Here is an 89,707-nt window from a genome sequence, read left to right on the forward strand (position 1 = left end):
ATCCTGATGCCACGCGCGCCGGGCGGCGCGGTGCGCCACGCCTGCGGCTGGTATGACGACGATCTGGTGCGGACGGACGAGGGGTGGCGGATCGACCGGCGGCGGTTCGTGGCGGTGTGGGTGCGGGAGCAGGCGGGGTAGGCCGGTGCGGGTAGGTTTTGGTCGTTGATTGCCGTTTTGATGACCTTGCAGGCACGGCAGCTACGCGCCCCAATAGCGGTCGTTAGTCCCGACACTGGTTAAGCGCGGAAGCTACCGACCATGCTCGTAGCGATTGAACTGAAGTTATTGGATGGAATGCCCACGCGCAGGCGTCATAGAGGCCGATCGCGGCTCCGGTCATATTTCGTCTCCAGTCTGCCATCGATCCAGCGCGACCCGAATGGTGACGGCGCCGGCACCCCGAGATGCTTCGCGATAAAGTCGAGCGGCGTCGGCGATTTCGAGAAAACGAAGCTCTTGGCATCAGCAAGCATCATGCGATTGAAGCGGGCAACGCCGCGCGCGTTGATCCGTGATATCCACAGGCCGCCTGTATAGGCGTCGGGCAATGGCAGCACGTTGAAGGCCAGCTTGGGGGTCAGTGGCGCATAAAGATCGAACGGCATCGGCCGCTTGCTCCACGGCTCCCGGGCCGTCACGCCGCCGTCCGCGAAAAGAAACTCCCGGCCACAATCCGCGATCATCAGATTGATATAGCCGCCCGCAATCGCCTCGCGATACACATCATAGAGGAAGAGCATATTTTCGAGTGCGAAGCCGCGAAAGATCGCGGGATCGACGGGCAGGCCGCTCGTGCCGTTGTTGGCCCAATGCCAGTCGGTGAGCTTAGTGAGATAGGACGGGCTGCGCACAACCAAGGCCGCAAGGTAATTTGCGATCGCATGGCGGACCGGTACGGTCAGCGGCATCCGCTCGTCATAGTCGCCGACGATGAAGCCCAACTCCTGCACTTCCTTGCGCTTGACCGGGTCACCGTGCCCCGGAAACTTCCGCCGCTCGATCCCTTCCAAGGTAAGCAGCTGTGCCAACGCGCCCGCAAACGGCGTCTCGATCTCACGCGAAAACCAGCGCTCGATGTCGCGGTCTTTGGCGCCGCTCGGATCGAGCCTCGTGTAGAGTTCGCCTTCGACGCCGACCTTGGAGGGCGGTGCGCGAAATGTCGTTCCGTCGGCACGCACGACATGGAGCATACCATCTGTTCCCGCCCATTGACCCGACTGGACCTCGGGCCACCAGTGATGTCGTTTGGGCTCGTTCATAGGAAGAAACTAAAGCGGGGCGCCGATGTCGCAAGCAGGGTGCTTACGCACTAGCTGGAACAGGTTCACGTTTGCATTTGTCGTCGAGCTCGTACGGGCGGTCAGGGCCATCCAACCATCACGTAAACTTCCATATCGAAAGTCGGCTTTCACACTACAGCGTTCCGAAACCCGCCAGTCCGCTACCGGCCCAAATTAGCTTTCGGGGCTTCGATCTTCAACGTCTGAAATTGGGGCGATAGCCGTCATTGACCGTCATGCCGTTCTTCTCCCGGTCTCCACCGCGTCGCGAACATCCGGGCCGGTGTGTGGGCGGCACGGTGGACCCCGGAACAGGTCCGGGGTGACGGAAAGAAAAAATAGGATCGCATCGCGCGCACCTCTGCCGTCGTGTAGGAAGAAGCGTTTCGACCGGCGCGTCCTGCCACGGGCATCCGGGCGGACTTTTACAGCACTGGTGCGGGCCGCCGCAGGCCCGCGCTGGGGGTGTCCGGTGACGGTGGCCCCTTGGGTTTTCGCCCTTGCGGGCTACTGGCCGGTTTGGCTGGGCCGCCTGAGATAATCGCCGGACCTGTCGCGATGCATCGTCGGGGTGAACCGGATGACTTCGCGCCGGTCGTTCCGATGGCGGGCAAGCCCGTCAGCGGATGCTTGCCGTTTCGCCTTGGCCTTTGGCGATTCGACGATGGCGTATGTTTACGTAATGTTCCTATTTGTCAAGGGATTTCTTGCGGGTGGGGTTTGAAGAAGAAGAAGACCCTCACCCAACCCTCTCCCGCGAAGGTGGGAGAGGGCCAAGAGGCGGGCGGGTGCCTCAGTAACCGCTGCCCTGCCCCATCGGCGCTTCGCCCGGCTTGGCGGCCGTCGCGGTGGGCGCGCCGCCGATGACGCCGAGATTGTCGCCTTCCTCGCCATACCAGGTGCGGAATTCGCCCATGCCGGGCAGGCCGACGAAGGTGCTGTTGGCCTCGCGATCGACCTCGACGTGGATCAGCGCCGGCCGGCCCGTGGCGATGGCGCGTTCGACGGCGGGGGCGATATCCTCGGCGCGGTCGACATATTCGCCATAGGCGCCGAAGCTCTCGGCCGTCTTGTCGAGCCGCACGGCGGGCGACCATCTGGCCTCCGGCGTCGGCGTGTCGGCGCCGAAATTCGCCTTGTAGGAGGCGACCTCGATGCCCCAGGCATGGTCCACCGCGACGATCACGATGACGGGCAAATTCTTGCGCACCGCCGTCTCCAGCTCGGCGATGTGGAACAGTACCGAGGAATCGCCCGTCAGCAGCACCGCCCGCCGATCCGGCCCGATCGCCATCTGCGCGCCGATCGCATAGGGCAGGCCGGGCCCGATCGCGCCGTAATTGCTGTTCCACATCGCATCGCGCGGGGTGATCTGCATCAGCGCGGAGAACCACATCGACGAGGCGCCGCCGTCGCGCACGATCACGGCGTCCTTCGGCAGCACCCGCGTCGCCTCGATCGCGAGGCGGCCGGTGTGGATCGGCTGCGACACGGTGGAGATGGACGCGGTCAGCGCGGCTTTCTGATCGGCATGCGCCCTGGCCCAACCCGCCATCTCGGCCGGCACGGCGCGTGGCGCGCCGAGCGCCTTGGTCAACTGCGGCACGACGGCGAGCAGGTCGCCCACCAGCGGCACGTCGATCGGGCGGTTGACGCCGATCGCGGTCGGGTCGCGCTCGATATAGATCCACTTGCGATCGGCCTTGCCCTTCGCCCAGTGGACGCCCCGGCCGTAATGCATGTTCTCGCCGATCTCGGTGCCGATCGCGAGGACGACGTCGGCCCTGGCCACCGCCTCGGTCGCGGCGGCCGAGCCATAAGGGAAGCTGTGGCCGTCGAGCCCCTCCAGCACCGCCTCGACCGACGGGGTCGCCAGGATCGGGCAATTGAGCTTGCGGGCCAGCGCCGCCAGATCGGCATGGGCGCGAGAGGCGAAGGCGCCCTGGCCCACCAGCATCACCGGCATCTCCGCCTCGCCGAGCAGGCGCGCGGCCTCGGCCACGGCATCGGTGCCGGCCTGCTGGCGGACGAGGCGATAGCGGTGCGGCGGCGGCGCGGGCGGCAGATCGAGCTGCGCCTGCGCGACGCTCAAGGGCAGTTCCACCATCGTCGGGCCGGGCACGCCGTTGGTGGCGCGGCGGAACGCCTCGTGGAAAATCTCGTCGACCTGATCGGGATATTCGATCGTGCCGATATATTTCATCATGCCTTCGAACAGCGGCGGCTGGCTGAGATATTGCATCTTGCCGCGCCGGACGCGCTGTTCGTAGACGCGCTGGCGCTGCGCCATGATGAACACGGCGGGGACATTTTCCTTGACCAGATAGGCCACGCCCGCCGCGATATTGGCGACACCCGGCCCCTTGTTGATCCCCATCACGCCGGGCTTGCCGGTCAGCCGATAGAGGCCGTCCGCCATCAGCGCGCCGGCCTGTTCGTGATGCGGCGCCACGACGTTCATGCCCCGCGCCTCGGCGGTCATGAACATCGCGAAGAAGCTGGGATCGGGGATGCCGAAGATGGTGTCGATCCCCTCCGCCTGAAGAAGTTCGACGATGCGCTCGTGCATCTTCATGGTGGCCAAGGTTCCTCTCCCGTCCGGTCATGCCGGCCTTCCCGCAACCCGCGCGGGGAGGCAATGCGGCCACGCGATTGATCGCCCCGACGGATTTTCCCGCGCGATTCCGCCGATGGCCGGACGATCGTGATGGACGGCGGAAAGCCGCGTCTTTCCGCGATTGGAAATCGTGTCTATAAACAAGGGGATAGCGCAATCCTCCCCAAGTCGGGCACGAGCTTTCAACTTTCCCTTTACAGTCAAGCGACGGCAACATTACGATGGTGCGACGCGACATTCAGAACAAGCGGAAGTGGAGAGGACGCCAGCGAAAGTCACCGCCGGAACAGGCGCCCAGGGGGATATGGCGCGCTTTTCCGGATAACAGGGGGCAACATCATCATGGCTGACACTCGACCCGCGTTCGCAAAAGCTCCCGCTGCGCCGCAGCATGGGGCTGCGCGGCGAAGGCGCCTCCCGCTGTCGGCGGCGCTGCTCTGCTGTACCGCGATCGCCGCGCCCGCATGGTCGCAGACCACGACAGCCTCCGCGGAGGCCGCCCAGGACGAAGAGATCGTCGTCACCGGCCAGCTCGACGCGCTGCCGAACAAGGATGTCGGCACGATCTTCGGCTTCAACAAGACGCTGGTCGATACGCCGCGCTCCGCCTCGACGATCAGCAAGGAGCAGATCGAGCGGTTCGGCATCACCGACATCTACGATCTGGTCGCGCAGGCGCCGGGCACCTTCACCAACTCCTTCTTCGGCGTCGGCGGCGCGCTCGATATTCGCGGCACGCCGGGCGAGGTCTATTTCCGGGGCGTCCGCCGCCTCGACAATCCGGGCAATTACCCGACCCCCATCGGCGCGTCCGACCGGATCGACATCGTGCGCGGCCCCGCATCGCCGATCTACGGCCCGTCAAAGACCGGCGGCTACATGAATTTCGTGCCGCTGTCGGCGCGGGTGAAGGGCGGCGCGCTGATGTCCGGCCCCGAGGGCGAGATCAGCTATACGCGTGGCAGCTGGGACAAGAATGTCCTGAAGGCGCAGCTGCGCGGCCCGGCCAAGATCGGCGGCTCGGAATTCGGCTACAGCCTGTATGCCGAGATCGAGGACAGCGGCAGTTACTACCGCAACATGTCGACCAACCAGACGATCCTGCAGGGCGCGTTCGACAATCAGCTGACCGACACCGTGCGCATCGAATTCGGCGGCATGTACCAGAAGTATGACGGCCAGCAGAACGGCGGCTGGAACCGCCTGACGCAGGCGCTGGTCGACAACGGCACCTATATCACCGGCACCGCCCGCCCGCTCGACACCAGCGGCGACGGCCAGATCTCGCAGGGCGAATTCAACCGGGTCGGCGTGTTCAACCCGTTCGGCTCCTTCGCCTGCGGCGGCGGCAGCCCGTTCGCCGCCTCCTTCACCAACGCCTGCTTCACCTCGACCTACCCGTATCTCAGCCTTCAGAATGTCGGCACGACCACGCTCAGCCGCAAGAACGTGCTGACCGGCGAGACCGACGTTTTGAAGAACAAGGCGTGGACCGGCTATTTCGACACCATCTTCGAGCCGGGCGACGATCTGGAGATCAAGAACCAGTTCTTCTACGATGGTTATCATAACCTCAACGAGAATGCCTACGGCTTCTCCCAATTCCACAAGAGCTGGGTGATCGAGGACAAGATCGTCGCGTCCAAGACGGTCACCTCCGATCTGGGCAAATTCTCCTTCCAGCTCTCGCCGTCGATCCGCTACACGAAGTTCCTGCACGGCGACGACTTCAACTATGAATTCTTCCACCGCGTCGATCTCACCCAGGGCTATACCGCGCTGTCCGATCGCCTGCTGTCGACGGAATGCGACTGCAATTACACCAATTACGCCAAGGGCCACTTTACCGATTATGGCTTCGCCGGCCTGACCGATCTCGATTTCGATTTCGGCCTCGATCTGGTGCTGGGCGCCCGCTACGACAGCATCCACGTCACCTCGCGCAACAATCCGGCCAAGCTGGAAATCGCGCCGGCGGTGGTGGCCGCCAAGGGTGACAAGGGCGCCTGGTCGTGGAACGGCAGCGTTTCGTACAAGCTGCCGTTCGGGCTGGTGCCCTATGTGACGCTGTCGAAGCAGTCGGTCGTCATCACCGGGCAGGGCGCGGAAATCTATCCGGCGGACGTGGTCGGCGGCACCTTCGTCTCGGCCTCGAAACTGCGCGAGGCGGGCATCAAGGGCAGCTTCCTCAACAACAAATTATATGCCGCCGTGTCGGTCTACAAACAGAAGCGCACCGATTTCAACATCCAGTCGATCACCGTGAACCAGGCGGTCGAGACCAAGGGCGTCGAGGCGGAATTCCGCTGGTCGGTGGACAAGCATTTCCTCGTCACCGGCGCCTATACCCACACCAACGTCTATAATCTGACGGCGCTCAACGATGGCACGTTGTTCAGCTTCTTCGGCATCCAGGATCTGGTCAATGTGACCAATCCGGCGCTGTATCTGGGCGGCCAGCCGATCGGCCTGGTGCCGATCCCCAACAAGAATGCCTCGCGCCGCGCCGGCATCCCGGAGAATCTCTACTCGCTGACCGCGACCTATTCGTTCGACAACGGCCTCGCCTTCAGCGGCAGCGTCGTGAAGGTGGATTCGGTCTTCTCCGGCCAGTCGCAGGCGGTGAAGCTGCCCGCCTATACGCTGCTCGACCTCGGCGCGTCCTTCCAGACGGGAAGCTGGCTGTTCCGCGGCACGGTGAAGAATGTGACCAACGAAACCTATTTCCGCGCCAACTTCACCGAGTTGTTCGGCAGCACGATCGTGTTGCCGGAGCGGCCGCGCAGCTTCCAGGCGTCGGTCATCTATAAATTCTGAGCGGACGGGGGAGGCGCCGCATCCACGGCGCCCCCCTGCCCTTCAGGCCACCGCCATCAGTTTCGGGCGGCGCGCGTTATAGGCGTGATAGAAAGCGGTGAAATCCTCGGGCGGCAGCGCCTTCGAATAGAACCAGCCCTGCGCGAATTGCACCCCGGCCTTGCGGATATAGGCCTCCTGCTCGATCGTCTCGACACCCTCGGCGACGATCTTGAAGTTCAGCCCGTGCGCCATGTCGATGATGTGCGGCGTCACCACGCTGGTCGCGGCATCGCGGCCGATCGCGTCGATGAAGCTCTTGTCGATCTTGAGCGTGTCGAGCGGCAGGCCCTCCAGCAGCGACAGGCTGGAATAGCCCGTCCCGAAATCGTCGATCGCGACGACATGGCCGCGCGCGCGGGCCGCCTCGATCGTGCGGCGGGCGGTGTCGGCGTGGAGGAAGCCGCGCTCGGTCGCCTCCAGCCAGATCTGCGGCGGGGCCACGCCCGATCGCACCAGCGCGGCCTCCAGCACCGGCAGGAAGCCGCCATCCTCCATGTCCTGCGCCGACAGGTTGATCGCGATATGCGCGTCGGGCTCGTCGATCAGCATCGGCGCCAGATCGCCCACCACCCGCTCGATCAGCTGGTTGGTGATGGCGGTGATGAGCCCGCTCTGCTCGGCCAGCGGGATGAACAGGTCCGGCGAGACCCAGCTGCCGTCGGGCCGCTTCCAGCGGATCAGCGCCTCGGCGCCGATGCAGCGGCCCTTCGCCAGATCGATGATCGGCTGATATTGGAAGAAAAATTCGCGGCGGGCGACGGCGATCTCCAGCTCGCGTCGCGGCGACAGGCGCTGGCGCGACACCCACACGATCACGCCGACCAGCACGGCCGAGACGAACAGGCCGACCGGGATCAGCAATTCCAGCTCGCGATTGATCTTGGCCTGCACCAGCGCGCGATCAGAGATGGCGAAGGCGATCAGGCCCGGCCCCCGCGCCGAGGCGAAGATGTGGCGATCGTCCAGCCCGGTCACGATCTGGCGGCTCAGTCGATGCACCAGCGCGGCATCCGCCTTGCCGTTGAGCGCGATCAAATCGCCTTTGGCGGTGGCGACGCCGACCGTCAGTTTGCCGTCGGTCAGCACGTCCACCATGCGGCGGGGGTTGATGAGCGCGTCGTCCGATCCGTTGCTCAGCACCAGCATCGGATCGCCGCCTAGGATTTCCGGCTTGATGCCGACATAGAGGCGGTGGCCGCCCGCCAGCCATTGATCCGGCTGGCTCGGCGTCATCGCCTTGCCGACCACCGCCCAGCTGGTGCATTCGAGGCGGTCGCCGCGATAGAAGCCGATCTCCTCCACCACCTGCGACTCCAGCACCAATTGCCGCAGCCGGGCAATGTGCGCCGGCGAGCAATCGCGCGGGCGGGCGGCGGCGGCGAAGCGCAACACCTCCATGCCGTCGGCCAGCGTCTGGCTCGATCGCTTGAGCGCCCAGCGCGCATAATCCGACAGATGCGCCTGCTCGGCCGCGATCGCCCGCTCGCGCGAGATATAGCCGCAGGCGACCAGCGGCAGGATCGCCGCGAGGATCGCCAGGCCCGTCGCCAGAATCAGGATCGTCCGTCTGCGCATGCGACTTGCCCCCCGCACGACATCGCCGATGTCGGATCGGCGATGGGAGCATACATGCGGCTATGACAGAGGGGAAGGCTGGGAGCCGGCCGCGCGCGGCAATGCCGGCTGCCGCGAGATGATCGTCAGGCCGCCTCCGCCGGCTCGATCTTCACCAGCACCGTCCCTTCGCTCACCTGCCCACCCTCGCCGGCGTTGAGGGTGGCGACCACGCCGTCGAAGGGGGCGAGGAGGCTGTGTTCCATCTTCATCGCTTCGAGGGTGAGGAGCTTCTGGCCCTTGGTGACCGTCTCGCCCTGCGTCACGGCGACCGCGATGATGCGGCCGGGCATGGGGGAGAGGATCGCGCCGTCGGAGGCATCCGCCTTGCCGGCCCCGCCCGCGCGCCACGGCAGGAGCTGCCACACCTGCCCGGCCTCGGCGACGATCGCGCTGGTGGCGACATTGGTGGCGTCGGAGGGCGCGACGGCCACTGTCACCGCCTCGCCATCGAGCAGGAACCGGCCTTCGTTGCGCGGGGCCGCGTTGAGGCGGAAGCCGCCGATCCGGCCGGGGGCAGCGAGCGTGGCGGCACCTCTGGCCAGCGCGGCGGCGGACGGCGTGGCGTCGGGCAGCAGCGCATCGCCCTCGCGCGCGATCAGGCCGGTGTCGAGCCGCGCCTCGGCGAAGGCGGGGTGGTGGAGCGCCTTTACCAGAAAGCCGGCGTTGGTCTTGAGCGGCCAGATCGCGGTCGCCTCCAAGGTCGCCGCCAGCTTGCGGCGGGCGGCATCGCGATCCGGGCCCCAGGCGATCAGCTTGGCGATCATCGGATCGTAGAAGGGCGAGATTTCGGCGCCCTGCTCGACCCCGGTATCGGTGCGGTAGGAGGGGCCGATGTCGAACCGCTCCAGCGTGCCGATGCTCGGCAGGAAGCCCTTGGCCGGATCCTCGGCATAGAGGCGGGTTTCCATCGCCCAGCCGGTGATCGACAGTTCGTCCTGCGCCTTGGGCAACGGTTCGCCGGAGGCGACGCGGAGTTGCCATTCGACCAGATCCTGGCCGGTGATCTCCTCGGTCACCGGATGCTCGACCTGAAGCCGCGTGTTCATCTCCATGAACCAGATGCGGTCGGCGCGCAGGCCCTCCGATCCGTCGGCGATGAATTCGATCGTGCCCGCGCCGACATAATCGACCGCCCTGGCCGCATCGACCGCCGCCCGGCACACCGCCGCGCGCGTTTCGGCGTCCATGCCGGGGGCGGGCGCTTCCTCGATCACCTTCTGGTGGCGGCGCTGGAGCGAGCAGTCGCGCTCGAACAGATGGACGACGTTGCCATGCGTGTCGCCGAACACCTGCACCTCGATATGGCGCGGGTTGGTGACCCATTTTTCCAGCAGCACCTGTTCGTTGCCGAACGACGAGGCGGCCTCGCGCTGGCAGGAGGCGAGGGCATCGAGGAAGTCGGCGGCGTCATCCACCTTCCGCATCCCCTTGCCGCCGCCGCCCGCGACCGCCTTGATGAGCACCGGATAGCCGATCGCATCCGCCTCCGCTTTCAGCCGCGCCTCGCTCTGGTCCTCGCCGAGATAGCCGGGCGTGGTGGGCACGCCGGCTTCCTGCATCAGTTTCTTGGCGGCGTCCTTCAGGCCCATGGCGGTGATCGAGGCCGGGTTGGGGCCGACCCAGATCAGCCCGGCATCCAGCACCGCTTGCGCGAAGGCGGCGTTTTCGGAGAGGAAGCCGTAACCGGGATGGATCGCCTCGGCACCGGTCGCCTTGGCCGCCGCGATGATCCGATCGCCCAGCAGATAGCTCTCGCGCACCGGCGACGGGCCGATGTGCACCGCCTCGTCGGCGGAGCGGACGTGGAGCGCTTGGGCGTCCGCATCCGAATAGACCGCGACGGTGCGGATACCGAGCCGCCGCGCGGTGCGGATGACACGACAGGCGATCTCGCCGCGATTGGCGATGAGGAGGGAACGGATCATCGGCATATCCTAACTCCTCCCCGAGCTTGTCTCGGGGAGGTGGCAGTGCGAAGCACTGACGGAGGGGTCATCGCGACGCAGTGGGGCGCGGGCGGCATGATTAGGGGCACGACCACGGCTTTCCGCCGATCGCGCGAATTGCGACGCGCGATGAGCTTGCCCGAAGTGCTGTTGTGGCAGCAGCTTCGCCGGCGCGGTGCGGGCCATAAATGGCGCAAGCAGCACGCCGCCGGACCGTACACGCTCGACTTCTACTGCGACGCGGCCAAGCTGTGCGTCGAGGTGGATGGCGAGGCGCATGGTCGCGGCGACCGGCCGGAGGCGGATGCGCGCAGGGATGCGTGGCTGGCGGCACGGGGGATCGAGACGCTCAGGGTGCCGGCGGTTGACGTCCTGGGCAATCTGGAGGGTGTCGTCACGTTTATCGCGCAAGTGGCGGGGGGGCGCAGACCCCTCCACCACCCGGCTGCGCCGGGTGGTCCCCCTCCCCGAGCAAAGCTCGGGGAGGAATGAGGGCAGTCTAGCCACCCCCATCACATCCGGAACACGCCGAACGCCGGGCGCTCCGCAATCGGGGCGTTCAGCGTGGCGGCGAAGGCGAGGCCGAGGACGTCGCGGGTTTGGGCGGGGTCGATGATGCCGTCGTCCCACAGGTTCGCGGTGGCGTACCAGGGGTTGCCCTCTTCCTCATATTTGGCGCGCACCGGCGCCTTGAAGGCTTCGGCTTCCTCCGGGCTCCACTTGGCGGCATCGCGGTGGACGGTGGCGAGCACCGAGGCGGCCTGCTCGCCGCCCATCACGCTGATCCGGCTGTTCGGCCAGCTGAAGAGGAAGCGGGGGCCATAAGCCCGGCCGCACATGCCGTAATTGCCCGCGCCGAAGCTGCCGCCGATCAGCACGGTGATCTTGGGCACGGTCGCGGTGGCGACGGCGGTGACGAGTTTCGCGCCATGCTTGGCGATGCCCTCCGCCTCATATTTGCCGCCGACCATGAAGCCCGAGATATTCTGGAGGAACAGCAGGGGGATGCGCCGCTGGCACGCCAGTTCGATGAAATGCGCGCCCTTCTGCGCGCTTTCCGAAAACAGCACGCCATTGTTGGCGAGGATCGCGACCGGAATGCCCCAGATATGGGCGAAGCCGCACACCAGCGACGTGCCGTACAGCGCCTTGAACTCGTGGAATTCCGATCCGTCGACCAGCCGCGCGATCACCTCATGCACGTCATAGGGCGCGCGCACGTCCTGCGGGACGATACCGTAGAGATCGGTGGGGTCGTATTTCGGCGGGCGCGGCTCGCGCAGGTTGACATCGGGCCGCGCGTCGGGGGCGAGCGACGAAACGATGTCGCGCACGATCGTCAGCGCATGCTCGTCATTCTCGGCGACATGATCGACCACGCCGGAGCGGCGGCCGTGCGTGTCAGCGCCGCCCAGTTCCTCGGCCGAGATGATCTCGCCCGTGGCGGCCTGCACCAGCGGCGGGCCGGCGAGGAAGATCGTGCCCTGGTTGCGGACGATGACGCTCTCGTCCGACATGGCGGGCACATAGGCGCCGCCGGCGGTGCAACTGCCCATCACGCAGGCGATCTGCGGGATGCCGCGCGCCGACATATTGGCCTGGTTGAAGAAGATGCGGCCGAAATGCTCGCGATCGGGAAAAACCTCGGCCTGGTTGGGCAGGTTCGCGCCGCCGCTGTCGACGAGGTAGATGCACGGCAGGCGGTTCTCCGCCGCGATCTCCTGCGCGCGCAGATGCTTCTTCACCGTCATCGGGAAATAAGTGCCGCCCTTCACGGTCGCGTCGTTGGAGGCGATCATGCAGGTGCGGCCGGAAACCTGGCCGATGCCGGCGATGATGCCGGCGCCGGGCACCTCGTCGCCATACATTCCATTGGCGGCGAGCTGGCCGACCTCGAGGAAGGACGAGCCCGGATCGAGCAGCCGCTCCACCCGATCGCGCGGCAGCAGCTTGCCGCGCGAGACATGGCGCTCGCGCGACGCCTCGGTGCCGCCCAGCGCCGCTTTCGCGACATCGGCGCGCAGCCGCTCGGCCAATGCGCGATTGTGCGCCGCATTGGCGCGGAAGCCGGCATCGTCGGCGGAGACGAGGGTGGGGAGGACGGGGGCGCTCATGCGATCGGGCTTATCCACGGGCTCGAGGGGCGACAACATGCGGCGCGATCCGGCCCGCCACGCGCGGGCTTTCATCGCACCGGGGGTATTTTCAGCCGATCAGCTCGCGGCCGATCAGCATCCGGCGGATCTCGTTGGTGCCCGCGCCGATATCGAGCAGCTTGGCGTCGCGCATGAAGCGTTCGACCGGCCAGTCCTTGGTATAGCCGGCCCCGCCGAGCGCCTGCACAGCCTCCAGCGAAACCTTCATGGCATTTTCCGACGCCAGAAGGATCGCGCCGGCCGCGTCGAAGCGGGTCGTCCTGCCGGCATCGCAGGCGCGGGCGACGGCATAGACATAGGCGCGCGCCGAATTGAGCGCGACATACATGTCGGCGATCTTGGCCTGCATCAGCTGGAAGGCCCCGATCGGTTTGCCGAACTGCTTGCGCTCGCGGACATAGGGCAGCACCACGTCGAGGCAGGCCTGCATGATGCCCAGCTGGATGCCCGACAGCACGGTGCGCTCATAATCGAGGCCGGACATCAGGATGCCGACGCCGCCGCCGACCGCACCCATCACATTCTCTTCCGGCACCTCGCAATCGTCGAACACCAGCTCGGCGGTGGGCGATCCGCGCATGCCCATCTTGTCGATCTTCTGGCCGATCGAGAAACCCTTGAAATCCTTCTCGATCAGGAAGGTGGTGATGCCCTTCGATCCCTCGCCCGTCTTGGCGTAGACGACCAAAGTGTCGGCATAGGCCGCGTTGGTGATCCAGAATTTGGTGCCGTTGAGGATGTAGCGGTCACCCTTCTTCTCGGCCTTCAGCTTCATGCCGACCACGTCGGAACCGGCGCCCGCCTCGGACATGGCGAGGCTGCCGACATGCTCGCCCGACACCAGCTTCGGCAGATATTTCGCCTTCTGCGCCGGGCTGCCCCAGCGGCGGATCTGGTTGACGCACAGGTTGGAGTGGGCGCCGTAGCTGAGCCCGATCGAGGCCGAGGCGCGCGCCACTTCCTCCTGCGCCACGACATGCTCGAGATAGCCGAGGCCGAGCCCGCCATAGTCCTCCTCCACGGTGATGCCGTGCAGGCCGAGCTCGCCCATCGCCGGCCACAGCTCGCGCGGGAACCAATCTTTGGCGTCGATCTCGGCGGCCAGCGGGGCGATGCGATCGGTGGCGAAACGCGCGGTGCTCTCGCGGATCATGTCGGCGGTCTCGCCGAGGGCGAAATCGAAATCGGTCATGGGTTTGTCTCTCCTGCCGCCGCTTGTAGCGATCTTGCGCGCTTCATGAAAATTGAACCTTCGCTAAGCACATCATTGACGATATCTATGCATGATGCTCGATCGCTACCTGCTGCGCTACTTCCTCGCCGTGGTCGATCAGGGCAATTTCTCGCGCGCCGCCAGCCATTGCGCCGTCTCCCAGCCGACGCTCTCGGTCGGCATCGCCAAGCTGGAGCGCACCTTGGGGCTGCCCCTGTTCGTCCGCTCCAACCAACGCGTGGAATTGACGGACGGGGGCACGCGCTTTCTCGGCCACGCGCGGCGGATCGAGCGTGAGTTCAATCTGGCGATGCAATCGATGGGACAGGCGAGCGATCTGCCGACGCTGCGGCTGGGCGTGCTGGCGAGCATCCCCGCCGGCATCGTCGCCGCCTCGGTCGCCCACACCCGCCCCGGCCTGACCCATCGGTTCGAGCTGTTGTTCGGCAGCGAGCGCGAACTGGTCGGCCATCTCGCCAAGCGCCGCGTCGATATCGCGCTCACCCTGATCGCGCGCGGCGCCGATCGTTTCGCCGAGCGGCCGGTCTGTACCGAGGGCTATGCGCTGGCGATCGCGGCTGACCATCCGCTGGCGGCCCGCGACGCCATCGCGGCCGAGCAACTCGCCCACGAGGTGATGATCGTCCGCCGCCATTGCGAGGTCTTGTCGGAAACGAGCCGCTTCTTCACCGAACGCGGCGTCCGCCCCCATTTCGCCCTCCGCTCGACCAACGACGAACGGGTGATGCAGATGGTCGCGGCCGGCCTCGGCCTGACGGTGATGCCCCTGTCCTACCGCGCCGACGGCATCGCCCGGCCCCGCCTGATCGGCTTCGATCCGCTGCGCTCGATCGGCTGGGCGGCGACGCCCGAGGGGGAGCATCTGCTGGGCGATCTGCCGCCGGTGCTGGCGGATATCGCGGAAAGGGTGCGCGGCGCCGTACGGGACGGCCGACACCCCGCAAGGCCCTAACCGGGCAGTGTGGCGGTCTGGCGCAAGGCTTCACCGAGCGCCAGCGCCGCCGTTGTGGCGAGATTCATCGACCGCACATGAGGCTGCATCGGAATACGAACCCGCGCATCGCAGGCATCCGCGACGGCGGCCGGCACGCCCGCGCTTTCCTTTCCGAAGAGCAGGATATCATCGGCGCGAAACCGGAAGTCATAGGATGATTGCCGGCTCCTGGTGGTGAACAGGATCAGCCTCTGCGCGCCGACCGTCGCCCGGAAAGCGTCGAAGCCGGCGTGGCGCGTGACCATGACATGATCGATATAATCCATGGCGGTTCGCCGCACGCGGCGATCATCCCATGCAAATCCCATCGGCTCGATGAGGTCCACGGCCGCACCCAGGCAGGCCCCCAGCCGCAGGACCGCACCGACGTTTCCGGCAATCTCGGGTTCAAACAGGGCAAGGCGCATGCGGGCTGATTGGCGTCGGCGGGCGCGCCGTGCAAGCCTCAGGCGTTCCCACCCCCGATGTAGCGCGACACATTGCCCGCCAGCACGTCGAGCGGGACATTGCCGCCGTCGACTACCGTCTGGTTGAAATCCCGCAGATCGAAACGGGCGCCCAGCGCGGCCCGGGCCCGGTCGCGCTGCGCCACGATCTCCGCATGGCCGATCTCATAGCCGCAGGCCTGCCCCGGCCACGCGCAATAGCGGTCGATCTCGCTCTCGGCATTGCTGCGCGGCAGGCCGGTCGCGGCGACGAACTCGGCCAGCGCCTTGTCGCGCGACCAGCCCATCGCATGGATGCCGGTATCGACGATCAGCCGCACCGCGCGCCACGCCAGCCCCATCAGATAACCGAGCTGCCCGGCCGGATCGTCGGCATAGATGCCGAGTTCGTCGGCGAGCTGCTCGGCATAGAGCGCCCACCCCTCCGAATAAGCGTTGAACGCCAGGATCGAGCGGATCAGCGGCAGTTGCTGGGCATATTCCCCCTGCCAGACATGGCCGGGAATACCCTCGTGAAACAGCAGGTCGGGGATCGTCACCCGATTGTGGATCGAGGGATCGCCGAGATTGACCCACACCTTGCCCGGCACCCGGCCGTCGATCGAGCCGGGGCCGCCATAAGCGGCGGGCGCGCCGGGTTCCTGCGCGAGCGGCATCCGCCGGATTTCGAGATTGCCGCGCGTCAGGCGGCGGAACACCTGGCCCAGGCGCGGGCGGATCGCATCGATCCGGCCCTGCATGTAGGCGACGATCTGGCGCCGGCCCTCGTCGCCATCGGGAAAGCCGATGCCGGGCCGGTGCTGGAGGGCGGTCGCGCGATCGGCGACGCTGCCCTCGGTCAGCCCCTGGCCGCGCAGGATCGGGTCCATCCGCGCCTGCAATTCGGCCAGCCGGGCGCGCCCGAAGGCGTGGATGTCGGCGGCGCTGCGCCGCGTGGTGGTGCCCGCGCGTAGCCCCCAGGCATACCATTCGGGCCCATGCGGCCGCACGCCGAGGCCGGGCGCGTCGCTCGCCACGGCGCGTTCGGCGCGCAATTCGGTGAGCTGCCGCTCCAGCGCGGGCACGATCGCCGACCGAGCGATGCCCTGCGCGCGATCGACCCATCGGCCGGGGATCGCCGCGACCTTGCGGGCGAGCGGCCCGACCAGCGCGCCATCGGCCTTCGCCGCGTCGGCGATGGTGCGCGTCATGCCCGCGATCGTCTTGTCGAGCAGGAAGGCAGGCGGCACCAGACCCTGTTCGCGCGCCATGCGGATGCGCGCGGTCTCCCCATCGAGCTGCGCGGGCATGGCGGCGAGGCGGGCGAGATAGGCCTCCGCATCCGCCGCGTCGCGCACCGGCTGGTCGCCATCGAGCAATTGCGGCACGTCGAGCCACGAACCGACATTCTGGATGACGCCATAAGGCGTGTTGCGCCAGTCGCCGATCGTGGCGACGCCATAGGGCAATGCCATGCCATCGAGCGCGGTGCGGAAGGCGCTTTCGGCCACGGCGAGGCTGGTGAGCGTGGTCGGGTCGAGCCCGGTGCGCGGCAGCCGCGCCAGTTCGGCCAGCGCGCCCCGGAGAAAGGCGCGCTGCGCCGCCACGCCGGCAGGCGATCGATCCTCCAGCTTGCGGCGCAGGCCCGCATGCGCGCCGCTATCCACGCCCAGCGCGGTGGCGCGCTCGGGGCCGATCTCCAGCAACCGCCAGGCGAAGCGATCGAGCAGCGCCGCCGCATCGGTCGCGGGCACCGCCGCGCGGGCGGCGACAGCGACAGAGGTGGCGGCGACGGAGGTGGCGGCGATGCCGGCGAGGGCGCCACGGCGGGAGATTTCGGTGGTCATGACGATCAGATGGCCGGGCCGCCGCCCAGGGTCAATCGGGCATGCCACGGCCCCTCTCGTTACCGCGTGTGAGACCCGAGATGGGGGGTGGCTCGCATGCGCCTGCCATGATCCCGTGAACGCCACCCCACAAAAGTTCGACCTCGCCCTTGACCTTATTGCAAATCGCACTCAATAGCGCTTCGAAGATTGCGATAATGCAACTTAGTGTCGAAAGGGAAAGCTCCGTGGAAACCGCTGAAAAGTTCGGTCGTGCGCAGGCCAATCAGCCCGCCTTCCTGGCGATGAGCTGCGTGGGCCTGCTGGTCTCCGCGCCGGCGCTGGCGCAGGCGCAGCCGCCCAAGGAAGCCAAGCCGGCCGAACTGGGCGGCGTCACCGTCACCGATACCGCGATCGACGAGGGCAGCTACAAGACCGACAAGCTCGACAGCCCCAAGGCGACCGCGCCGCTGGTGAACACGCCGCGCTCGGTCACCGTGATCCCCGCGCAGGTCATCAAGGATACCGCCTCGGCGACGCTGTCGGAGGCGCTGCGCACGGTGCCGGGCATCACCATGGGCGCCGGCGAAGGCGGCAATCCGCTGGGCGACCGCCCCTTCATCCGCGGCTTCGACAGCCAGGCCAGCACCTATCTCGACGGCGTGCGCGACATCGGCGCGCAGAGCCGCGAGGTGTTCGCGGTGGAATCGATCGAGGTGGTCAAGGGATCGGACAGCGCGATGGGCGGGCGCGGCAACGCCGGCGGCACGCTCAACCTCGTCACCAAGATGCCGACCGCGGATCGCTTCGTCGCCGCCTCGGCCAGCTACGGCAACGCCGATTACAAGCGCGCCACGCTCGACGTGAACCAGCCGCTCGGCGACTTCGTCGGCGTGCGCTTCAACGCGATGTGGCACGATCAGGACGTCGCCGGCCGCGACGCCCTCTTCCAGAAGCGCTGGGGCATCGCCCCCTCGGTCAAGATCGGCCTGACCGGCCCGACCAGCCTGACCGCCAGCTACTATCACCTCGAGACCGACGAGCTGCCGGATTCGGGCATCCCATATCTCTACACCGCCGCCAATTTCCCGGCGGGCGTCACCGAGACCAGCCCGGCGCGGAACTTCACCACGATCGGCGGCCGCACCGTCAGCGTACCGCGCGGCGCCTTCTACGGCCTGAAGGATCGCGACTTCCGCAAGACCAACGTCGACAATTTCACCCTGCGCGCCGAGCATGATTTCGGTGGCGTGACGCTGCGCAACACATCGCGTTACGGCCGCAGCAGCCAGGGCTATGTGTGGACCCAGCCGGACGACCAGCAGGGCAATGTCTATGGCACCAGCGCCGCCGCCACGGCGACCGCCGGCGGCCTCGTGTGGCGCCGCGCCAACACGCGCTACAGCACGTCGCAGGGCCTCATCAACCAGACCGATTTCTTCGGCACGTTCGATACCGGCGGCGTGAAGCACAGCTTCGCCGCCTCGCTGGAATATAGCAACGAGCGCTCGGCCAACGGCACCTATGTGTCGAATGCGCTGACCGGCGCGGCGATCGCGACCGGATCGACGATCTCGCCGCGCTGCTCGGCGGCGATGATCGCGCGCTACAATTGCACCACGATCGACGCGCCGAACCCGTCCGACCCGTGGGTGAGCTACGCCGCCGACGGTTCGACGGTGCAGGCGACGATCGAGAAGAGCCTGCCCAGGACGCGCACCCTGTCGCGCGCGACGACCAAGGGCGCCTCGCTGTTCGACACGATCACCATCACCGACGCGCTGCTGGTGAATCTGGGTGGCCGCTTCGATCGCTACCAGACGGCCATCCTGCCGGGTCTGGCCGCCACCGCGACCAACCTCGATCGCGCGACCTATACGCGCGAGGACGACCTGTGGACCTATCAGGCCGGCGTGGTCTTCAAGCCGACCGCCGAGAGCAGCCTCTACGCCTCGACCTCGACCTCGGCCACGCCGCCGGGCTCGTTCCTGGCGCAGGGATCGGAGGGCAATGCCGTCAACGTCACCTCGCAGGCGCTGACCGATGCGCTGAAGGTGGAGAAGACCAAATCCTACGAGATCGGCGCCAAGGCCAACCTGTTCCAGGAGAGCCTGTCGCTGACGATCGCGGCGTTCCGCACCGAGACCAAGAACGCCCGCGCCACCGCCGAGAACGGCGTCGTCGCCTATATCGGCGAGCGGCTCATCAAGGGCATCGAACTGGGCTTCAACGGCAACATCACCGAAGCCTGGAACGTGTTCGGCGGCTACACCTACATGGACTCCAAGATCGTCGATGGCGGCATCACCACCACCACCGTCAACGGCGTCAATTATTTCGCCCCCTCGGTGAACACGGGCAAGCAATTCCCCAACACGCCGAAGCACAGCATGACGGCCTTCACCAATTACAAGATCACCCCCGCCTTCACCCTCGGCGGTGGCGCGATCTACATGAGCAAGGTCTATGGCGGCTATTCGGACACGCGCGCCGTGACGAACGGCGCGCTCGTCATCACCCGCCCGTTCGCGCGCATGGTGCCGGGTTACTGGCGCTTCGACGCCAATGCCTCGTACAAGATCAGCGATGCGCTCCAGTTGCAGGTCAACGTCAACAACCTGACCAACAAGCGTTATTATGATCGCGCCTTCACGGCCCACTACGCCAACCAAGCGCCGGGGCGCACCGCGATCGCCACGCTCAGCGTGAAATACTGAGCGACCCCATGACGACGATCGCCGACCTCAACGCGATGGATGCCGCCGGGCTGCGCGAGGCGCTGTCCGGGCCACCCGAGCGGACGGCGGCGATCGTGAAGGCGGCGGCCGAGCAGGGCTCGATCGAGGCGATGCTGCTGTTCGGCCAGATGCTGCTCGACGGGCGCGGCGTCGCCCGCGCGCCGGGCGAGGCGGTGCGCTGGTTCGATCGGGCGGCGCGCGGCGGCCATGCCATGGCGATGAACATGGTCGGCCGCTGTTGCGAGAAAGGCTGGGGGGTCAAGGCCGATCCGGCGCTTGCCGCCCGATGGTATCGCGCCGCAGCCGATCGCGGCCTCGACTGGGGCCTGTACAATCTCGCGACCCTGCTCTCGCTGGGCGAGGGCGTGACGCGGGATCGCCCGGCGGCGCTCGCGCTGTTCGAGAAGGCGGCGGCGCTGGGCCATGCCAAGTCGATCAACATGGTCGGCAGCTTCCACGAGGATGGCTGGGTGGTGGAGGCCGACATGGCCGCCGCCGCCGCCCATTATGCGCGCGCGGCCGAGGGTGGCGATTTCCGGGGCCAGTTCAACCATGCCCGGATGCGGATCGCGGCGGGCGACATCGCGGGCGCGACGCGCTGGATCATGGCGATCCCGGCGACGGCCACGCCCGCCTTTCTCGCCAGGGTGCGGCTGTGGCTGGGCGAGCGCGCCGAGCCCGATCTGCGCCGCCTGGCCGACGTCCTGTAGGCGGCGGGACACACGCCGTCACAAATTCAGGGCCGCGGGTGCGAATCCGGCTTGGCCTTGCGACTGCCTCTCAATAGAAGCGACTCGGCCGCCAGGGGGTTTGCGGCCGGCCAGCCGATGGAAAGCCGGATGGGACAGCAAAGCGCCATTACCGCAGGGATCGCCATCGACGGCAGCGGCATGCCGTTCGTCGCCTCGGGCCGCTATGGCGAGGACCGCCGGTTCGACTGGCCCTCCATGGCGCTGTCGGTCGGGCTGGTCGTGGCCTTGCTCTATGCCTTCGTCGCGCTCGATATCGTCCACGTCCACAAGAAGCATCGCAGCCTGTCGGTCGTCGATCTCGCGATCGAGCCGCCCCCGCCACCGCCGCCGCCCGCCCCGCAGCCCGATCCGGCCGTGGTGAAGGTGCAGCCGGCGATCGTGACCCCGCCGCCGATCGTGCCGGTTTCGGCGCCCGCCCCGCCGCCGGTCGCCAGCACGCCGACGCCCCCGCCGCCGCAGGCGGTGATCGTCGCGCCCGCCGCCCCGGCCGCGCCGCAGCCGGCCGCCGGCCCCGCCGACGCGGGCGATCTGTCCTCCAAGATGATCTCCGCCAGCCCGCCGCGCTATCCGCTGGAATCGCGCCGCAAGCGTGAGCAGGGCATCGTCGTGCTGATGGTGCTGCTGGGCGAGGACGGCCGGGTGAGCGAGATCAGCGTGGCGCAGAGCAGCGGCGTCGACCTGCTCGACAAGGCGGCGCTGAGCGCGGTGAAGGGCTGGCGCTGGTCGCCGACGATGCGCGACGGCCATGGCGTGATGGTGCGCGGGCTGGTGAAGATCCCCTTCGTCCTGAAAGCCTGACGGGCCAGCCTTCGCGACAGAGCAGCCGACCATCGACCGGGACGGCGATCAGGCCGGCGCGCCCCAGCTGGACCGGACGAAGCGGGACACCTCGTCCGCCAGTTCGCGATCCTCGGGCGTGTTGCCCATGAAGCCGCCGTGCGGCATCGCCTCGAACACGTGCAGTTCGGCCGGCACGCCGGAGCGCCGCAGCGTCCGGTGCAGGCGCACGGCATTGGACAGAAACAGGTCGCGCGTTCCGGACTGGATGAAGGCGCGAGGCAGACCCCGCAGGTCGCCGAACAGCGGCGAAAGATAGGGATGCGCGAGATCGGCGCCGTGCGCGTACAACAGGTTGTTGGCCATCAGCGAACCGGGGAGCACCACATCCGCCAGCCGGTTGACCTGGAAACTGTCACCGGATTCGGTCAGATCGACTTCGGGCGACAACAGGACCATCGCCGCCGGCATGGGCAAACCCTCGTCCCGCCCCCGCAGGAGCATGGCGACCGCCAGATTGCCACCGGCGGATCGGCCGCCGATCACGATGTTCGCCGGGGCATGATGCGCGAGAACATGGCGGTAGGCGGCCAGACAATCGTCGAGCGCCGCCGGATAGGGATGGTCGGGCGGCATGCGATAGTCCACGCCGTAGCAGACAACGCCGTGCTGGTCCGCCTGCATCCGGGCGCCCGCCTTGCAGGCCTCCCCACCGCCCAGCACCAGCGCTCCGCCATGCAGGTCGATATAGGCGCAATCCGTCCGCTCGGGCGTCTCCGGGGTCGCGACATGGATCGTCGATTCACCGATCCGCATGGTCCGCGCGCTGGCCCTCAGAATTCCGGCAAGCCCCTTCACCGCGACGGCATATTGGGCATCCGCGGCGGCCTTGAGCAGACGCCAGGCGTCATGGTCCTCCGGTGGGGGCATGGCGTGGCGCGCGTTCAAGGGCGTGCCGTCCTCCCCGACAAGCCGCCGAAGCGCCGCCCCCGCCTCCGGGCTGATCGAGCGCGGAAACGGCAGAAGGCGTGGCGGCAGCCTTATCCCGGCATGCTTCTCGGTCATGGGGTCTTCAACCTCGTTGGCGCCTGACGGACGTTCGGTCATTTCACCGCTGCCGGAAAGGGCGGTTCGTCCGGCAGCGGCGTGAATTCGGCGTTGTCGGCGTCGGGCAGCTTCATCCGGCCCGCCTTCCAGTCGGCGGCCGCCTGCCCGAGCCGGTCCTTCGAGGACGAGACGAAGTTCCAGTAGAGGAAGCGCTCGCCGACCGGCTCGCCGCCGAGCAGCATCACGGTCGATCGCGCCAGCGCACGCACCCCCGACGCCGCCGCGTCGAGGACGAGCATCCGGCCGGCGTCGAAGCGTCGGCCGTCCATCTCGACGGCGCCCTCGGCGACATAGAGCGCGCGTTCGGGATGGCCGGCCGGGATCTCGGCGGCGGCGCCGGCCGCCATGTCGAGGTGGGCGTAGAAGAGCGGCGAGTGCGTCTCGGCACCGGCCGTCAGCCCGTACGCACTCCCAGCGATAAGATGACCGACGACGCCCGCCTCGGTCCATTGCGGCAGGTCGTCGCCGGAATGGTGGGAGAAGGACGGCGCGATCTCCTCCTTGCCGTCGGGCAGCGCGACCCACGCCTGGATGCCGTGCACGCGATCGCCCACCGCGCGGGCATGCTCGAAGCGTTCGCTGTGCGTGATGCCGCGTCCGGCGGTCATCCAGTTGACCTCGCGCGGGCGGACGACCTGCTCGATCCCCACGCTGTCGCGGTGCATGATCTCGCCGGAGAAAAGGTAGCTGACGGTCGACAGGCCGATATGCGGATGCGGCCGGATGTCCATGCGCGGATCGAGACCGGGCGGAAGATCGACCGGACCGATATGGTCGAAGAAGATGAACGGGCCGACCATGCGCCGTCTGGCGAAGGGCAGCACGCGCCCGACCTCGAAGCCGCCGCCCAGATCGCGCCGGCGTTGTTCGATGACCAGCTCGATCATGCCGCCTCTCCCGCGCCGGGCGCTGCGTCGACGATGTCGGCGTAATCCGGATGGCGCGCGAAGAAGGCGGTCATGAAGGGACAGACGAGGACCGCCTTTCGCCCGCTCGCGCGGATGCCGTCGAACACGCCACGCGCGAGCGCCGATCCGATCCCACGGCCGGAAAACCGCGCCGGAACGATGGTGTGGGTCAGGACGACGCGACCGCCTTCGAGGCGGTAGTAAGCGGCGGCGATGGCGCTGCCGCCGTCGATCGCCAGCTCGAAGCGGCTTTCGGCGGGATTGTCGATGATGTCGCTCATGTCTTGCTCTCCGCGATGATGCTTTCAGGGCCCGGTCGATTGGGTCGCGAGTCCGGCGCGTTCGCGGGCCAGCATGCCGATCTCGGCGTCCGTCATCCCGCGCGCCGTCCTCAACATGGTCTCGGCGTCGGCGCCGATGGCGGTGACCGGCGGGGCGGGTCCGCTTTCGGCGATCCCGATCACGCGTGCCGCGGCGTCCGCCATCTCGATCTCCGACCCCCGCATGCCATCGAAATGGTCGGCCGCGATGCCGAGCCTCTTCCCGTAAAGGTCGCGCTCGGCGGGCGTCATGCCATCGACAAGCCGCGCCGCCGCCACCGCCGATGCGCTTGCCTCGTCCGCCGGCTTCCAGGCGCTGGTCGGCACGGTCAGCAATTCGATGCCGCATGGCTCGAGTTCAGCCCGATAGACGGACATGAGTGTCTCGATCGCGGCGAGGGACGCGGCGGCCGCGCCGTCGAAGGGGAGCGGCACGGTCGCCGTCCAGCGGCTCATCTGGATGACCTTGCCTCGCGCGATGCGCAAGGCCGGGAGGAAGGCGTTGATGACGGAAATCGCGCCGAACACGTTCACCTCGAACGCGCGGCGCAGGGTGTCGAGCGACAACAGCTCGATCGGCCCGTACGGGCAGGCGCAGGCGGCGTTGACCAGAAGGTCGAGGCCGGCGCCGTCGACCGCATCGGCAACGCCCCCGGCCCAGGCGCGCACGGCATCGATCCGTGACACATCGCAGACGGCGAGGCTCACACGGCGCCCCGACGCGGCCGTGAGATCCCTGACCTCGGCGACCGACGACGCCGTGCCGAACACCACCCAGCCCTTCGCCGCGAACCCCAAGGCGATCTCACGACCGAGGCCCGTACCGGCGCCGGTGATCACGACCGACCGACGCCGCCGAACCGCGCGTGGCTTCATCTCCCGTCTCCCCGGTAAACCTGCCACTCAGCGCGCCGCCAGCGTCGCGCGAACCTTTGGCGCGACTTCGCCGCCGAGAAGTTCGATCGATCGCTTCATCGCGCTCGTCTCGAGCGATGCGGTGCTCATCTGGAAGGTGATCCGGGAGACCCCGCCCAGCACCTCGCCGGCGTGGAGCATCTTGGCGGCGACCGTGGCGGGCGCACCGATCAGGAACGCGCCTTCGGGGCTCGCCATGTCGTCGAACTGCGCCCGCGTCGGCGGCGACCAGCCGCGCTCGCGCCCGACCTTCGCGGTCAGATGCGCCCAGCCCGGAAAGAACGAGTCGCGCGCCTCTCCGTCGCTGTCGCCGACGAAGCCCATGGCGTGGACCCCCACCTTCAACACGCCGGGGTCGTGTCCGGCCTGCCGGCCCGCCGCGCGATAGAGATCGACGAGGGGGCGGAAGCGATCGAACGTGCCGCCGATGATCGCCACCATCAGCGGCAGACCCAGCGCGCCGGCCCGCGCGAAGGATTGCGGCGTGCCCCCGACGCCGAGCCAGACCGGCAGGCGCGGTTGATGCGGACGCGGAAAGACGCCCTGGCCATCGAGCGGTGGCCGGAAGCGGCCGTTCCAGTTCAGGTGGGTCGTCTCGCCGAGTTTCAGGAACAGGTCGAGCTTCTCGGCGAACAGGTCGTCGTAGGCGCGCGTATCCAGGCCGAACAGGGGAAAGGCCTCACCGAACGAGCCGCGCCCGACGACGAGTTCGGCGCGCCCCTTTGAGATCAGGTCCAGCGTCGCGAATTCCTGAAACACGCGCACCGGATCGGCCGCGCCGAGCACGGTGACGGCGCTCGCCAGCCGGATCCGGCGGGTGCGCGCGGCGGCCGCCGCGAGGATGATCGCGGGCGCCGAATCGAGGAATTCGGCGCGATGATGTTCGCCGATGCCGAAGACATCGAGCCCGACCCGGTCGGCCGTTTCGACCTCGTCGAGAAGATCGGCCATCCGCTCCGTCGCGGAGGGCAATATGCCCGTCGTGGGGTCGGGCAGGATGGCCGCGAAGCTGTCGATACCGATTTCCATGCGGGGCCCTTTCAAGGTCGTAATCTGGTCAGAACCGGAAGGTCGCCATCGTGCCGACCATCCTGATCGTTCGCGCGGCCCCCGTATCGCGGATGAAGGGGCCCGGATCGAACGCGCTTACCGAAGCCGACAGAGAAAGCTCGGTCGTGGCCTGCCAGGCGGCGGCCAGCTCGACCTGCTTGCCGATGAAACGGGCGTCACTCTCCCGGCCGCTGCGCGCGAGCAGGCCGGGGATCGCGTAGATCCCGTCGCGAATGCTCTCGCGCCAATAGGCCACCCCCGACAGCGAGAACGCGACATCCCGGCGCGGATGGATCGTGACCGAAGGATGGACGTGGATCAGGTTGCGCGGACCGATCGGGGTCAGCGCGCCGAAATATTTGCCCCGGGGGAAGAGCGGGTTGAGCGTCTGGAGCCTTGGATCATCCGGGTTCCTGTCGCCCGAGACGATATCGGTCGTGAGGCTGATCTCCGGGCGCAGCGGCGCCTTGAGGAACCGGTATCCGATCTCGCCGCCGCCGCCCCATGCGGCCACGCGATGGCCCGCGAAGGTGCCGCGCTGGATCGCGCTCTCGATGTTCCAATACCAGCGGCGGTGATCCCCGAAGATCCGGCCCCCGAAGGTGTGGACGACCTGCCGGCCGGCGCCCTGATCGAACACCGCGTTTCGATCGCGCGCGCCGAGATAGTAGACGTCGAACCCGTTGGCATGGCTGCCGCCGAGCCATCGCGTCGCATAGAGCCCCCATACGGACTTTCCGCGCGAGCGACGGTCGTCGAAATCGCCGGGCGCGGTATCGACGGGCCGGAGATACAGCGCCGTCAGCTGGACCGTCCTGCCCGTCAGCACCGCTTCGGCGCCGTCGAAGGGGAGCGGGATGCCGGGGCCGTAGCGCGTATCGATGAACCGGCCGCCGCCGAGCGAGACCAGCTTGCGGCCGGCCGAAAGGCGAAGGGACGCGCCCCGCGCGATCGGGAACTCGACCTCGGCGAACGCCTGCATCATGTCGATACCGGTCGTGTCGACCGGCTTCTTCGGCTTGTCGGCACCCGACATCGCCGACAGGATCGGTTGCGCGAACAGGCGCAGCTTGCCGACGTGGAGATCGGCATAAGGCATCAGGCGATGCCAGACATAGCCGTCGTCGGGCGCCGAGCCCCAGTTGACGTTGCGATAGCCCTCGAAACGCGACCGCGCCTCCACGCCCGTGGTGAGCCAGGTCGATCCGCTTCCGTCGAGCGGGATATATTTGAACGCCTCCGTCCAGCGCCCGGTCCGGTTCGCGGGATCCGCGAGGCTGGACCAATCCTCCGAATAGCGTTCGATCGTGAGCGTCGGCGCACGCTCCAGGTCGGTCGTGACCTGGGCATGCGCCGCGCCCGCGACGGCGGTGGCGAGCCCTGCCGCACCCCGCATGAGAGGCGTGGAGATCGGCACGCGACGAGGCGCCTGTCCGATGTCCGTCCCCGCCGGGATCAGCCGGCGGCGCCGACCGGGGTGTTGAGCAGCTGCTGCTCCCACATATAGGCGATGCCGCTGCCGCCGAAATGCTCGATCAGGATGTCGGGGAGCAGGGCGGCGGTATCGAGGCGCGCCCAGTCGCGCTGCCATTCGGACCCGACCGCCGCCCAGGTCAACATGTTCACGCCGGCCGCCACCATGCGCTGGATCGCGACCTGATGCGCCTCGACCGAGACGCCGCCCGATGCGTCGGTCACGACGGTCACGTCCCAGCCCTCGCCGGCGGCCTGGATGGCGGGCATGGCGACGCACACCTCGGTCCACAGGCCGGCGATGATGAGCTGCTTGCGCCCCGTCGCCTTCACCGCGTCCACGACCACCTTGTCCTGCCAGGTGTTGATGAAGGTGCGGTCGATCACCTCCTGATCGGGAAATACGTCGGTCAGCTGCTTGAAGAGCAGGCCGCCGCGATCGGCGATGACGCTGGTGAGGATGGTCGGCACGTTGAACGCCTTGGCCATCTTCGCCAGCGCGGTCGTGTTGTTCACCACCGCCTGCGGATCGTGGCTGTTCACGTTGGCGAGCTGGTAGGGCTGATGGTCGATCAGGACGAGGACCGAGTCTTCGGGGCGAAGGAGGGAGTCGAGGCCGTTGCGAAGGGTCATGGTCTTTTCCTCTGCTGCCGCTGTTGTCTTGCATGGTTGCGATCGACACGCCGCAGACGCTGCCGTGTCCTGTGGACAGTGCCCGCGCGATTTGTGATACGATAGCGCCTGGTCGCGGTACACTGTGTCGCACTTTCAGGAACGCAGCGATGGACATCGAAGAATTGCGGACATTCGTCGAGGTCGCCGACGCGGGCGGCGTGACGGCCGCGTCACGCCGGCTCGGCGTATCCAAGTCGATCGTCAGTCGCAGGCTCGCCCGGATCGAGGAGGATCTCGGCATCCAGCTGCTCGCGCGCACGACCCGAGGCGCCGCGCTGACGGAGGCCGGCGCCACGTTCCGCGATCACGCCGCCAGAATCTGCGCCGAAATCGAGATTGCCCGGGAGACGATTCTGCCCGCGGGCGAACTTCGCGGTCGCCTGCGGATAGCGGCGCCGCTCACGTTCGGCCCGACCCACTTCGCCCCGGTGTTCGCGACGCTGGCGCAGCGGCATCCGAAACTGCATGTCCAGGCCAATTACACCGATCGGTTCGTCGATCTGATCGCCGAGGGATTCGATTGCGCGATCCGGGTCGGGCATCTTTCCGATTCAACGCTGCTCGCGCGGCGGGTGGGATGGACCACCGCGAAATATGTCGCCAGCCCCGACTATATCGAACGACACGGCGCGCCCGAAACGCCCGAGGAATTCGTGACGCATGAAGTCGTCATGCAAGGCACGGAAACCTGGATGGCGATGGACGGGGACAAAGCGATCCCGATGAAGCCACAGGGGCGGTTCAAGGCTGACAACGCTGTCGCGCTCGTCGCCGCCGCCCTCGCCGGAATCGGCCTCGCGGGTGTGCCGGAGGAGCTGATCGGCGAGCATCTGGCCTCGGGTGCGCTCGTCCCCGTCATGCCGCGCTACCCATGCCCCGATCTCGGCATCTACGTGATCCGGCCTCCGGGGCAGCATCCGGCGCGCAAGATACGGGTACTCACCGAGATGCTGCTCGAATGTTACGGCCACTACAGGCCGACGGCGACGGCGGAGCGCTAGCCCGCCCGGCGTTCCGCCAACTGCGACACAGAGTGTCGCGCGGCGCCGCTACCGCACGCGGCGCGGGGATGACAGATTTCCGCCCGATCACCGCCGTCGACGGCGTCGGCGCCTGTCCGTGCCGGTTCGCCCGGGGCGGCGCGGGTCGTCGACTGACGCAAGGGAAAGGGCGCGATCGTGGCTGACGCAAGCCTTGGGCAGACGATTGGACCCGCGGTCACCCTGATGGCGGCCGCCGTCATCGCGGTGCCGCTGTTCCGCCGGCTGGGGCTGGGATCGGTTCTCGGCTACTTCACGGCTGGCGTGCTGGTCGGGCCATCGGTCCTCGGCTTCTTCACCGATACCCGTTCCATATTGCATTTCTCGGAACTGGGCGTGGTGATGTTCCTGTTCCTGTTCGTGATCGGGCTCGAACTGCGTCCCCACAAATTGTGGGCGATGCGGGGCCAGATCTTCGGGCTCGGGTCTTCGCGCGCTCGGCTTCGACGAGGCGGTCGACGATGTCCGACGCCGCGACAGCGAGCGGCTGACCGAGCAGGTGCAGGGGGACGAGATGTCGGGCCGCGACCGCCTGCATCTCTGCCCGACCGCCGGATCGCTGGCGACCCAATGACCTTCAAGCCCCATAACAGAGCAAGGATTCATCCGTCATGAACAAGGATTGGCTGGCCGGCGTCATGGTCGTTGCCATGATGCAGGCATACGGCCCGGTCGGGCGGGCGGAAGCGCAGCCGCCCGATGCGACGGGCGACGCGCCGATACGCGCCCCTTCCCGGCCTGTCAGCATGCCGTTCGTGCTGCGCGACAATCTCGTCACGATCGACACCCTCATCAACAATCGGCCGCAGCGCGCGGTGCTGGATAGCGGTGCGGGCTCGCTCGTGATCGATCGGAGCATGGTCCGGAAGCTGGGGCTCGGCGAGGGCACATCGGTCGGCGACGTCGCGGCCGCCGGCGGTCAGACGGAGCAGTTGCGGCCGATCGACATCGAAAGCCTGACCGTGGGGCCGCTGCACTTCGCGCATGTCGCGGGACACTCCGTGAACCTCGGGCAATTGTCGGCATCCGCCGGCTTCCCCGTCGAGCTTCTGGTCGGCGCGCCGGCGTTCAGGCACGGTGCCGTGACGGTCGATTACCGGAAGCGTCGCGTGACGTTCGGGCCGAGCGGGAGCGCGCCGGCATGCGCGGCCCCGATCCCGCTACGCATCGTCGAGAATGTCCCCGTCGTCGACGTGGATGTTCGGACGACGCCGGGCGCGGAGCCGGTCCGGCTCAAGCTCGTCGTGGATCTCGGGACGCGGCACAATGCGATGATGGTTGGCGGCCCCTTCCTGCGCAGCGAGGCGGGGCTGGCGTTGATGCGGTCGGGCCGCGCGCGGAAGGTGGGGCATGGCGTCGGAGGCGCGGTACAGGGCAATGTCGCGCGCATCGCGGCATTGCAGGCGGGCGCCTTTCAGGCCGCGGACGTCGAGGTCGCCCTGACGTCCGGCGCGGCGGCGTTCGAGGCCGGGATCGTCGATGGATCGCTGGGGATGCCCCTCTGGGGCAAGGGGGTCATCACCTTCGACTATCCCGCCAGGCAATTGTGTATAGCGCGGTGAGGGCGACCTGATGCGTGCGGTGACCGTGATCGGCAGGCCCGGCGGCCAGCGGCTTGCGATCGAGACGGCCGACCGCCCCGTGCCGATGCCGGGTGAAGCGCTGGTGGCGGTCGAGGCGATCTCGCTCAACAATGGAGAGGTGCGCACCGCGCTTGCCGGGGCGGCAGGCGCACGGCCCGGCTGGGACTTTGCCGGCGTGATCGAATCCGCGCCCGCCGGGTCCGCCTTTTGCGCGGGCGATCGCGTCGTCGGGCTGAAATTCGACGGCGCCTGGGCCGAGCGGGTCAGCGTTCCGACGAAATTCCTTGCACCCATCCCCGACAATGTCCCGTTTGAACTCGCAGCCGTGCTGCCGGTGGCCGGCCTCACGGCGACGATCGCGCTCTCGAAGAAGGCGCTGCGGGCAGGAGACAGACTGCTCGTCACGGCGGCGACCGGCGGCGTCGGTCTGATCGCCGTGCAGCTGGCCGCCGCGACCGGCGCCCATGTCGTCGCGTTCGCCCGGCGCGAGGACGATGCCGCGCTGCTGCGGCGGCTCGGCGCGACCGCCGTCGCGGGCAGCGCCGAGGATGCCGCGCGCCTGGGGCCGTATGACCTCATTCTGGAAGGCGTGGGCGGCGAGCTGCTCGGGCATGCCCTGTCGTGGCTCTCGCCGCGTGGCATGTGCGTCCAGTTCGGCGACGCGGGCGGCGATGACGTCACGACATTCAACGCCAAGGCCTTCCGCCTGGGTTCCGGCGGTGCGTTCGGCGGGACCTCGCTCTACGGCTTCGTCCTCGCCGAAGAGCTGACGCGGCTGGAGCCGGCCGACGCCGCCGCGCTGCTCGCGGGCCTCGCCGTGCGGCTCGGCACCGGAAAGCTGGATCCCGTGATCGGGAAGATCGGCTCCTGGCGCGAGATCGATCACGTCGCCCGCGCGCTCCTGTCTCGCGCCTTCAAGGGAAAGGCCGTCCTGCGGCTGGATTGAGACGCCCTGCGGAGACGATCATGCCCACTGAACCGCAACGCATCACCTTCAGGAACGACGGGCGGGACATCGCCGGCCACCGTCGCCTGCCCGACAGTGTCGAGGAGCGGCGGGCCTATCCCGCCGCTGTCGTGGCCGGCCCCGGAAGCCGCGTGGAGGAGCAGGCGCGGCACCCGCGCGCGGCAGCTGGCCGGGCGCGGCTAGGTGACGCTCGTGAAAACGGCCCGTGCGGATCCTCGCTCGACATGACGAAGCCGACGATGACGCAACCCGACCAGAAAAGGAGCATGTCGTGACCAATTCCATGAAGGCCATCCTGCTTGTCAGGTTCGGGGGCTACGACGCCTTCGAGATGCGCGACGTGGCCGTCCCGGCCGTCGGACCCCGACAGGTCCGGGTGCGCGTCCACGCCACCGCCATCAATCCTCTGGACTACCAGATTCGGCGCGGCGATTACGTCGATCATGTGCCGCTACCCGCCATCATCGGGCACGACGTCTCCGGGGTCGTGGAGGAGACGGGAGAGGCTGTCACCGAGTTCGGCGTGGGTGACGAGGTCTATTACACGCCGAAGATCTTCGGTGGCCCCGGTTCCTATGCCGAACAGCACGTCGCCGACATTGATCTCGTCGCCAGGAAACCGCGCAATCTCAGCCACATCGAGGCGGCCAGCCTGACGCTGGTCGGCGGCACGGTCTGGGAGTCCCTGGTGACCCGCGCCCGGCTCACCGTTCAGGAAGCCATTCTGATCCACGGCGGCGCCGGTGGCGTGGGCACGATGGCGATCCAGCTTGCCAAGGCGATGGGCGCACGGGTCATCACCACGGCCCGCCAGGCCAACCATGATTTCGTGCGTTCGCTCGGCGCGGATGAGGCGATCGACCACACGCGCGACGACTATGTCGCGGCAGTAGCGGAACTGACGCAGGGCCGAGGGGTGGACGTCGTCTTCGATACGATCGGCGGCGATACGCTCACGCGGAGCGGGCTCGTGCTCGCGGACGCCGGGCGGGTGGTCAGCATCGTCGACATCGCGCAGCCGCAGAATCTGATCGAGGCCTGGGGCAAGAACGCCGCCTACCATTTCGTGTTCACCCGGCAGAATCGGGGCAAGCTCGATGCGCTGACAAATCTGGTCGAACGTGGCCTGATCAAGCCGGTGATCGGCGCGGTGCTGCCTCTGGCGCGCGTCGGCGACGCGCATGCGCTGCTCGAAGCCGGAGGCGCCCGTGGACTGAGAGGGAAAGTGGCGATCGACGTGATGGGCCAGACGGTCCGGCTCCCCGCGCCATAGCGGATACGAACTTCCGTTCCCGCCCGCGCAACACAGTTCGACATTTCTCGATACCAAGACAATTCCCGCGGGATCACTACCTCCGAAGAGCAGGTCGTCGTGGCCACCGCGACATGGCGGACGTCATCGGATCTGGTTTCAAACGGTAGGGAAGGGCGATTGCATGATCGATCTGGCCGGAAAGCGCGCATTGGTGGCGGGCGGGTCACGGGGCATCGGGGCCGCGATTGCCTCGGCATTGGCCGAAAACGGCGCCGACGTCGCGTTTACCTATCGGGATTCGACGGAGCGCGCCCGGGAGGTGGCCGACGCCATCGAGAAGACCGGTCGTCGTGCCGTCGCCATCCAGGCGGACAGCGCCGACCCCGACGCCATCACCCGCGCGGTGGGCGACGCTGTCTCCGCCCTTGGCGGGCTCGACATCCTCGTCAACAGCGCGGCCATCGGCCACATGGGCACGATCGCCGAGACCGATATCGCCGACTATCAGGCCGTGATGGACGTGAACGTCCGGGCGCCGCTGCTGTTCGCCAAGGCGGTGATACCGCATCTCGGCGAGGGCGGGCGCATCGTCACGGTCGGATCGGCCTTGGGAGAGCGCGTGCCGTTCGCGGGCATCACCCTCTATGCGATGTCGAAGGCGGCGCTGACCTCTTTCACCCGTGGTCTCTCGCGGGAGCTGGGGCCGAGCGGCATCACCGTCAATCTCGTCCAGCCCGGCGCCACGGATACGGATGCCAATCCCGCCGGCGGCGAAGGCGCGGACGTCCAGCGCGGATTGACTTCGCTCGGCCGCTACGGGACGCCGCGCGAGATCGCGAACGCGGTGGTGTTTCTCGCAAGCCCGGCGGCGAGCATCATCACGGGCACGACCCTGACCGCCGACGGGGGCGCGATCGCCTGATCCACAGGGAGGAGAAACCATGTCCACCGTACAGTATCGCACATTGCGGGTCGGCGCGGTCGAGGTCTTCTACCGGGAGGCCGGCGCGGCCGATGCGCCGGTCCTCCTTCTCCTCCACGGCTTTCCGTCCGCCAGCCACATGTTCCGCGATCTGATCCCGCGCCTGGCGGACCGCTATCGCCTGATCGCGCCGGACCTGCCGGGATTCGGCAAGACCAGAGCGCCCGAGCGTGGCGCTTTCACGTACAGTTTCGATGCGCTGGCGGGCGTTCTGGAGGGGTTCGTCGATGCGCTCGGGCTCGACCGCTTCGCGCTCTATATCTTCGATTATGGCGCGCCGGTCGGCCTGCGCCTCGCGATGCGGCATCCCGAGCGGATCAGCGCCATCATCTCCCAGAACGGCAACGCCTATGAGGATGGCTTCAGCGACGAATGGGGCGCGTGGCAGGCCTATTGGCGCGATCCGAGCGACGCCCATCGCGAGGCGTGCCGGGCGTCCCTGTCGCCCGACACGATCCGCAGCTGGCAATATGGCACCGGCGCCGACCCCGCCCTGCTGTCACCCGACGGCTACGAACTCGACATCGCCTATATGGCGAGGCCCGGGGCGGAGGAGATCCAGCTCGACCTGATCCTCGACTATCGCAGCAATGTCGCGCTCTATCCGGCGTTTCACGCCTATTTTCGGGCGCATCGCCCGCCTTTGCTGGCGGTCTGGGGGCGGCACGATCCCGCGTTCATCCCCGCCGGCGCCCACGCTTATACGAAGGATCTGCCGGACGCGGAGGTGCACCTCCTCGATACCGGCCATTTCGCCCTGGAGACGCACCATCGCGAGATCGCCGACCATATCGGGGAATTTCTCGGACGGACCGTCCGGCCGTATGAGCGAGCGATCGGCGCGAACGGCGCCTGAAGGGACGCAGCGGCCTATCGGGTGTCGAGGCTATTTCGTCCTTCGCGAACTCTGCGCGGCAGATAGAGGATGCGCCCCGCGTCGGGAGCGCTTTCCAGATCCACCCAGCCATCCTCGCGCCCCGGCCGGCCGGGGCGGTGGGCGAGCCACTGGCAGAGTTCGAGCAATTCGTGGGCTTCGGCGGGCGCGGTCATCGGCTGGCCCTCGACGTCGCGGCGCCCGTCCAGCCCGGCGCCGAGCAAGGCGGAAAGATTGCGGCCGGCGATACGATCGAGCCGCTCCGACGCCAGTTCGGATGTGGTGACGACGATATCGGCATGGGCGAGCAGGGGGCGCAGGCGGCGCTCGGCGCGCCAGCGGCCGAGCAGATGGGGCGGCCCGAGATCGTCCTCGCCACCGAGGCGGGCGACGAGGCCCGGACGGCGGCGGCGCCGCGCGATCGAGGCGACGACGCCCAGCACCGGCCAGCAATCGAGCGAGGGCGCGATCACCACGTCCATCGGCACGAGCAGGAAATAGGTGCAGGCCGCCGCCGCATAGGCGCCAAGCGACTGGGGCAGGCGGCCGATCGGCAGGCTCGCCGCCGCCAACTCCACCCCATCCCGTTCGGGATCGAGCGCGGCAGGCGGGGCCTGGCCATGGACCAGCGTGATGCTCGCGCCGCGCTCGGCCAAGCTGACGGCGATGCGGCGGATCGCGGCGATCGTGCCCTCGGGCAGCCCATCGGGCACGGTGATGCCGATCCTCACGCGCGCGCCCCTCGCGACGGCGGGGCGGCGCGCCGGGGCATGGCGGATCGGGGGCGGGGCGGCGTCACGAAGCCCCAAATACTACGAATGATTGCTCCGGGGATGGCTCCTCCCCAACATTGGGATATCGTATAGTCGGCGAGAGTTGCCCTCCATCGCCCGGCCCTAGCGTCCCGGCCATGGTTCGCTTCCTCCCCCTCGCCTCGCTCCCGCTTTGCCTGTCGGCCTGTCAGGAAAGCCCGGCGCCGCCCACCGCGCCCAAGCCGGCCCTGCTCACGCCTGTCGCCCACGAAAGCGAGCTGCTGACGGTAGCGCTGACGCCCCAGGCGCGGCAGCGGCTGGGCATCGCCACCGTGACGGTCGGCGCCGGCGCGGCGGCGGCGGTGCGCGAGACGAGCGGCGAGATCGTGGTGCCGCCGATCGCGCCGGGCGGCGTGCCGACCACCTCGCTCTCCAACCTCGCCCAGATCGGCACCCAACAGGCCGCCGCCGATGGCGAGGTCGCCCGCACGACCGCCGCCGCCCGGCTGGCGCGCATCGCGCTCGGCCGCGCCGAGGCGCTGGTGCGCGAGGAGGCCGGCAGCATCCGGGCGCGCGACGAGGCGGCCGCCGCGCTCGCCTCGGCGGAGGCGGTGCGCGACGCCGCCGTCGCCCAGCGCCGCCTGCTGGGGCCGGGCATCGCCGCGATGGGCGGGCAGAGCCGGTTGTGGGTACGCGTGTCGGTGTTCGGCAGCGATCTGACCGCGATCCGCCGCGACCGTGCCGCCGCGATCCGCGCGCTCGGCGCCGACACCACGGCCCGCACCGCGCAGCCGGTCGGCGCGCCCCCCTCGGCCAACGCCACCGCCGGCACGGTCGATCTCTATTACGCGCTCGACAATCGCGATCGGGCATGGCGGGTCGGCCAGCGGGTCGCGGTCGCCCTGCCGCTCGCCGCGCGGCACGATGGCGCGGGGCTGGCGGTGCCCGCCTCGGCGATCGTGCGCGACATCTATGGCGGCGAATGGGTCTATCAGCGGACCGCGCCCGATACCTATCAGCGCCGCCGCATCGAGATCGTGGCGCAGGCGGATGGACAAGCCATCGTCGGCCGGGGTCTCGAGCCGGGGGCGGCGGTGGTGACGGCGGGGGCGGCCGAATTGTTCGGCACCGAGTTCGGCGCGGGCAAGTAAGATGCTCGCCTGGCTCGTCCGCGCCGCGCTCACCCAGCGCGTCCTCGTCCTCGCGATGGCGGGATTGCTCGTGCTGTTGGGGCTGCGCGCCTCGACCGCCGTGCCGCTCGACGTCTTCCCCGAATTCGCCCCGCCGATGGTGGAGATCCAGACCGAGGCGCCGGGCCTTTCCACCGAGGAGGTCGAGAGCCTCGTCACCGTGCCGATCGAGACGCAGGTCAACGGCGTGCCCGATCTCAAGACCCTGCGCTCCAAATCGGTGCTGGGCCTGTCGTCGGTGGTGATGCTGTTCGATCCCGGCACCGATGTGATCCGCGCGCGCCAATTGGTGCAGGAACGGGTGACGCAGGCGCAGGCCCGCCTGCCCGCCGCCGCCCGCCCGCCGGTGATGCTGCCGCCGCTTTCCTCGACCAGCCGGGCGATGAAGATCGGCATTTCCTCCAAGACGCTCGATCAGATGCAGCTTTCCGAACTGGTGCGCTGGACGATCCGGCCGCCGCTTATGGCGGTGCCGGGCGTCGCCAATGTCGCGCTCTGGGGTCAGCGCGACCGCCAACTCCAGATCCTGGCCGATCCCGATCGGCTGCGCGCCGCCGGCGTCACCCTGGCCGAATTGCGCGCTGCGGCGGGCGACGCGGTGCTGATCGGCGGCGGCGGCTTCGTCGACAGCGCCACCCAGCGGCTCGCGGTGCAGCAGGCCGCCCCCGTCCAGAGCGCCGACGATCTCGCCCGCACGCTCGTCAAGGTCGCGGGCGACGCGCCCGTACGCATCGGCGACGTGGCGCGCGTGGTGGACGGCTTCGCCGCGCCGATCGGCGATGCGATCATCAACGACGGCCCCGGCCTGATGCTGATCGTCGAGAAGCAGCCGACCGGCAACACGCTGGACCTGACCCGCGCGGTCGAGGCCGCCATCGCCGAGCTGAAGCCCGGCCTGAAGGACGTGACGATCGACACCACCATCTTCCGCCCCGCCACCTTCATCGAACGATCGATCGACAATCTCGGCGAGGCGCTGATGATCGGCTGCGTGCTGGTTGCGATCGTGCTGTTCCTCTTCACGCGCGACTGGCGGCAGGCGGCCATCAGCCTCGTCGCCATCCCCCTGTCGTTGCTGGGCGCGGGGCTGGTGCTGCTGTGGAGCGGGGCGACGATCAACACGATGGTCATTGCCGGCCTCGTCATCGCGCTGGGCGAAGTGGTCGACGATGCGATCATCGACGTGGAGAATATCGCCCGCCGCCTGCGCCTCAACCGCGATGCCGGCACGCCCGATCGCCCGTTCGACGTGGTGCTGCGCGCCTCGCTGGAGGTGCGATCGGCGGTGGTGTTCGCCTCGCTGATCGTGATGCTGGTGTTCCTGCCGGTGTTCTTCCTGGGCGGCGTGGCCGGCACCTTCTTTCGCCCGCTCGCCATCGCCTATGTGCTGGCGATCGGCGCGTCGCTGCTGGTGGCGCTGGTGGTGACCCCCGCTTTGTGCCTGTGGCTGCTGCCCCACGCCCCGCTCAGGGCCGAGCGCGACACGCGCTTCGTGGCCGGGCTCAAGCGGCGTTACGCCGGGATGCTGCCGCCGATCGTCGGTCGGCCGAAGGTGGCGATGGGCATCGTCGCGGGCGGGCTGGCGCTGGCGGGGCTGGGCTATGCCAGCTTCCAGGATCAGTTCCTGCCGGACTTCCGCGAAACCGATTTCCTGATGCACTTCGTCGAGAAGCCCGGCACCTCGATCGAGGCGATGGACCGCATCACCATCCGCGTCTCGAAAGAATTGCGCGCCATTCCCGGCGTCCGCAACTTCGGCGCGCATATCGGCCGCGCCGAGGCGGCGGACGAGGTGGTCGGCCCCAATTTCACCGAATTGTGGATCAGCCTGGACGAGACCGCCGATTACGACGCCAGCGTGAAGCGCATCAAGGCGGTCGTGGACGGCTATCCCGGCCTCTTCCGCGACGTGCTGACCTATCTGCGCGAGCGCATCAAGGAGGTGCTGTCGGGCGCCGGCGCGACCATCGTCGTCCGCGTGTTCGGCCCCGATCAGGTCGAGCTGCGCGCCGCCGCCGAGCGGGTGAAGGGCGCGATCGCGCCGATCGCGGGCGTCACCGATCTGAAGGTGGAGCAACAGGTGCTCGTCCCCCAGATCCAGATCCGCCCGCGCCCCGCCGACATGGCGACCCTCGGGCTGACGGCCGGCGAGGTGCGGCGGCAGGCGCAGACCCTGGTGGCGGGGCAGAAGGTCGGCGAAATCTATCGCGACCAGAAGTCCTTCGACGTCGCCCTGTGGGGCGAGCCGCGCGTGCGGGGCGATCTCCACGCGATCGGCGACCTGATGATCCAGGCCCCCACCGGCGCGCCCGTCCGCCTTCGCGACGTGGCCGACATCCGCGTGGTGCCCGCGCCGAACGAGATCAAGCGCGAGAACGGCCAGCGCCGCATCGACATCACGATGAACGTCGCCGGGGCCGATCTCGGCTCGGTCGCCCGCGCGGTGGAAGGCGCGGTCGGCACGGTGCCGTTCGCGCAGGGCTATCATCCGCAGGTGCTGGGCGAATATGCCGCGCTGAAGGACTCGCGCCAGCGGCTCGCGCTGACCGGGCTGCTGTGTCTGGCGGGCGTGCTGCTGCTGATCTGGCTGGAGTTCCGCTCGCGCCGGATCACCATGCTGGTCGGCCTCAGCCTGCCCTTCGCGCTGGTCGGCGGCGTGATCGGCGTGGCGCTGACCGGCGCGGTGCTGTCGCTCGGCTCGCTCGTGGGCTTCGTCACGGTGATCGGCATTTCGGCGCGCAACGGCATCATGCTGCTGTCGCATTACGATCACCTCCGCCGGGTGGAGGGCGAAACTCTCGGCCCGGCGCTGATCCTGCGCGGCGCGGAGGAACGGCTCGTCCCGATCCTGATGACCGCCACCTGCGCCGGCCTCGCGCTATTGCCGCTGATCGTGCGCGGCAACGCGCCGGGGCACGAGATCGAGCATCCGATGGCGATCGTGATCCTCGGCGGGCTGATCTCCTCGACCGCGCTCAACCTGTTCCTGATGCCGGCGCTCTACGCGCGCTTCGGCTGGGAGGCGCGGCGCGAGCCCGAACCCGCCCCCGCGCGGGAGGCGATCGCATGATCCGGCGCCTCGCCCCGCTCGCGGCGCTGCTGGCGACCGCCTGCGCCACCCCATCCGCCCCGCCGCCCGCCTCGGTCCCGGCCGGGCCGTTCGCGGCCTCGCCAGTCGCCGCGCTGGATGCCGTGCCGGAGGATTGGTGGCGCCTGTATGACGATCCGGTGCTGGACCGCCTCGTTCGCGCCAGCCTGGCGGCCAATGCCGATCTGCGCGTCGCCTTCGCCAATCTGGATGGGGCGCGGGCGGCGCTGTCGCAGGCCCGCGCGCTGCGCCTGCCGCAGACGATGCTCGAAAGCGCCGCCACGGTCGATAATCCCTCCGCCCAGCCCAGCGCCGCCAACGTCTCCGCCACCGATTATGACGTGGCGGCGACCGCCAGCTGGGACATCGACCTGTTCGGCCGCCTGCGCGCGGGCGCGCTCGCCGCCAAGGCCGATGCCGATGCCAGCGCCGCCGCGCTCGACGGCGTTCGCGTCGCGGTCGTGGCCGATACGGTGGCGGCCTATGTCGATCTGTGCGGCGCCACCGCCGCCGGCGATGTCGCCCGCCAGATCGTCGCCGCGCAAGAGCGATCCGTGGCGGCGGTGCGCGAGCAATATCGCGCCGGCGAAGTCTCCCCGCTGGAGGTGTCGCAGGCCGCCACCCTGCTGGAAGCGGCCCGCGCCACCCTGCCGCCGTTCGAGGCGGCGCGCGCCGGGGCGCTCTACCGGCTCGCCACGCTTCAGGGCCTGCCGCCCGCCGCCGCACGGGGCTGGCAACTCGGCTGCACGGCGCTGCCCCGGCTCGCCCGCCCGCTGCCGGTGGGCGACGGATCGGCATTATTGCTGCGCCGCCCCGACATCCGCGAGGCCGAGCGCAAGCTCGCCGCCGCCTCAGCGCGGATCGGCGTGGCGCGCGCCGATCTCTACCCGCGCGTCAACCTCGGCGGGGCGATCGGGCTGCTCGCCGGGGGCTTCGCCGCCACCGCCTCGCCGCTCATCAGCTGGGCCTTCCCCAACCAGGGGCCTGTCCGCGCCAAGCTCACCCAAGCGCGCGCCACCGAACGCGCCGCGCTCGCGAGCTGGGACGTCGCCATCCTGCGGGCCTTGCGCGAGGTGGAGAGCGGCCTCGCCACGCTCGACGGGGAGGTCCGCCGCAACCGCGCGCTGGGCGCCGCGTCGGGCGAGGCCGACACTTACGCCCGCCGCGCCGCCGCCCGCGTCCGGCTAGGCGATGCCGATCCGCTGATCCGCTACGATGCCGAACGCGCGCGGGCGAATGCCGCGCTCCAGCGGGTGCAATCCGATATCGCGATCGGCCAGGCGCAGGTCGCCCTGTTCCGCGCGCTCGGCGGCGGCTGGCAGGGTGCGCCCGTTCCGCTCGCGCCGGGCGTGGGGGTGCGCTAGATGGCGGGGATGCGGATATTGATCGTCGAGGACGATGCCGAAACGCGCGCCTTCATCGCCCGTGGCCTGACCGAGGCGGGCAATCAGGTGACCGTGAGCGAGGACGGGCGCGACGGGCTGTTCAAGGCGACCGACGGCGGTTTCGACGCGATCGTCGTCGATCGGATGCTGCCGGGGCTCGATGGCCTCTCGATGGTGAAGATGCTGCGCGCCGCGCACAACAATACCCCGGTGCTGATGCTCACCGCCGTCAGCGGCGTCTCCGATCGGGTCGAGGGGCTGGAGGGCGGCGCCGACGATTATCTGGTCAAGCCCTTCGCTTTCTCCGAACTGGCCGCGCGCATCGTGGCGCTCGGCCGCCGCCCGGCCGCGCAGGTCGAGCCGTCGCGGCTGGCCCATGCCGATATCGAGGTGGATCTCCACCGCCGCACCGTGAAGCGCGCCGGCCGCCGCGTGACGCTCCAGCCGCGCGAGTTCGCCCTGCTCGCCGAACTGATGCGCAATCCCAATCGCATCCTCACCCGCACGATGCTGCTCGAACGGGTGTGGGATTTCGATTTCGATCCCAAGACCAACATCGTCGAGACCCACCTCAGCCGGCTGCGCACCAAGCTGAATGCCGGGTTCGACGAGGATGCGATCCAGACGGTGCGCGGCGCCGGCTATATGTTGCGCGAGCGATGATCCGCCGCGCCTGGCGCTCCACCTTCGGGCTCGCCGCGATCGTCAGCCTCGCCTTCGCCTTCGCCACGCTGGCGGTGGGCGCCATCGTCTACGAAGTGGCGCACGAGGCGCTGGAGCAGCAACTCGACCACCGGGTCGCGCTGGAGACCCGCGCCCTGCTTGGCGTGCACCGGCAGGGCGGGCTGGCGGGCCTCGCCATCGTGATCCGCCAGCGGGACGCCGCGCGCAACAGCGCCAGCCTCGGCTATATCCTCACCGACGCGCGGCACCGCCGCATCGCCGGCGACCTCGCCGCCGACGTGCCCCACAAGCCCGGCTATTGGGAATTCCTGCCCCACGGCCTCCACCGCGAGCGCGAGGCGCAGGCGCTGACCATGCCGCTGCCCGGCGGCGGCACGCTCGTCGTCGCGGCCGATCGGGCGATGGTGCACGAGATCGACGAGACGATCCTCCACCTGTTCGCCGTCGCCTTCGGGGTGATGCTGGTGCTGGGCGTCGGCAGCGCCTGGACGATCGGCACGATCACCCGGCGCCGGCTCGATCGCTTCGCGGGCGCGGCCGACGCGATCAACGCGGGCGATCTCGGCCGGCGGATGCGCGCCGACGGATCTGGCAGCGAGTTCGACCGGCTGGCGACCGCGCTCAACGCCATGCTCGACCGGATGGTGATGCTGGTCGACAATCTCCGCCACGTCTCGGGCGACATCGCCCACGATCTGCGCACGCCCCTCACGCGCCTGCAAAACCGGCTGGAGGAGGCGCTGGCGATGGAGGGGCAGGGGGACCAGCGCGCCGCGATCGAGGGCGCGGTGGCGCAGGGCCGCGAACTGCTCGAAATCTTCGCCGCGATGTTGCGCATCTCTGAGATCGAGGCGCTGCGCGTGCGCGAAGGTTTCCGCCCGGTCGATCTGAGCGCGCTGTGCGAGGCGATGATCGAAACCTATCAGCCCGACGCGGAGGCCGGCGGCCACCAGATGACCGCGCGCATCGCGCCTGGCCTCATGCTCGAAGGCGACCGCCGCCTGCTCCAGCAGATGCTCGCTAACCTGCTCGACAACGCCCTGCGCCACACCCCGGCCGGCACGCAGGTGACCGTCACCCTGTCGCGCGTGGAGGACACGCTCGCCCTGCTGGTGGAGGATGACGGCCCCGGCGTCCCTCCCGAAGACGTGCCCCGCCTCTTCCAGCGCTTCAGCCGCTCCGAACGCAGCCGCTCGACCGAGGGCTATGGCCTGGGCCTCGCCCTGGTCGCGGCGATCGCGACGGCGCATCGTGGCACGGCATCGGTCGGGCGGCATGAGGGAGGCTTGACCATCAGGATCACGCTGGGCACGGGCGACCGATGACGCCCGCCCCTGAATGCCGAAGCTGATCGGACGACTTACCGCGCAGCCCCGGCATTCCAGCCCGCCCATTTCATACCGCACACCCGGCGACGGGTGCCCGGCGTTCAGCCCGACAGCCGAGCCATCCGATCCCGAGCCATCTACGCGGAACGTCTCAGCGATCGGCCGCCAGCAGGTCCGCCACCTGTGCCGTAAGCGTGTTCATCGCGAAGGGCTTGGTGACGAGCCGCATGCCGGGCTCCAGCTGCCCGTTGCCGACCACCGCATTCTCGGCGAAGCCGGTGATGAAGATCACCTTCAGGTCGGGCCGCCGCACCTTCGCGGCATCGGCGACCTGCCGCCCGTTCAGGCCGCCGGGCAGGCCGACGTCGGTGATGAGCAGATCGATCGCCGTGTTGGAATTGAGCAGCGTCACCGCCGTCGGCCCGTCCTGCGCCTCCAGCGAGGCATGGCCCATGTCCTCGAGCAATTCGCAGATCAGCATCCGCACCGTGGGCTCGTCGTCCACGACGAGGACGGTGCGCTTGCCGGTCTTGGGAAGATCGGACACCGGTTCGGCGGTGCTGCCCATTTCCGCCTCGCCATAGTGTCGGGGTAGATAGAGGCACATCGTCGTGCCCATGCCGACCTCGCTATAGGCGCGCACCTGCCCGCCCGATTGGCGGGCGAAGCCGTAGATCATCGAGAGGCCGAGCCCGGTCCCCTCGCCCAGCGGCTTGGTGGTGAAGAAGGGATCGAAGGCGCGCTTGATCGTCTCCGGCGTCATGCCGGTGCCGGTGTCCGACACGCAGAGCGAGAGATATTGGCCCTCCGGCAGATCGCGCTCGCGGCTGGCGCGGGGATCGAGCCATTTGTTGGCGGTCTCGATCGTGATCCGGCCGCCTTCGGGCATCGCGTCGCGCGCGTTGATGCACAGGTTGAGCAACGCGTTTTCGAGCTGGTTCGGATCGACCAGCGTCGTCCAGAGGCCGCCCGCGCCAACCACCTCGACCTGCACCGCCGGGCCGACCGTGCGGCGGATCAGATCCTCCATGTCGGCGACGAGGCGGTTGATGTCGGTCGGCTTGGGATCGAGCGTCTGGCGGCGGGAGAAGGCCAGCAGGCGATGGGTCAAGGCGGCGGCGCGACGCGAGGCGCTCTGGGCGGCCGTCACATATTTCTCCAGCTCGCCGATCCGCCCCTGCGCGATGCGGACCTGCATCATCTCCAGCGATCCGACGATGCCGGCGAGCATATTGTTGAAATCGTGCGCGAGCCCCCCGGTCAGCTGGCCGACCGCCTCCATCTTCTGCGCCTGGCGGAGCTGCTCCTCGGCCGCCATCAGGCTGGCGGTCCGCTCCTCGACCTGTTGTTCCAGCGATTGGGTCAGCACGGCCAGTTCATGCTCCGCGCGACGGCGCTCGGTCGCGCTGCGGGTGCGCGCGGCCAGTTCCTCCATGAACAGCAGCTCCTCGGGCAACCAGACCCGCGGGGTGCCGTTGTTGATGTAGATCAGCGCGACGAACGCGCCATTCTCATGCAGTGGCATGTTGATGAAGGAGTGGGCGGTGATGGCCTTCAGCACGTCCGCCTGATCGCGCGTGCGCAAATCCTCGTCGGCGTTGGTGCACAGCACCGTTTCGCCGCGCTTCAGATCCTCGATATAGCTGCCATGGTCGCGGAATTGCAGCGTGCCCGCGATCGTCGTGACGCCCGGCGCGTTCCAGTCGCGCTCGACGGTGATGGTCTCGGCGATCGGATCGATCGTGCCGTAGCCGGCCCGGCTGACGCCGAGCGTCTGGCCGAGAATTTCCGAGGCCGCGAAGGCGATGTCGGCGGGATCGTCCATGTCGCGCAGGATGTCGCTCAGGCGGAGCAGCGCCGCCTGCCGCGCTTCGGCGCTGCGCCGTTGGGTGATATCAAAGCTGACGCCGGGAAAATGCTTCGAGACACCATCGTCCGCGATCGTACATCGCCCCTCCGCCGCGACCCAACGGAATGATCCGTCCGGCTGGACCAGGCGATATTCCGCGAAGAAGGGCTCGAGCGTTTCCACCGCTTTGTCGACCCGCGCCATCAGATCGCTTCGGTCCTCGGGATGAACGTGGCGGAAGAAGGCCTCGATCGGCGCGCCCCGCGCCGCGCGCTCGGCATCCACGCCATAGAGGGCGGCGAAGCGGGGATCGGCGACGACGAGATCCTCGCCGACATGCCAATCCCACATCCCCACCGATCGCGAAGCGACGGCGAGCGTGTCGCGCCGACGCTGCAAGGTGCGCAGTTCGATCTGGGCGACCATTTGGGCACCGAGCGCGAGCAGCGTCGTGCGTTGCATCGCGTTCAGCCCCTCGGGGCGAGGCGCGGTGTCGATCACGCACAAGGTGCCGAGCGGCAGCCCGTCCGAGGTGACGAGCGGAACGCCGGCGTAGAAGCGGATGTGCGGCGCCCCCGTCACCAGCGAAAAATCCGCGGTGCGTGGATCGGCGGCCAGATCGGGGATCTCGAACAGGCCGGCATGGTGGATCGCGAGCGCGCAGACGGACGTGTCGATCGGGGTCTCATCCACGCCGACCCCGAATTTCGCCTTGAACCACTGGCGCTGCGCATCGACGAGGCTGACCAGCGCGATCGGCGTGTCACACGCCGTTTTGGCCAGCCAGACGATATCGTCGAACGCCGGTTCGGACGGCGTATCGAGGATTTCGGCCTGGATCAGGCAATCGAGGCGTTCCGATTCGGTCCACGCGGCGGAGCGCCGCTCGATCGATCCCGCCGTCATCGGGGGCCGGCCGATCGATCGGCTCGCGATAAAATTGCCAAGGGAGTTCCGCCGTCCGTCATCATGATAGAGTTTGGGGAACGCACCATCGACCGCAATGGTCCGTGCCCATGCATCAGACCGGGCCGTGCCGCTACCTCATCCTGGCCCAAATCAACAGCGGGCGCGCGGACCTGATGACCTTCGGCGCTTCAAATCCCACAGCACACCGGGCCTGATCCTCTTCAAGAAAAGGAAAGCATCGCAACGCCAAATCCTTGTTTTTGGATCGGCTGAAGCACCATAGTTCGCCTGCCCAGATCGGCATCCGATGATGTCGGCGCTATAAAGGGCGATCCGGATGCCGGCTGGGGCCATCAACACGCTTATCATCGGCGGCGGGCAAGCGGGGCTGGCGATGAGCGGCAATTTGCGCAAGCAGGGCGTATCGCATCTCGTCGTCGAGCGGGATCGGATCGCGGAGAGTTGGCGGACGCGGCGGTGGGATTCGCTCGTGGCCAACGGGCCGGCCTGGCATGACCGCTTTCCCGATCTGGAATTCGCCGGCATCGACGCGGACGGGTTCGCCGCCAAGGATGCGGTGGTCGACTATTTCGAGACCTACGCGCGCCAGATCGATGCGCCGATCCAAAGCGGCGTCGATGTGCGGCGGCTGAGCCGACAGGATGGCAGATTCCTGATCGAGACATCGGGCGAGACGATCGTCGCCGATCGGGTGGTGGTGGCGACGGGGCCGTTCCAGCGACCGAGCATCCCGGCGATCGTGCCGCGTGGCGTCGATATCCCGCAGATCCACTCGCACAGCTATCGCAACCCCGATCAGCTGCCGCCGGGCGCGGTGCTGGTGGTGGGGGCCGGATCGTCGGGCGTGCAGATCGCCGACGAGCTGCTGCGTGCCGGGCGGCGCGTCTGCCTGTCGGTGGGGCCGCACAACCGGCCGCCCCGCCGCTATCGCGGCAAGGATTTCTGCTGGTGGCTGGGCGCGCTCGGCCATTGGGAGGCGCGGACGCCCAACCCCGGCACCGAACATGTCACGATCGCCGTGAGCGGCGCGCGCGGCGGCCATACGATCGATTTCCGCGAACTGGCCGAACGCGGCATGGTGCTGCTGGGCCGGGCCGAAGGCTGCGACGACGGCGGCGTGATGCGCTTCGCCGCCGATCTCGCCGGCAGTATCGCGGCGGGCGACGCGGATTATCTGTCGGTGCTGGATCAGGCCGATGCCTATGTGACCCGCGAGGGCCTCGATTTCCCCGAGGAGCCCGAGGCGCGGGCGATGCGCGCCGATCCCGCCTGCCTGACCGATCCGATCCTCAGCCTCGATCTCGCCGATGTCGGATCGATCGTCTGGGCGACGGGCTATACCTTCGATTTCGGCTGGATCGATATCGACACGTTCGACGCGGGCGGACGGCCGATCCACGACGCGGGCGTGTCGGCGGTGCCGGGGCTCTACTTCCTCGGCCTGCCCTGGCTGTCGCGCCGGGCCTCGGCCTTCATCTGGGGCGTGTGGGGCGATGCCGAGCGGCTTGCCGGCCATATCGCCGCGCACACGCCCGCCCCCGCCCCCGCCGCCTGACACCATCGAAGAGGGACAAGAGCATGCCCGTCCACGACCGCATCCGCCCGTTCAACACGCGCGAGACCTATCCCGAGCAGAAGCTCGACAACGATCTGTGCCAGGCGGTGGTGGCGCGCGGCCGCACCGTCTTCGTGCGCGGGCAGATCGCGCAGGATCTCGACACGCGCGAGAGCCTGTTCCCCGGCGACGCGACGCTCCAGACGCGGCAGGCGATGGCGAACATCAAGATGCTGATGGAGGAGGCCGGCGGCGACATCTCCCATGTCTGCCGCGTCGTCGTCTACCTCATCGACATTCGGTATCGCGAGGATGTGTATCGCGAAATGGGTCAGTGGTTGCGTGGCGTATTCCCGGTTTCGACCGGGCTGGTGGTGTCGGCGCTGGCCCGGCCGGAATGGCTGGTCGAGATCGAGGCGACGGCGGTGATCCCCGAATGACTTTCTCGGTCACCGCGCGCTGCGCCCGGGCGGGCATGTTCGGCATCGCCGTCTCCTCGTCGAGCCCGGCGGTGGCGGCGCGCTGCGCCCATGCGCGGGCGGGCGTGGGCGCGGTCTCGACGCAGAACATCACCGATCCCCGGCTGGGTCCTGCGGGGCTGTACGAACTGGCGAGCGGCCTGCCCGCCGAAGCCGCGATCGCCGCCCTGTGCGAGCGCGCGGGGGACACGGCGGCCTATCGCCAGCTGACGGCAGTGGATGCCGAGGGGCGCAGCGCGGCGCACAGCGGGGCCCATTCGCTCGGCCGCCACGGCCATCATCTGGCGCCGGACGTGGCGGCGGCCGGCAATATGCTGACCACGCTCGACGTGCCGCCCGCGATGGTCGCGGCCTTCCTCTCCCGGCCCGAGGATCATCTGGCCGACCGGCTGCTGGCGGCGATGGACGCGGCACTGGCGGCGGGCGGCGAGGAAGGGCCGGTCCATTCGGCCGGGCTGCTGGTGGTGGACGATCAGGACTGGCCGCTGATCGACCTGCGGATCGACTGGAGCGACGCGCCGATCGCCGACCTGCACCGCCTGTGGGCGATCTGGCGGCCGCAGATGCACGATTATGTCACGCGCGGCCTCGATCCCACCCGTGCTCCCAAATATGGGGTGCCCGGCGACCTGTGACATCGCGGACGTGCATATCGGCCCGGCGGGGATTAGACAGGCGGACACAATTCGTCATGCTCAAGGCCGGCCGCGATGCGCTTCACGTTGAAACAGCTCAGCTATTTCGTGGCGGCGGGTGAGGCGAACAGCATCACCCTCGCATCCGAACGGGTGCATATCTCGCAGCCGTCGATCTCCTCGGCGATCTCGCAGCTGGAGGCTGAGTTCGGCGTCCAGCTGTTCTTCCGCCACCACGCACAGGGCCTGTCGCTGACGCCCGCCGGGCAACGCTTCCTGATCGCGGCGCGCGAATTGCTCCAGCAGGCGGGCGCGCTCAACGATCTGGCGGACGAGATCACCACGACGATCGCGGGGCCGCTGCGTATCGGCGCCTTCCGCACCTTCGCGCCGCTGCTGCTGCCCGAATTGTGCGTCGATTTCGCCGAGGCGCATCCCAAGGTGTCGCTGGAGATGTTCGAGGATGACGAGGCCGAGCTGGTCGCCAAGATCCGCAAGGCCGAACTCGATATCGCGCTCACCTACGAGCAGGACGGGGTGGACCTGCATTTCGAGCAACTGGCGCTGCTGCCGACCTATGTGCTGCTGCCCGCCGGCCACGGGCTGGCCAAGAGCGGGAGCCTGAGCCTCAAGGATCTGGCGAGCCAGCCCTTCGTGTTGCTCGATCTGCCGGTCAGCCGGGAATATTTCGCCTCGCTGTTCGAGAAGGCCGGCGTGCCGCTCAACATCGTGGCGCGCAGCCATCAGCCGGAGACGGTGCGCAGCTATGTGGCGTCGGGACTCGGCTTCTCGCTGCTGACGGCGCGGCCGAAGAATCTGACGGCGCTCAACGGCCGGCCGCTCGCCTACCTCTATCTCGACGACGATTTCCCGCCGATGAAGCTGGGGATGATTACCGCTCGCACCATCCGCAAGACGCGCGCGGTGGCGGCGTTCGAGGAGCATTGCCGGAAATCGATCTCGACCCGATCGATCCCCGGCATGATGAACTGGTAGCGGTCAGTCTGGGGTCAGATCCCCGGCGCGGCACAGCCAGTCGACCAGTGCGCCCAGCATCGCGTCGCAGCGGGCGAGTTGATCGACGGTGACATATTCATCGGGCTTGTGGCCTTGGTCCATCGATCCGGGGCCGCAGATCATCACCGGGCGGCCGAGCTTGTCGTCGAACAGCCCGCCCTCCGTACCGAACGCCAGCTTGATGCGATCGTTGGCGCCGGTGAGCGAGGCCAGGAAGCGCAGCCATGGCCCATCGGGGCTGTCGAGGCCGGGGTAGGCGTTGAGCGGTTCGATCAGGATCGCGGCTTCGGGGAAATCGGCGGCGTGGTGCGCGACGATGGCGTCGGCGGCGTCGCGCAGGCGCGCCATGACGGCCTCGCCATCCTCGCCGGGGACGGTGCGGAGTTCGATATCGAGCGCGCAGCTGTCGGGCACGATGTTGAGCGCGGTGCCGCCCCGGATCGTGCCGACATGGAGCGTGGAGAAGGGCACCTCGAAGGCGTCGTCGCGCCGGCCGTCGCGCGCCAGCCGCTCCTGCTCGGCCCGCGCGGCCGTCACGAAATCGGCGGCGAGGTGGATGGCGTTGAGGCCGAGGTGCGGCAGCGCCGAATGGGCCGCGCGGCCGGCGCAGGTGACGCGTGCGGCCAGCTTGCCCTTGTGCCCGGTGGCGAGGCGCATCGAAGTGGGCTCGCCGACGAGGCAGAAGAGCGGGCGGACGGGGAGACGCTCCAGCTCGTCGAGGAGCGAGCGGACGCCGACGCAGCCGACCTCCTCCTCGCACGACAAGGCCAGATGCAGCGGCGCGCGCAGGTCGGCGGCGCGCTCCGACGCACGCAGGAAGGCGGCGATCGCGCAGGCGACGAAGCCCTTCATATCTGCGGTGCCGCGTCCGAACAGCCGGTCGCCCTGCCGTGTCAGGGCGAAGGGCGGCATGGTCCAGGGCTGGCCGGCGACGGGGACGACATCGCTATGGCCCGACAGCACGATGCCCGGCCGGTCCGCCGGGCCGAGCGTGGCCCACAGGTTCCAGCTTCCCGGCAGCGGCCCGGTGATGCGGGTGACGCTCGCCCCCGCCGCGCGCAGCAGCCCCTCGACATGGTCGATCAGCTCCGCGTTCGGCGTACCGCTGACGGTGGGAAAGGCGATCAGCCGTTCGAGGATGTCGATGCTGGTCATGGTCATCCTCAATAGCCCCGGCTGCGGCTGACGGTGCCGATCGCGGGCAGCCCGGCGCTCACCCGCCGGACATTCTCCGCGATCTGCACCGCCGCCGTCTCGGGCAGCGCGACGGACGCCAGATGCGGCGTCACCAGCACGCCCGGCATAGCCCAGAGCGGGCTATCCCTGGCCAGGGGCTCGGCGGCGAACACGTCGAGCGTGGCCGATCCGATCCGCCCCGAAAAGAGCGCGGCGATCAGCGCATTCTCGTCCACGACCTGCCCGCGCGAGACGTTCACGAAGGCGGCGCCCGGCTTCATCGCGGCGAAGCGATCCGCATCGAGCAGCCCGCGCGTCTCCACAGTCAGCGGCAGGAGCGATACGAGGATGTCGGCGCCCGCCAGTACCGTATCGAGCGTGTCGCGGCCGTGATGCGTGGTCACGCCTTCGATCCGCTTGGGGCTGCGCGACCAGCCGTGGACGGTGAAGCCTAGCCGCGCCACCTCGGCGGCGGCCAGCGCGCCCAGTTCGCCGAGGCCGAGGATGGCGACGGTGATGTCGCGCGCCGGGCGCGGGTGGCGGTAGGTCCATTCGGCCTGCCGCTGGGCGATCTCGAAATGGGGGATGTCGCGGGCGTGGCGCAGCACCGCGAACAGCACGAAATTGGCCATCATCCGGCCCATTTCGGGATCGGACAGGCGGGTGATCGGCACGTCGCCGATGTCCTCGCGCGCCACCAGCCGATCGACCCCCGCCCCCAGATTCACGACCAGCGCGAGGTTGGGGAAGCGCGCGAAGAAGCCCGGCGGCGGTTTCCAGACGAGCGCGGTGCGGACCCGTTCGGGATCGGTGACGGCATCGGCCGGCGATATCTCCACGTCGGGCAACAGCGGCGCCAGCGCCTCGGCCCAGGGCGCGAACGGGTCGACCGCGCTGTAGAAAGCGAGGATGTCGCGCATCTAGCCCACGTAGCCGGGGTTCAGCCGGTCAAGCCGGCGCTTCATCGCCACCAGATGCGGGCGCGCGGCATAGCGCCGCTCCTCGACCATCTGTTCGGCCGCCAGCCGCACGGTCGCCGCGTCGATCAGGCGGAGCGGGCCGCCGGCGTTGCGCGCGAGCCACTGGTCGCGCGCCGCCACCTCGAAATAATGGAGGTCGTAGAGGCAGTCCGCCACGGTCGGGCCGATCGCCATCACGCCGTGATTGGCCATCAGCAGCAGATCCTTGTCCGCCAGCGCCTGCGCCACCGCATCCGCCTCGCCGCCGTCCAGCACGAGGCCGCCATAGCGGGTAAGATAGGCCGTCCGCTCGATGAAGCGCATCGCGCTCTGGTTGACGGGCAGCAGGCGCATGTCCTCCAGCGCGGACTGGGCGGTGGCATAGGGCATGTGACTGTGCATCACGCAATGCGCGCGCGGCACCGCCCGATGGATGCGCGAATGGATCTCGAACGCGGTCGGCTCCCAATGCCCCTCGCCCGCGACGATCCGCCCGGCGAGATCGACCTTGATGAGGCTGTCGGCGGTCACTTCCTCGAACAAGGGGCCGAAGGGCTTGAGCAGAAAATGGCCCGGCTCGCCCGGCACCGCGCAGGAGAAATGGTTGAACAGCCCGTCGTCCAGCCCCTCCAGAGCGGCGATGCGATAGGCCGCCGCGAGGTCGATCCGCGCGGCGCGCTCGCCCTCCCCCATCGCCGCGCTCACGGCGCGACGGTCTCATCGGCGAGGATGCGGGCGTTGATGGCGTCAATCGTCGGCTGCGCCTCGGCACGGGTGATGCGCTGGCGCAGGCGCCGGTCGAGCGTCGTCAGGATGCCGAAGAAGGAGGAGCGGCAATGTTCGAGCATCTGCCCCGCCTCGGCCTCGCCGATGCCCAGCCGGTCGCGCAGGAAGGCGTTGAAGCCGTCGCGCGCGGCGGGCGTGTCGAGCACGATCGCGGGCTGCGTATCCCAGGCGATGAGACGATAGCGGGCGACGGCCGAGCGCGTCTCGAGCGGCGCCTCCAGCCGGATATCGCGCGACGAGGCGCCGACCTCGATCACGACATCGTCCTGATCGAGAATCCACGCCTGCCGGACGGGATCGTAATAGCGCAGGTCGTCGGCCGGGATGGCGATCTCGACGCGGCGGGTCTCGCCGGGCGCGATCGCGACCTTGGCGAAGCCCTTCAGTTCGTGGACCGGTCGGTGCAGGCGCGGCTTGCCGTAGCGGACGTAGATCTGGGCGATCTCCTGCCCCGCGACGTCGCCCGCGTTGGTGATGTCGAACGCGACGGTGAGCGTCTCGCCGTCGCGGATCATGGCGCGGTCGAGCGAGAGGTTGTCGTAGCGGAAGCGGGTGTAACTCAGGCCGTGGCCGAAGGGGAACAGCACCGGCATCGCGCGGCTGTCGTAGCTGCGATAGCCGACGTGCAGCCCCTCGCTATAGACATGATCGCCATTCTCGCCGGGGTAGGTGAGATAGCCCGGAATATCGCGGATCGAGAGCGGGAAGCTGCTGGTCAGCTTGCCCGAGGGATTGACCTTGCCGAACAGGATGTCGGCCAGACCACCGCCCATCGCCTGACCCGACAGGAAGGTCTCGATCACGGCGGGCACGGCATCGATCCACGGCATCACCACCGCGTCGGGGCTGGCCAGCACCACCACCGTCGCGGGATTGGCGGCGGCGACCGCGGCGATGAGGTCGTCATGGCCGGGGGCGAGCGCGAGGGTGGTGCGATCGGAACCCTCGCCGTCCCAGCCCACTTCGGTGTTGGCGAAGAGGATCACCACGTCGGCGCCGGCCGCCCCCGCGACCGCCTCGGCGATCAGCGCGTCGCGCTCGGCGGCGTCCTCGGTCGTGCCGGCGAAATGCTCCACCGTGACGCCCTCGCCGGCCAGCGCGCGGATTTCGTCGAGCGGGATATCGACCTGCGTCGGCGTGGTGGTGGCGCAGCCCGAGCCCTGGATCACCGCCTCGACCGCGCCCGCGCCGATCACGACGATGCGCCGCGCGGTGGCGGCGATCGGCAGCAGCGCGCCCTCGTTCTTGAGCAGCACCATCGACTCGCCCGCGATCCGGCGCGCCAGCGCATGATGGGCGGCGGGGTCGAGCGGCAGCGCGGGCAGCGCCTCGCCCTGCTTGCAGCGGCGGACCAGTTCCAGCACGCGCAGGCACGCCCGGTCGACGATCGCCATCGACACCGCGCCCGTCTCCACGGCGGCGCGCAGATCGGCAAGCCGCGTCTCGCTCTCCGGCATGTCGAGGTCGTTGCCGGCGATCAGCGCGGCGGCGCGATCCTTGATGCCGTGCCAGTCGGACATGACCAGCCCGGCGAAACCCCATTCGCCGCGCAGCACGTCATCGAGCAGCCAGCCATTCTCGGCCGCCTGCACGCCGTTGAGCCGATTGTAGCTGCTCATCACGGTCCAGGGATCGCTCCTGGTGATCGCCCGCTCGAAGCCGCGCAGGTAGATTTCGCGCAGCGCGCGCATGTCCACCACCGAATTCATGCTCGTCCGCTCGATCTCGCAATTGTTGCAGGCGAAATGCTTGAGCGAGGCGCCGACGCCCTGCCCCTGAAGACCGAGGATCAAAGCGGCGGCGATGTCGCCGCTGACGACGGGATCTTCCGAATAATATTCGTAGGTGCGGCCGCCGAGCGGCGTGCGGCGGATGTTGATGCCCGGCCCGAGCAGGATGTTGACCCCCATAGCGCGACATTCGATGCCGAGCGCGCGGCCCATCGCCTCGGTCAGCTCGACATCCCACGAACAGCCGAGCGCCGATCCATTGGGGAAGCAGGTCGCGGGCTTCATCACGCCCCAGGCGGTCTCCACCTCCTGCGCCTTGCGGTTGACGACCGAGAGGAAACCCTCGAAATCCTGGCCCGCTTCCTCGTCGCCGTCGATCTGCGGGATCGAATAGCGCACGCCATAGGTGCCGTCGGTCATCACCACCGCCGGGATGCCGAGCCGCTCGACGGCGTGGGTGCGCCACATGCGGTGGCCGGTCAGCAGATCGACCTTCTCGTCGATCGTCAGGTCGGCGACGAGCGCGACGAGGTCGGCGCTTTCAAAGGATGACGTCACGGGGGATTACTCCGGTAGGATCAGCAGCGAAGGCCGGTGTCGGCCGCGAAGACGGACGCGCGCGCGGCGTCGAAGGTGATGGCGAGCCGGTCGCCGGGCGACGGCGCCCGATCGGAGGGCACGCGGACGGAAATCATCTGCTCGCCCAGCTTCAGCCAGACGAGCGTATCGGCGCCCATCGGCTCGATCAGCGCGATCTCGACAGGATTGGCGGCGGCGAAGGCGGAGGCGGGCGCGAATTCAGTGGCTTCGGGGCGGAGGCCGAGGATGATCTCGTCGCCCGCGACCGGCGGCTTGCGGAAGGGATAGCCGGCGAGCGACAGGCGGATGCCGTCTGCGGTGTGGAGCGCGCCCTGCCCTTCGGCCACGAAGCGCCCCCGCACGAAGTTCATCGCAGGCGAACCCACGAAGCCGGCGACGAACATCGTCTCGGGCTTCTCATACAGGGTGCGCGGATCGGCATATTGCTCGACCACGCCGCCGCGCAGCACCGCGACGCGGGTGGCCAGGGTCAGCGCCTCGACCTGATCGTGGGTGACATAGACCATCGTGGTGCCGAGCGTGCGGTGGATCTTCTTCAGCTCCATCCGCATCTCGGTCCGCAGTTTGGCGTCCAGGTTGGAGAGCGGCTCGTCGAACAGGCAGATGTCCGCCTCGCGCACCAGCGCCCGGCCGATGGCGACGCGCTGGCGCTGGCCGCCCGAGAGCGCCGCCGGCTTGCGATCGAGCAAAGCGGTGATCTGGAGCAGTTCGGCCACCCGATCGACCCGCCAGGCGATCTCGTTGCGCGAGACTTTGGCGACCTTCAGGCCGAAGGACAGGTTCCCCCGCACCGTCATGTTCGGGTAGAGGGCGTAGGATTGAAACACCATGCCGATGCGCCGCCGCGCGGCATCGACATGGGTGACATCCTCGCCGCGCATGTGGATCGATCCGCCGTCGACCGTCTCCAGCCCGGCGATGGCCGACAGGAGCGTCGATTTGCCGCAGCCGGACGGCCCGAGCAGGACGGTGAATTCGCCCGGCTCGATCTCCAGGCTGGTATCCTTCAGCACCATCGTGGCGCCATAGGCCTTGGAAAGATTGCGGATCGAAATGCCGCCGGTGGTGGCCCTGTTGACGGGGTTCATCATGTTCATCCCTTGACCGCCCCGGCAGCGATACCGCGAACGAAGTAGCGCCCCGACAGGAAATAGACCGCGAGCGGCGGAAGCCCCGCCAGCAGGGTCGCGGCCATGTTGACGTTATAGCGCGCCTCGCCCGTCTCGGTGTTGACGATATTGTTGAGGAGGACGGTGACCGGCGTATTGCCCGTGCCGCCCAGCACGAGGCCGAAGAGATAATCGTTCCAGATCGCCGTGGTCTGCATGATCGCCGCGACGACGAGGATGCTGGGCGACAGCGGCAGGATCAGCTGGAAGAAGATGCGGTAGAAGCCCGCCCCGTCGATCCGCGCCGCCTGCACGATCTCGTGCGGGAGGGCCGCGTAGAAGGTGCGGAAGATCATCGTGAGGATCGGCTGGCCGAGCAGGATGTGGATCAGCACCAGCCCGCCGATCGTGCCGTACAGATCGAACAGCCCGAGGGTATGGACGATCGGATAGAGCAGGGCCTGATAGGGCACGAAGGCGCCCAGCAACAGCACGGCGGCGAGCTTGTCGGCATGCGGCACCGTCCAGCGCGCCAGCGCGAAGCCGTTGATCGCGGCCAGGAACACCGATCCCAGCACCGCCGGCACCACGATCTGGAAGGAGGTGACGAAACCCGGCTTCAGCCCCTCGCAATAAGCGCCGGTGCAGGCATGGCTCCACGCATCGCGCCAGGCCGACAGGTCGATCTGATGGGGCAGCGAGAAGATCGACCCCTGACGGATTTCCGCCATCGTCTTGAACGAGGTCGCCACCATCACGAACAGGGGCGCGGCAAAGGCCAGCGCCAGCACGATCAGCGCGGCATAAAGCAGGATGCGCCCGCCGATACCGCCCCGGCTCGCCATCGCGGGGGTCATTTCGGCTGCCTCCGCTGATAGAGGTAGAAGGGCACGAGGGCGGCGGCGACGATCAGCAGCAGCATCACGGCGGCGGCCGATCCGAGCGCGACATTGCCGCGCTCGAACATCGCATCCACCACGAACTTCGCGGGCAGATCGGTCGAGGTGCCGGGGCCACCGCGCGTCATGGCGATGACGAGATCGTAGGCCTTCACCACATGGGTCACCAGCAGCACGACGCAGGTGGCGACGGTGGCGCGCATCGAGGGCAGGACGACGCTGGCATAGACCCGCCACACCGGAATGCCCTCGATCCGCGCGGCGCGCCAGATTTCGGGATCGATGCCGCGCAGGCCCGCCAGCAGGATCGCCATCACATAGCCGGAGGCATGCCAGACGCCCGCGAACACCAGCGTGTAGATCGCCCGGTCCGGCCGGCCGATCCAGTCGAAGGTGAAGCTCTGCCAGCCGAGGTCGCGGACGAATTGCTGCACGCCGGTCGAGGGGTTGAGCAGCCATTGCCACACCACGCCGGTGACGATGAAGGACATCGACAGCGGATAGAGATAGATGGTGCGGAAGATGCTCTCGCCGCGCGCCTGCCGGTCGAGCAGGATGGCCAGTGTACCGCCCAGCAGTAGGGTCAGCACGATATAGCCCGATCCGAAGATCAGCATGTTGGCGACCGACGTGTGCCAGCGATCCATCGACCACAGGCGGATATAATGGCCGATCCCGACCAGCCGGTAATTGGGAATCAGGTTGGAATCGGTGAAGCTGATGTAGATCGTCCACAGGATGCTGCCATAATAGGTCAGCAGCACCAGCAGGATCGCGGGCACCAGGATCAGGCCCGGCCCGGCGCTGTAGCCGCCCTCACGCCGCATCGTGGATCACCTTGGCCATGGATCGGATCGCCGCGTCGGTCGAAAGCGAGCGCACCCAATATTGGGCGATGATGTCGCGCAATTCGCCTTCGGTATCGCTGTCCCACGCCAGCAGCCCGTTAGGCACCGGGGAATCGGGATCGGCGAGCGTTTCGGCCGCGAATCTGGTGCAGGCGTCGGCGTGGATCGGCTGCACGTCGAGCCGGGCGGGCACGCCGCCCTTCTTCGCGCTGAACCGCTGGATCAGGGCGGGATCGTTCAGCACGTCGAGCAGCATCTCGCGCGCGGCGCGCCCGCGATCGCCCCGGCCGAGCGGGAAGACGAGGGATTCGCCGTAAATGATATAGGCGCCGCGCGTGCCGGGGGTGGGGACGCAGGCGAAGTCGCGCCCCGCCTGCTGCCCGGCGGCGATGAATTCCGCCTTGGTCCAGTCGCCGCCGATCTGCATCGCCGCCTTGCCGGCGATCACCATGCCCGACGCGGCATTCCAGGTGCGCGACGAAACGCCGGCGTCCACCTCGTCGCGCAGCCGGCCGAAGATGTCGAACACCCGGCGCATGGTCGGGCTGGAGACGGCGGAAGCGTCGTGACGATCCATCACGCGGCGGTAGAAGGCCTTGCCGCCCACCCCCAGCATGACGTTGTAGAACACCAGCGTCTGGGTCCACGCCTCGCCCGAGAAGGCGAGCGGCACGAAGCCTTTCGCCCGCAGCCGGGCGGCGATGTCGAAGAATTCGTCCCAATTCTCAGGGGGCTTCGCGTCGATCGCGTCGAGCGCCTGGCGCGAGATGAAGAGCCAGTTGCCGCCGTGGATCGCCAGCGGCTCCATCACGATATGGCCGTTGGCCTGCATCTGGCGGTAGATGTAGGGGGAATAGCGGCCCTGCCAGCCTTCGCGCCGGGCGCGGGCGTCGAGCGGCTCCAGCACGCCCTGCTTGCCGAAATCCTGCACCGCGCGGCTCATCGCCCATTGCATCGCGGTCGGCGGCTGGCCCCCGGCGATGCGGCTGATCGCGAGCGCGCGGCCGGCGTGGATGCCGGTGACGGCGGTTTCGGTCCAGCGGCCGCCGCGCTTCTCGTAGGCGGCGACGATCTCGTGGATGGCGGCGGATTCACCGCCGCTCGTCCAGCTGTGGATCACCTCGGCCACGGGCCTGCCGTCGTCCTTGCGCCCGCATCCCGCGAGGCACAGCGCCAGAGCCGTGACGAAGCCGGCCCCCGCCCGCCGCCGCGATGTCATCCCATCACCCTTCGATATCCGGTCGGTCGCCGCCGCACCCCGAGGGTCAGGATGCGGCGGCGGGCCATCAGAAGTTGACCGTGACGCGGCCACCGAAGGTGCGCGGCGGGGCATATTGATAGACATAGGCCGATCGCGTGGCACCGGTCGGATCGAAAGCATAGCTCAGGATCAGCTTATCCTCGATATTGCGCACGAACGCATCCACCTGCCACGCGCCGCTGCGCGGCTTGTAGGTGAGGGTGAAATCGGAGCGGTGGTAGCCGCCCTGGCGATCGGTGCCCCGGTTGAAGAAGGTGAAGTAGGTCTCGGATTCGATGTGCGTCTGGAGGCGCGGGGTGAGCGTGCCCGACGCCAGCTCGAAATCGTGGCTGTAGCCCAGATTGACCGACCAGCGCGGCGCCTGCGGCGGGGTGTTGCCCGCCAGCTGGGTGTTCACGCCGTTAAAGAGCACCGCGAAGTTGGTATATTCGGCATGGGTGTAGCCGACGAAGGCATCGAAGCGATCGGCCGGGGTCGCCAGCCAGTTCAGCTCGACCTCGGCGCCTTTGTACCTCGACTTGCCGGCATTGACGACGAGGTTGCGGGCGGTGCCGTTGATGTTGACCGACTGGGTGACCTGCTGGTCCGAATAATCATACCAGAAGGCCGCCAGATTCACCTGGAGCGTGTTGCCGAAGAAGCGGTTCTTCGATCCGATCTCGTAAGCGGTGATCTTTTCGGGATCGTAGCTCGCCAGATCGGTGAAGCCGCCATCCTTGAAGCCCGTGTCGAACTTCGCATAAAGCAGGTGGCGCGGCGTCGCCTGCCAGTTGAGGCCGGCATGGTAGGTCCAGATCTTGGACGCCGCATCGCTCGCCTGCTGGGTCGTGGTGTAGTTGATCGCACCCGTGCTGTAGAAGGCATTGGTGTTGGTGATCTGGTTGAAACCCGTGCGGTGCTTGTCGTTATCCGAATAGCGCGTGCCGGCCTCCACCTCGACCGTGTCGGTCAGCTTGTAGCCGACCTGGCCGAACAGCGCCTTCGATTCCGAGACCACGTCGGGATAGCGATAGCGCTGGAGCACCGACGCGGGCGCCAGCAGCGCGGCCTTGCCGGGATAATCCTCGATCAGGGTCGTCAGGTCGTTCTTCTCGCGGAAGTAGAAGCCGCCGATCTGCCACTTGAGCGGGCCGCCCGCCTTGGAGGTGAGGCGCAGTTCGTGGTTCCACGTCTCCGGCTTCTCGACCTGGTTGAACGACAGGTTCTGGCGGGGGCCGCCATAGACCGTGCCGTAATTGGCGAGGCGCTTGAAATCGACCGAGCGGAAGCCGCCGAGATAGGTGATGTTGGCGATGCCGAGATCATAATCCACGTTCCAGCGGATCGCGGTCGTCTCGAGGTGGAGGAAGCCGCCCTGCGTCAGCGAGAAGGTCTTGCCGTCGCCAGGGATGGCCGGCTTGTTCTCGAAATCGGTCGTGCCGTTCGCGCCGTTGCGCCAGGCGATCGCCTGCGGCACCGGGCCGACGCCGTTCTGGAAGGTATATTCGCCGCTGAGCGTGACCGAGAAGCGGTCGGTCGGCTTGAACAGCGCGGTCAGGCGGGCCGCCTTGCTATGCTCGTCGTCGCCGTCGCGCGCCGGATAATTCTCGCGATAGCCGCTATGGTCGCGCGTCTGGAAGGCGGCGCGGATCGCCAGCGTATCGGTGACGGGCAGGTTGACCATGCCCTTGGTGATGAAGGCATCGTAATTGCCGGCTTCGGCCGAGACCGAGGCGGCGAAATGATCGAGCATCGGCTTGCCGGTGACGATATTCACCGCGCCGCCGGTGGCGTTGCGGCCGAGCAGCGTGCCCTGCGGGCCGCGCAGCACTTCGATCCGGTCGATATCGAAGATCGCCGCGTTCAGGCCGACGGCGCGCTGCGAATAGGTGCCGTCGATGCTGAGCGCGACGGCGGGATCGCCGATTTCCGACGTGTCGCGGCTGGAGACGCCGCGGATCGAGAGGATCGCCTGGGTGTGCTGGGCCTGGAAGCTGAAGCTGGGCGCGATGCGGGCGAGATCCTCGACCGAGCCGACATTGTTGCGCTTGATCGCCTCGGGATCGATCACGCTGATCGCGATCGGCGTCCGCTGGAGGACGGAGGGGCGCTTCTCGGCGGTGACGACGATGTCGCCGAGACCTTCGGCCGCCGGCTGCGCCGTGGTGGTCTGGGCGTAGACGGGCGTCAGTGCGACGAGGCTTGTCGCGACCGGCAAGGCGGCGCGCGCGATCCGAAGTAGAGCATTCATATCCAGTCCCCTTATCCCCAAAAGCTCTTGAAACTCCCCCGGCCTGCCGGACCCGACCGGCGAAACCCTAGCCATCGGAACGGTCTTCGGGACGTCGCCCTGCCCGGCGGGCAGCCCATGCCGCCCGCCCCGGACAGGCGCCACCGCGCCGTTCCTTTTGGTTCACCCTGCTTTCAGCCGTTGTGCGGCCAGACGTTTCGACCTCTCGTCGGGGCCTTGTTTCGTCGGAATGCACAGTAGGCTGACGATTTTGAAACTGTCCAGTGTGCTGACGAATATTTAATCAGCATACGTCTCTTTTTTGCAACAATCCTGTGATCCGCTTCCGTTGGCCGCCATGCTATTGCGCGCCCGGCCAATGAGAATTCGTTTGCGCCGAGGCACCACCTCGAAAAAAGCGAAATGGCCGTCTGCCGCCAGTGTGGCGCCCTCGGCGCCTCGCTCAGAGGTCCAGCACGAGCGTCGATGACTTGGCCCGCGAGCAGCAGGGCATGATCGTGCCGAGCTGGTCGTGCGCGGCCGCCGTGCGGATCGAGTCGCGATGGTCGGGCTCGCCCGCCAGAACGCGCGTCTCGCACGCGCCGCAGATGCCCTGTTCGCAGGAATAGAGGATGTCGACGCCGGCGCCGATCAGCGCCTCCAGCATCGTCTCCCCCGGTTCGACCCGCACGATCGTGCCCGACCGGGCGAGCGACACCTCGAACGCACCGTCGTCTTCCGAGAGTGGCGGGGCGTCCGCCGCGAACCGCTCCAGCCGCACCTGATCGGCCGGCCGGTCGGCGCACAGCGCCTCGAACATCGCCGCCATCCGCTGCGGCCCGCAGCAATAGAGATAGGCGTCGGCCGGCACGTCGGCGATCACCGCCTCCAGGCTTCGCCGCGAGGGATCATCCGAGCCGTGGATGTGGCAATCCCCGCCCGCGCCGAGGATATCGGCGAAGGGCGCCGCACGGGCCTCCCTGCACCAATAATGCAGTTCGACCGGGCGGCCGAGCGCGCGCAGCCGTTCGAGCATCGACAGCACCGGCGTGATGCCGATGCCGCCGGCGATCAGCACGGTGCGCGGCGCATCCTCGTGCAGCGGGAAGAGATCGCGCGGGCGGCCGATCGCGATCGGCATGCCGACCTGCGCCTGTTCGTGCAGGAAGCGCGATCCGCCGCGCCCGGCCGTCTCGTGCTTGACCGCGAAGGCGTAGCGATCGCGCCGGGTGGCGGGCAGCAGCGAATATTGCCGCACCAGCCCGCCCGGCAGATGCACGTCGACATGCGCGCCGGGATTGGCCGGAGGCAGGCTCTCCGCGCCGTCCGCCGGCCCCACCTCGAACAGGCGGATCGTGTCGGTCAGCCAGCGGATCGCGTAGAGCCGCGCCGCGATCGGCGTGGCCACGGGCAGATCAATAGACACCGTAAGCGACACCCTGCCTAGCGAGCCATGCGCGATATTTCATGCCGAGCAGGTCGGTGCGGTGGTGCAGTTCCTGCCGCAGATCGACCGGAATGCGCTCGGGCCGCTGCGTGTCCACGATCGCGGCATCCTGCGCGTAGACCAGATCCTGACGGCGGCGCACGTCGGCCGGGGTCGGCGCGGGATCGAAGTTCATCGCGCAGCAGATGCGGACGATGCTGGTCTGCTCGTCCACCATCTGCGCGGTGAGGAAGGTGCAGAAGCGATCCGCCTCATTCCCCTCATGCGCGCGCGCCGGATCCGAGATGATGAGCCGCTTTTTGAAATAGGCCACCAGCGGCCGCATGATCCGGTAGGCGTAGAAGGCGATCACCGGCACTTCGCGCGGATCGCCATAAGGCTGGGTCACCTGCACCTCGGAGGAGACGAGCCCCTCCTCGCCCTCGGTCACCTCGTACGGAAGGATCGGATCGGGATTGTCCATCAGCCCGTTGACCCCGGCGTGGACGAAGGGGAAGTGGCTGGGATCGACGAAATTCTCGAGCGCGCGATAGCCCGATTTGAAGCGATAGGGGCCGCACGACACCTTGATGAAACTGGCGTCATCCCATTCCGGGAACGCCGGAATGTCGCGCGCGGGCGTGCCGATGCAGGCCCAGACGAAATTATACTTTTCCTGCGCGTGATGCGTCAGCGCTTTGGCCTTCTTCATCGGCGGCTCGCCGGGGGCGGCCGGAATCAGCACGCACTGGCCCGACCCCTCGTAATTCCAGCCGTGATAGGGGCAGATCACCCGATCGTTCCGGATGAAGCCCTTGGACAGGCGGGCGCCGCGATGGATGCACAGATCCTCCCACACATGGACCGTGCCGCCGCTGTCGCGCCACGCGACCAGATCGCGCCCGAGCAGGGTGACGGGCACCAGTTCGCCGGCCGGAAAATCCTCCGCGAAGCCGATCGCGTGCCAGTCGTTGAGCATCACCTCGTCGGCGCAGGGCTCGGGATCGGCGACGATGGGTCTGACGAGATTCATGCTTTGGCTCCGATGGTCGGGAGGGTCTGGCCGGCCGCGCGGGCCCGGCTGATCTGGTGAAGGGTGATCTTGCGGATTTCGATGCGCGACTGGCCGATATGGCCCCGGATCAGCCGCTCGGCCCTGGCCGCCTGACCCGCCTCGATCGCGCGCAGGATCGCGCTATGCTCGGCATAGGTGGCGGCGATGCGATCGGAGCGGACGAAATCGAGGCGGCGGATCACGCGGATGCGATCGGTCAGCCGATCATAGGTCCGCAGCATCTCCGGGCTTTGCGCGAGGCGGATCAGCGAGCGGTGGAAATGCTCGTCCGCCTCGGCGACGGCCGGGCCCTCGACCTGCCGTTGCCCCTTGGGCGCGGTCCAGAAAGCCAGCAGGTCGGACAGGTCGGGCTTCTCGCCGGACGCGCAGATGCGGCGAACGGCAAGCGCCTCCAGATCGATGCGGAAGTCGTAGAGTTCCTCATAATAATCGCCATCGAGCGGCCGGATCTGCCAGCCGCTATGGCCACCGACATGCTCGAGCAGCCCGTCGTGGGCGAGGACGTGGAGCGCGAGGCGCAGCGGCGTGCGGGAGACGCCGAACATGTCCGCCAGCTCCTGCTCGGCATAACGCTGGCCGGGCGGGAGGGTGAAATCGAAGATGCTTTGGCGCAATTTCTCATAGGTGCCCTGCGCCAGCGAACTGCGCTGGCCATCCGCCTCCACCGCCGGGGTGATGGGCAGGATCGCGCCGGTTTCGCTCGTTTCGACTCGCTTCATTCGGGATCCCAAACCGCATCCAATATGATCGTCAGCAGGCTGATATTTTGGGCGATGGAAATCGTCAATCGGCCGAGAGGTCGGGTCGCTGTGAAAAACGCACGGTTCCGGACGCGGGGAAATTGCCGCAATGTCTTTTCGTCAGTATAGTGATGAAAATGCCGCACCCGTTTCGCCGGGCCGGCCACCTCCAGCCGGACCGACCCCGCCATGACCACGCCGCTCGAAACCCGGATGGAGCGGGCCGCCCCGATGCTCACCGGCGCCCTGACCCTGCGCGATGCGATCGGATCGGGCGAGGAACGGCTGCTGCTCCACGCGGGGCCGCCCTATGCCGGCCCCGAAGCGATCCCCGCCCCCGTCCGCAACGCGGCGATCGCGGCGATGTTATTCGAGGGCTGGGCGGCGTCTTTCGATGAAGCGGCCGAGGCGATCCGGCTTGGCGCGGTCAGGATCGCGGCCGCGCAGGATCATGGCGTCGTCACGCCGCTGGCGTTCGTCGTCTCGCCCTCGATGGCGGTGCTGCGGGTCGAGGACAGCGCCTCCGGCCTCAGCCGCTACGCCCCCGTGAACGACGGCAAGCCACAGGGCGCGCTGCGCTTCGGCGTGTTTTCGACCGAGGCGATCGCGCGGCTGCGGCGGATCGCCGACAGCGTGGCGACGCTCGATGTCGCTCTGTCCGAACCGATCGCCCTTCTGCCGCCGATGGCCGAGGGGCTGGCGGGCGGCGACGATCTGCACGGCGTGGTGGCCCACGCCAACGCCCTGCTCCGCGACCGCCTCCGGCCCCGCCTGAGCGGCGCGATGGCCGACCATCTCGATCAGGCCGACCAGTTCGCGCTCAACGCCATCATGGCGGCCTGCGCCGTGCTGCTGGCCGCCTGGGGTGACGGGAGCGAGGGGATGGTGACCCGCCTCGGCGGAAATGGCGTGGAGGTCGGCTGGTCGATCGCCGGGGAAAGCCTGTGGCGCCGCGCGCCATCCGCCCCGCCGCGCGGCATCCTCTTTTCGGATACGGCGGCCACCCCCCTGCCCTCGATCGGCGACAGCATGGTGATCGACGCCTGCGGCTTCGGCGCGGCGGCCCTGCGCCATGCCCCGGCGCTCCATGCCTCGCTGGAAGGGCATATCGACGAGACGGGCAGCCACCATTTCCTGCGCCCGCACCCCGCCTTTCCGCCCGATCTGAAGCTCGGGCTGAAGCTGAGCGGTGAAACGACGCCCGTGTCCGCGATCCTCGCGATCCTCGACGCGAGCGGCGGCCTGATCGGGCGCGGCATCCATACCACGAGGCTGACGGCATGACGCTCGGCATCGGCGTGGTCGGCTGCGGCGCGATCTCCGAAAGCTGGTTCGCCGGCATCGCGCGCGGCGAGCATATCCGCGCCATCGCCTGCGCCGCGCGATCGATGGACAGCGCGCACCGCGCCGCCGCGACATGGGGCATCGACGCGACCGACGTAGCGACGCTGCTGACCCGGCCCGACGTGGACGTGGTGCTGATCCTGACCCCACCCGCCAGCCATTTCGCGCTGGCGGAGCAGGCGCTGCGCGCGGGCAAGCACGCCTATCTCGAAAAGCCCGTCACCCCCACCGCCGAAGAGGCGCGCGCGCTCATCGCGCTCAGCGCCGCCACCGGCCGCCGCGTCGGCTGCGCGCCCGACACTTTCCTGGGTGCCGCGCATCAGGCGGCGCGGGCGGTGATCGACGTTGGCGGTATCGGCCAGCCTGTCGGCGGCGCACTCACCTTGCAGGATGGCGGCCCCAACGTCTGGCTCGCCACGCCCGAGCCCCTGTTCGCCGCCGGCATGGGGCCGGTGCGCGACATGGCGCCTTATTACCTCACCCACATGGTCTGCCTGCTCGGCGCGTGTCGCAGGGTCGAGGCGACCGCGACCCACGGCCCGGCCGTCCGCACGATCCTGTCCGGCCCCCGCGCCGGCGTGGCGTTCCCGGTCGAGACGCCCACCAGCTACGCGGGCACCCTCACCCTCGCGTCAGGCGCGATCGTCCGCTTCGCTTTCTCCTGGGACGAGCCCGATGGCCGGAAGGCGATGGAGATCGCGGGGACGACCGCCACCCTCTCCCTCCCCAACCCCAATTGGTTCGGCGGCGAGATCGTGCTGACCGACAAGGCCGGCCCGGAGCCCCGCACCATCCCGCTCGACGGGCGGCGCCATGGCGAGCCCAACCATATCCTCGCGCGCGGCGACCGGGTTGCGGACTATCGCGGCGCCGGGCTGGACGACATGGCCGCCGCGATCCTCGCGGGCCGGCCGCACCGCACCGATCTCACGCTCGCCGCCCATGTCCTCGATATCGTCGAGGCCATCCTGTCCAGCGCCGCGACGGGCCGCGCCGAGCCTGTCGCCAGCGATTTCACCCGCCCGGCGCCGCTCGATTAGGCGGCGATCGCATCCGGAATCAGCGGCGAATCCGCCTCGAAACGGCGACCGGCACGGAAGCACATCACCGGGCGGACCAGCTTCTCGGCCAGCACCTGCGCCCCGCTATTGTCGGAGAGCTTGAAGCGGCCGTTCAGCAGCTCGATCACGCTGATGTCCGCCTCGCGCCCCACCGCCAGCGCGCCCAGCCGCGCTTCCTCGCGCAGCATGATCGCCGGGTTGGTCGTCACCGTCGCCAGCACCTCGTCGAGCGTCAGCCCCAGCGCCAGCAATTCGGTCATCGCGATCGTCAGGCTGAACGGCGCCACGCCGGAGAAGGGGTTGCCCGCCTTCTCGTCCGACGCCATCCCCGGCTGTGGCACCCGCACGTTATAGCCGTGCAGATCGGCGCCGAGCGTGAAGGGGCGGATGCCCGCATCCAGCACGCGCCGCGCCACATCGAAGCTGAAATGCGATCCATGGCCGACATCGATCCGCACGCCGCGATCGAGCGCCTCGAAGATGATCGGATGGATCTCGCCGCTCTCCGACACGAAGCCCCCCGGGTGGCGGCTGAAGGGGTGCGCCAGGATGTCGCCCTCCTCCATGATCGGCAGCAGCTCGCGGATCAGCTCGTCGGGGTCGGGCACGCGGCCGTCGTCGGCCACCGGCCACAATTGGCCGAGGTGGATGTAGAGCGGCAGGCCGGTCTCGCGGCTGATCTGCTTGCCGGTGCGGATCACGTCCAGTCCCCAGCGCGACTGGCCGCCGATCTCGGCATGCGCCTTGATGCCGCGCACGATATCCAGATTCTGCCGCGCGACCCGAATGGTGTGATCGGCATTCACCCCGTTGGGGCCATAGAGTTCGGGATAATAATGCCCCTCCAGCCCGCCGACGAGGTAGCAGGAGATGAAGCACAACAGCCGCGAGGCCGCCGTATCGGCCAGGAAATGGCGGAAGCCGCCGATCGTCATGCAGCTCGGCCCGCCCTGATCGACGAGCGTGGTCACGCCCGAGCGGACGCCGACCATGTCGGGATTGAGCCCGAACTTGCCGGTGACATGCTGATAGACGTGGGCATGGGTGTCGATCATGCCGGGGATCACGATCCTGCCCGACAGGTCGAACCGGGTATCGGCGGCGTGCTGCGACAGATCGGGTTCGATCGCGGCGATCGTGCCGTCCTTGATGGCGATATCCCAGCGCCCGTTCCGGCCGCTCGCCGGATCCATCATCGTGCCACCCAGCAGCAGCGTGTCGAAAATCGGCAGATCGTCACTCATCACGGCCCGGCCCCCAGTGCGGCATCATCGATTCAGGGCGTACACTGATCGTCAGTATAATGATAGATTTTTGATGGGACTTTCCGCCATTTTCAGCGCGAAGGACGCGCGGCATCCCGCGTTTCCGGGTGGTCTGACGGGCGCGACTGGGGTAGCGGGATGGTCCCCGATGGCCGGCCAGGGCAGCAGATGAAGCAGAAAATCGCCAAGGAAACCGCGCTCTGGCGTAACCGCCCGCTCCAGGTCCGGCCCGGCTTCCTCATCCGGCGGCTGCACCAGATCCATCTGGCGCTCTTCACCGAGGAATGTACCGAAATCGGCATCACGACGGTGCAGTACAGCGTGCTGACCGCGCTCGACCAACTGGGCGCCGTCGAACAGATCGTGCTGGCCCGCGCCATCGGCCTCGACCGCACCAACACCGCCGATGTCGTCGCCCGCCTCGAACGGCGCGGCTATTGCAGCCGCGAGGTTTCGGCGACCGACAAGCGGATGAAGATCGTCGCCATCACCGCCGCCGGCCAGGCCCTGCTGGAACAGGCCGAACAGGGCGCCGCCCGCGCCCACAGCCGCACGCTGGAGGCCCTCTCGGCGCGCGAGCAGGAGCAGTTCCTGGCGATGATGCTGCGTCTGGTCGAGGCCAACAACGTCTCCAGCCGCGCGCCGGTGTCGCTGAGCGGGGAATGACAATCTCAATGGATCGTCAGACTTGCAAGGAACGGCGCGCCCCGCTTTGGCGGCGTGGCAGGCTCGCGCCAGCCCGGCACCTGTCCGCGTAGACCGGGTCCCCTCGTGGAAGAGCGGTTCACGTTGGAGCGACAGCACCATTTCCATCTATTGAAGGCCTGGTCGCCCTGACATCCGGGCTTTCAAAAAAGGAAAATGGCCCCGGCTAGTGATTGTGGCGAGGCGTCCGCTCCGCGATCCGCCGGTATTTCAGCGCCATATCCAATACGGCGCCATCCCCCAACTGGCCGGTCTTTTCGCGGTACAATTCCTCCCACGGTGTGTTGCTCGGCGGGATGGGGGGGTGTTCGCCGGCCTTGCGGCGGGCGATCTCTGCGTCGTCCACCAGAGCGTCGCAGCGGCCCCGGTTCACATCGACCCGCACGATATCGCCGGTGCGCAGCCAGGACAGGCCGCCGCCGGCCGCGCTTTCGGGGGAAGCGTTGAGGATCGAGGGGCTGTCCGACGTGCCCGACTGGCGGCCGTCGCCCAATGTCGGCAGCCAGTTGATGCCGGACTGGATCAAGGCGTCGGGCGGCTGCATGTTGACCACCTCGGCCGATCCCGGCCAGCCGATCGGCCCGGCGCCGCGCATCACCAACAGGCAATCGGCGTCGATGGCGAGCGCGGGATCGTTGATGCGGTGGTGATAATCGTCGGCGCCGTCGAACACGATCGCCCGCGCCTCGAACACGCCCTCCGCGCCCGGCCGGGACAGATAGCGCGCCCGGAAGCCGTCCGAGATGACGCTGGTCTTCATGATCGCGAAATCGAAGAGGTTGCCGGACAGGACGAGGAAGCCCGCGTCCGTCTTGAGCGGATCGGCGAAGGTGCGGATCACCTCGCGATCGCGCGCCTCGCGGCCGACCAGATTGGCGGCGATGGTATCGCCGGTCACCGTCCCGCAAGCGCCGTCGAGCAGGCCTTCGTGCAGCAATTCCCACATCACCGCCGGCACGCCGCCGGCACGGTGGAAGCGCTCGCCCAGGAAACGCCCGGCCGGCTGCATGTCCACGATCAGCGGCACCCGATAGCCATGATCCATCCAGTCCTCGGGCCGGATCTCCACCCCGGCGTGACGCGCCATGGCGACGATGTGCGGCTGCGCGTTGGACGATCCGCCGATCGCGCTGACCACCTTGATGGCGTTGAGGAAACTCTCGCGGGTGAGGATGTCGGAGGGTTTGAGCCCTTCCAGCGCCATCTCCACGATGCGCTTGCCGGTGCGATAGGCGATCTGGCCACGCTCGCGATAGGGCGCGGGGATGGCGGCACAGCCGGGCAGGGACAGGCCGAGCGCTTCGGCGACGGCATTCATGGTCGAGGCGGTGCCCATCGTGTTGCAATGGCCGGCCGAGGGCGCGCTGTCGGCGGCGCGGGCGAGAAACTCCGCCTCGTCGATCTCGCCCGCCGCCAGCTTGCGGCGCGAGCGCCAGATGACGGTGCCCGAGCCGACCAGATCGCCCTCGTGCCAGCCATCCAGCATCGGCCCGCCCGACAGGACGATCGCGGGGATATCGACGGTCGAGGCGGCCATGATTCCGGCGGGCGTCGTCTTGTCGCAGCCGGTGGTGAGGACGACCGCGTCGATCGGATAGCCGTAGAGGATTTCGACAAGGCCGAGATAGGCGAGGTTGCGATCGAGCGCGGCGGTCGGTCGGCGGCAATTCTCGAAGATGGGGTGGACCGGAAATTCGATGGCGATGCCGCCCGCCTCGCGGATGCCCTCGCGCACCCGCCTGGCCAGTTCGAGGTGGATGCGGTTGCAGGGTGACAGGTCGCTGCCCGTCTGGGCGATGCCGATGATCGGCTTGCCCGAACGCAATTCCTCGGGCGTGAGCCCGTAGTTCATGAATCGCTCGAGATAGAGCGCGACCATGTCCGATCGCGCGGGGTCCGCGAACCAGTCGCGTGAGCGCAGCCTTGCCGTCATACCATCTCCTTGGGCGTATGGTAGCGCTAACCATCGCTGCTCGGCAAGAGGTTCAGTGGCGGCGCGCCTTCGGTCGCCGGCGTGGCGCCGCATCGGACTGGCGGCGGACCAGGGTGAAATCGAGCGTCTGGTGGACCGGGTCTCCCCCCTCCCCGCCCCGTCTCTCGCGGATGGCGCGAACGAGCAATTCCATCGCCTTGCGCGACATAGCGGCGATGGGCTGGTGGATCGTCGTCAGTTCGGGCCAGATGGTGGTGGCCAGCGGCGTATCGTCGAAGCCGACGACGGTGAGGTCGCCCGGTACGTCGAGCCCATGGCGGTGGGCGGTGGCGACGATGGCGGCGGCCATATCGTCGTTGCTGGCAAAGATCGCGGTGGGCGGCGTCTCGAGCGCCAACAGTCGCTCGGCCGCGTCGAGGCCGGAGCGATAGGTGAAATAGCCCTGCTCGATCAGCCCCTCGTCCAGCGCGATGCCGCGCCCGGCCAAGGCGTCGCGATACCCATCGAGGCGGCGCAGGCTGGCGGTCTGGTTGGGATGGCCGGTGACGAAGCCGATGCGATCATGGCCGAGGGCGATGAGATGCTCGGTCATACGGCGGGCCGCCTGATGATCGTCGATGCTGACGGCGGCGAGGCCGATATCGGGCCGGCCCGACGCGACCGTCACCGCCGGCACACCGGCCTCCAGCAGCACGGCGCGGATCTCGGCGGAATCGCATAGCGGCGGGGGCAGGATCAGGCCGTCGATCCCCTGGCGCAGCATGCGTCGCACGGTCTCCACCTCCTGCTCCTCCAGATCGCAGCGCTCGACCACCAGCTGCACGTTGCTGCGGCTCGCCTGATCCAGCCCGCCGATCAGGAATTCGCCGAGATAGGACATGGACGGGTTGCTGTAGAGCAGGCCCACCCGCGTCTCGTCGGCCGTGGCGAGGCTGCGCGCCGCTGCGCTGGGCGCATAATGGAGCGCGGCGATCGAGGCGTTGACCTGATCGCGGGTCGCCTCGCGGACGTTGACGCCGCCGTTGATGACGCGCGACACGGTCATCGGCGAGACGCCGGCGTGGCGGGCGACATCCCCGATCGTGACGCTCTCACGCCCCCTGCGCGACGCGCGGCCCGCCCCCTTGGCCACCTTGTCGAATTGCTGCGCCATCGCCCCCGGGCTTATTGGCAAAGGGCATGGCGATGCAAGCGATGGGCGTGATCGCCCCTCCACGGATTGACAACGTCGCCATTTCGATCGACGGTAGCGCTATCACGACAGGATGACCGCAGCGTGGCGGACCATCCGGCAGCAGCCATGAGAGGACCGCCATGCAGATCGATCGCCGCGCCATGCTCAAGGGATCGGGCGCCGGGCTGATCGCCGCCAATGTCGGCGTCGCGGCGGCGGCGGCACCGGATGCGGGACAAGCGGCGGTGATCGCGGTGCCGGACGACGGCTGGCGGCTGTGGATAGACCGCGCGGCGAAATATCAGGACGACGCGATCTTCCTGCCCTCGCAGGTCGATCTGGCGCGCCTGCCGGTTAACCCGCCGAGCGTCGGCTGGGATGCGCTGGCCGGGCAGAGCAGCCTGACCGTCACCCTGCCCGCCACCGTCGAGCAATTCACCTGGGGCGCGTTCGGCAAGCGGCCCTACACGACCGAGGAATATCGCTTCGCCGACGAAGATGCCGTGCCCCAGTTCGGCGCCTATCATGGCGTATCGTGGTGGCACCGCCCGCTCGACATTCCCGCTGCGGCCAGGGGCAAGCGGGTGATCCTCACCCTGCGCGGGGCACGGCTGCGGGCGGAGGTGTATCTCAACCGCAGGCTCGTCGGCTATTCGATCATGGCCGAACTGCCGTTCGAGTGCGACCTGACCGAGGCGATGCGCCCCGGCGGCGCCAACGAACTGGCGATCCGCATCACCAATCCCGGCGGCCGCTTCGACTGGCGGGATTCGGCGCCGCTGACCTGGGGCAAGGTCAAGCTGTTCAGTTCGCACGGCTTCGGCGGGATGGATCGGGGGCTGACGCTGTCGCTCCATCCTATTGACGCGCGCATCCGTGACGCCTGGGTGCTCAATACGGCCGAGCCACGCACCGTGACCGCGCATGTCGAACTCGACCACAAGGGCCGCGCGGGCAAGCCGGTGGCGCGCCTGCTCGATGCCGCCGGCCGGGCGCAGCCGGCGACGATCGAGCTGACCGGCACAACCAACGAAGGCGGCATCACGCGCGCCACCTTCCGCATCATATCGGCCGACGCGACGCTGTGGGATCTCGACAGCCCGACGCTCTACCGGCTGGAGGTGGAATGGGCGGGCGACCGGCGGACGGTGGATTTCGGCTTCCGCTGGTTCACGGCCGAGGGCATCGGATCGAACGCGATGCTGCGGCTCAACGGCCGGCGCATCAAGCTCTATTCCTCCATTTCCTGGGGCTATTGGGCCTATAATGGCATGTGGCCGACGCCCGAACTGGCGCGCCGCGAGGTGGAGGTCGCCAAGGAACTGGGTCTCAACTGCCTCCACTTCCATCGCAAGGTGGCGGTGCGCGAGGTGATGGATTTGCAGGACCGACTCGGCCTGCTGCGGGTGGCGGAGCCGGGCGGCGGCCTGTTCGCGATCGGCAAGCCCGAACCGGGCAAGCCGCTCAGCCCGGCCGACCTGTTCCTGCGGGATTATATGGTCGAGAAATGCGTGGCGATGGTGCGCGCCTTCCGCTCCCACCCGTCGCTCGCCCATTACACGCTCCAGAACGAAATCAACGTCGATCTGGCCAACCCGGACGTGCAGTCGATTTTGCTGGCGATGCACAAGGAAGACCCGAGCCGGGCGGTCGTGCTCAACGACGGCTATGTCATCCGAGGCGACGCGCAGGCGATGTACCTGCCCTATGACGACCATTATTACCGATCGGACAAGCAGGAATGGGGCGGCTGGTGGGTCGGCCACCAGGGTGCCGGCGATCAATGGTATGATCGCTTCTACAAGGCCAAGGACGATTATATCCATCGCAAGACGGGCAAGGGCTTTATCATCGCCTTCGGCGAGATGGAGGGCTGCGCGGTGCCCGATCATCATGGCCGGGTGCTGAAGGATATCGCCAGGGGGCCGGCGGGACGCGCCTATGATCGCGAGGATCATGAGGAGATATTGCGCGGGACGGACGCCTTCCTGCGCAAATGGGGCTTCGACAAGGCCTTTCCCGACAGCGACGCGCTGTTCCGTTCGCTCGGCCGCAAGCAGTTCGACGCGTGGGCCAATTATATGGAGAATATCCGCATCGGCGACGATGTGGACGTGGCCTGCATCTCCGGCTGGGAAACCACCGCGATCGACAATCATGCCGGCATCGTCGACAATTTCCGCGAGCCCAAGGGGGATGCGGCGCTGATCCGGGGCAGCCTGCTGCCGGTGCGCGCCATCGCCAAGCAGCGGCGGCTGGCCTATGCGCTGGGCGAGAGCGCCGCGCTCGACGTCTATCTGTTCAACGATAGCGGGCGGCCGTTCGGCGGCGCGGTGACCGTGTCGGTGATCGATCCGGCGGGCGCCGCGCGCGAGGTGCGGCGTTTCGCGGCGCCCGCGCAATCGGCCGAGCAATTCGCCTATCTGCTGGGCGAGGCGGTCGAGACGCCGCCGCTGGCGGCGCCCGGCCTTCACCGCATCCGGGTCGATCTGGAGGGGCGGGCCGATGCCCGCTTCGAGCGCGACATCTGGGTCACGCTGGAGGGGCGGGCCGATGCCCGCTTCGAGCGCGACATCTGGGTCACGGCCCCGGCCAGGCCCCTGCCCCGCCCGATCCGCATCGGCGCGGCGCGCATCGCCCTGTCCTTCCAGAAGCAGCTCGCCGCGATCGCGGGCGTCACCGTCGAGGAATTCGCGCCGGGCCGGCGCTACGACCTGATCGTGTCCTCGGGCCTGAAGGCCGACGAGATCGCGCGGCGGCAGGTCGGCGAGCAGACTGGCCTCGAGCTGCGCCCCCGGCGCGGCCAGGGCACGATCCTGGCCGTGGGCGAGATACCGCCCTCGATCCTCGATGCGGCGCAAGCGGGCACGCCCTGCCTCCTGATGGTGCCGGAGGACGGGCTGGCGCGCGGCGCCGCGCAGCAGTTGGCGGCCCGCAAGCTGCTGGCCTTCGACGGCGAGGTCGGCACCACCCGCGCGCCGTGGATGGGCAATTGGAATTACCTGCGCGCCCATCCGCTGTTCGAGGGCATCCCCGTCGATATGGCGGCGGGCGTGTTGCACCAGATCGAGAGCCATCCGTCGAACGGGCTGGTGATCGACGGCGACGGCATCGAGGTGATGGCCGGCTATAGCCGCGATCACGATCGCCGCAACGGCGCTTCGGCCTTCACGATCGTCAAGGGCCGCGCGCGTATCCTGTTTCACCGGTTGCCCGACATGGCGCCGCCGTTGCAGCAACGCTTCCTGCTCAACGCGCTGCATTGGCTGACCGACCGCCGATAAGCCAAATATCGCATCGATCATTGCCGAATGAGGCATAGCACAAATCAGAAATGGTAGCGATACCATAATTCAATCTCGCGGAAAGCGAGCAACAGGGGAGAGGTAGTATGACATCACATCACGGCATCGTTCGCGGCCTCCGCGCCGGCACCGCGCTTCTCGCGCTCTGTGCGAGCGGCGCGGCGCTGGCGCAGCAGGCGCCGGCGACCCCGCCTGCCCCGCCGGCGACCGCCCCGGCCGAGCCCGAAACCGCCGAGATCGTCGTCACCGGCTTCCGCCAGAGCCTCAACAGCGCGCTCGGCATCAAGCGGTCGCAGTCCGCCTCGATCGACGTCATCAAGGCCGAGGACGCCGCCGAATTCCCCGATCTCAATCTGGCCGAATCGCTCCAGCGCATCCCCGGCGTCACCATCAGCCGCGTCAACGGCGAGGGTCGCAACGTCACGGTGCGCGGCCTCGGCGCCGAATATACCCGCGTCCGCATCAACGGCATGGAGGCGATCGCCACCAGCGGCGGCACCGACGCCTCGGGCGGCACCAATCGCGGTCGTGGCTTCGACTTCAACGTCTTCTCGTCGGACCTGTTCAACAGCCTGGCGGTCCGCAAGACGGCCACCGCCGACGTCGAGGAAGGCTCGCTCGGCGGCACGGTCGATCTCCAGATCTCGCGCCCGTTCGATTATAACAAGCCGACCGCCGTCTTCTCGGCCCAGACCAGCTACAATACGCTCGCCGAGAAGGCGACGCCGCGCCTCTCCGCGCTCGTCAGCACCACCACCAGCGACGGCAGCTTCGGCGTGCTGATGTCGGTCAGCTACGAGGAGCGCGTGTTGAAGGAGGAAGGCGCCAACAATACGCGCTGGACCTTCGGCGGCTTCAACGGCGGCTTCAGCCCCGCCTCCACCATCGCCGGCTACACCGCCGCGCAGATCAACAGCTCGAACCTGGACAACGCGCTGTTCCACCCGCGCATCCCCGGCCTGTCGAGCTACGAGATCGACCAGAAGCGCCTCGGCGCCGCCGGATCGATCCAGTTCCGCCCGTCCGACAGCACGCTCCTCACCATCGACGGCCTCTATTCACGGCTACAGGGCACGCGCGAGGAATCGTCGCTGGGCGCGCTCAGCTTCAGCCGATCCGGCACGGGAAAGCCCCAGACGATCATCCGCGAAGCCACGATCGACGCCAACCGCAACATCATTCGCGGCACGTTCGACAATGTCGATCTGCGCATCCAGTCGCGTTACGACGAGCTGAAGACCGATTTCTATCAGGTCAATGCGAACTTGGAACAGAAGTTCGGCGATCGGCTGAAGTTCGTCGGCATGGTGGGCTATGCCGACAGTTCGTTCGGCAATCCGGTGCAGAACACCGTCACGATCGACGCGGTCAACACCGCCAACTTCAAATATGATTATTCCTCGCGCTTCCCGCTGGTGGTGCCGGGCGTGGATATCTCGCAGGCGAGCACTTTCTCGATCATCAACGGCACGTCGGAGATCCGCCTGCGGCCGCAGACCGTCGACAACAGCTTCAAGAACGCCAAGGGTTTCCTCGAATGGAAGGCGATCGACGCGCTCAAGCTGCGCGCCGGCGTCGATTATCGCGACTTCAAATATGACGCGACCGGCGGCCAGCGTGTGCTGGGCGAGACGGTGACGCCCAACCTGTCCGCCGCGCAATTCGCCAGCGTCGTCCGCCAGTTCACCGGCTTCGGCAAGGGCATCAACCTGCCTGCCGGCACGCCGACCGGCTGGACCGCGATCGACGTGCAGGCGTTCATGCGGCTGGTCGATGCGGGCAACAACCCCTTCTACGCGGTCGGCGGGGTGGATGTGCCGGCGGCGCGCGGCCAGTTCATCACCGCGCGCGAGCGTAACACCGGTTTCTGGGGCATGGGCGAATTCGATCTGGGCGACAGCGGGATCGGCATCCCCCTGCGCGGCGATTTCGGCCTGCGCTACGTCAAGACGACCCAGGATTCGACCGGCTACGTCAGCCTCGGCACCACCGCCAGCCTCGTGCCCGCCACGCGCAAATATCACCGCTGGCTGCCTTCGGCCAATCTGGTATTCGATATCACGCCGAACCTGCTGACCCGCCTGGCCGCCGCCAAGACGATGGCGCGCAGCAACATCGCCCAGCTTTCGCCGGGCGGCAATCTGAGTGTCGCGGGCGGCAGCCGCACCTTCAGCGCGGGCAACCCCGATCTGCTGCCGACCGAATCCAAGAACCTCGATTTCGCGGTGGAATGGTATCCGACGCGCGGTTCGGTCTATGCCGTGGCGCTGTTCTACAAGGACATCAGTTCCTTCGCGCAGAGCTTCAGCGAACTGGTGCCCTATCGCTCGCTCGGCCTGCCGGATTCGCTGCTCAACGGCACGACGGCGGTGCCGACCGACGTGTTCACCCGCTCGCAGCCGGTCAATTCGCCCGGCGGCAAGCTGAAGGGCGCCGAGCTGAACATCCAGCAGCCGCTGACCTTCCTGCCGGGCATCCTCTCCAACTTCGGCGTGCTGGGCAACGTCACCTACGTCAGCGCCAACATCGAATATATCACCAGCACGGCGGGCCAGACGGTGACCGAGCCGCTGCTCGGCCTGTCGAAATGGGCGGCCAACGGCACGGTCTATTACGAGACCAAGAAATTCGCGATCCGTGGCTCGGTCGCCTATCGTTCGCGTTACCTGACGGCGGTGCCCAGCACCGAGGGGCAATCCTATCAGGGCGTCAATTCGTCGGTGAACGTGGACGCCCAGATCTCCTACAATATCAACGAGCGGCTGAAGCTGACGATCGAGGGCATCAACCTGACCGATCAGTTCAACGACCAGTTCGTCGATGTGACCAACCGGCAGAGCACCATCACCCACACCGGCCGGCAGTTCATCGCCGGGCTGCGCTGGTCGCTCTGATCGCGGATGGGCGGCGCGGCGGCGTCCCTGGGGGACAGGCCGCCGACGCGCCGCTTTTTTCGATTTCGCCGACCATCAGCGGAGGAACGCATGAGAGGCAGGATCATGCCGCTGCTGGCGGCCTTCACGGCGAGCGCCGCCACCTGCCAGCCGGTGCAATGGTACACGCAGGACAGCTTCAAGCCGGTCGAGCGGGTCACGATCCTCGTCGCCAATCCGTTGGGAGAGGCGCGGGGGAACAGCCCCGTCACGATCCGCCGCGCCGATCTGCCGATGCTGGCCGACGTCCACGAACTGTCGATGACGCTGGTCGATCCGGCGGGTACGCCGATCGCGCCGCCGTCCGCCCGGCAGCGCGCGCTCGAGGGCGCGCACGGGCGGCTCGCCGAGACCGGCGGCCACGCGATCGATTATCAACTCGATGATCTCGATCAGGACGGGCTGTGGGACGAACTGTTCTTCATGGCCGATTTCAGGCCGGGTGAGACGCGCGCCTTCCACATCTATCTCGGCCGCCAGTCACGCGGGTGGAATCCGCATCGCACCCATGCCGGGATCGGCAGCTACATGCGCCACTCGGTGCCGTTCTGGGAAAGCGGCAATGTCGGCTGGAAGCTCTGGTATCCGACCGACGCGGACGTCTACGCCAAGCGCAAGCCGCAGTTGATGGCCAACCGGCTCTACATGGAAAATCTCGACGGCTATGCCGTGTCGCTGATCGATCCGGGGCTGGGATCGGACATCATGGAAGTGTCCGACAGTTTCGGCGGCGGCGGCATCGCCATGATGGACGATCCCGCCCACCCCGACGTGCCGAGCCGCCCGCGCTTCACGCCCAGGGCGCCCGAGACGGGCAATTTCAACGCCGGTCCGGTCGGCGATACGCGCTACGCCTACGGCCTGATCGCCAACGGCCCCTTGCGCAGCACCGTCCGCATCAGGACCATGAACTGGAACAGCGGCCACGGCCGCTACGCGCTCGAACAGACCTATACCGCTTACGCCGGACAGGATTATTCGACCGCGACGGTGCGCTTCACCGATTTTGCCCCCGCCGACCGGAAGGCGGCGCGGTTCGCGGTCGGCATTCGCCAGCGGATCGGCGAGACGCTGAAGGTGCAGCGCGGCGGCATGGTCCTCAGCACCGCGCCCGAAGTGATCCGCAACCCCGACGATCTGGAGGCGGCGCAGCCCGGCATGAAAGTGGCTTATGCGGGCTCCGCCTTGGTGGTGCGCGACGCGCTGAAGCCCGAATATCTCTTCTCGCCGCTCCGGGGCGGCAACCATCTCATGCTGGTTGCGCCGACACCGGATCTGCGCTTCGACTATCTGCTGGCGGCCGGCTGGAGCGAGGGCGCGGGGCCACGCACCGCGGTCGATTTCGCCGCTTATGTCGAGAAGGTGGCACGGGAGTATGATGCGCCGATCCGCTTCGTCCGCGCCACGACCGAACGCCGCTAGGCTCGCCGCGATGGCCGCCGTCGCCCTGATGCCCATCGAGGCGATCGCCCAGCCGCCGGCGCTGGTAGGCCAGGCCCGCGCCTGGAATCGCGACGAGGCGAAGGTCGGCGCCTACTCGCTGCCCGATCCGCTGCGGCGGCAGGACGGGCGGCCGGTCACGTCGGCTGCTTCGTGGGAGGGGACGCGGCGGCCCGAATTGCTCGACCTGTTCGCGCGGCACCAATTCGGCGTGACGCCGCACACGACGGCCAAGCCGCGCGTCACCGTCGCCGAACGCGACGCGCCCGCGCTGGCGGGTCTCGCCACGCGAACCCAGCTTCGCCTGGCGATCGGCGCGGCGACCATCCGCGTGCTGCTCTACCGCCCCGCCGCCGCGCGGGGGAAGGTGCCCGTCATGCTGCATCTGGGCTTCGCGCCCAACGCGCTGATGGCAGGCGAGGCCGGCATCGACGAAAGCGGCGCCTGGGACATCCGCGCCCGCCGCCGCGTGCCCGATCGCGAGGCGACGGTGCTGCTGACAGGTTTCGACCCCCGACCCTTCCTGAAGGCCGGCTTCGCCGTCGCCCATGTCTATTATTGCGACATCGAGCCCGATTTCGACGGCGGCGCGGCCTTCGGCGTCCGCACGGCGCTGGGCGGGGTCGGCAACCCCCGCGCGCCGGGCGAATGGGGAGCGATCGGCGCGTGGGCGTGGGGCATCGGGCGGGTCGCCGACGCGCTTCGCCGCCAGCCCGGCATCGATGGCCACCGCATCGCGCTTTCGGGCGCGTCCCGGCTCGGCAAGGCGGTGCTGTGGGCGGCGGCGCAGGACCGGCGCTTCGCGCTGGTCGTGCCGATGATTTCGGGCGAGGGCGGTGCGGCGCTCAGCCGGCGAGATTTCGGCGAGACGATCGCCGATATCGCCGCCCCCAGCCGCTATCATTACTGGTTCGCGCCCCGCTACGGCAGCTACGGCGCCGATCCATCGGGACTGCCGGTCGATGCCCACGACCTGCTGGCGCTGATCGCGCCGCGCCCGATGCTGCTCGTCAACGGCGACACCGATGCCTGGTCCGACTGGCAGGGCGAGATCGACGCCGCCCGCGCCGCAAGGCCGGTCTACGCCCTGCTCGGCCGGCCCGGCCGGCTCTCGATCTTCACCCACCACGGCGGCCACCGGATCCTGCCCGAAGACCTGAGCGCGATGGCCGATTTCATGGCGCGATATTTCCGGTGACGCTTCGTTCGCCCCCAAGGTTTCGCTTGTCTCGACCCATCGGACGACTAACATTGATAGCGCTATCAATAATGGAGAGTGATATGCCGGAACCGGTTTCGCAAGGCGCCGTGCGATGAGCATCGCCGCGCTGCTGCCCGTTGACTGGCGTGCCGGACGCTTCCTCGGCCGCGCCGATCTGGGCGAAGGCCCGACCCCTATCCTGATCGCGCGGGGGCAGGTGTACGACCTCACCCCCGTCTGCCCGACCGTGTCGCTATACCCCGGCGGCGAAGTCGAGCGCGGCCTCGGCGCGATCGACGAGGCCGAGGCGTTTCTGGCGGAGACGGCGCTGCTCAGCCCCGTCGACCTCCATTGCGTGAAGGCCGCCGGCGTCACCTTCGCGGTTTCGGCGATCGAGCGGGTGATCGAGGAGCGGGCGCGTGGCGACAGCGGCGCGGCGGTCGCGATCCGCGAGAAGCTGGAGGCGCGGGTGGGATCGGGCATCCGATCGGTCGTGCCGGGCAGCGACGAGGCCGCCACGCTGAAACAGGCGCTGATCGAGGAAGGCCTCTGGTCGCAATATCTCGAGGTGGCGATCGGGCCGGATGCGGAGATCTTCACCAAGTCGCCGATCCTGTCCACCGTCGGCGCCGGCGCGCAGATCGGCATCCGATCCGATTCCGGCTGGAACAACCCCGAGCCGGAGGTGGTGCTGGTGTGCGGCGCCGATGGCCGCGCGATCGGCGCGGCGCTCGGCAACGACGTCAATCTGCGCGATTTCGAGGGGCGATCGGCGCTGCTGCTCGGCAAGGCGAAGGACAATCGCGCGTCCTGCGCGATCGGGCCGATGATCCGCCTGTTCGACGATGGCTTCACCATGGACGACGTGCGCGCGGCCGAAGTCGATCTGCGGATCGAGGGGCCGGAGGGCTATGTGCTGGAAGGCCGCAGCAACATGGCGCAGATCAGCCGCGATCCCGAGGAGCTGCTGCGCCAGGCGATGAGCGAGCATGATTATCCCGATGGCTTCGCGCTGTTCCTCGGCACGCTCTTCGCCCCCATCCAGGATCGCGACGAACCCGGCCGGGGCTTCACCCACAGGATCGGCGACCGGGTGACGATCAGCAGCCGGCGGCTCGGCACGCTGACCAACATCGTCACCACATCGAAGGCGGCGGCGCCATGGCGGTTCGGCGTGGCCGATCTGATGCGCAACCTCGCCGCGCGCGGCCTGCTCGCGCGGGCATGACAGGGATCGATATGCACGGCATGACCAGCCCCGCCCCCACCCGCGCCGTCTATCCCAGCCTCGCCGGCAAGCGCGTGTTCCTGACCGGCGGCGGCAGCGGGATTGGCGAGGGGCTGGTCGAGGCGTTCGCCATGCAGGGCGCGCGGGTGGTGTTCGTCGATATCGCCGAAGGCCCGTCGCGCGCGCTGGTCGAGCGGCTGGCCGACGCGGCGGCGGTGCCGCATTTCGAGCGCTGCGACCTCACCGATCTCGCCGCGCTCGACCGCGCCGTCGCGGCCGCCGGGGAACGGCTGGGCGGGATCGACATCCTCATCAACAATGCCGGCAACGACGATCGCCACACGATCGACGCGGTGACCCCCGCCTATTGGGAGGATCGCTTCGCGGTGAACCTGCGCCACCAATTCTTCGCGGCCAGGGCGGTGGTGCCGATGATGCGACAGGCCGGGGGTGGCGTGATCCTGAACTTCGGATCGATCAGCTGGCACCTCGGCCTGCCCGATCTGGTCCTCTACCAGACCGCCAAGGCGGCGATCGAGGGCATGACCCGCGCGCTGGCCCGCGATCTCGGGCGGGAGGGCATCCGGGTCAACACGATCGTCCCCGGCAACGTCCAGACGCCCCGGCAGGAGAAATGGTACACGCCCGAGGGCGAGGCCGAGATCATCGCCCAGCAATGCCTCGACGGCCGGGTCCAGCCCGCCGACGTCGCCGCACTGGTGCTGTTCCTCGCCTCGGACGACGCCCGCATGTGCACCGGCCACGATTATTTCGTGGACGCGGGCTGGCGCTGATGGTGGCGCGCGACCTCCGCCCCGTCTGCGCCGTCGGCGCCACGCTCGGCGAGGGGCCGGTGTGGGACGTGGCGCGTGGGGCTTTGTGGTTCGTCGATATCAAGGGGCGGCGGCTGCATCGCTTCGATCCGGTGACGGGCGCGCTCGCCAGCCAGGACGCGCCCGCCGAGATCGGCTGGGCGCTGCCCGCCGACGACGGCACGCTGCTGGCCGGGTTGCAGGACGGGCTGTGGCGCTTCGATCCGGGTGGGGGCGGCTTCGCCCCGTTCCTCGCCGTCGAGCCCGACCGCCCCGGCAACCGCCTCAACGACGCGACGGTCGATGCCGCGGGCCGCCTGTGGTTCGGCAGCATGGACAATGGCGAAGCCGAAGCGTCGGGCCGCCTCTATCGCTTCGATGATGCCGGCATCATCGACAGCGGCCTGCCCCCGGTCGTCATCACCAACGGCCCGGCATTCTCGCCGGATGGCCGCACCCTCTATCACACCGATACGCTGGGCGGGGTCGTCCACGCGGCGCCGGTGTCCGAAGACGGCACGGTCGGCGCGCCCCGCCCCTTCGCGCGGATCGACCCCGCCGACGGCTATCCCGACGGCCCCGCCGTCGATGCCGAAGGTTGCGTCTGGACGGGCCTGTTCGGCGGCTGGGGCGTGCGGCGCTATGCCCCCACCGGCGAACTGATCGAAACGATGCGCTTCCCCGTCGCCAACGTCACCAAGATCGCGTTCGGCGGCCCGGATCTCACCACCGTTTACGCCACCACGGCGCGCAAGGGGCTGGACGCGGCGGCGCTGGCGGCACAGCCCCTTGCCGGCGACCTGTTCGCCTTCACGGTGGACGTGCCGGGGCTGGCGACACCCTTGATCCGCATCGCCGCATGACCGAACAAGAGAGGATCGCAATGGGCTATCAGCAGCGGGCGAATACCGGCTTCATCATCCTGATCGTCGCGGCGGCGACGATCGGCGGCTTCATGTTCGGCTATGACAGCGGCGTCATCAACGGCACGCAGGAGGGGCTGGAGCGCGCCTTCGACCTGTCCAAGCTCGGCACCGGTCTCAACGTCGGCGCGATCCTGATCGGTTGCGCGGTGGGCTCCTTCCTCGCCGGGCGGCTGGCCGACCGGATGGGCCGCCGCCGGGTGATGCAGATCGCCGCGATCCTGTTCATCGTCTCCGCGCTGGGCGCGGGCGCGGCAGGCGGATCGGCCACCTTCATCCTCGCCCGCTTCATCGGCGGCATCGGCGTGGGCGCCGCCAGCGTGCTCTCCCCGGTCTACATCAGCGAGGTGACCCCGGCCGCGATCCGGGGCCGCCTCTCCAGCATCCAGCAGATCATGATCATCACCGGGCTCACCGGGGCGTTCGTCGCCAATTACGCGCTGGCGCAGGCGGCGGGCGGATCGCTCGCGCCTTTCTGGCTGGGGCTGCCGGCGTGGCGCTGGATGTTCTGGATGCAGGTCATCCCCGCCGCCGCCTATCTGGCGGCGCTGGCGCTGATCCCCGAAAGCCCCCGCTTCCTGATGCTGCGCGGCCGCACGGAAGACGCCCGCGCGGTGCTGACCCGCCTGTTCGGGTCGGACGCCGCCGACGCCAAGGTGGCCGAGATCGCCGGTTCGCTTTCCGTCGATCATCGCCCGCGCCTGCGCGACCTGCTCGATCCCGCCACCGGCAAGGTCCGCCGGGTCGTGTGGGCCGGCATAGGCCTCGCCATCTTCCAGCAGTTCGTCGGCATCAACATCGTCTTCTACTACGGCGCGGTGCTGTGGCAGTCGGTGGGGTTCAGCGAGAATGACGCGCTGCTCATCAACATCCTGTCGGGCAGCCTCTCGATCCTCGCCTGCTTCGCCGCCGCCTGGCTGGTCGAGCGGCTAGGTCGCCGCCCGCTGCTGCTGCTCGGATCGGCCGGCATGGCCGCCACGCTCGCCGTTCTGGCCTTCTGCTTCTCGACCGCGACGACGGTGAACGGCTCGCTCGCCATGGGCGACGATATCGGCCGGATCGCGCTCGTCTCGGCCAATCTCTACGTCATCTTCTTCAACCTCAGCTGGGGCCCGGTGATGTGGGTGATGCTGGGCGAGATGTTCCCCAACCAGATCCGCGGATCGGGGCTGGCCGTCTCGGGCTTCGCGCAATGGACGGCGAATTTCGCCATCTCCGTCAGCTTCCCCGCGCTCGCCGCCGGCGTCGGTCTCGCCACGACCTACGGCTTCTACGCGCTCAGCGCCTTCGCCTCCTTCTTCTTCGTCCGCGCCCTCGTCCGCGAGACGCGCGGCCGCGAACTGGAAGAGATGGAAGGGTGAAGGTCGAACGGCTGGCGGCGGGGGATTGGGAGGCGACCCTGCTGCCAGCCCTGGGCGGCGCGGTCGGCTCGCTCCGCTACGGCGGCCGCGACATCCTGCGCCCGACCCCGCCCGGCGCGACCGATCCGCTCCAGACCGCCTGCTTCCCCCTCGTCCCTTACGCCAACCGTATCGCGCACGGGCGCTTCACCTTCGATGGCCAGACCATCACCCTGCCCCCCAATTTCGGCGATCATCCCCATCCGCTGCACGGCGTCGGCTGGGGGCGGAAATGGCAGGTCGAACGGCACGACGCCGCATCGGTGACCTTGCGGCTCGACCACGCCGCCGAAGCGGACTGGCCATGGTCCTTCGCCGCCGAGCAGCGGATCGTGCTGGCGGGCGGCCTTCATATCGCTCTTACGCTGCGCTCGTGCGATGATCGTCGGATGCCGGCCGGGCTGGGTTTCCACCCGTATTTTCTGCGAGATTCCGAGACGCAACTCCAGATGGACGTCAAAGGCACATGGCTGACCGACGCCGCGATGTTGCCGACCAAATTCGTGCCGGGGCACCATTTTGGCATTTGGGCGCGCGGCGACAGGGTCGATCGCCGCAAGCTGGTCGATAATTGTCACGCTGGCTGGAATGGTCGCGCCGGGATCCAAGATGGCAAGCGAGCGATCACCGTGAATGCGACCGGCGCGGAATACCTCCATCTCTATATCCCGCCAGCAGAAGACTTTTTCTGCATCGAGCCGGTAACCCACGCCCCCGACGCCATTAACCGACAAGCTGATAGCGTACGCACACTCGCGCCGGGGTGTAGGACTCACATGGACCTTTGCATCTCATGGGATCCAAGGCCCTTTCGCAAATGACCTGCTCCCCGGAAATCATGCCATTGGTAGGTTAGCTCGTCAGATGGAGACGAGCGATGCGTCGAGGCCGTTTTACCGAGGACCAGATTATTGGCGTGCTGCGTGAGCACGAGGCGGGCGTGAAGACCGCCGAGCTATGCCGGAAGCATGGCATCAGCGATGCGACGTTCTACAACTGGAAGGCGAAGTACGGCGGCATGACCGTGTCGGAGGCGGCGCGGTTGCGCACGCTCGAGGATGAGAACCGTCGGCTGAAGAAGCTGCTGGCGGAGTCGATGCTGGACGTGTCGGCGCTGAAGGATCTGCTGGGAAAAAACTGACCCGGTCTGTGGATCGCTACGCTGCGGTGGAGAAGCTGATGGCCGACCACGGCTTCTCCGAGCGTCGCGCTTGCAGACTGATCGGGGTCAACCGGTCGGCATGGCAATATGAGCCGCTTCGCGGGAAGGACGACGCTGTGCGCGAACGGATGCGCGAGATCGCCAACGAGCGTCGTCGGTTCGGTTATCGCCGGCTGGCGGTCCTGCTCCGGCGTGAAGGCAAGGGCATGAACCTGAAGAAGATGTACCGGCTGTATCGCGAGGAGCGGCTGACGGTGCGAAAGCGCGGCGGCCGAAAACGAGCGTTGGGCACGCGGGCGCCGATGGCGATTCCGCAGGAACCCAACCAGCGCTGGTCGCTCGACTTCGTGTCGGATGCATTGGCCTGCGGCCGGCGGTTCCGCCTGCTCAATGTCATCGACGACTACAGCCGGGAGTGCCTGGCCTGCATCGTCGATACCTCGCTGTCAGGGCGGCGTGTCGTGCGGGAGCTGACGGCCATCGCCGAGCGTCGTGGGCTGCCATGCATGGTGGTCAGCGACAACGGGACCGAACTGACCAGTCACGCCGTCCTCGCCTGGTGCCAGGACACGGGCGTGGAGTGGCATTACATCGCGCCGGGCAAGCCGCAGCAGAACGGCTTTGTCGAGAGCTTCAATGGTCGCTTGCGCGACGAGTGCCTGAACGAGCACCTGTTCTCCTCGCTGGCTGCGGCGAGACGGATCATCGAGGCATGGCGGACAGACTATAACACCGTGCGTCCGCACAGCAGCCTCGGCGGCATGGCGCCCGCCGAGTTTACCAACCGCCCCCGCCAGGGGCATGAGGACACCGAAGCTAACTTATCAGCGGCATGAAAACGGGGAGCAGGTCACAAATGATCCAGCCGGGCGTTTGAAGGGGTGGAAATCGCGACGGGAGTCGGGGGTTTGTCTCCGGCGGTGTCGCCGGCAGCAGCGGCCCTGAGAACATCCCCGAAATCAAATCGACATTCTGGGTAGTGTGGGGATCTGGCGTGTGGTTCGGGGGCGGGGAGGCACGGGAAGGGGGCAAGAGAATACCGCCGCAGGAGGGCCTGGGGCGGTTTGGGGTAGTGTGGATTTGGGAAGGATTGGTTGCGGGGACAGGATTTGAACCTGTGACCTTCAGGTTATGAGCCTGACGAGCTACCGGGCTGCTCCACCCCGCGACACTGGGTGTTTTCTGGAAGGGTGTTCCAGAAGGCCGGAAAGGCCGCCTTTGGCGGGAGGGATACTCCGGCTTGGGGCGGCCTGTTCAGGCTTCGAGATTGTGGATGGGTTCTGTGTGCACTGGTGCGCTGGCTTCAATGCCTGGCGGCGACCTACTCTTCCATCGCTTAAGCGATAGTACCATTGGCGCGGACAGGTTTCACGGCCGAGTTCGGGATGGGATCGGGTGGGTCACTGACGCTATGGCCACCAAGCAATGGGGCCAGCGCGGTGCGTTGGGTGTGAAATCGTGCGGGATCACTATGCTGAGGGTCAGCCACCTGTCGATGTCAGGGCGTTTTCAGTCCTGTCATTGATGGTGGGGCTCTCAAGCGCGAATAGAGCAATTAGTATCGGTTAGCTCCATGGGTTACCCCACTTCCACATCCGATCTATCAAGGTCGTGGTCTTCGACCGCTCTAAGATATCTTATCTCGAGGGAGGCTTCCCGCTTAGATGCTTTCAGCGGTTATCCCGTCCGTACATAGCTACCCTGCTGCGCCATTGGCATGACGACAGGTCCACCAGAGGTACGTTCAACCCGGTCCTCTCGTACTAGGGTCAACTCCTCTCAAATATCGACGCCCACGGCAGATAGGGACCAAACTGTCTCGCGACGTTCTGAACCCAGCTCACGTACCACTTTAATTGGCGAACAGCCAAACCCTTGGGACCTGCTCCAGCCCCAGGATGTGATGAGCCGACATCGAGGTGCCAAACAACCCCGTCGATATGAGCTCTTGGGGGTTATCAGCCTGTTATCCCCGGCGTACCTTTTATCCGTTGAGCGATGGCCCTTCCACGAGGGACCACCGGATCACTATGACCGACTTTCGTCTCTGCTCGACTTGTCAGTCTCGCAGTCAGGCTGGCTTATGCCATTGCACTCTAACAGCCGGTTTCCAACCGGCCTGAGCCAACCTTCGCGCGCCTCCGTTACTCTTTGGGAGGCGACCGCCCCAGTCAAACTACCCGCCACAGAGGGTCCCTGAACCAGTTTCATGGTTCGAGGTTAGACATCAGAAAACAACAGGGTGGTATTTCACCTATGGCTCCACGTCAGCTGGCGCCAACGCTTCAAAGCCTCCCACCTATGCTACACAGTTCTTTCCTAATGCCACTCTGAAGCTGCAGTAAAGGTGCACGGGGTCTTTCCGTCTAACCGCGGGTACTCCGCATCTTCACGGAGAATTCAATTTCGCTGAGCATGTACTGGAGACAGTGGGGAAGTCGTTACGCCATTCGTGCAGGTCGGAACTTACCCGACAAGGAATTTCGCTACCTTAGGACCGTTATAGTTACGGCCGCCGTTTACCGGGGCTTCATTTCGATGCTTGCACATCTCCACTTAACCTTCCGGCACCGGGCAGGCGTCAGACCCTATACGTCGTCTTGAAGCCGACTTAGCAGAGCCCTGTGTTTTTGCTAAACAGTCGCTACCCCCTGGCCTGTGCCCCCCATAAGTGCTTGCGCATATATGGGGCCTCCTTCTTCCGAAGGTACGGAGGCAATTTGCCGAGTTCCTTCAGTACACTTCTCTCAAGCGCCTTGGTATACTCTACCTGACCACCTGTGTCGGTTTCGGGTACGGTCTATAAGGTGGGGCTATTTCCTGGAACCACTTCGAAGCCCATCCAATCCGATAAGGATGAACAACACACGTGATCCGTCACACACCACCAGGCCCACGAATATTAACGTGGTTCCCATCGACTACCCCCTTCGGGCTCGTCTTAGGGGCCGGCTCACCCTGCGCGGATTAGCCTTGCGCAGGAACCCTTGGTCTTTCGGCGACAGGGCATCTCACCCTGTTTATCGCTACTCATGTCTGCATTCGCACTTCCGATACCTCCACCACCCATTACCAGATGGCTTCACCGGCTTACGGAACGCTCCGCTACCGCGTGGATAAATCCACACCCTAAGCTTCGGTGCGTGTCTTGAGCCCCGTTACATCTTCGCCGCAGGATCTCTTATTTAGACCAGTGAGCTGTTACGCTTTCTTTAAAGGATGGCTGCTTCTAAGCCAACCTCCTGGTTGTTTTGGAAATCCCACATGCTTTCCCACTTAGACACGACTTGGGGACCTTAGCTGTAGGTCAGGGCTGTTTCCCTCTTGACGACGGACCTTAGCACCCGCCGTCTGTCTCCCGGATATTACTCGTTGGTATTCGGAGTTTGGTTAGAGTTGGTAGATCTCGCGACCCCCGCATCCATCCAGTGCTCTACCCCCAACGGTATTCATCCGAGGCACTACCTCAATAGTTTTCGCGGAGAACCAGCTATTTCCCGGCTTGATTGGCCTTTCACCCCTAAACACAACTCATCCGGTAACTTTTCAACGTTAATCGGTTCGGACCTCCAGTGGGTGTTACCCCACCTTCATCCTGGTCATGCCTAGATCGCCGGGTTTCGGGTCTAATCCATCAAACTGAAGCGCCCTATTCAGACTCGCTTTCGCTGCGCCTACACCTAACGGCTTAAGCTTGCTTGATAGATTAAGTCACAGACCCATTATGCAAGAGGTACG

At 67.8% G+C, this 89,707-nt stretch carries 70 protein-coding genes, 1 tRNA gene and 2 rRNA genes (2 of these 73 cut by a window edge); 37 read left to right on the forward strand and 36 right to left on the reverse strand.

Features of this window, described 5'->3' with window-relative positions:
• Positions 1-141 carry the 3' portion of a nuclear transport factor 2 family protein gene (locus tag PQ455_RS15595; protein ID WP_273687013.1) on the forward strand. It extends 282 nt beyond the left edge of the window, so the window shows 141 of its 423 coding nt (coding positions 283-423); its start codon lies beyond the left edge, outside the window; its stop codon occupies positions 139-141.
• A gap of 173 nt (positions 142-314) precedes the next feature.
• Here the strand turns inward: PQ455_RS15595 and PQ455_RS15600 are convergent, their stop codons facing one another.
• Entirely contained in the window at positions 315-1,193 is an 879-nt protein-coding gene (locus PQ455_RS15600; RefSeq protein ID WP_273687014.1) for a DUF4238 domain-containing protein, read from the reverse strand.
• An 883-nt stretch (positions 1,194-2,076) separates the two neighbouring features.
• The gene (locus tag PQ455_RS15605; RefSeq protein WP_273691401.1) at positions 2,077-3,858 is read right to left on the reverse strand and encodes a thiamine pyrophosphate-binding protein; all 1,782 of its coding nucleotides are present in this window, start codon (positions 3,856-3,858) and stop codon (positions 2,077-2,079) included.
• A gap of 384 nt (positions 3,859-4,242) precedes the next feature.
• Between PQ455_RS15605 and PQ455_RS15610 the strand changes: the two genes are divergently transcribed.
• Positions 4,243-6,717: a TonB-dependent siderophore receptor gene (locus PQ455_RS15610; RefSeq protein ID WP_273687015.1), complete on the forward strand. Its 2,475-nt coding sequence runs from the start codon at positions 4,243-4,245 to the stop codon at positions 6,715-6,717.
• A 42-nt stretch (positions 6,718-6,759) separates the two neighbouring features.
• Here PQ455_RS15610 and PQ455_RS15615 read toward each other — a convergent pair whose 3' ends face one another.
• Together PQ455_RS15615 and PQ455_RS15620 are read right to left on the reverse strand one after the other, a co-directional pair.
• Positions 6,760-8,334 carry an EAL domain-containing protein gene (locus PQ455_RS15615; RefSeq protein WP_273687016.1) on the reverse strand — a complete coding sequence of 525 codons (1,575 nt, stop codon included), beginning with the start codon at positions 8,332-8,334 and terminating at the stop codon, positions 6,760-6,762.
• Between the two features lie 125 nt (positions 8,335-8,459).
• Positions 8,460-10,301: an acetyl/propionyl/methylcrotonyl-CoA carboxylase subunit alpha gene (locus tag PQ455_RS15620; RefSeq protein WP_273687017.1), complete on the reverse strand. Its 1,842-nt coding sequence runs from the start codon at positions 10,299-10,301 to the stop codon at positions 8,460-8,462.
• Positions 10,302-10,346: 45 nt separating this feature from the next.
• Here PQ455_RS15620 and PQ455_RS15625 point away from each other — a divergent pair, with 45 nt between their 5' ends.
• On the forward strand, positions 10,347-10,814 hold the full coding sequence (locus PQ455_RS15625) for an endonuclease domain-containing protein (protein WP_337958536.1): 468 nt from the start codon (positions 10,347-10,349) through the stop codon (positions 10,812-10,814).
• Positions 10,815-10,834: 20 nt separating this feature from the next.
• Here the strand turns inward: PQ455_RS15625 and PQ455_RS15630 are convergent, their stop codons facing one another.
• Positions 10,835-12,436, reverse strand: coding sequence for a carboxyl transferase domain-containing protein (locus PQ455_RS15630; RefSeq protein ID WP_273687018.1), 1,602 nt, complete (start codon positions 12,434-12,436; stop codon positions 10,835-10,837).
• A gap of 91 nt (positions 12,437-12,527) precedes the next feature.
• The gene (locus tag PQ455_RS15635; protein ID WP_273687019.1) at positions 12,528-13,670 is read right to left on the reverse strand and encodes an acyl-CoA dehydrogenase family protein; all 1,143 of its coding nucleotides are present in this window, start codon (positions 13,668-13,670) and stop codon (positions 12,528-12,530) included.
• 94 nt (positions 13,671-13,764) lie between these two features.
• Here PQ455_RS15635 and PQ455_RS15640 point away from each other — a divergent pair, with 94 nt between their 5' ends.
• Complete coding sequence (locus PQ455_RS15640; protein ID WP_273691403.1) at positions 13,765-14,664, forward strand: LysR family transcriptional regulator; 900 nt, start codon at positions 13,765-13,767, stop codon at positions 14,662-14,664.
• On the opposite strand, the gene PQ455_RS15645 is transcribed toward PQ455_RS15640, so the two are convergent.
• Positions 14,661-15,113, reverse strand: a complete 453-nt coding sequence (locus PQ455_RS15645) for a tRNA (cytidine(34)-2'-O)-methyltransferase (protein ID WP_273687020.1) — start codon at positions 15,111-15,113, stop codon at positions 14,661-14,663. The two genes, PQ455_RS15640 and PQ455_RS15645, sit on opposite strands and share 4 nt — an antisense overlap.
• Positions 15,114-15,151: 38 nt before the next feature.
• Positions 15,152-16,978 (reverse strand): DUF885 domain-containing protein, encoded by a 1,827-nt coding sequence (locus PQ455_RS15650; protein ID WP_273687021.1) that lies wholly within the window; start codon positions 16,976-16,978, stop codon positions 15,152-15,154.
• Positions 16,979-17,205: 227 nt separating this feature from the next.
• On the opposite strand from PQ455_RS15650, the gene PQ455_RS15655 reads away from it, so the two are divergent.
• The 3 genes from PQ455_RS15655 to PQ455_RS15665 all read left to right on the forward strand — a co-directional run bounded on the left by PQ455_RS15655 (position 17,206) and on the right by PQ455_RS15665 (position 21,245).
• Entirely contained in the window at positions 17,206-19,674 is a 2,469-nt protein-coding gene (locus tag PQ455_RS15655) for a TonB-dependent receptor (protein ID WP_273687022.1), read from the forward strand.
• 8 nt (positions 19,675-19,682) lie between these two features.
• Positions 19,683-20,405, forward strand: a complete 723-nt coding sequence (locus PQ455_RS15660) for a tetratricopeptide repeat protein (protein ID WP_273687023.1) — start codon at positions 19,683-19,685, stop codon at positions 20,403-20,405.
• Between the two features lie 129 nt (positions 20,406-20,534).
• A complete protein-coding gene (locus PQ455_RS15665; RefSeq protein WP_273687024.1) occupies positions 20,535-21,245 on the forward strand; it encodes an energy transducer TonB in 711 nt (236 codons plus the stop codon).
• Positions 21,246-21,293: 48 nt separating this feature from the next.
• Here the strand turns inward: PQ455_RS15665 and PQ455_RS15670 are convergent, their stop codons facing one another.
• The 7 genes from PQ455_RS15670 to PQ455_RS15700 are packed head-to-tail and all read right to left on the reverse strand — an operon-like array spanning position 21,294 to position 27,630.
• Positions 21,294-22,331: an alpha/beta hydrolase gene (locus PQ455_RS15670; protein WP_273687025.1), complete on the reverse strand. Its 1,038-nt coding sequence runs from the start codon at positions 22,329-22,331 to the stop codon at positions 21,294-21,296.
• Entirely contained in the window at positions 22,328-23,218 is an 891-nt protein-coding gene (locus PQ455_RS15675; RefSeq protein WP_273687026.1) for a pirin family protein, read from the reverse strand. The genes PQ455_RS15670 and PQ455_RS15675 overlap by 4 nt, the downstream gene beginning before the upstream one ends.
• A complete protein-coding gene (locus PQ455_RS15680) occupies positions 23,215-23,520 on the reverse strand; it encodes a GNAT family N-acetyltransferase (protein WP_273687027.1) in 306 nt (101 codons plus the stop codon). Before PQ455_RS15680 ends, PQ455_RS15675 begins: the two co-directional genes overlap by 4 nt.
• Positions 23,521-23,544: 24 nt before the next feature.
• Positions 23,545-24,435, reverse strand: coding sequence for an SDR family NAD(P)-dependent oxidoreductase (locus PQ455_RS15685; protein ID WP_273687028.1), 891 nt, complete (start codon positions 24,433-24,435; stop codon positions 23,545-23,547).
• A 27-nt stretch (positions 24,436-24,462) separates the two neighbouring features.
• Positions 24,463-25,503 carry an Atu2307/SP_0267 family LLM class monooxygenase gene (locus PQ455_RS15690; protein WP_273687029.1) on the reverse strand — a complete coding sequence of 347 codons (1,041 nt, stop codon included), beginning with the start codon at positions 25,501-25,503 and terminating at the stop codon, positions 24,463-24,465.
• A 28-nt stretch (positions 25,504-25,531) separates the two neighbouring features.
• Positions 25,532-26,941 (reverse strand): alginate export family protein, encoded by a 1,410-nt coding sequence (locus tag PQ455_RS15695; RefSeq protein WP_273687030.1) that lies wholly within the window; start codon positions 26,939-26,941, stop codon positions 25,532-25,534.
• Positions 26,942-26,979: 38 nt separating this feature from the next.
• The gene (locus tag PQ455_RS15700; RefSeq protein WP_273687031.1) at positions 26,980-27,630 is read right to left on the reverse strand and encodes a hydrolase; all 651 of its coding nucleotides are present in this window, start codon (positions 27,628-27,630) and stop codon (positions 26,980-26,982) included.
• Positions 27,631-27,779: 149 nt separating this feature from the next.
• Here PQ455_RS15700 and PQ455_RS15705 point away from each other — a divergent pair, with 149 nt between their 5' ends.
• The 8 genes from PQ455_RS15705 (at position 27,780) to PQ455_RS15740 (ending at position 34,355) form a co-directional block, all read left to right on the forward strand.
• Positions 27,780-28,673 carry a LysR family transcriptional regulator gene (locus PQ455_RS15705; RefSeq protein ID WP_273687032.1) on the forward strand — a complete coding sequence of 298 codons (894 nt, stop codon included), beginning with the start codon at positions 27,780-27,782 and terminating at the stop codon, positions 28,671-28,673.
• A 177-nt stretch (positions 28,674-28,850) separates the two neighbouring features.
• The gene (locus PQ455_RS15710; protein WP_273687033.1) at positions 28,851-29,327 is read left to right on the forward strand and encodes a cation:proton antiporter domain-containing protein; all 477 of its coding nucleotides are present in this window, start codon (positions 28,851-28,853) and stop codon (positions 29,325-29,327) included.
• Entirely contained in the window at positions 29,324-30,274 is a 951-nt protein-coding gene (locus PQ455_RS15715) for a retropepsin-like aspartic protease (RefSeq protein WP_273687034.1), read from the forward strand. Before PQ455_RS15710 ends, PQ455_RS15715 begins: the two co-directional genes overlap by 4 nt.
• 10 nt (positions 30,275-30,284) lie before the next feature.
• The gene (locus PQ455_RS15720) at positions 30,285-31,241 is read left to right on the forward strand and encodes a zinc-binding dehydrogenase (RefSeq protein ID WP_273687035.1); all 957 of its coding nucleotides are present in this window, start codon (positions 30,285-30,287) and stop codon (positions 31,239-31,241) included.
• Between the two features lie 20 nt (positions 31,242-31,261).
• Positions 31,262-31,537, forward strand: coding sequence for a hypothetical protein (locus tag PQ455_RS15725; RefSeq protein WP_273687036.1), 276 nt, complete (start codon positions 31,262-31,264; stop codon positions 31,535-31,537).
• Positions 31,534-32,535, forward strand: a complete 1,002-nt coding sequence (locus tag PQ455_RS15730) for a zinc-dependent alcohol dehydrogenase family protein (RefSeq protein WP_273687037.1) — start codon at positions 31,534-31,536, stop codon at positions 32,533-32,535. Before PQ455_RS15725 ends, PQ455_RS15730 begins: the two co-directional genes overlap by 4 nt.
• Positions 32,536-32,698: 163 nt before the next feature.
• Positions 32,699-33,439 (forward strand): SDR family NAD(P)-dependent oxidoreductase, encoded by a 741-nt coding sequence (locus PQ455_RS15735; protein WP_273687038.1) that lies wholly within the window; start codon positions 32,699-32,701, stop codon positions 33,437-33,439.
• Positions 33,440-33,458: 19 nt separating this feature from the next.
• On the forward strand, positions 33,459-34,355 hold the full coding sequence (locus tag PQ455_RS15740) for an alpha/beta fold hydrolase (RefSeq protein WP_273687039.1): 897 nt from the start codon (positions 33,459-33,461) through the stop codon (positions 34,353-34,355).
• 14 nt (positions 34,356-34,369) lie between these two features.
• Here PQ455_RS15740 and PQ455_RS15745 read toward each other — a convergent pair whose 3' ends face one another.
• Positions 34,370-35,104 carry a glycosyltransferase gene (locus tag PQ455_RS15745; RefSeq protein WP_273687040.1) on the reverse strand — a complete coding sequence of 245 codons (735 nt, stop codon included), beginning with the start codon at positions 35,102-35,104 and terminating at the stop codon, positions 34,370-34,372.
• A 179-nt stretch (positions 35,105-35,283) separates the two neighbouring features.
• Here PQ455_RS15745 and PQ455_RS15750 point away from each other — a divergent pair, with 179 nt between their 5' ends.
• Genes PQ455_RS15750 through PQ455_RS15770 form a run of 5 tightly spaced genes read left to right on the forward strand, consistent with a single transcriptional unit; the run spans position 35,284 to position 42,797 of the window.
• Entirely contained in the window at positions 35,284-36,276 is a 993-nt protein-coding gene (locus tag PQ455_RS15750; protein ID WP_273687041.1) for an efflux RND transporter periplasmic adaptor subunit, read from the forward strand.
• A 1-nt stretch (position 36,277) separates the two neighbouring features.
• Entirely contained in the window at positions 36,278-39,385 is a 3,108-nt protein-coding gene (locus PQ455_RS15755; RefSeq protein ID WP_273687042.1) for an efflux RND transporter permease subunit, read from the forward strand.
• On the forward strand, positions 39,382-40,767 hold the full coding sequence (locus PQ455_RS15760) for an efflux transporter outer membrane subunit (RefSeq protein ID WP_273687043.1): 1,386 nt from the start codon (positions 39,382-39,384) through the stop codon (positions 40,765-40,767). The genes PQ455_RS15755 and PQ455_RS15760 overlap by 4 nt, the downstream gene beginning before the upstream one ends.
• 9 nt (positions 40,768-40,776) lie before the next feature.
• Positions 40,777-41,451: a response regulator transcription factor gene (locus PQ455_RS15765; protein ID WP_273687044.1), complete on the forward strand. Its 675-nt coding sequence runs from the start codon at positions 40,777-40,779 to the stop codon at positions 41,449-41,451.
• Positions 41,448-42,797 carry a sensor histidine kinase gene (locus PQ455_RS15770; protein WP_273687045.1) on the forward strand — a complete coding sequence of 450 codons (1,350 nt, stop codon included), beginning with the start codon at positions 41,448-41,450 and terminating at the stop codon, positions 42,795-42,797. Before PQ455_RS15765 ends, PQ455_RS15770 begins: the two co-directional genes overlap by 4 nt.
• 154 nt (positions 42,798-42,951) lie before the next feature.
• On the opposite strand, the gene PQ455_RS15775 is transcribed toward PQ455_RS15770, so the two are convergent.
• The gene (locus tag PQ455_RS15775) at positions 42,952-45,555 is read right to left on the reverse strand and encodes a GAF domain-containing protein (RefSeq protein ID WP_273687046.1); all 2,604 of its coding nucleotides are present in this window, start codon (positions 45,553-45,555) and stop codon (positions 42,952-42,954) included.
• A 340-nt stretch (positions 45,556-45,895) separates the two neighbouring features.
• On the opposite strand from PQ455_RS15775, the gene PQ455_RS15780 reads away from it, so the two are divergent.
• From PQ455_RS15780 to PQ455_RS15795, 4 genes are all read left to right on the forward strand, one after another.
• Entirely contained in the window at positions 45,896-47,134 is a 1,239-nt protein-coding gene (locus PQ455_RS15780) for a flavin-containing monooxygenase (protein WP_273687047.1), read from the forward strand.
• A gap of 23 nt (positions 47,135-47,157) precedes the next feature.
• Positions 47,158-47,574, forward strand: coding sequence for a RidA family protein (locus PQ455_RS15785; protein ID WP_273687048.1), 417 nt, complete (start codon positions 47,158-47,160; stop codon positions 47,572-47,574).
• Entirely contained in the window at positions 47,571-48,248 is a 678-nt protein-coding gene (locus PQ455_RS15790) for a DUF1028 domain-containing protein (protein WP_273687049.1), read from the forward strand. Before PQ455_RS15785 ends, PQ455_RS15790 begins: the two co-directional genes overlap by 4 nt.
• Positions 48,249-48,323: 75 nt before the next feature.
• Positions 48,324-49,244: a LysR family transcriptional regulator gene (locus PQ455_RS15795; protein ID WP_273687050.1), complete on the forward strand. Its 921-nt coding sequence runs from the start codon at positions 48,324-48,326 to the stop codon at positions 49,242-49,244.
• Positions 49,245-49,247: 3 nt separating this feature from the next.
• On the opposite strand, the gene argE is transcribed toward PQ455_RS15795, so the two are convergent.
• From argE to PQ455_RS15860, 13 genes are all read right to left on the reverse strand, one after another.
• The gene (gene argE, locus PQ455_RS15800) at positions 49,248-50,420 is read right to left on the reverse strand and encodes an acetylornithine deacetylase (protein ID WP_273687051.1); all 1,173 of its coding nucleotides are present in this window, start codon (positions 50,418-50,420) and stop codon (positions 49,248-49,250) included.
• 8 nt (positions 50,421-50,428) lie between these two features.
• The gene (locus PQ455_RS15805) at positions 50,429-51,361 is read right to left on the reverse strand and encodes a 2-hydroxyacid dehydrogenase (RefSeq protein WP_273687052.1); all 933 of its coding nucleotides are present in this window, start codon (positions 51,359-51,361) and stop codon (positions 50,429-50,431) included.
• The gene (locus tag PQ455_RS15810) at positions 51,362-52,105 is read right to left on the reverse strand and encodes a class II aldolase/adducin family protein (protein WP_273687053.1); all 744 of its coding nucleotides are present in this window, start codon (positions 52,103-52,105) and stop codon (positions 51,362-51,364) included.
• Positions 52,102-54,474 carry a glycoside hydrolase family 3 C-terminal domain-containing protein gene (locus tag PQ455_RS15815; protein WP_273687054.1) on the reverse strand — a complete coding sequence of 791 codons (2,373 nt, stop codon included), beginning with the start codon at positions 54,472-54,474 and terminating at the stop codon, positions 52,102-52,104. Before PQ455_RS15815 ends, PQ455_RS15810 begins: the two co-directional genes overlap by 4 nt.
• A gap of 20 nt (positions 54,475-54,494) precedes the next feature.
• Positions 54,495-55,607: an ABC transporter ATP-binding protein gene (locus tag PQ455_RS15820; RefSeq protein ID WP_273687055.1), complete on the reverse strand. Its 1,113-nt coding sequence runs from the start codon at positions 55,605-55,607 to the stop codon at positions 54,495-54,497.
• A 2-nt stretch (positions 55,608-55,609) separates the two neighbouring features.
• Entirely contained in the window at positions 55,610-56,482 is an 873-nt protein-coding gene (locus tag PQ455_RS15825) for a carbohydrate ABC transporter permease (protein WP_273687056.1), read from the reverse strand.
• Positions 56,479-57,351, reverse strand: coding sequence for a carbohydrate ABC transporter permease (locus PQ455_RS15830; protein WP_273687057.1), 873 nt, complete (start codon positions 57,349-57,351; stop codon positions 56,479-56,481). The genes PQ455_RS15825 and PQ455_RS15830 overlap by 4 nt, the downstream gene beginning before the upstream one ends.
• A complete protein-coding gene (locus tag PQ455_RS15835) occupies positions 57,341-58,591 on the reverse strand; it encodes an ABC transporter substrate-binding protein (protein WP_273687058.1) in 1,251 nt (416 codons plus the stop codon). Before PQ455_RS15835 ends, PQ455_RS15830 begins: the two co-directional genes overlap by 11 nt.
• Before the next feature lie 67 nt (positions 58,592-58,658).
• On the reverse strand, positions 58,659-60,863 hold the full coding sequence (locus tag PQ455_RS15840) for a TonB-dependent receptor (RefSeq protein ID WP_273687059.1): 2,205 nt from the start codon (positions 60,861-60,863) through the stop codon (positions 58,659-58,661).
• 442 nt (positions 60,864-61,305) lie between these two features.
• On the reverse strand, positions 61,306-62,250 hold the full coding sequence (locus PQ455_RS15845; protein ID WP_273687060.1) for a PDR/VanB family oxidoreductase: 945 nt from the start codon (positions 62,248-62,250) through the stop codon (positions 61,306-61,308).
• A 7-nt stretch (positions 62,251-62,257) separates the two neighbouring features.
• Positions 62,258-63,301: an aromatic ring-hydroxylating oxygenase subunit alpha gene (locus PQ455_RS15850; RefSeq protein ID WP_273687061.1), complete on the reverse strand. Its 1,044-nt coding sequence runs from the start codon at positions 63,299-63,301 to the stop codon at positions 62,258-62,260.
• A complete protein-coding gene (locus PQ455_RS15855; protein ID WP_273687062.1) occupies positions 63,298-64,062 on the reverse strand; it encodes a GntR family transcriptional regulator in 765 nt (254 codons plus the stop codon). The genes PQ455_RS15850 and PQ455_RS15855 overlap by 4 nt, the downstream gene beginning before the upstream one ends.
• Positions 64,059-64,274, reverse strand: a complete 216-nt coding sequence (locus PQ455_RS15860) for a hypothetical protein (protein ID WP_273687063.1) — start codon at positions 64,272-64,274, stop codon at positions 64,059-64,061. Before PQ455_RS15860 ends, PQ455_RS15855 begins: the two co-directional genes overlap by 4 nt.
• Here PQ455_RS15860 and PQ455_RS15865 point away from each other — a divergent pair.
• On the forward strand, positions 64,273-65,367 hold the full coding sequence (locus tag PQ455_RS15865; RefSeq protein ID WP_273687064.1) for an oxamate carbamoyltransferase subunit AllG family protein: 1,095 nt from the start codon (positions 64,273-64,275) through the stop codon (positions 65,365-65,367). The genes PQ455_RS15860 and PQ455_RS15865 overlap by 2 nt on opposite strands.
• Positions 65,364-66,467 carry a Gfo/Idh/MocA family protein gene (locus tag PQ455_RS15870; RefSeq protein WP_273687065.1) on the forward strand — a complete coding sequence of 368 codons (1,104 nt, stop codon included), beginning with the start codon at positions 65,364-65,366 and terminating at the stop codon, positions 66,465-66,467. The genes PQ455_RS15865 and PQ455_RS15870 overlap by 4 nt, the downstream gene beginning before the upstream one ends.
• Here the strand turns inward: PQ455_RS15870 and PQ455_RS15875 are convergent.
• Complete coding sequence (locus tag PQ455_RS15875; protein ID WP_273687066.1) at positions 66,464-67,732, reverse strand: amidohydrolase/deacetylase family metallohydrolase; 1,269 nt, start codon at positions 67,730-67,732, stop codon at positions 66,464-66,466. The genes PQ455_RS15870 and PQ455_RS15875 overlap by 4 nt on opposite strands.
• 189 nt (positions 67,733-67,921) lie before the next feature.
• Here PQ455_RS15875 and PQ455_RS15880 point away from each other — a divergent pair, with 189 nt between their 5' ends.
• Positions 67,922-68,419: a MarR family winged helix-turn-helix transcriptional regulator gene (locus PQ455_RS15880; RefSeq protein WP_273687067.1), complete on the forward strand. Its 498-nt coding sequence runs from the start codon at positions 67,922-67,924 to the stop codon at positions 68,417-68,419.
• Positions 68,420-68,624: 205 nt separating this feature from the next.
• Here PQ455_RS15880 and PQ455_RS15885 read toward each other — a convergent pair whose 3' ends face one another.
• Together PQ455_RS15885 and PQ455_RS15890 are read right to left on the reverse strand one after the other, a co-directional pair.
• The gene (locus PQ455_RS15885) at positions 68,625-70,391 is read right to left on the reverse strand and encodes an IlvD/Edd family dehydratase (RefSeq protein ID WP_273687068.1); all 1,767 of its coding nucleotides are present in this window, start codon (positions 70,389-70,391) and stop codon (positions 68,625-68,627) included.
• A 52-nt stretch (positions 70,392-70,443) separates the two neighbouring features.
• Positions 70,444-71,544: a LacI family DNA-binding transcriptional regulator gene (locus PQ455_RS15890; RefSeq protein ID WP_273687069.1), complete on the reverse strand. Its 1,101-nt coding sequence runs from the start codon at positions 71,542-71,544 to the stop codon at positions 70,444-70,446.
• 161 nt (positions 71,545-71,705) lie between these two features.
• Between PQ455_RS15890 and PQ455_RS15895 the strand changes: the two genes are divergently transcribed.
• The 10 genes from PQ455_RS15895 (at position 71,706) to PQ455_RS15940 (ending at position 86,805) form a co-directional block, all read left to right on the forward strand.
• Positions 71,706-74,849 (forward strand): glycoside hydrolase family 2 protein, encoded by a 3,144-nt coding sequence (locus PQ455_RS15895; protein ID WP_273687070.1) that lies wholly within the window; start codon positions 71,706-71,708, stop codon positions 74,847-74,849.
• 107 nt (positions 74,850-74,956) lie between these two features.
• Positions 74,957-77,764, forward strand: a complete 2,808-nt coding sequence (locus PQ455_RS15900; protein ID WP_273687071.1) for a TonB-dependent receptor — start codon at positions 74,957-74,959, stop codon at positions 77,762-77,764.
• Between the two features lie 90 nt (positions 77,765-77,854).
• The gene (locus tag PQ455_RS15905) at positions 77,855-79,225 is read left to right on the forward strand and encodes a DUF4861 family protein (RefSeq protein WP_273687072.1); all 1,371 of its coding nucleotides are present in this window, start codon (positions 77,855-77,857) and stop codon (positions 79,223-79,225) included.
• 10 nt (positions 79,226-79,235) lie between these two features.
• Positions 79,236-80,441, forward strand: a complete 1,206-nt coding sequence (locus tag PQ455_RS15910; RefSeq protein ID WP_273687074.1) for an alpha/beta hydrolase family protein — start codon at positions 79,236-79,238, stop codon at positions 80,439-80,441.
• A 115-nt stretch (positions 80,442-80,556) separates the two neighbouring features.
• On the forward strand, positions 80,557-81,672 hold the full coding sequence (locus PQ455_RS15915; RefSeq protein ID WP_273687076.1) for a fumarylacetoacetate hydrolase family protein: 1,116 nt from the start codon (positions 80,557-80,559) through the stop codon (positions 81,670-81,672).
• 20 nt (positions 81,673-81,692) lie between these two features.
• Complete coding sequence (gene xylB / locus PQ455_RS15920; RefSeq protein ID WP_273687078.1) at positions 81,693-82,466, forward strand: D-xylose 1-dehydrogenase; 774 nt, start codon at positions 81,693-81,695, stop codon at positions 82,464-82,466.
• Positions 82,466-83,347 (forward strand): SMP-30/gluconolactonase/LRE family protein, encoded by an 882-nt coding sequence (locus tag PQ455_RS15925; protein ID WP_273687080.1) that lies wholly within the window; start codon positions 82,466-82,468, stop codon positions 83,345-83,347. The genes xylB and PQ455_RS15925 overlap by 1 nt, the downstream gene beginning before the upstream one ends.
• 20 nt (positions 83,348-83,367) lie before the next feature.
• Positions 83,368-84,768 carry a sugar porter family MFS transporter gene (locus PQ455_RS15930; protein WP_273687082.1) on the forward strand — a complete coding sequence of 467 codons (1,401 nt, stop codon included), beginning with the start codon at positions 83,368-83,370 and terminating at the stop codon, positions 84,766-84,768.
• A complete protein-coding gene (locus PQ455_RS15935) occupies positions 84,765-85,628 on the forward strand; it encodes an aldose 1-epimerase (RefSeq protein WP_273687084.1) in 864 nt (287 codons plus the stop codon). Before PQ455_RS15930 ends, PQ455_RS15935 begins: the two co-directional genes overlap by 4 nt.
• Positions 85,629-85,684: 56 nt before the next feature.
• A protein-coding gene (locus PQ455_RS15940; protein WP_273686543.1) for an IS3 family transposase occupies positions 85,685-86,805 on the forward strand; the annotation gives its coding sequence in 2 pieces (ribosomal slippage) (positions 85,685-85,934 and positions 85,934-86,805; 1,122 coding nt in all).
• 255 nt (positions 86,806-87,060) lie between these two features.
• On the opposite strand, the gene PQ455_RS15945 is transcribed toward PQ455_RS15940, so the two are convergent.
• The 3 genes from PQ455_RS15945 to PQ455_RS15955 all read right to left on the reverse strand — a co-directional run.
• Positions 87,061-87,137: transfer RNA gene (locus tag PQ455_RS15945), tRNA-Met, on the reverse strand.
• A 140-nt stretch (positions 87,138-87,277) separates the two neighbouring features.
• A 5S ribosomal RNA gene (gene rrf, locus PQ455_RS15950) occupies positions 87,278-87,392 on the reverse strand.
• A gap of 112 nt (positions 87,393-87,504) precedes the next feature.
• Positions 87,505-89,707 (reverse strand): 23S ribosomal RNA (locus tag PQ455_RS15955) (it continues 588 nt past the right edge of the window).

The organism is Sphingomonas naphthae (genome assembly GCF_028607085.1).
GTDB classification, from domain to species: Bacteria; Pseudomonadota; Alphaproteobacteria; order Sphingomonadales; family Sphingomonadaceae; genus Sphingomonas_Q; species Sphingomonas_Q naphthae.

Excerpts from the sequence above, each read along its gene's own strand:
- PQ455_RS15600 (WP_273687014.1), bottom strand. The coding sequence starts at position 1,193 with ATGCTCCATGTCGTGCGTGCCGACGGAACGACATTTCGCGCACCGCCC.
- PQ455_RS15605 (WP_273691401.1), bottom strand. The coding sequence starts at position 3,858 with ATGAAGATGCACGAGCGCATCGTCGAACTTCTTCAGGCGGAGGGGATC.
- PQ455_RS15610 (WP_273687015.1), top strand. The coding sequence starts at position 4,243 with ATGGCTGACACTCGACCCGCGTTCGCAAAAGCTCCCGCTGCGCCGCAG.
- PQ455_RS15615 (WP_273687016.1), bottom strand. The coding sequence starts at position 8,334 with ATGCGCAGACGGACGATCCTGATTCTGGCGACGGGCCTGGCGATCCTC.
- PQ455_RS15620 (WP_273687017.1), bottom strand. The coding sequence starts at position 10,301 with ATGATCCGTTCCCTCCTCATCGCCAATCGCGGCGAGATCGCCTGTCGT.
- PQ455_RS15630 (WP_273687018.1), bottom strand. The coding sequence starts at position 12,436 with ATGAGCGCCCCCGTCCTCCCCACCCTCGTCTCCGCCGACGATGCCGGC.
- PQ455_RS15635 (WP_273687019.1), bottom strand. The coding sequence starts at position 13,670 with ATGACCGATTTCGATTTCGCCCTCGGCGAGACCGCCGACATGATCCGC.
- PQ455_RS15640 (WP_273691403.1), top strand. The coding sequence starts at position 13,765 with ATGCTCGATCGCTACCTGCTGCGCTACTTCCTCGCCGTGGTCGATCAG.
- PQ455_RS15645 (WP_273687020.1), bottom strand. The coding sequence starts at position 15,113 with ATGCGCCTTGCCCTGTTTGAACCCGAGATTGCCGGAAACGTCGGTGCG.
- PQ455_RS15650 (WP_273687021.1), bottom strand. The coding sequence starts at position 16,978 with ATGACCACCGAAATCTCCCGCCGTGGCGCCCTCGCCGGCATCGCCGCC.
- PQ455_RS15660 (WP_273687023.1), top strand. The coding sequence starts at position 19,683 with ATGACGACGATCGCCGACCTCAACGCGATGGATGCCGCCGGGCTGCGC.
- PQ455_RS15665 (WP_273687024.1), top strand. The coding sequence starts at position 20,535 with ATGGGACAGCAAAGCGCCATTACCGCAGGGATCGCCATCGACGGCAGC.
- PQ455_RS15670 (WP_273687025.1), bottom strand. The coding sequence starts at position 22,331 with ATGACCGAACGTCCGTCAGGCGCCAACGAGGTTGAAGACCCCATGACC.
- PQ455_RS15675 (WP_273687026.1), bottom strand. The coding sequence starts at position 23,218 with ATGATCGAGCTGGTCATCGAACAACGCCGGCGCGATCTGGGCGGCGGC.
- PQ455_RS15680 (WP_273687027.1), bottom strand. The coding sequence starts at position 23,520 with ATGAGCGACATCATCGACAATCCCGCCGAAAGCCGCTTCGAGCTGGCG.
- PQ455_RS15685 (WP_273687028.1), bottom strand. The coding sequence starts at position 24,435 with ATGAAGCCACGCGCGGTTCGGCGGCGTCGGTCGGTCGTGATCACCGGC.
- PQ455_RS15690 (WP_273687029.1), bottom strand. The coding sequence starts at position 25,503 with ATGGAAATCGGTATCGACAGCTTCGCGGCCATCCTGCCCGACCCCACG.
- PQ455_RS15700 (WP_273687031.1), bottom strand. The coding sequence starts at position 27,630 with ATGACCCTTCGCAACGGCCTCGACTCCCTCCTTCGCCCCGAAGACTCG.
- PQ455_RS15705 (WP_273687032.1), top strand. The coding sequence starts at position 27,780 with ATGGACATCGAAGAATTGCGGACATTCGTCGAGGTCGCCGACGCGGGC.
- PQ455_RS15715 (WP_273687034.1), top strand. The coding sequence starts at position 29,324 with ATGAACAAGGATTGGCTGGCCGGCGTCATGGTCGTTGCCATGATGCAG.
- PQ455_RS15720 (WP_273687035.1), top strand. The coding sequence starts at position 30,285 with ATGCGTGCGGTGACCGTGATCGGCAGGCCCGGCGGCCAGCGGCTTGCG.
- PQ455_RS15725 (WP_273687036.1), top strand. The coding sequence starts at position 31,262 with ATGCCCACTGAACCGCAACGCATCACCTTCAGGAACGACGGGCGGGAC.
- PQ455_RS15735 (WP_273687038.1), top strand. The coding sequence starts at position 32,699 with ATGATCGATCTGGCCGGAAAGCGCGCATTGGTGGCGGGCGGGTCACGG.
- PQ455_RS15740 (WP_273687039.1), top strand. The coding sequence starts at position 33,459 with ATGTCCACCGTACAGTATCGCACATTGCGGGTCGGCGCGGTCGAGGTC.
- PQ455_RS15750 (WP_273687041.1), top strand. The coding sequence starts at position 35,284 with ATGGTTCGCTTCCTCCCCCTCGCCTCGCTCCCGCTTTGCCTGTCGGCC.
- PQ455_RS15755 (WP_273687042.1), top strand. The coding sequence starts at position 36,278 with ATGCTCGCCTGGCTCGTCCGCGCCGCGCTCACCCAGCGCGTCCTCGTC.
- PQ455_RS15760 (WP_273687043.1), top strand. The coding sequence starts at position 39,382 with ATGATCCGGCGCCTCGCCCCGCTCGCGGCGCTGCTGGCGACCGCCTGC.
- PQ455_RS15765 (WP_273687044.1), top strand. The coding sequence starts at position 40,777 with ATGCGGATATTGATCGTCGAGGACGATGCCGAAACGCGCGCCTTCATC.
- PQ455_RS15770 (WP_273687045.1), top strand. The coding sequence starts at position 41,448 with ATGATCCGCCGCGCCTGGCGCTCCACCTTCGGGCTCGCCGCGATCGTC.
- PQ455_RS15775 (WP_273687046.1), bottom strand. The coding sequence starts at position 45,555 with ATGACGGCGGGATCGATCGAGCGGCGCTCCGCCGCGTGGACCGAATCG.
- PQ455_RS15780 (WP_273687047.1), top strand. The coding sequence starts at position 45,896 with ATGCCGGCTGGGGCCATCAACACGCTTATCATCGGCGGCGGGCAAGCG.
- PQ455_RS15785 (WP_273687048.1), top strand. The coding sequence starts at position 47,158 with ATGCCCGTCCACGACCGCATCCGCCCGTTCAACACGCGCGAGACCTAT.
- PQ455_RS15790 (WP_273687049.1), top strand. The coding sequence starts at position 47,571 with ATGACTTTCTCGGTCACCGCGCGCTGCGCCCGGGCGGGCATGTTCGGC.
- PQ455_RS15795 (WP_273687050.1), top strand. The coding sequence starts at position 48,324 with ATGCGCTTCACGTTGAAACAGCTCAGCTATTTCGTGGCGGCGGGTGAG.
- argE (WP_273687051.1), bottom strand. The coding sequence starts at position 50,420 with ATGACCAGCATCGACATCCTCGAACGGCTGATCGCCTTTCCCACCGTC.
- PQ455_RS15805 (WP_273687052.1), bottom strand. The coding sequence starts at position 51,361 with ATGCGCGACATCCTCGCTTTCTACAGCGCGGTCGACCCGTTCGCGCCC.
- PQ455_RS15820 (WP_273687055.1), bottom strand. The coding sequence starts at position 55,607 with ATGATGAACCCCGTCAACAGGGCCACCACCGGCGGCATTTCGATCCGC.
- PQ455_RS15825 (WP_273687056.1), bottom strand. The coding sequence starts at position 56,482 with ATGACCCCCGCGATGGCGAGCCGGGGCGGTATCGGCGGGCGCATCCTG.
- PQ455_RS15830 (WP_273687057.1), bottom strand. The coding sequence starts at position 57,351 with ATGCGGCGTGAGGGCGGCTACAGCGCCGGGCCGGGCCTGATCCTGGTG.
- PQ455_RS15835 (WP_273687058.1), bottom strand. The coding sequence starts at position 58,591 with ATGACATCGCGGCGGCGGGCGGGGGCCGGCTTCGTCACGGCTCTGGCG.
- PQ455_RS15840 (WP_273687059.1), bottom strand. The coding sequence starts at position 60,863 with ATGAATGCTCTACTTCGGATCGCGCGCGCCGCCTTGCCGGTCGCGACA.
- PQ455_RS15850 (WP_273687061.1), bottom strand. The coding sequence starts at position 63,301 with ATGAATCTCGTCAGACCCATCGTCGCCGATCCCGAGCCCTGCGCCGAC.
- PQ455_RS15855 (WP_273687062.1), bottom strand. The coding sequence starts at position 64,062 with ATGAAGCGAGTCGAAACGAGCGAAACCGGCGCGATCCTGCCCATCACC.
- PQ455_RS15865 (WP_273687064.1), top strand. The coding sequence starts at position 64,273 with ATGACCACGCCGCTCGAAACCCGGATGGAGCGGGCCGCCCCGATGCTC.
- PQ455_RS15860 (WP_273687063.1), bottom strand. The coding sequence starts at position 64,274 with ATGGCGGGGTCGGTCCGGCTGGAGGTGGCCGGCCCGGCGAAACGGGTG.
- PQ455_RS15870 (WP_273687065.1), top strand. The coding sequence starts at position 65,364 with ATGACGCTCGGCATCGGCGTGGTCGGCTGCGGCGCGATCTCCGAAAGC.
- PQ455_RS15875 (WP_273687066.1), bottom strand. The coding sequence starts at position 67,732 with ATGAGTGACGATCTGCCGATTTTCGACACGCTGCTGCTGGGTGGCACG.
- PQ455_RS15880 (WP_273687067.1), top strand. The coding sequence starts at position 67,922 with ATGAAGCAGAAAATCGCCAAGGAAACCGCGCTCTGGCGTAACCGCCCG.
- PQ455_RS15885 (WP_273687068.1), bottom strand. The coding sequence starts at position 70,391 with ATGACGGCAAGGCTGCGCTCACGCGACTGGTTCGCGGACCCCGCGCGA.
- PQ455_RS15890 (WP_273687069.1), bottom strand. The coding sequence starts at position 71,544 with ATGGCGCAGCAATTCGACAAGGTGGCCAAGGGGGCGGGCCGCGCGTCG.
- PQ455_RS15895 (WP_273687070.1), top strand. The coding sequence starts at position 71,706 with ATGCAGATCGATCGCCGCGCCATGCTCAAGGGATCGGGCGCCGGGCTG.
- PQ455_RS15900 (WP_273687071.1), top strand. The coding sequence starts at position 74,957 with ATGACATCACATCACGGCATCGTTCGCGGCCTCCGCGCCGGCACCGCG.
- PQ455_RS15905 (WP_273687072.1), top strand. The coding sequence starts at position 77,855 with ATGAGAGGCAGGATCATGCCGCTGCTGGCGGCCTTCACGGCGAGCGCC.
- PQ455_RS15910 (WP_273687074.1), top strand. The coding sequence starts at position 79,236 with ATGGCCGCCGTCGCCCTGATGCCCATCGAGGCGATCGCCCAGCCGCCG.
- PQ455_RS15915 (WP_273687076.1), top strand. The coding sequence starts at position 80,557 with ATGAGCATCGCCGCGCTGCTGCCCGTTGACTGGCGTGCCGGACGCTTC.
- xylB (WP_273687078.1), top strand. The coding sequence starts at position 81,693 with ATGACCAGCCCCGCCCCCACCCGCGCCGTCTATCCCAGCCTCGCCGGC.
- PQ455_RS15925 (WP_273687080.1), top strand. The coding sequence starts at position 82,466 with ATGGTGGCGCGCGACCTCCGCCCCGTCTGCGCCGTCGGCGCCACGCTC.
- PQ455_RS15930 (WP_273687082.1), top strand. The coding sequence starts at position 83,368 with ATGGGCTATCAGCAGCGGGCGAATACCGGCTTCATCATCCTGATCGTC.